Annotated in this window: 84 protein-coding genes, 1 tRNA gene and 2 pseudogenes (1 of these 87 running past the window's edge); 25 read left to right on the forward strand and 62 right to left on the reverse strand. The window is 39.6% G+C overall.

Annotated elements, in window-relative coordinates:
- Together M992_RS11990 and M992_RS11995 are read right to left on the reverse strand one after the other, a co-directional pair.
- Positions 1 to 10,252 (reverse strand): two-partner secretion domain-containing protein (locus tag M992_RS11990; RefSeq protein WP_053908809.1); only part of this gene is annotated, 10,252 nt, incomplete at its 3' end.
- A gap of 11 nt (positions 10,253 to 10,263) precedes the next feature.
- Positions 10,264 to 11,973: a ShlB/FhaC/HecB family hemolysin secretion/activation protein gene (locus M992_RS11995; RefSeq protein WP_053908810.1), complete on the reverse strand. Its 1,710-nt coding sequence runs from the start codon at positions 11,971 to 11,973 to the stop codon at positions 10,264 to 10,266.
- 1,225 nt (positions 11,974 to 13,198) lie between these two features.
- On the opposite strand from M992_RS11995, the gene M992_RS12000 reads away from it, so the two are divergent.
- The gene (locus tag M992_RS12000) at positions 13,199 to 13,933 is read left to right on the forward strand and encodes an ankyrin repeat domain-containing protein (RefSeq protein WP_072165958.1); all 735 of its coding nucleotides are present in this window, start codon (positions 13,199 to 13,201) and stop codon (positions 13,931 to 13,933) included.
- A 478-nt stretch (positions 13,934 to 14,411) separates the two neighbouring features.
- On the opposite strand, the gene bla is transcribed toward M992_RS12000, so the two are convergent.
- Together bla and M992_RS15645 are read right to left on the reverse strand one after the other, a co-directional pair.
- Complete coding sequence (gene bla / locus M992_RS12005; RefSeq protein ID WP_072165959.1) at positions 14,412 to 15,269, reverse strand: class A beta-lactamase; 858 nt, start codon at positions 15,267 to 15,269, stop codon at positions 14,412 to 14,414.
- A 391-nt stretch (positions 15,270 to 15,660) separates the two neighbouring features.
- Positions 15,661 to 15,780: a terminase small subunit gene (locus M992_RS15645; protein WP_072165971.1), complete on the reverse strand. Its 120-nt coding sequence runs from the start codon at positions 15,778 to 15,780 to the stop codon at positions 15,661 to 15,663.
- Between the two features lie 289 nt (positions 15,781 to 16,069).
- Here M992_RS15645 and M992_RS15125 point away from each other — a divergent pair, with 289 nt between their 5' ends.
- Entirely contained in the window at positions 16,070 to 16,216 is a 147-nt protein-coding gene (locus M992_RS15125) for a transposase (RefSeq protein ID WP_072165960.1), read from the forward strand.
- Between the two features lie 459 nt (positions 16,217 to 16,675).
- Here M992_RS15125 and M992_RS12015 read toward each other — a convergent pair.
- Positions 16,676 to 16,763: transfer RNA gene (locus M992_RS12015), tRNA-Ser, on the reverse strand.
- Between the two features lie 183 nt (positions 16,764 to 16,946).
- Here M992_RS12015 and tusE point away from each other — a divergent pair.
- On the forward strand, positions 16,947 to 17,276 hold the full coding sequence (gene tusE / locus M992_RS12020; protein ID WP_053908812.1) for a sulfurtransferase TusE: 330 nt from the start codon (positions 16,947 to 16,949) through the stop codon (positions 17,274 to 17,276).
- Positions 17,277 to 17,300: 24 nt separating this feature from the next.
- Here the strand turns inward: tusE and M992_RS12025 are convergent, their stop codons facing one another.
- Positions 17,301 to 17,585 (reverse strand): acylphosphatase, encoded by a 285-nt coding sequence (locus M992_RS12025; protein WP_053908813.1) that lies wholly within the window; start codon positions 17,583 to 17,585, stop codon positions 17,301 to 17,303.
- 297 nt (positions 17,586 to 17,882) lie between these two features.
- Here M992_RS12025 and hspQ point away from each other — a divergent pair, with 297 nt between their 5' ends.
- Positions 17,883 to 18,203, forward strand: a complete 321-nt coding sequence (hspQ, locus tag M992_RS12030) for a heat shock protein HspQ (protein ID WP_174721773.1) — start codon at positions 17,883 to 17,885, stop codon at positions 18,201 to 18,203.
- 126 nt (positions 18,204 to 18,329) lie between these two features.
- Here the strand turns inward: hspQ and M992_RS12035 are convergent, their stop codons facing one another.
- Positions 18,330 to 18,749, reverse strand: coding sequence for a CoA-binding protein (locus M992_RS12035; protein ID WP_053908814.1), 420 nt, complete (start codon positions 18,747 to 18,749; stop codon positions 18,330 to 18,332).
- A 226-nt stretch (positions 18,750 to 18,975) separates the two neighbouring features.
- Between M992_RS12035 and M992_RS12040 the strand changes: the two genes are divergently transcribed.
- On the forward strand, positions 18,976 to 19,434 hold the full coding sequence (locus M992_RS12040; RefSeq protein ID WP_053908815.1) for a methylglyoxal synthase: 459 nt from the start codon (positions 18,976 to 18,978) through the stop codon (positions 19,432 to 19,434).
- A gap of 106 nt (positions 19,435 to 19,540) precedes the next feature.
- On the opposite strand, the gene helD is transcribed toward M992_RS12040, so the two are convergent.
- Positions 19,541 to 21,595 carry a DNA helicase IV gene (gene helD, locus M992_RS12045; RefSeq protein WP_053908816.1) on the reverse strand — a complete coding sequence of 685 codons (2,055 nt, stop codon included), beginning with the start codon at positions 21,593 to 21,595 and terminating at the stop codon, positions 19,541 to 19,543.
- 132 nt (positions 21,596 to 21,727) lie between these two features.
- On the opposite strand from helD, the gene yccS reads away from it, so the two are divergent.
- Entirely contained in the window at positions 21,728 to 23,866 is a 2,139-nt protein-coding gene (gene yccS / locus M992_RS12050; RefSeq protein WP_147638186.1) for a YccS family putative transporter, read from the forward strand.
- A 124-nt stretch (positions 23,867 to 23,990) separates the two neighbouring features.
- On the opposite strand, the gene M992_RS12055 is transcribed toward yccS, so the two are convergent.
- On the reverse strand, positions 23,991 to 24,608 hold the full coding sequence (locus tag M992_RS12055; protein WP_053908817.1) for a TfoX/Sxy family DNA transformation protein: 618 nt from the start codon (positions 24,606 to 24,608) through the stop codon (positions 23,991 to 23,993).
- 238 nt (positions 24,609 to 24,846) lie between these two features.
- Between M992_RS12055 and sulA the strand changes: the two genes are divergently transcribed.
- Together sulA and ompA are read left to right on the forward strand one after the other, a co-directional pair.
- Positions 24,847 to 25,368, forward strand: coding sequence for an SOS-induced cell division inhibitor SulA (sulA, locus tag M992_RS12060; RefSeq protein ID WP_053908818.1), 522 nt, complete (start codon positions 24,847 to 24,849; stop codon positions 25,366 to 25,368).
- 355 nt (positions 25,369 to 25,723) lie between these two features.
- A complete protein-coding gene (ompA, locus tag M992_RS12065; protein ID WP_047255457.1) occupies positions 25,724 to 26,794 on the forward strand; it encodes a porin OmpA in 1,071 nt (356 codons plus the stop codon).
- A gap of 115 nt (positions 26,795 to 26,909) precedes the next feature.
- Here the strand turns inward: ompA and matP are convergent, their stop codons facing one another.
- Positions 26,910 to 27,377, reverse strand: a complete 468-nt coding sequence (matP, locus tag M992_RS12070) for a macrodomain Ter protein MatP (protein ID WP_047255458.1) — start codon at positions 27,375 to 27,377, stop codon at positions 26,910 to 26,912.
- A 291-nt stretch (positions 27,378 to 27,668) separates the two neighbouring features.
- Here matP and M992_RS14810 point away from each other — a divergent pair, with 291 nt between their 5' ends.
- From M992_RS14810 to fabA, 3 genes are all read left to right on the forward strand, one after another.
- Entirely contained in the window at positions 27,669 to 27,842 is a 174-nt protein-coding gene (locus M992_RS14810) for a GhoT/OrtT family toxin (RefSeq protein ID WP_072057336.1), read from the forward strand.
- A 476-nt stretch (positions 27,843 to 28,318) separates the two neighbouring features.
- Positions 28,319 to 30,058, forward strand: coding sequence for an AAA family ATPase (locus M992_RS12075; RefSeq protein ID WP_053908819.1), 1,740 nt, complete (start codon positions 28,319 to 28,321; stop codon positions 30,056 to 30,058).
- A gap of 84 nt (positions 30,059 to 30,142) precedes the next feature.
- Positions 30,143 to 30,661 (forward strand): bifunctional 3-hydroxydecanoyl-ACP dehydratase/trans-2-decenoyl-ACP isomerase, encoded by a 519-nt coding sequence (gene fabA, locus M992_RS12080; RefSeq protein WP_047255460.1) that lies wholly within the window; start codon positions 30,143 to 30,145, stop codon positions 30,659 to 30,661.
- Positions 30,662 to 30,936: 275 nt separating this feature from the next.
- On the opposite strand, the gene rmf is transcribed toward fabA, so the two are convergent.
- The 6 genes from rmf to rlmKL all read right to left on the reverse strand — a co-directional run bounded on the left by rmf (position 30,937) and on the right by rlmKL (position 39,119).
- Positions 30,937 to 31,104: a ribosome modulation factor gene (gene rmf / locus M992_RS12085; RefSeq protein ID WP_053908820.1), complete on the reverse strand. Its 168-nt coding sequence runs from the start codon at positions 31,102 to 31,104 to the stop codon at positions 30,937 to 30,939.
- 425 nt (positions 31,105 to 31,529) lie between these two features.
- Positions 31,530 to 32,096: a membrane integrity-associated transporter subunit PqiC gene (gene pqiC / locus M992_RS12090; RefSeq protein ID WP_053908821.1), complete on the reverse strand. Its 567-nt coding sequence runs from the start codon at positions 32,094 to 32,096 to the stop codon at positions 31,530 to 31,532.
- Positions 32,096 to 33,748: an intermembrane transport protein PqiB gene (gene pqiB / locus M992_RS12095; RefSeq protein ID WP_053908822.1), complete on the reverse strand. Its 1,653-nt coding sequence runs from the start codon at positions 33,746 to 33,748 to the stop codon at positions 32,096 to 32,098. The genes pqiC and pqiB overlap by 1 nt, the downstream gene beginning before the upstream one ends.
- On the reverse strand, positions 33,745 to 34,971 hold the full coding sequence (pqiA, locus tag M992_RS12100) for a membrane integrity-associated transporter subunit PqiA (RefSeq protein WP_053908823.1): 1,227 nt from the start codon (positions 34,969 to 34,971) through the stop codon (positions 33,745 to 33,747). Before pqiA ends, pqiB begins: the two co-directional genes overlap by 4 nt.
- Before the next feature lie 106 nt (positions 34,972 to 35,077).
- Positions 35,078 to 36,997 carry an ABC transporter ATP-binding protein gene (locus tag M992_RS12105; RefSeq protein WP_053908824.1) on the reverse strand — a complete coding sequence of 640 codons (1,920 nt, stop codon included), beginning with the start codon at positions 36,995 to 36,997 and terminating at the stop codon, positions 35,078 to 35,080.
- 13 nt (positions 36,998 to 37,010) lie between these two features.
- The gene (gene rlmKL / locus M992_RS12110) at positions 37,011 to 39,119 is read right to left on the reverse strand and encodes a bifunctional 23S rRNA (guanine(2069)-N(7))-methyltransferase RlmK/23S rRNA (guanine(2445)-N(2))-methyltransferase RlmL (RefSeq protein WP_047255465.1); all 2,109 of its coding nucleotides are present in this window, start codon (positions 39,117 to 39,119) and stop codon (positions 37,011 to 37,013) included.
- 97 nt (positions 39,120 to 39,216) lie between these two features.
- Between rlmKL and M992_RS12115 the strand changes: the two genes are divergently transcribed.
- Entirely contained in the window at positions 39,217 to 40,323 is a 1,107-nt protein-coding gene (locus tag M992_RS12115) for a YcbX family protein (RefSeq protein ID WP_053908825.1), read from the forward strand.
- A 44-nt stretch (positions 40,324 to 40,367) separates the two neighbouring features.
- Here M992_RS12115 and M992_RS12120 read toward each other — a convergent pair whose 3' ends face one another.
- The 3 genes from M992_RS12120 to pepN form a co-directional block, all read right to left on the reverse strand.
- Entirely contained in the window at positions 40,368 to 40,913 is a 546-nt protein-coding gene (locus tag M992_RS12120; RefSeq protein WP_053908826.1) for a cell division protein ZapC, read from the reverse strand.
- A 577-nt stretch (positions 40,914 to 41,490) separates the two neighbouring features.
- Positions 41,491 to 42,501, reverse strand: coding sequence for a quinone-dependent dihydroorotate dehydrogenase (gene pyrD / locus M992_RS12125; RefSeq protein ID WP_053908827.1), 1,011 nt, complete (start codon positions 42,499 to 42,501; stop codon positions 41,491 to 41,493).
- 339 nt (positions 42,502 to 42,840) lie between these two features.
- The gene (gene pepN / locus M992_RS12130; protein WP_053908828.1) at positions 42,841 to 45,459 is read right to left on the reverse strand and encodes an aminopeptidase N; all 2,619 of its coding nucleotides are present in this window, start codon (positions 45,457 to 45,459) and stop codon (positions 42,841 to 42,843) included.
- A 570-nt stretch (positions 45,460 to 46,029) separates the two neighbouring features.
- Here pepN and pncB point away from each other — a divergent pair.
- The 4 genes from pncB to M992_RS12150 all read left to right on the forward strand — a co-directional run bounded on the left by pncB (position 46,030) and on the right by M992_RS12150 (position 52,345).
- On the forward strand, positions 46,030 to 47,244 hold the full coding sequence (gene pncB, locus M992_RS12135; protein ID WP_053908829.1) for a nicotinate phosphoribosyltransferase: 1,215 nt from the start codon (positions 46,030 to 46,032) through the stop codon (positions 47,242 to 47,244).
- A 375-nt stretch (positions 47,245 to 47,619) separates the two neighbouring features.
- Positions 47,620 to 49,017 (forward strand): asparagine--tRNA ligase, encoded by a 1,398-nt coding sequence (gene asnS / locus M992_RS12140; protein ID WP_053908830.1) that lies wholly within the window; start codon positions 47,620 to 47,622, stop codon positions 49,015 to 49,017.
- A 650-nt stretch (positions 49,018 to 49,667) separates the two neighbouring features.
- Positions 49,668 to 50,804 (forward strand): porin, encoded by a 1,137-nt coding sequence (locus M992_RS12145; protein ID WP_053908831.1) that lies wholly within the window; start codon positions 49,668 to 49,670, stop codon positions 50,802 to 50,804.
- A 350-nt stretch (positions 50,805 to 51,154) separates the two neighbouring features.
- Entirely contained in the window at positions 51,155 to 52,345 is a 1,191-nt protein-coding gene (locus M992_RS12150; protein WP_053908832.1) for an amino acid aminotransferase, read from the forward strand.
- Positions 52,346 to 52,528: 183 nt separating this feature from the next.
- Here M992_RS12150 and M992_RS12155 read toward each other — a convergent pair whose 3' ends face one another.
- The 8 genes from M992_RS12155 to cmoM form a co-directional block, all read right to left on the reverse strand.
- On the reverse strand, positions 52,529 to 53,176 hold the full coding sequence (locus M992_RS12155; protein WP_053908833.1) for an MBL fold metallo-hydrolase: 648 nt from the start codon (positions 53,174 to 53,176) through the stop codon (positions 52,529 to 52,531).
- Between the two features lie 39 nt (positions 53,177 to 53,215).
- Positions 53,216 to 53,764, reverse strand: coding sequence for a peptidoglycan L,D-endopeptidase MepK (gene mepK, locus M992_RS12160; protein WP_047255476.1), 549 nt, complete (start codon positions 53,762 to 53,764; stop codon positions 53,216 to 53,218).
- A 366-nt stretch (positions 53,765 to 54,130) separates the two neighbouring features.
- Complete coding sequence (ldtD, locus tag M992_RS12165) at positions 54,131 to 55,912, reverse strand: L,D-transpeptidase (protein WP_053908834.1); 1,782 nt, start codon at positions 55,910 to 55,912, stop codon at positions 54,131 to 54,133.
- A 446-nt stretch (positions 55,913 to 56,358) separates the two neighbouring features.
- Positions 56,359 to 57,072, reverse strand: a complete 714-nt coding sequence (gene aphA, locus M992_RS12170) for an acid phosphatase AphA (RefSeq protein WP_053908835.1) — start codon at positions 57,070 to 57,072, stop codon at positions 56,359 to 56,361.
- A gap of 276 nt (positions 57,073 to 57,348) precedes the next feature.
- Positions 57,349 to 61,815, reverse strand: a complete 4,467-nt coding sequence (gene mukB / locus M992_RS12175) for a chromosome partition protein MukB (protein WP_053908836.1) — start codon at positions 61,813 to 61,815, stop codon at positions 57,349 to 57,351.
- Positions 61,812 to 62,531, reverse strand: coding sequence for a chromosome partition protein MukE (gene mukE, locus M992_RS12180; protein WP_047255480.1), 720 nt, complete (start codon positions 62,529 to 62,531; stop codon positions 61,812 to 61,814). Before mukE ends, mukB begins: the two co-directional genes overlap by 4 nt.
- On the reverse strand, positions 62,512 to 63,837 hold the full coding sequence (mukF, locus tag M992_RS12185; protein ID WP_053908837.1) for a chromosome partition protein MukF: 1,326 nt from the start codon (positions 63,835 to 63,837) through the stop codon (positions 62,512 to 62,514). The genes mukE and mukF overlap by 20 nt, the downstream gene beginning before the upstream one ends.
- The gene (gene cmoM / locus M992_RS12190) at positions 63,834 to 64,622 is read right to left on the reverse strand and encodes a tRNA uridine 5-oxyacetic acid(34) methyltransferase CmoM (RefSeq protein WP_053908838.1); all 789 of its coding nucleotides are present in this window, start codon (positions 64,620 to 64,622) and stop codon (positions 63,834 to 63,836) included. Before cmoM ends, mukF begins: the two co-directional genes overlap by 4 nt.
- Before the next feature lie 533 nt (positions 64,623 to 65,155).
- On the opposite strand from cmoM, the gene elyC reads away from it, so the two are divergent.
- Entirely contained in the window at positions 65,156 to 65,986 is an 831-nt protein-coding gene (elyC, locus tag M992_RS12195; RefSeq protein ID WP_053908839.1) for an envelope biogenesis factor ElyC, read from the forward strand.
- Between the two features lie 261 nt (positions 65,987 to 66,247).
- Here the strand turns inward: elyC and kdsB are convergent, their stop codons facing one another.
- The 17 genes from kdsB to seqA form a co-directional block, all read right to left on the reverse strand.
- The gene (kdsB, locus tag M992_RS12200) at positions 66,248 to 67,006 is read right to left on the reverse strand and encodes a 3-deoxy-manno-octulosonate cytidylyltransferase (protein ID WP_053908840.1); all 759 of its coding nucleotides are present in this window, start codon (positions 67,004 to 67,006) and stop codon (positions 66,248 to 66,250) included.
- A gap of 3 nt (positions 67,007 to 67,009) precedes the next feature.
- A complete protein-coding gene (locus M992_RS12205; RefSeq protein WP_047255485.1) occupies positions 67,010 to 67,189 on the reverse strand; it encodes a Trm112 family protein in 180 nt (59 codons plus the stop codon).
- Between the two features lie 172 nt (positions 67,190 to 67,361).
- On the reverse strand, positions 67,362 to 67,577 hold the full coding sequence (locus M992_RS12210) for a cold-shock protein (protein ID WP_047255486.1): 216 nt from the start codon (positions 67,575 to 67,577) through the stop codon (positions 67,362 to 67,364).
- Positions 67,578 to 68,101: 524 nt separating this feature from the next.
- Positions 68,102 to 69,094 carry a tetraacyldisaccharide 4'-kinase gene (gene lpxK / locus M992_RS12215; RefSeq protein ID WP_053908841.1) on the reverse strand — a complete coding sequence of 331 codons (993 nt, stop codon included), beginning with the start codon at positions 69,092 to 69,094 and terminating at the stop codon, positions 68,102 to 68,104.
- Positions 69,091 to 70,836 (reverse strand): lipid A ABC transporter ATP-binding protein/permease MsbA, encoded by a 1,746-nt coding sequence (gene msbA / locus M992_RS12220; protein ID WP_053908842.1) that lies wholly within the window; start codon positions 70,834 to 70,836, stop codon positions 69,091 to 69,093. The genes lpxK and msbA overlap by 4 nt, the downstream gene beginning before the upstream one ends.
- A 36-nt stretch (positions 70,837 to 70,872) precedes the next feature.
- A complete protein-coding gene (locus M992_RS12225; protein WP_315970601.1) occupies positions 70,873 to 73,200 on the reverse strand; it encodes a DNA internalization-related competence protein ComEC/Rec2 in 2,328 nt (775 codons plus the stop codon).
- Positions 73,201 to 73,627: 427 nt separating this feature from the next.
- Positions 73,628 to 73,927 carry an integration host factor subunit beta gene (gene ihfB, locus M992_RS12230; RefSeq protein ID WP_047255490.1) on the reverse strand — a complete coding sequence of 100 codons (300 nt, stop codon included), beginning with the start codon at positions 73,925 to 73,927 and terminating at the stop codon, positions 73,628 to 73,630.
- A 61-nt stretch (positions 73,928 to 73,988) separates the two neighbouring features.
- Positions 73,989 to 75,665: a 30S ribosomal protein S1 gene (gene rpsA / locus M992_RS12235; protein ID WP_047255491.1), complete on the reverse strand. Its 1,677-nt coding sequence runs from the start codon at positions 75,663 to 75,665 to the stop codon at positions 73,989 to 73,991.
- A 174-nt stretch (positions 75,666 to 75,839) separates the two neighbouring features.
- Positions 75,840 to 76,526, reverse strand: coding sequence for a (d)CMP kinase (gene cmk / locus M992_RS12240; RefSeq protein WP_053908843.1), 687 nt, complete (start codon positions 76,524 to 76,526; stop codon positions 75,840 to 75,842).
- Positions 76,527 to 76,788: 262 nt separating this feature from the next.
- Complete coding sequence (gene aroA / locus M992_RS12245) at positions 76,789 to 78,066, reverse strand: 3-phosphoshikimate 1-carboxyvinyltransferase (RefSeq protein WP_053908844.1); 1,278 nt, start codon at positions 78,064 to 78,066, stop codon at positions 76,789 to 76,791.
- A 342-nt stretch (positions 78,067 to 78,408) separates the two neighbouring features.
- Positions 78,409 to 79,497, reverse strand: a complete 1,089-nt coding sequence (gene serC, locus M992_RS12250) for a 3-phosphoserine/phosphohydroxythreonine transaminase (RefSeq protein ID WP_053908845.1) — start codon at positions 79,495 to 79,497, stop codon at positions 78,409 to 78,411.
- 217 nt (positions 79,498 to 79,714) lie between these two features.
- Positions 79,715 to 80,722: a fimbrial protein gene (locus M992_RS12255; protein WP_053908846.1), complete on the reverse strand. Its 1,008-nt coding sequence runs from the start codon at positions 80,720 to 80,722 to the stop codon at positions 79,715 to 79,717.
- Between the two features lie 4 nt (positions 80,723 to 80,726).
- Positions 80,727 to 81,440 (reverse strand): fimbrial biogenesis chaperone, encoded by a 714-nt coding sequence (locus tag M992_RS12260; protein WP_053908847.1) that lies wholly within the window; start codon positions 81,438 to 81,440, stop codon positions 80,727 to 80,729.
- A 7-nt stretch (positions 81,441 to 81,447) separates the two neighbouring features.
- Positions 81,448 to 83,946 carry a fimbria/pilus outer membrane usher protein gene (locus tag M992_RS12265; RefSeq protein WP_053908848.1) on the reverse strand — a complete coding sequence of 833 codons (2,499 nt, stop codon included), beginning with the start codon at positions 83,944 to 83,946 and terminating at the stop codon, positions 81,448 to 81,450.
- 18 nt (positions 83,947 to 83,964) lie between these two features.
- Positions 83,965 to 84,501: a fimbrial protein gene (locus M992_RS12270; protein WP_053908849.1), complete on the reverse strand. Its 537-nt coding sequence runs from the start codon at positions 84,499 to 84,501 to the stop codon at positions 83,965 to 83,967.
- A gap of 496 nt (positions 84,502 to 84,997) precedes the next feature.
- Positions 84,998 to 86,635 carry a phosphoglucomutase (alpha-D-glucose-1,6-bisphosphate-dependent) gene (gene pgm, locus M992_RS12275; RefSeq protein ID WP_053908850.1) on the reverse strand — a complete coding sequence of 546 codons (1,638 nt, stop codon included), beginning with the start codon at positions 86,633 to 86,635 and terminating at the stop codon, positions 84,998 to 85,000.
- 54 nt (positions 86,636 to 86,689) lie between these two features.
- Positions 86,690 to 87,232, reverse strand: coding sequence for a replication initiation negative regulator SeqA (seqA, locus tag M992_RS12280; protein ID WP_053908851.1), 543 nt, complete (start codon positions 87,230 to 87,232; stop codon positions 86,690 to 86,692).
- 342 nt (positions 87,233 to 87,574) lie between these two features.
- Between seqA and M992_RS12285 the strand changes: the two genes are divergently transcribed.
- The 7 genes from M992_RS12285 to M992_RS12315 all read left to right on the forward strand — a co-directional run bounded on the left by M992_RS12285 (position 87,575) and on the right by M992_RS12315 (position 96,883).
- A complete protein-coding gene (locus M992_RS12285) occupies positions 87,575 to 88,345 on the forward strand; it encodes an alpha/beta fold hydrolase (protein ID WP_053908852.1) in 771 nt (256 codons plus the stop codon).
- 283 nt (positions 88,346 to 88,628) lie between these two features.
- The gene (locus M992_RS12290) at positions 88,629 to 90,716 is read left to right on the forward strand and encodes a peptidase domain-containing ABC transporter (RefSeq protein ID WP_053908853.1); all 2,088 of its coding nucleotides are present in this window, start codon (positions 88,629 to 88,631) and stop codon (positions 90,714 to 90,716) included.
- Positions 90,717 to 90,733: 17 nt separating this feature from the next.
- Positions 90,734 to 92,104 carry an HlyD family type I secretion periplasmic adaptor subunit gene (locus tag M992_RS12295; RefSeq protein WP_082335436.1) on the forward strand — a complete coding sequence of 457 codons (1,371 nt, stop codon included), beginning with the start codon at positions 90,734 to 90,736 and terminating at the stop codon, positions 92,102 to 92,104.
- A gap of 3 nt (positions 92,105 to 92,107) precedes the next feature.
- Positions 92,108 to 94,057: a type I secretion system permease/ATPase gene (locus tag M992_RS12300; RefSeq protein WP_390892501.1), complete on the forward strand. Its 1,950-nt coding sequence runs from the start codon at positions 92,108 to 92,110 to the stop codon at positions 94,055 to 94,057.
- A 207-nt stretch (positions 94,058 to 94,264) separates the two neighbouring features.
- Entirely contained in the window at positions 94,265 to 94,522 is a 258-nt protein-coding gene (locus tag M992_RS12305; protein ID WP_053908855.1) for a hypothetical protein, read from the forward strand.
- Positions 94,523 to 95,129: 607 nt separating this feature from the next.
- Complete coding sequence (locus tag M992_RS12310) at positions 95,130 to 95,906, forward strand: MBL fold metallo-hydrolase (protein ID WP_053908856.1); 777 nt, start codon at positions 95,130 to 95,132, stop codon at positions 95,904 to 95,906.
- Between the two features lie 26 nt (positions 95,907 to 95,932).
- Positions 95,933 to 96,883, forward strand: coding sequence for a GlxA family transcriptional regulator (locus tag M992_RS12315; protein WP_053908857.1), 951 nt, complete (start codon positions 95,933 to 95,935; stop codon positions 96,881 to 96,883).
- A 118-nt stretch (positions 96,884 to 97,001) separates the two neighbouring features.
- Here M992_RS12315 and M992_RS12320 read toward each other — a convergent pair whose 3' ends face one another.
- The 10 genes and pseudogenes from M992_RS12320 to M992_RS15515 all read right to left on the reverse strand — a co-directional run bounded on the left by M992_RS12320 (position 97,002) and on the right by M992_RS15515 (position 111,027).
- Positions 97,002 to 98,504: a phage tail fiber protein gene (locus tag M992_RS12320; RefSeq protein WP_053908858.1), complete on the reverse strand. Its 1,503-nt coding sequence runs from the start codon at positions 98,502 to 98,504 to the stop codon at positions 97,002 to 97,004.
- Positions 98,505 to 98,570: 66 nt separating this feature from the next.
- Positions 98,571 to 100,544 carry a phage tail tip fiber protein gene (locus tag M992_RS15650; protein WP_422614657.1) on the reverse strand — a complete coding sequence of 658 codons (1,974 nt, stop codon included), beginning with the start codon at positions 100,542 to 100,544 and terminating at the stop codon, positions 98,571 to 98,573.
- A 32-nt stretch (positions 100,545 to 100,576) separates the two neighbouring features.
- Positions 100,577 to 103,043 (reverse strand): annotated as a pseudogene (locus M992_RS15655) (TipJ family phage tail tip protein); the annotation flags it as partial.
- Between the two features lie 52 nt (positions 103,044 to 103,095).
- Entirely contained in the window at positions 103,096 to 103,704 is a 609-nt protein-coding gene (locus tag M992_RS12330) for a tail assembly protein (RefSeq protein ID WP_053908859.1), read from the reverse strand.
- The gene (locus M992_RS12335; RefSeq protein ID WP_053908860.1) at positions 103,701 to 104,411 is read right to left on the reverse strand and encodes a C40 family peptidase; all 711 of its coding nucleotides are present in this window, start codon (positions 104,409 to 104,411) and stop codon (positions 103,701 to 103,703) included. Before M992_RS12335 ends, M992_RS12330 begins: the two co-directional genes overlap by 4 nt.
- The gene (locus M992_RS12340) at positions 104,408 to 105,151 is read right to left on the reverse strand and encodes a phage minor tail protein L (protein WP_053908861.1); all 744 of its coding nucleotides are present in this window, start codon (positions 105,149 to 105,151) and stop codon (positions 104,408 to 104,410) included. The genes M992_RS12335 and M992_RS12340 overlap by 4 nt, the downstream gene beginning before the upstream one ends.
- Entirely contained in the window at positions 105,148 to 105,492 is a 345-nt protein-coding gene (locus tag M992_RS12345) for a phage tail protein (protein ID WP_053908862.1), read from the reverse strand. The genes M992_RS12340 and M992_RS12345 overlap by 4 nt, the downstream gene beginning before the upstream one ends.
- Positions 105,493 to 105,701: 209 nt before the next feature.
- Positions 105,702 to 109,199: a phage tail tape measure protein gene (locus tag M992_RS12350; protein WP_053908863.1), complete on the reverse strand. Its 3,498-nt coding sequence runs from the start codon at positions 109,197 to 109,199 to the stop codon at positions 105,702 to 105,704.
- A 63-nt stretch (positions 109,200 to 109,262) separates the two neighbouring features.
- Positions 109,263 to 109,724 carry a hypothetical protein gene (locus tag M992_RS12355; RefSeq protein WP_134473727.1) on the reverse strand — a complete coding sequence of 154 codons (462 nt, stop codon included), beginning with the start codon at positions 109,722 to 109,724 and terminating at the stop codon, positions 109,263 to 109,265.
- 823 nt (positions 109,725 to 110,547) lie between these two features.
- The gene (locus M992_RS15515; protein WP_248842532.1) at positions 110,548 to 111,027 is read right to left on the reverse strand and encodes a hypothetical protein; all 480 of its coding nucleotides are present in this window, start codon (positions 111,025 to 111,027) and stop codon (positions 110,548 to 110,550) included.
- A 286-nt stretch (positions 111,028 to 111,313) separates the two neighbouring features.
- On the opposite strand from M992_RS15515, the gene M992_RS12365 reads away from it, so the two are divergent.
- Positions 111,314 to 111,559 (forward strand): Arc family DNA-binding protein, encoded by a 246-nt coding sequence (locus tag M992_RS12365; protein ID WP_053908865.1) that lies wholly within the window; start codon positions 111,314 to 111,316, stop codon positions 111,557 to 111,559.
- A 7-nt stretch (positions 111,560 to 111,566) separates the two neighbouring features.
- Here M992_RS12365 and M992_RS12370 read toward each other — a convergent pair whose 3' ends face one another.
- The 8 genes and pseudogenes from M992_RS12370 to M992_RS12405 all read right to left on the reverse strand — a co-directional run.
- Complete coding sequence (locus M992_RS12370; protein WP_053908867.1) at positions 111,567 to 111,827, reverse strand: hypothetical protein; 261 nt, start codon at positions 111,825 to 111,827, stop codon at positions 111,567 to 111,569.
- A gap of 2 nt (positions 111,828 to 111,829) precedes the next feature.
- Positions 111,830 to 112,192, reverse strand: a pseudogene (locus M992_RS12375) (DUF6246 family protein); the annotation flags it as partial.
- A 20-nt stretch (positions 112,193 to 112,212) separates the two neighbouring features.
- Positions 112,213 to 113,475: a translesion error-prone DNA polymerase V subunit UmuC gene (umuC, locus tag M992_RS12380; RefSeq protein WP_053908871.1), complete on the reverse strand. Its 1,263-nt coding sequence runs from the start codon at positions 113,473 to 113,475 to the stop codon at positions 112,213 to 112,215.
- Positions 113,475 to 113,888, reverse strand: coding sequence for a translesion error-prone DNA polymerase V autoproteolytic subunit (umuD, locus tag M992_RS12385; RefSeq protein ID WP_053908873.1), 414 nt, complete (start codon positions 113,886 to 113,888; stop codon positions 113,475 to 113,477). Before umuD ends, umuC begins: the two co-directional genes overlap by 1 nt.
- Before the next feature lie 133 nt (positions 113,889 to 114,021).
- Positions 114,022 to 114,255: a DUF1799 domain-containing protein gene (locus M992_RS12390; protein WP_053908875.1), complete on the reverse strand. Its 234-nt coding sequence runs from the start codon at positions 114,253 to 114,255 to the stop codon at positions 114,022 to 114,024.
- 53 nt (positions 114,256 to 114,308) lie between these two features.
- Entirely contained in the window at positions 114,309 to 114,623 is a 315-nt protein-coding gene (locus tag M992_RS12395) for a phage tail assembly chaperone (protein WP_053908877.1), read from the reverse strand.
- Entirely contained in the window at positions 114,623 to 114,934 is a 312-nt protein-coding gene (locus M992_RS15660) for an Ig-like domain-containing protein (RefSeq protein WP_082335438.1), read from the reverse strand. The genes M992_RS12395 and M992_RS15660 overlap by 1 nt, the downstream gene beginning before the upstream one ends.
- On the reverse strand, positions 114,880 to 115,343 hold the 3' portion of the coding sequence (locus tag M992_RS12405) for a phage tail tube protein (RefSeq protein ID WP_053908878.1). The gene runs 196 nt beyond the window's last position; 464 of the gene's 660 nt are visible here — the last part of the coding sequence; its start codon lies off the right edge, out of view — the gene reads right to left on this strand; its stop codon occupies positions 114,880 to 114,882. The genes M992_RS15660 and M992_RS12405 overlap by 55 nt, the downstream gene beginning before the upstream one ends.

The following is a 115,343-nucleotide window of genomic DNA, read 5'->3' on the forward strand; positions in this document are numbered from 1 at the left end:
CCGCATCTCGAATGGCCGTTTCATCCCCTTTTACGTTCGGGTCTTTGATAGAATCAATGGCTTTTCTGCGCTCATCATCTGTAACTGGCGTTTTATCAAAGTTTTCCTTTTCTTTCTTAGTCGCTTTTATCCTTTCATTCGTCACCGCAACATCGGTAATCTGCTGACCAATTTCCCCAATCAGCTGATTCTGCTCAATCCGTTTCTGCTCTTTTTCTTTGTCAAAAATCGTATTCAGCTTTTCATGCGCATTGTCCGTATCTCGGCTTAAGTCAGTAACATCTTGTTTTTGATTAGCCTTATCGCGAATAACAATCTCACCTTCCGACACCGCTGAATGCGTGGTGTTGCTGTCTTTGCCTGTGTTATTCGCGTTGGTCAGCAAGGAGCCTGCGGCATTACCCGCGAGTTGGTCTGCAAATGGCGCGCCCCCGGTGCTAAAGCCGCCACTTTGGCTATCCACCTTGTATTCGGCCTTGTTTTTGAGATCCCCAAAGCCCAGCGTGCCCGTATCCAGTTTATTTTTATCCGCCTCTGCGCTACTGCCAATCACCGCCCCATCAAGCTGGGTGTGATTACCGACCGTAATATCAAAGCCACCTTTGCCTGTGTTGATGCTGGTTTGTTTATCCACGGATTGATAATCGCTGTGCATCTCGGTTTTATTGGCATTCACCGAAGCCGTGGTATTCAAGCCCGTTCCTATACTGCCGCTTAAACTACCGCCCTGTTGCTTTGAGTCATATTTTTCGGTGGCTTGTTGGCTTGATAAAGTTAAATCGCCACCGACATTGGCTTTCACGGTTTCACCGCTCACTTGGGCACCCGTCAGTGTGGTGTCTTTGCCGCTGTTGAGGATCAGTTGTTTACCCGCATTGACTTCAGTATCGGTATAGAATTGACTGTTACCTTTCTCAAAACCACTGCCTTTATTCACGCTGGCATTCACATTCCAACCGCCCGTGCTAATACCCGCACCGATTGAGCTGCCTTGGCTCTCGTTATTCCCATCTACCGTTTGCGTGTTGGTCGCACTGGTCAAATTGATATCGTTTTTGGCGGTTAAGTTAATATCTTTACCAGCACCCACTTGGCTACCTTGTACCGTCAGGTTACCTTGGCTATTTTCTTTTTTACCTGTCGCAGTAAGATTAATATTATCGCCGGCGCTTAGGCTACTGCCTGATGCAGTATTTTGCTGTGTTTTGGTGGTGGATTTAGAAGAACTGCTGCCGTAAGACATATTGATGCCAAAAGCATCTGCCGCACTACCACCTTCTTTCAGACCAGCCAACTCACTCGCTTGCTGAGCCTGAGCCCCTTGCAAACCTGCCTTCATCCCTTTAAGGGCAGCTAATTGTCCATCATCTTCTTGTTTCGCCGATTTAGCGGTTTGCACCATTCCATCTAACAGACTCCCTGCGGCTCCACCTAACGACACCGTCAATCCACTGGATTTGGTTTCCACCGTGGTGATATCGGTACGGCTGTTTTCAGCCGCAGTGATATTCACATCACTGCCGGTCACATGGATATCTTTCGCCGCAATTACATCGCTGCCATGAATGTTTGCTGTCTCCCCGGCGGTTAAGTTCACATCTCCTGCCGTGCTACCGATCACGCTGCCTTTTTTCTGGTTACTGTCCGTATCGGTAGTGACTTTTTGTGAGGTTGAACCCAGGGTAAAACCTAAACCGCCACTGCTCATTAACCCTGATTTGGTGGTTTTCGACATATGCGTTTCATGGGACGCTTCGTCAGAGGTGGTGGTATTTAATTGATTTCCCGCATTAACGCTAACATCGTTGGTTCCGAGCAAATTGCTCCCTTCGAGATTAACGTCATTCCCGGCGGTCACTTTCACGCTATCACCGCTAAAGGTACTACTGATAGCAGTGCGCTCGTTCACCTCATCATGGGTTTCTTTAGTGGTACTCGATAAGAAACCTTTATCCGTATGTTTAGTGTGTTTTGCATAGTCATTGGTTTCAATACCCGAGGTGATATTGATGTCACGCCCCACATTTATCTCCAGCTCGCCACCGCTGGTGACATTCGCTGCACGGGCAGAGACATCTTGCCCAGCCGATAAGGTTAACTCCCCTTGGGTGTGAATTTGTGTACCGACTTCTGCGCTGTTAGCGCCACGATAGTAATTGCTTGAATTATGCGTGTAATCAAAGGCCGAGCTAACATCGTGGGTTTCTAAACTAATATCACGCCCTGCGAGAATAGATGTTTTACCCTCTACACCTATATTACCCACATCGGTTGCAATGAGATTGATATCTTGCACCGCTTTTAACGTAAGCTGTCCATTATCACCGGTGACGTAAATACTGGCTGGGCGATCAAGCCATTGGGCGTTGCCTTCGCCACGTTGGACGGTTTCACTGAGAATATCCCGACCCGCGGACAACGAGACGCTGTCTAATCCCCGGATTTCGCCACCCACATTGTTAATATCTTTCAATGCGTTGAGCTGGACATCTTTGCCTTGAAGTCGTCCGCTATTGTCAATGTTTTCTGCACGTAAATTGGTCAATTCACGGCTACTAATTTCGCCGCTATTGAGAATATTTCCCGCCATATCAGCAGACACATTGCGGCCTGCCAGTAGCGCACCGTTACCCTTTAGATCCCCCTGACGGGCTCGGACATACACCTGTGGAACACTGACCATTTCAACGCGGCCATCTGGCAGCGTAATTTCTTTATTGACCATCCACACGATATCGGTGGTCAAGTTCGCCATTTGTTCCGGTGATAAGGCAATACCTGGAGCCAGATTAAATTGTTCACCAAATGCGACGCCATTGGTCAGTAAGGCACGGTACTGCTCTTCATCACTGCTGTAGTTGCCTAACAGGCGTTGCCCTGTCGTTTCAATTAACTGGTCACGGACTAAACGCTGTTCATAGTAGCCATCGCCTAAGCGCTTATGCAGTTGATCGTTAGTGACAATATCGATACTGGATAGCCATTTTTTGTAATTGGTGAATCGAGGATCGGTTTCAATCAGGAATTGGCTATCACTGCCTGGTATGAGGTTAAACAGGCTGTTATCAGGCAGTTGGGTATTGGGTCCAACAGTTCTGATCACCGTATCGAGATTATCTTTACCTTCAGGTGCCGTTTCTGCGGTGATAGTTTCCCCTTTACCTGCATCTGCTTGCCCTTGGATGTCCGTACCTTTACCGATATTGGCATCATCAATTTGCAGTGATGAATCAACCTGTTTATCATCTTTGACATCAACTTGGCCTGAAATTGCAGGTAATTGTGTCACTTCCAGTTGCTGACCGGGCAACAAGTCTAATGGTGTATTCTTACCGTTTTTTAACGCCTGCTCAGTAACAGTTGTCCCTTGATTTTCTTGCAAGTTAGCATTCGAAACACCTTCGGCTTGCCCATCGAGTTGGTTCACTTTCGCTGCATCAAGCTGAGTTTTATTGATGCCACCCGCATTCTCGGTAACTTCTAATAAATGTAATGCTACATCTTCTTCGCTATTAACCCCTTGGTATTTTGACGTGCTAGTACGCGTTTTCCATGTGCCACCGCCTTTGTAGCGATAAATAGTATTACCACTTTCCACGGTACGGCGAACACCTTGTGCTTCTTCGTTATTCAGATCATAGCCTGTCAGGATTAAGTTTTGTCCTGCAACCACGCGAGAATTTTCATTATTAAGTTGTTGACCATCGAGGATTAAATGCTTACCACTGGTAATCAGTGCAGCATCACGTTTTATGACTTGCGTTTCATAAATGATACGGTCGTAATCATACTCATAGAAATTTTTAGTCCAATTACCGTACTCAAACATCCGCCAGCGATTAGATTTTTCATAGTGAATACCGACTTCTTTGTTGAGTGTGCCATCGTCATTAATAGCATAGCGAGTCTGGTTTCCATTACGGGGCTGAATTTTATAGCGTTTACCATTACCAAAATCGTACCAGTCAAAGTGCTCACGGCTCACTTCGACGGCATCATCTGTCAGCTGTAAATGGATATCTTTATTTTCAAGTAAATTCGTTTTTAATGTGAGGCTACCGGCCGCTTCAATATTGGCACTGTGGTTTTTCACGCTTTTGGCATGGCCCGTAGCTTGTAACTGGTCGTTTAATTGGTTACCGATAACTAAATCGCCATCACTGTAAATTAAAGCATGATCACGGTTTAAAAGTTCAGAAACGCCAATGTTGACAGCTTTACGCCCTGCGATAACGGCAGCTTTGTCTCCTTGTTTATCATTGACTAACGAATTCACTGCAATGGCAAGGAAATCACCATAAATACGTCCTGTACCTAAGTTATCTAAAGAATTAGCAACAATATGAGTTAATAGGCCGTCTATAAGCCCTGTATTCAATACCTGACCACTGGCTTTAATTCGCGTATTTTGCCCAGTGATTTCACCAGAAAGTTGGTTAATAATGGTCGTCGTGGTTAAAGCCAGCTCGCCAAGGCTAGAAATGAGTCCTTTATTGGTAAACCCTTGTGCAAAATTAGCGGTTAAGTTTTCGCCCGCCTGAATGCGTCCAGTATTTTCAACGTGTTGGTTGAGAGTCAGCGATAACACTTTTTGTGCGATAACCTTGCCTTCACCCGTTAATTGGTTTGCAACAATAGTGGCGGAGCCATTACTGACTATCACGCCTTGTTGGTTTAATAAATCTAGGGCTTTACCTTGCGCATTATCGGTTACAGTGAGTTTTGTCCCCGCAGATAGCATCCCTTGAGTATTATTCAAGCTTTGCGCCACATTGGCTTCAATTGCTCGCCCTGCACGAACCGCTCCGCTTTGGTTATCTAAACGTGTAGTTCTGAGGCTCACATTTAGCCCCTCAAGGCCTTTACCTGCTTGGGCTGTGTTTTTGTTATCAATAGACCCCGCAGAAATATCAAGGTTTTCATTGGCTTTAATCCAACCTTGTTGGTTCTCGACTTGCTGTTTCACTGTCAATTCAACATGATTAAGGCCTTGAAGCGTCCCTTGCGTATTATTCAGCTGTTGGCTGCCAATATGCAGATTTTCACCCGACAATATCTGCCCTTGCTGATTATCGATATCTTGCGCAATTGTTAGGTCGGTATTTCCTTGCGACTGTAAAGTCCCTTCGCGGTTACTAAAAGACGCTCCGGTAATCTGTGTCGAGGATTGACTCAGCAATGTGCCTTTTTGGTTATCAATATGATTTGCATTGAGGTTTAAACCTTGCTTACCTTGCAAAAAGCCTTGTTGATTATTGATATCATTAGCTTTTAACGTCAGTATCCCTTTACTTGCCAATGTGCCAGCTTGGTTCAATACATTATTTTTTTGAGTATTGATGTCCAATAGCGTACCTGAGTAAATCTGTCCCTGCTGATTATTCAAGACTTGAGTGGTTAAGACACTTGCCCCCGCCCCCTGAATTTGGCCTTGTTGGTTAGTAAGATTGCCGCTGTTGAGCGTCAGGCTTCCGCCACTTAACACCCCGCCACTTTGCTGCGTATCATTATTATTGAAAAGTTCACCATGGGTATTCAGCGAAAGCTGTTCACCTGCCTGCACGCGCCCTTGCTGGTTATCAAGTTCACCACTGTTTACGCTCAGTATTTTCGCCGCTATGATTTCACCTTGGTTGTTATCAATACGGTTCTGCTGAGTATCTAACGTGATTTGGTTGGCTTGAATTTGTCCCTGCCGGTTAATAAGCTCACCGACTTTTAAGGCTAACGTTTGACTGGCAAAAATGCCTTGCTCATCGGTTTTGGCGATATTGGTTAAGCGCTGACCTTGGGTATTCAAAATGATTGATTGGCCTTTAATCATACCTTCGCGGTTATCCAACTGCTGGGTTTGCATTTCAATCACCGACTGGCTACCAATCAAGCCTTGTTGGTTATTTAAGCCTTGGCTATTTAAATCCAACTGATTTTTCGCCACAATGCGACCCTGTTGGTTATTCAGTTCGCCTGTATTTAACGTTAATCCACCTTGTGCATAAATCCCTTTATCTTCGCCACTTTGGGTATTATTGAGTTGCTCACCGTGGGTATCAATTCGCATATCGCTACCCGATTGAATTGACCCTTGATGGTTTTCAATTTTACCGCTGTTTAAGGTCAATTGTTGCTTCGCCAACAAAGAACCTTGTGTATTATCAAATAGCTGATTGTGCGTATTAATATCAATCGTATTCGCTTGGAGATAGCCCTGTTGATTTTGCAGCGCTTGGTTACGCATCTGCAATAATTGCGCTGCCGCAATTAATCCGGCTTGGTTATTGATTGTATGGGTAACATCCAGCGTGGTATCGCCATGGCGAGCAACCAATTTGCCTTGCTGATTTTGGATATCACTGGCCGCTATATTCAGCCCATTCTCTCCAATGAGTGCGCCGCTTTGGTTTAATAATTCATGAGTTAAATCAACCTTAAGATGACCATTTTTGGCGGTGATAACTTGTCCGTCACGATTGTCGAGACTATTGGCTTTCAATGAGAATGAGCCATTACTGCCTATTTCACCCGCTTGATTATTCAGCTTCCCTTGAAGCGTGATTTCTCCCGCTTTATCACCCGTTTGTAATAATTTACCGCCTTGGTGATCAAGGGTATTTGCCGTCATGAGGATCTGATCGGCTTGCGTCGTAGCTTGATTGAGTGAAAGGCTTCCACCTTGAATATTTAAGGTATTAGCTGCCAATATTTCACCGTCATCACCTTCAAGTGATTGACTATTTAAGGTGACATTTCCCAGGCTAGCAATCACTTTACCGGCGCGGTTAATCAGCGATTGCGTTTTAATGAATACACCTTGACGACCAGTTAACGTTCCACCCGCGTTATTCAATGCTCGCTGAATTTGTAAGTCTAATTCGCCCATTTTCGCACTGAATATTTTACCTTGCTGGTTTTCAAGGGTATTCGCGTTGATCAGCCAAGAACCATTACCGCTGATATCACCCGCTTCGTTATTCAGATGTTGTGATACAATGATCGACCCTTTTTGCTCACCCAGTTGAGTCATAGTTGCTTGCTGATGGTTCAGGTTATTCGCCGTCAGTTGGATATGTTTCGCTTGGGTATTGGCCTCAGTCAGGTCAACCTCTTGCCCATGGAGTTCTAACTCGTCATCCGCAACGATTTCGCCGCGCTGACCTTGCAGATTTTCAGTGGCAATCAGTATATTGCCTTGTTTGCTAATGACTTTACCATCAACGTTAGTGAGCAACGGGGCATTGAGAGTTAAGCCTTGCTCGGCAAAAAGGGTTCCTTGTGTGTTATCCACACCGTCTTTAGCATTTAAAATCAATGCACCCACTTTTGCAGCAACCACAACGCCTTGCGAGTTAGCCAGTTTATTGATATCCAGATTTAACGTGCCTTGGCTGCTAATATTTCCTAACTGGTTATCAAGAGTTTGAGCCAGCTTGATTTGCCCTTTTTCACTGCCCGTTTGCAGCATTTGCCCACGTTGATGGGATAGATTTCGCCCTTCAATTTGGATGTTATCTGCCTGCGTCAGCGCGTCATTAAGATTAAGTTCATCCCCCGTCAAAGCTAGTTTGCCTGTCGAGAGAATTTCGCCTTTTTCGCCATCCAATTGTTTAAGCACCAATTGGTTATCGCCAAAGCTAGCAAGTATTTTGCCGGATTGATTGATTAAGCGTTCCGCTGCCAGCTGAATACCTTGGTTACCTAATAATGTACCTTGTGCATTATTCAGCGCCTGTTGGATAGTCAGTGTCAAACGACCCCATTTGGCCGCAATAATTTTACCGTCTTGGTTATTCAAGCCGTTTGCCACAATATCAATTTGACCATTACTGGAGATTTCCCCTCGCTGATTATCAAATTGATTTTGAATATGTAGTTCCGTTTTGCCTTCCCCTGTTTGCAGTAGCGTTGCATCCTGATGGGTAACGTTGTTGGCAAAAATAGAAACTTGGTTTGCTTGTGTGAAGCCTTGGTTTAAATTGATATCAGCGCTTTCTAATCGCAATGTATCTTGCGCAAAAATAGTGCCTTTTTCACCGTTTAAACGATTTGCTGTTAATAAAGCGGCACCGGATAAACTGCTGATTTTACCTTGTTGATTGATCAGTTTATCTGCATTGATCATCAAATACTTATCGGTTTGGACGACACCACGCGTGTTATTGAATTCTGTTGCTGCGGTGAGATCTAAACGATGGTTCGTGCTGGTGAGTAATTTACCGTCCGTATTGTCAACCGTCCCTGCCTGTAAATTCAAATCACCTTTAGATGCAATACTTCCTTGTTTGTTATCCAATCCACTAGCCACATTGAGCTTCATCGTTTTATCGCCCGTCTGCAACATGTTGCCCTGACGATGAGATAACGCATTGGCCTGTAACGTGATGTGCTCTGCTTGGGTGGTTGCATTATCCAAATTCACCGATTTTGCAGTTAAGTTCAATCCGCCATTGGTAAGAATTTCCCCTTTTTGCCCATCCAGCTTATCGGACTGGATGGTAAGGCCTTGCTTGCCTGACGCTAAAATCGTGCCTTGTTGGTTATTCAGGTGTTGACTTTGAATATCGACTTTGCCATCACGGCTTAATAGCTGCCCAGACTGGTTATTCAACTGATTAGCAATAATCGAGGTGTCACTCGCAAGGTTGATTTCTCCTTGTTGGTTATTTAATACCTGAGTATTCAAGGTATTTTTTGAATTTCCTTTTTGAACCAGTTTTCCGTGCTGATTATCAATAAACTCGGGCGCGGACAGACTTAGTTGATTGGCGACAATCTCCCCTTTTTGATTATCAATGCCATGCTTGGCGGTCAATACCGCATTGTTGGTTGCCAGTAAATGCGCCTCTTGGGTGCGAATATCGGTTGCCGTTGAGGTCAGCGAAATATTCTTGGCTTGGGTATTGGAATGAGATAAATCTACAGCGCTGCCTGTTGCCGTTAAAGTATCTTTGGCAATAATATCGCCTTGCAATACAACGTCTTTATCGCCTTTAACGGTTAACGAACCCGCGGAAGTCAGCTTGCCTTTACTGTCGACCCCAGCGGCTAATAAGGCGGTTCTGTCACTGTTGATTTTCTCTGCACCTAGTGCTGCATGACGCCCTGCGACGATTTGACCTTTATCGGTGTTGGTTATTGCCTGTTTCGCATTGAGCTGAATATCGTTTTGTGCCAGTACTGTGCCGCTATTATTGAGCGCTTGCTGACTGTTAAGGATGATATTTTGGCTTGCTGTTATTACGCCAGTATTTCCAATTTTACCGTCAGCGGATAAGGTAATGTCACCCGCTTCTGCGCCAATATGCCCGGCATTACGGACACCCACCCCGTTTTCTGTCCCGCGCATTTTGATGGTATTGGCATACATGCCCCCCAGTGCAGCAACGTCTAAAGCAAACTCGGGTTTATCCTCAGTGGTGGAATACTCCGTTTTGAGCACGGTTTGACCATCCACCGCAACGGTATTTTTACCCGTCGTAATCGCCAAATCTTTGGCGTGCAGTTTGGCATTAATATTCACTGAGCGAGCAATCAATGCCGTATAGTTGGTGCCATTGCCATTATAGCCTTGACCCAAGATCTCAATATGGCCTTTATCAACGTCAAACCCTTTGATTTTACCATTCTCTATCAGCGTCTTACCCGCAGAAAGTAACGCTTTATCCGCATTGATGAAGCCACAACCGTTACAGGTAATGCCCGCCGGATTGGCGATAATCACATCCGCTTTTTTCCCGGCCACTTCAATAAAACCATTGAGTTGGCTTGGGTCACGACTGTTCACTTCATTTAATATAATTTTAGCCTCACCTTTGGCTAACCAGTCATTACCTTGAATTATCCCGCCGAGTTGCGTGTTAACATTGGTGCTACTGTTATTGAGGATAGCGCCTTTATGATCGACATCGAATTGGCTATATTGGTTACGTGAAACCCCATCCCGATTTGGCGCTTGAATATTGACTTGCGGCAAACCATTTTGGGTATTCACAATGGTTGGCTGCTGATTTCCCGGCGCGTTACCATCGGCAACAATAGTCGATGCCGAAGCACTAAAACTCACCATGCCCAGCGTGAGCCAAAGTGAAGTAATTATGGGTTTGATTGACCAACGAATTCGGCTATTGTTTGTTTTCTCTGTGCGATTTTCAGTCAGGCAAGCAGGGCCCGCTTGATGGCTACGTGTGATATCTGCAACCACCATCACCATTTGGCGAGCGGCATTAAAAATTAAGCGATAAAATAACTTATTCATCCTGAGATACCTTAATAATTCCAGTTAACAGAGAAAGCAAATGTTGCCGGATCGGTTCTAAATCCATCCGGTTTTGAAAACGGAGTTCCAATAGAGAGGTCATAACTTAAGTTGGCAGGATTAATCGCACCACGCAGGCCGATAGCACCACCGGCAAGGTGTGTCCCTAAATTAATGTCAGTCCCACGCCCGCTAATTTTGCCGTAATCGACACCCACATACAGTTCTTGCGCGGGGACAGGCAATGTCCATGATAAGGTGTTACGTAGCGTCCAACCTTCATCCGCACTAAGAGTACGTTCACCATCAAAGCCGCGCACCGTCCAACGGTTACCGATACTGAACTGATCTTGCGGTGTCAGTGGTCGGTCACTGATTTGACGGGAGTATTGGGACTCAAACCGCAACGATTGGTCTGCCAAGGTAAATGGAATACTTGCAGAAGCGGAAAATTGCATGATAATCGCCAGTGCGGTCGCATAATCTTGGGACGCTTTACTGCGGAACTCTTCGTAGGCAGGCATCGCCCCAAACCAACGCGTCCCGTGCTGATAACTCGCCCCCACATTTACGGTCGATTGCCCAATATATTGACGATGATTAAGACCGAGCTTCCATGCGGTGGTGCGCCGTTTTTGGTTTTCAATTTCGGTGTTTTGCACAAAGTTACGGGTTTCGCGCAAATTCACATCATAGGTCGCGGTCGTTTTGGCGGTCGCATCACGGTATAAAACGTTGCTCAGTTGCAGATTCAGGCTTTTACTTTTACCGCGATATTCGATATCGCTGTTCGCGCCCGCGATAGTTTGGGTATATTCATAATCGCTCGCGGTCGTGGCAAACTGCCAATACCCAAAGGGTACCGAGTAATGGGCGCTGTAGTTAGCCGTATCTTTGTCGCTGGAAAAACTTAAGTCTCGCGTCGCCGTAATATAGAAAAGATCGCTGAGGGAAGTCGGGTTATCCAATGCCAGCATCACGCCCGCTTGATTTTTTCCCGTGCTTTTTGAGCCTGAATTATCAACCCATGCCCCTGCATGCCAATAACGTGATTGCTGGCGCTTAATCACAATCTGAGTTTCACCGGGGCCATCTCCAGGGACCATTTCCATTGAGGCTTTTACGGTCGGCAAACGCTGTAAGTTTTCCAATCCTTGCTCAATATCTCGTAAATCCAATAAATTCCCCGCACGCGCAGGCATCGCACTGTATAACGTACTGTAGGTCGATGGATCATCAGTGAAAACAACCTTTTGTACTTTTCCAGGCAATATCAATAACTTAAGAATACCCGATGATAAATCTTGTTCTGGTACTAATACGCGAGTCGTTATCCAGCCATGGCTGATCAGCCGATTTTGTATATCAGTCACTAAATGATTAATACCTTTTACACCAACACAATGACCGACGGCTTGATTAGCTAAACGCTGAATCGGCACCCAATAGGGTAAGGCCTCTTGTCCTGTGACTGAGACCTGCTTAAGGATAAAGCACGGGGTTTCATTCGGAAATTGCAACCTGCTTTTCACGACAGGCACAGATAAACTCACATCAGGCGCCTTTGCCTCAAATTGTTGTTGCTGTGCCTCCTGCCGCTGAGTTTGTTGCTGTAATAAACGTTCCGAATTTTCGGGAGATTGAGGGGCAGCGAAAGTCGTTAATGTGGACAATAAAGCAAAAGACAATATGCCACAGTGCCAAGGGAAGCTCCGTTTCATTGAATTCCTGTCAGTTTATGTATGGTGTTAAGTATAATTATCGAGCGATATTTACACAAATTGACGATAAGAACAATAAGATGGAATCGCATTTTTTAACAAATGAAATTTAATATCAGTTTTAATTCTATGGAGAGTATTTATTGGAGATTATAGCTGGATTTTTTCTTTATACAGGATTTAAATTTAATAGTGGCAGGATAATTACAATTTAGCGTATATAATAAAACTTACTATTTTAATATAAACTTCATTTTGTCGTGACATAAATAACTAATTCATTATTTTTATCTGATTTTTATTCCTGTATACATAGGATAGTAAGGTCATTCTCACTCATAGCGATAAACAGATTGAAGTTAATGGTATGGCAAAAGATTTAAAGATATTTTTGCTCGACACTCTAAAAAAATATAATCAGTTATTTTATTTCTGTGATTATAACAGACAGTAAAAACGGGATCGGAAAACCCGACCTGATTACCCTATTGTTTCAATCATCATTGTTCCCTGTCAGCGATATATTAGCTATATTCGTCAATTGATATTGATGCTAACGGTACTTTTGTCAAACGCTATCTAATTGATTATTCGAACCAGCAAAAAGAATTATCAGGCAATATATCTACGTTGGAACAAAAAGGACTGAGGTTAAGATCGAATTAAAATTGACATAACACACTATAAAAGAACAACAAAATATAGTCATCACGGCCATAACTTTACCTGTGTCTGCTTTAACTCGCTCAGGTGCTTTTATTACCGTTCCTGGCGTGGTGATCCTAATTGATTTTACTTTTCTCATTTTTGGATTATTAATCTTGATATCATCACAATATAAACTATCGATTAAAATATAATGCTGGTGGGACTCTAGAAGATCGGATAATAATTCTAATTTATAAGAGTTATCTAAACGTTAATTTATCCTGTGTGTAGATATAATCTGTTGATTATAAAAAGTTAACCTATAATATAGGTTTTTGACTTTTGATAATACTTAACTCTGTCACAAAGCCAGAATAAAAATAGCCTCCGCTATATTAATTATCTGTTTTAATGACACCCAACCAAAATATAGCTAACTATTATTAATCAATTGCTATTGAAATAGTATTCCAGTTAATAATTTTTCACATTCAGTAACCATTGGAATCACAAATAAATATTTCCAGCATTAAAATTAAATGCTCACTTATAAATTTTTAATAGGTTATTAATTAACATGCATATAAAAAGTTTGATTTTTTCACTATCTTTAATTGCTTTTAGTACTCATGCACAAGTCATTAATAATAATCCACCGGAATATAGCTCATTCAAGTCAAATTACGCTGAAATGACTGAGCTGGCAAATGAGAAACGGTTACCCCATAGAATATTTTATAAAATCCCAAGCACTGGCGATAATGCAGAATGGTTTGATGCGGTCAAACATGGTGATCTAGAGAAAGTTAAAGAAATGGTTGCTAATGGGCAAGATATTGAAGCAAAAGATACAGGGAGTCTAGACCAAACAGCACTGGGTTGGTCTGCTTTCATCGGTGACGAAGAGATGGTCGATTACCTTATTTCACAAAAAGCAAACTTATGGGCTACTGATAAAGGCGACGTATATAACGTATTAAAATCTGCTGTTCTTGGGAAAAATGTGCAAATTGTTGAGAAAATTCACAACATAATGAGAGACCAAGTTGATCTTAACAATCAAGAAATTGAAAGTGATGGTGAAACTCTTCTAATGGTTGCGGCTAGTAATAACCGTATTGATATAGTCAAATATCTGTTATCTCAAGGTGCAGACATTAACCGCGCAACAACCACAAATGATAAAACATTACCTTCTTACGACCAAAGCGCATTAACCTATGCATGTAAGAATAACCTTCCTGAAATGCAGAAGTTATTAATCGATAATGGCGCACTAAACCATAGAACTGGAAAGCCATCCTGTAACTAATCCTTTCATTAATACCGCTTTTATTTGGCGGTATTTTTCAACTCATAACGTATTCACTTTATTGAATACTAATTGGTGACAACGCATTGTTTTTATTGCGAGAGATCACTATGACCACTTGAAACCTTAGTATTATTGAAACCTTAGTATTAATTTCTATTTGCTAAATAGTGTTTTCACTGGAAACCATTGTGGAAACCTCGCCCAGTAACCTTACCGTTATCAGCTTAGCACTCACCATAATCCCACCGTTTAGACTTGCCGTAACCCCTTGTTGTTCAACGTGGATAAACTATTGATTTCATCGATAACGCATATTTGCGTCACGATTTCAAGCCGTCCTCGGTATCAAGGGTCACATTTCAACTGTCACCATCTCCGACTAATTAAAAGAACCTATTTGTCATTTATTTGAATTCAATAGGGCATTTTTGATATCCAAACCGCCCCAATATATAATCTAAATTTCAGCTGATGGTTACCAGTTTTTAATCAACGTATTTCCTATATCTGCAATATGTCTATTTAGCTCATTCATAGTTGCTTCATTCTGTGTCATATAGATGATTACGATACGTGAAGGTTTCCCGTAAGGCCCCAGTAGTGCTACTATGCCACGGGAACCATGCTTGCCTGCACCACTTTTATCTGCAATATACCAGCCAGCGGGAAGTACTGAGCGAAAAAGCTGCCCCGCGACTCTATCCGCTTCCATCCAGTCGATTAACTTGGCTTGTGAGGTAGGTGTGAGTATCTTACCAGTAAACAAATTCCGCATAGTTTGAGCCATGGATTCAGGCGTAGTAGTATCGCGTTCATCACTGGGAAATGCTTCATTTAATTCTGGTTCATAACGATCTAGACGAGTAATCTGGTCACCAGTTTTACGCAAAAAACTTGTTAATTTCTGTGGGCCGCCCATTGACTCTAGCAATAGATTAGCGGCAGTGTTATCACTCATTGTTATGGCAGCATCGCATAATTCGCCTACAGTCATTCCATCAACAAGATGTTTTTCAGTCACTGGTGAATATTCGTCAAGATTATGCTGACTATACATTATGCGGCGATCAAGCTGCTCTTGCCCTGTATCAACACGTGATAATATTGCAGCACACAACAAAACTTTATGAGTGCTCATCATTGGAAAACGTTCTTTAGAACGATAGCTTTCAAGTATCTTACCACTTACAAGATCGAGTTCTGTGTAGCCTACTTTCCCATTAAGTTGTTCTTCAGTTGTTTTTATTCTATCAAGAGTCGTTTCAGGTACAGAAAACGCTGGTAGACAAAATGCAGTAAGCAATAGAATAAGGGGTAGCCGAAAACATTGCATATTGATAGATAACCTTCATGTTGAATATACGAACTGTTTTGATAGATCGTTAGCAATTGATGTTTAAAGCCCAATCGTACGGAAACGTATATAAAAAATATACACAATCCATCATAAATTAATATTTGTAGTGATCAACAAAAACTGGTTAAGGTGTAGAGTTTTTTGGTATCGGCACAGTAACTACCTATTTAACAGACATAAATACCCTAATTCCCTAATGTGGTACTAATCAAAATGGAGCGAAAAATATCATATAACTAGATTTTTTGTTCTATCAATTACCATAAAAAATATTGACCTAATCATTTCCATCCAATGTAGCCAGCCCTCACGCTTTAGCTAAAACATCATCGGCCTTGATAAGTGAGCGTGATAGGGATTGTTTTTATTAATTCGCAATTTCGTTCACAACTGAAGTTCTCTGAAATAGTTGATAACCAGTTTCTGACGCTCTCTTTTCACTATAGTCGGCTCTTATTGCTGCTTGAGTAACACCTCTATCTATCAGAAATTAAATAATAAATTTCTTTTACTGCGTTATTAGCTTCTATCTTCAGCTAATGATTTCGTGCTACTTTCAATTTGTGAATTCGCAGTTTTAGTGCGTAATTTTATTTGATGCCAAGTACTATTTATCAGTATGTTACTTACCAATACTTCAAATTAACTGTTCAGTGTGATGGTTTCGTTTTGCGCAATGACCTATAGTTTTCTCTAGTAGCAAGGCTAGTTGTAAGGGTAGACTTAACTTGGAGACCTAATTAGAGCTATTATTGAATATAATTAGTGAGGTCAAAATGGTTAGAAAAGTGACACCTGAATTTAAGCGTGAATGTGCAGAGTTAATCATCATTCATGGCTATAAACATAAAGATGAAACTCAAGCTATGTCTGTGGCATTATTCTCAATCCAACGTTGGGTTACGCAATATAAACAAGAATAAAAAGGGATCATACCTAAAGCAACAGCATTAACTCCTGAGCAACTACGCATCCAAGCTCTAAAAAAATAAGTTAAACAGCTCCAAAGTAATAATCAACTGCTAAAAAGGCGTCAGCCTTCTTCGCCATGGAAATGAACAACAGCAACAGATCGCGTTAATTCTGAAGAAGATAGATTTTAATGTTAAACAGATTTGCCGTTGTTTATCTATACCATCAAGCTCATTTTATTATCGTGCGTATCCTAAAATAATTGGTGCTGATAAGCATCGATTAGAAATTTCTATTAATCACCAATATTGTATAGGAAAATTGTAGAGGGAATTTCTATACAAAAAACTATACAACAAATTGTAGATATTTAGGAAGACGTTAGTAGACTTCGATAAAGTGATATTTCGCTAGAATGCTTGATTTAACTGAGGTTAGGAGACTTTAGTAGACTTGATTGGAGGTGAAGATGGCGGAGGAGGAGAGATTCGAACTCTCGGATGGTTTCCCATCGGCGGTTTTCAAGACCGCTGCCTTCAGCCGCTCGGCCACCCCTCCGCAATGACGAGCACTATAAACATCTCACCTATCGATGTAAACCCCTGATATGTTCAAGTGATGTAAAAATATGCAGCTTCTGGTTTAATGGATTAAAATATCGTCAACATGGTGTGAAAAACTTGGGTTCTCAGCCAAAATTTGCTAAGTTTCATCACTCTCTACTGTAGGATTAAAATTATTATGTTGGTGTTTGAAGGTCAGGAAATTGAAACTGATGCTCATGGTTATCTTATAAATAGTGAGCTATGGCGTGAGGAAATGGTGCCTTTATTAGCTGAAAGTGAAAATATTTCGCTCACTGATGAACATTGGGAAATTATTCGTTTTGTACGTGAGTTCTATCTGGAATTTAATACTTCACCAGCTATCCGTATGTTAGTAAAGGCCGTTGCAAAGAAATTTGGCGAAGAAAAAGGTAATAGCCGTTATCTCTATCGACTGTTTCCTAAAGGCCCAGCAAAACAAGCAACGAAACTCGCTGGATTACCAAAACCAGTTAAATGTATTTAATCTGCATTAATCTCACATCTTTACTCAGTGGCGGATAGTGAAATCTGCCACGACTTCAGGCTTACCGTTCTCTGCAAAATAATGTTCAATTCTTGCGCCAAAAGGTCCTCCGGCTTTTAGCCATTGCTCCGCTTGGCGTATATCATCCTGAGTACCATAAATAGCTAATTTTACGCTACCATCTTTACGATTCATGACATAGCCTTTTAGTGCCTGTTTTTTTGCCCAGTGATAGGCTTGGTAACGAAATCCAACGCCTTGAACCCGCCCATAAATATAGAATACCCGTAGGCTATTTGTCTCTGCCATATTGCCTCCAATGATTGACTCCAATAATAGGGCAATGCCCTAAATAGCAGTATTAAATATAGTAGGAGATAAATTACTGTCCATAAATATGAATGATCCCACTATTGTATTTTAATCATTCTACGGATAGTCTGAAGGAGAAGTTACTGCTTTTGTATATAAATACAATCTATTGCGTTGGGAAATATTAATAGGGTTGATAAACAATTAAATACTATTAGCTTGAAATTATGATTCATCTCCCCCATATCTAAGACGTATAATATGATTATTAAGCAAGGCTGTCTGGAGGTGGCTATGATGATCACCAGTAAGTTTGGAATTGGACAACAAGTAAGACACAAACTCCTGGGGTATCTAGGCGTTATTGTTGATGTTGACGCTGAATACTCTCTCGAACAACCACAAAATGATGATATTTCATCAAATGATACCTTGCGTAATGCACCTTGGTATCATGTTGTGATGGAGGATGATGACGGTGAAGCTATCCACACTTACCTTGCGGAAGCGCAAATCACCTATGAAACTTATGGAGACCATCCAGAGCAATCTTCGATGGATGAACTCGCTGAATCTATCCGGTCTCAGTTACAGGCGCCGCGCTTGCGTAATTAATCCGTTGATTATGAATCTAAATGACGTGTAAGGCAGACTTACTGCCTTACACTAATTTTGTGCTATTCAATATAGCCTAGGATTTAATTAGTTAGTTTAAATTTTATTTATCTTCGTCAGATTATATTAATCCAATTTCTCTAAACCCAACGCTTTAATTTCTTGTTTTGGACATTTATCCATCACACACTCCATTCCTGCTTGTAAGGCAATTTGCTCTGCCTCTGGGCTGATCACTCCCAACTGTAACCATAAAACTTTAGCATTAATGGCCGCAGCTTCTTCGGCAATACCTGGCGCAGCCTGTGCATTTCTAAAAACATCAACAATATCGACAGGTTGTGGGATATCTTTTAATTGCACATAAACCGTTTGTCCTAATAATTGTTGCCCTGCTAATTTTGGGCTCACAGGGATCACTGTATATCCTTGCTCTAATAGATAATGCATCACTTCATTGCTTGGTCTGGATGAGTTGTCACTAGCACCGACCAATGCAATCACCTTTGAATGCTGCAAAATTTGTTTAATTTGTTGTTTTATCATATAAAAGCCACTCCAAAAACAATAAGCTATTGATAGACACTATAATATATCTGCATATTTGAGATTATAATGATAAATAATATACCGCTATATAGTCACAATGCTATCTACTTATAGGTATAATATTGATGATAATCTAAATATAAGCCAATTATAGTAACGTTATAATTTATAATGATAAAATATAATTATCACTACTTATAGCTATCTCACCCAGAGGATCTCCATGGAATCAATAACTCGTACCCTGCAAACACCTAAAAATATTGCTCTTGTTGCTCATGATCACTGTAAACCTTCTCTATTAGCTTGGGTAAAACATAATCTAGAACAGCTATCTTCGCATAAATTATTTGCAACAGGCACAACAGGAAATTTAATTAATCAACATACTGGACTGCAAGTTACTGGAATGATGAGTGGCCCAATGGGTGGCGATCAGCAAATCGGTGCGATGATTGCAGAACAGAAAATTGATATTCTAATTTTTTTCTGGGATCCTCTGAATGCCGTACCTCATGACCCTGATGTAAAAGCCCTTCTGCGTCTGGCTACTGTCTGGAATATCCCCGTAGCCACTAATGCTGCTACCGCTGACTTTATCATCACATCACCGTATTTTTCAGGCAGTATTGATATAACCATTCCTGATTATGCACGTTACTTGACAGATAGAACTCAATAAAACTAGCCGTATATTGCTAATTTTACTACCGCAGCAGTGTATTCCATTCAATAATCTGTGTGTTCTATTTAATAAATAGTGCACACAGTAGTCAATTTAATTGAAACTAGGGTTTTCGCTGTTTAGCTGCACCTAAACTTACTAGTTCATCAACAAAAACAGATGGATATTGCGGGTCAAACATTAACCACACCTGATGTTTTGTACGTGTTAGTGCCACATACAATAAACGACGTTCCTCTGCATCAACAAAACTTTCTGGTTGTGGTAATAATACCTGTTCGAGTGCTGATTCACGTGCTAGTGCAGGAAAACTCTCTTTATTCGAACTTAATCCTAAAATAATCACATACTCAGCTTGTTGGCCTTTAGCTGCATGAATGGTCATAAAATGGATATTTAATTTTGGCCAACGTGTCTCAGCTTTAGCTAAAATTTCAGGTTTAAGATGATGATAGCGCGCAAGCAGCAGGATCCGTTCATCATCTCTTACATACCCACTCATTTTATTTAATAACGCTTCTAATTGTTCTTCCGGCAGCAATACGATCGACTTTTTATTCCCCTTTGCCAAACTATTAAGGGGTTTATTTAACTGTGTAGGATTCTGTAGAATAAATTGGTTGGCAATATGTCCAATACGCTGATTAAAACGGTAGGTGGTGTCGAGCATGCATATTGCTCCCACACCAAAATATTGTTCAAACTTCTTAGTTAAATTCAATTCAGCCCCACTAAATCTATAAATAGCTTGCCAATCATCCCCCACAGCAAAGAGCGAACTTTGTTTATTTTGTTGGCGAAGAGTTTGTAATAACTTGGCTCTTAATGGTGATATATCCTGAAATTCATCGACTAAAATATGTTTCCACGGACTGATAAAGCGGCCTTTTTCGAGTAAATAAATGGCTTGATGGAGTAACCCCGAAAAATCGACAGCATTATCTGCTTTTAATGCAGCTTTCCAGGCTTTTAATAAGGGTGCCATAAGACGTATTTGCTTTTGAAACAATCCACTAATTTCGTCTTTCGCTTCTTCAATCATTGCCTTTTGACTGCCACCATGCATTCTCATCAAACCTAACCAGTTATCTAAACGACTGACTATGCGCTGGCTAATCAATGGATCTTGCCAAAAATTACCTTCTGGGATCTCCCAGCCTAATTCTTCGGTAAGCCATTCTCGCCAGCCTTTAGCTTGTGCTTTTTTAGCGGCACATTGTGCCCGCCATTCATCGAGTAATAATTGATACTTTTTTTGTTGATCCGTTTCTAATTCACTAATTGTAGGTGTTTTTTTTCCACATTCTCGAATTATATGCAGCGCCAATGCGTGAAATGTTTTAGCTTGAATATCTTGTTGGCCTAATCGTTCATTAATCCGTGAATTCATTTCGGTCGCCGCTTGACGCCCAAAAGCTAATAATAAAATTTGATCTGGCAATACCCGCTGACGAGATAATAACCATCCCACCCGAGCGACTAGCACCGATGTTTTTCCGCTACCCGCTCCGGCCAATACAAGCACATTTTTTTCACCGTTAATTACAGCATGGCACTGGGACGTATTAAGCGGAGTAGTTTCAATTTTTTGAAAGAAATCAGCATATTTTTCTAATATCGAACAGCTCCATTGCTGATTTACTTGATGGCGTTTCTGCTCACCTTCATTTAGCCAAGATAAGCAATATAAATAATTTTCATAACATTGATTAAATTCAACCAATCGAGTTATTGGCAAAGGTAAAGCGGCAAATTTTTGTTCTATCAATTGCTGAATACTGACTAAACTGGAGTGCTCTAGCCAACTATGTTGCTGTAATTTTTGCGTAATCGAATCCACCAGCGCTGACAGTACTACCGCGCTGATTTCACTCATTTCATTACTCCATAATTGCCATTTATTTTTTAAATAACAGTAAAAATGTTGTGTTTCTTTCCATTCTGTACCGTGTAAACGAACAACTTGCTCATTGGGTAGCTCAAATTCCAACTCTCCCCAAACAAGACCCCGCTTACAATGTATATTCAACAACTGATTAAAAGGGATCAAATACTGATGTTTTTCACCACTGACCTCGATGCCTGCATTAAGTAATCGCACTTTATTATAAGGGTGCTGTGCCAAACGCTGTCCAAGTTGTGTTGATTTCAGTTCCATTCGCGCTACACCGTATTTTATCAATTGAACAACGAAAATAACGACTGCTTGATTTCAGGTGGTTTTTTCTTACCGCTAAACACGCTATCCTATAAAAATTAGAGACTTTTTGTCCCCTTTTAGAGGTACTCTGTGCTTACCCTGCTATCCGGCTATCGCCGCATTCTATATAACAGTCATTTTTTATATTATATCCGAATCCTAATTGCACTTACAGGAACAACATTGGTTCCTTGGTTGTTAGGTCAAGAACCAAAAACGACGATCCCCTTAACCTTAGGGGTAGTTGCCGCGGCATTAACCGACCTTGATGATCGCCTCACCGGGCGGCTTAAAAATTTAGCCATCACCTTGTTATGTTTTTTAATTGCCTCCGTTTCAATAGAGTTGCTATTTCCTTACCCTTGGTTGTTTTTATGCGGATTAGCACTATCTACCGGTGGTTTTATTATGCTGGGGGCTCTAGGGCAACGCTATGCCACTATTGCCTTTGGTGCATTATTAATTGCCATTTATACCATGCTGGGTGCGCCTATCTTTGATACTTGGTATCAACAGCCAGTACTGTTACTTACGGGGGCTATTTGGTACAACCTGTTGACATTGATTGGGCATTTACTGTTTCCTGTCCGGCCGTTACAAGATATTTTAGCCCAGTGCTATCAACAGTTATCTTCGTTCTTAGATGCAAAAGCTAACTTATTTGACCCCGATATCGAAGAAGATCATCAGCAATCTATCTTTGACTTAACTATGGCTAATAGCACGTTAGTTAATACGATGAATCAGGCTAAATTGGTGTTACTCAGTCGCTTAAAAGGGGACCGAGGACAACGAGGTACACGTCATACGTTACACTATTATTTTGTGGCACAAGATATTCATGAACGTGCAAGTTCTTCACATATTCAATATAAAAATTTAAGCCATTCTTTCCGCCATAGTGATATTTTATTCCGATTTCAGCGTTTATTATCCATGCAAGCCCGCGCCTGCCAACAAGTTGCACAATCAATTTTGCTACGTACTCAGTATAGTCATAATTCGAGATTTGAGCGTTCATTCAATTATTTAGAAGCTTCATTACAGTTGCTTAAACAGCAACATCCGGCAAGCCATGAAATTAATGCCTTATATAATTTGCTAAAAAATCTTAAAGGGATCGATGTTCAATTAAAGGGACTGAGTCTAGAACAAGAACCTAATGATCTTGAGAATAAAGATAATATTCAATTATCTGATGAATCATTATCAGGGTTTAGAGATATTATCGAGCGTTTCAAACGTCATTTAACACCTAAATCAGCCTTATTCCGTCACGCAGTTAGATTGTCTATACTGCTGTGCTTTGGCTATGCATTTATTCAATTATTTGATTTAAACCGCGGATATTGGATTTTATTGACCAGCTTATTTGTCTGTCAGCCTAATTATAATGCAACCAAGCGGCGGTTAGCACTGAGGATTATCGGAACGCTAGCTGGCGTACTGATTGGCTTGCCTATTCTGTATTTCGTTCCTTCTATTGAAGGTCAATTAGTCCTTATTGTTATCTCTGGCCTACTATTTTTTGTATTTCGAAATAGCCAATATGCTCAAGCCACATTATTTATTACTTTATTAGTCCTATTTAGCTTCAATTTACTTGGTGAAGGCTTTGAAGTGGCATTACCACGGATTATCGACACATTAATTGGCTGTGGAACAGCATGGCTTGCGGTGAGTTTTATCTGGCCTGATTGGAAATTTCGCCAACTACCTCAAGTCATTAACCGCACTATGGAAAATAACTGTCGTTATCTAGATGCAATTTTAATCCAATATCATCAAGGCAAAGATAACCGCTTAGAATATCGAGTGGCTCGCAGAGATGCACATAATAGCGATGCTGAATTTGCTTCTGTGGTCTCTAATATGGCGACGGATCCTAAGTCTTATCACACTACACAAGAACAAGCTTTCCGTTTACTCTGTTTAAATCACACTTTACTAAGCTATATATCTGCGTTAGGGGCTCATAGAGAGAAAATTGAGAATACACAAATCTTATCTATTTTAAATGATACGGTTTGCTTTGTAGAGTCATCCCTTGCCGGCGATAGTAGCGTCATAGAAAAATCAGATAATCTAGCCCAAAGCTTAATTCAACGGATTGATCATTTTTCTGTGCACGATAATGACAAGGCGCTGCTTATTATGGAACAAACACGGCTATTACTTGAATTATTACCTGAGATAAGTTCGTTAATTCAAAGTATTAAATCTCAATAGTCATAACTAATACACTACTGCAAAAGAATGTAACTGTAATTAAGAGGGGAAAATAAGCAACTCCGCCGTATTTCCCCTCACTCCTATTAATTTTCTTGATTAATTGATTTATACTTATTACATATTATTCTGAGCAACTACAATCAACGATATGATACCAGCGTATCAACTCTTGCTTCAAATCATGGGGCAAAACTGAACTATGATAACCCGCTATTGCACCCGCTAGTTCAAACAGTAATTTAATCCCTAAACGATAATGATTATACTGTCTTAATTTCAGATAACAGGCTTTTGCGCCGATCAATTTTAACGCTTCAACGTGGTAAATCCCCACTTTACCTAGCGCTCTTTCTGACGCCATATTCATATTAGGTAAATCTTTTATACGCCCTTCAACTTTTTGTTTTAATAACTGTTCTTCCATGGCAGCTTGATAAGTAAGATCAACATAAAATAAAAATCGACTTTCATACTGCCAAACTTTATCTGGTATACAATAATATCTGAGCTCGAGAAGAACTCCTTTTTTCTTATAAATTAATTTTTTAAGTCCGATAGCTTCAAAGTGGTTTTGAGCAAATAAACACCCCCGTAAATAAAACTCGCCATCAATAACCAAACCAACAATGGCATGATCAATAATCAAACAATAACCACCGAAGTGATTTTTTCTTTTCATTTCGCCATATTTACTAAATAAGCGCGCTAAATAGCGATATTTTTGTTCTGGTATCATCATTAGCTCAAATTCCTTTTTGAGATTAAATCCATGAGATTAATTCCCTACTAAAAGTTTAATTTTTTTATTTTTTACAATTAATTAGATCATTATCACTTTGTGATACTTCACTAAAAGTTCTGTACAAATTGCCGTTATAAACATTGAAATTTGCGAAGCACTTCGTAAAAATAATCTTGATATTGTATAAATATACAGTTACTGTACATGCATACAGTGCATAATGGTGAGGTAGATTATGAGCATCTATTCATGGAATGATACAATTGAATATTCTCTGAACACACATGTGAAAGGGTTAGTTCATCAACAAACACAAAAATCGTCCTTAACGGAAGGTATGATCAGTGAATTAGTCTATAATGATCAGCACCCGATTGTTGATTATCTTTTACTTCCTTTATTACGGCAATTTGGTGACCAGTCACGCTGGCTACTATGGTTAAGCCCTAATAAAAAATTAAGTAAAAAATGGCTAGCGCAATCCGGGCTCCCTTTACATAAAATTATGCAACTGAATCATATTGATTCAATTACAACCATCGATGCGATGGAAAAAGCATTAAATAGTGGAAATTACAGTATTGTTTTAGGTTGGTTGCCTGAACTCGAAGATCACGATTTTACGCGTCTAGAAAAAGCTGCGCTATTAGGGGGATCAATAGGACTAATTATGAGGCCTCAAATTATAAATAATATCGTTAATCCCCGTTCTCGACAGCTAAATCTCTTAAAAATTCAGCCTAATTGTTATCATTAAGCTAGATTAAGAATTTTCTTACTAAATTTAACATTGAATATTAAATGGGTAAAATACATACTAAAAATCAATTTATATCAAAGAGATAAGCAACTAATTACAAAAGCAATATTCTCTTTTATCTCTATGATTTATCCATCAAATTTTATTTTTTTATCGCTATTTTTGCACTGTCTACTTGTATCTTTTCGAGTTCGTTGTAGACTTTAGCTTGTTAAGGTAGTGCCATTATATTTACTTTTGATGTTTTTTTTCACATAATGCACTGTAAAACTTAGCAAGTATTTTAAACCAATGGCTAATAATAAGGCTCATTGAAGCCATGCCAAAATTGGATGATAACGAGGCGTAAAAAATGAAAAAGACAGCTATCGCAGTAGCAGTGGCACTAGCGGCGTTTGCAACTGCAGCGCAAGCAGCTCCAAAAGACAATACTTGGTATACCGGTGGTAAACTAGGTTGGTCACATTACGAAAACACTAAATTCACCCCTTCAGATTTCGATTCAGTAGGTAGCGGTAAAACTGACCGTGATCAACTGGGTGCGGGTGCATATGCTGGTTATCAGTATAACCCATACTTAGGTTTCGAACTGGGCTACGACTGGTTTGGTAAAATGAAATACAAAGGTTCAGATAACAGCGGTGATCTGAAATCTATGGGTGTTTCTCTGACTACCAAATTAAGCTATCCAGTAATGGAAGACTTAGACGTTTATACACGTCTGGGTGGTATGGTATGGCGTACAGATGTTAAAGCTAACCAAGGTGGCGAACGCTTTAAAGAAAACGATACTGGTGTTTCTCCAGTCTACGCTCTGGGTGTTGAATACGCAATCACTCCAAACTGGGCAACTCGTCTGGATTACCAATGGGTAAGCCATATGGGTGATAAAGACAACCTGGGCGTTCGTCCAGATAACGGCATGCTGAGTGTTGGTCTGGCTTACCGCTTCAATCAAGAAGCAGCGCCAGTTGTAGCTCCAGCTCCAGTTGTTGAGCCAGCTCCAGTTGTTGAAAACAAACGTTTCACACTGCGTTCAGACGTTCTGTTTAACTTCAACAAAGCAACTCTGAAAACTGAAGGTCAATCAGCTCTGAACGAACTGTTCTCTGAACTGAGCAACATCGACCCAACTCAAGGCCGTGTAGTTGTTATCGGTTATACTGACCGTATCGGTTCTCAAAACTACAACCTGCCTCTGTCACAAAAACGTGCTCAGTCAGTTGTAGATTACCTGGTAGCTAAAGGCGTTCCAGTTTCTGCAATCTCTGCAGAAGGCCGTGGTAAAGAAGATCCAGTTACTGGCAACAAATGTGACGATGTTAAAGGCCGTGCAGCTCTGATAGAGTGTCTGGCTCCAGACCGTCGCGTAGAAATCGAAATCCAGGGTACAACTGAAGTTGTTACTCAACCAGGCGCTTAATATTAATTAAGTTGTTCTAGGTATATTTCGAAAGTATCTCAAAAAACCCCATGAAAATGGGGTTTTTTATTGGCGGCCATAAATAGTAGTAAAAATAGTTGTAAGAAAAGGAAAATCACTCTCTATCGTTTTTAGATTCACCCAATATTTCCTGAAGATCATGCTTTAAGCTGCTCATTTTATTCTCATATTTCTCTTTATGCTCAGCATCTTCAATCAATTGAATAATAGTTTCTGACAGTGTATTACCGCGCCTAACCGCCAAATTAGATAAGCGTTGCCAAACTAAAAAATCTAGGTCAATCGACTTTTTACGAGTATGGGGTTGCTCTGCATTAAAATGTCGTTTACGTCGGGCACGAATACTCTGTTTCATTCGATTATCGAGTTTTGGATCCATATGCTTAGCTATCCAGTGTAAAACCTCCACTGGGTTAGTTTCTAACTTTAATAAATCAGAGATAGCTTGTTCTTGAGCACTACGTTCGATATAACGGGTGATAGATCCGCCTTCTCGTGCTTTCTTGACGAGGTAATCCCACTTCCAACCACATTCAAGGTTTTCAAGCTGTTGATATTTCATTATTTTTCTCTGTGACAATGTAACTTGTAGCCATATTAGCAATATTTGAAGCAAAAAAAAGGAATCTGAAGTAATTTTTCATTGTAGAAATAAAATAAGTCGAAATTATCCAGTTTAAATATCATACTGAATCACACAATAAGATATAATTTCGTTTATAATCTATTTTCTCCCCTTCTAACAACGCTCTGTTATTTTTTACTCCATAGAAATATTCCGCGAAAAGAGATAACACCATCAACATAACTGTAGTAGAATTAGTCTTCATTCGTAACAAATATAATAAAATTAATGCTAAATTTTGACCACATACTCCTTATTTATGGTATTGGTGGAGTTATCTCCGCACTGATTACACTGCTTCTCACCAAAGATAGTTTTTTAATACGGCTATTAAGCGCCTTATTAATTGGCTTTTCTTGGCCTATGTCTCTTCCCGTAGTATTACTGTTTTCTTTATTCTAGTCGCCGTCAGTTTGTACTGCATTCGATAAAAGATATCTCAAAAATGTGTTCAATAATTTAATAAAAATTAGATGCCAAATCATCGTGTTAAATCATGCGATATTATGCTAATTAATGCTGGCACTAATTTGATCTGGCGCTAATATATAGCCCAAATACTAGAGCTAAAAAATACGAGAGAAAATTTTGATATACAGCTCCATAGTAAAGACTTCGGCAGAGTAAGAAACTTATATTAATAAGTTAGTTAGATGATTGAAAACTGCTACCATTGTCACCACTTGTACTATAGCGGGTATAAAAGCTTTGTCTGCGAACCAATAATATACTCAGCAGAATTGTTATTTTTCTATAGCTATCAAAAATAATAAATAATATTTCTGCCAGCATGATAGGCTGTCGGGTTTCATCATGAAAGCACTGATGCCAATAGCGGGCTGTTATCTTCCACCTCATTGAAAGTAGACTAAATTATAGTGATCAATAAAGAACTAACATGGCAAGGCCTGTTACCTGATTTAACGCCATATGAAACAATATTGACGTCATCAGCAACATTCCCTCCATCTTCATTAGCTGATATTCAACCCCGGTTATTTGATAGCATGCAGCGCTTTGTTGCGGAAAACTCTCGCACACGCTTTATGTTTATCAAAGCGGATGAAAATGAATTTTATTTAAAAACTTTTGCATCAGCGATCGAACCACTGTTAACGAAAACACATTCTATTGTTGGTGATTATCAATTGTCTGATGATCACTCAACCTTAAGCTGGAACAACGAGCTCCACGGTAAATTTTCTGCTACGCACAATATCGCATGGCGAGAATGGATTGAGCCAGAGCAACTGTTTGGTTTTATTACGTCAAAACAGCAAGCAATTCCTGGATTACTGCATAAAATTAATGGTGGTATTTTACTGCTCTCTGCACGTACTTTACTGGCTCAACCTCTGATGTGGGCGAGATTAAAGCAGATGATCACTCAGCAACGTTTTGAATGGTTACCTTTATCGGAGCTACAACCGTTGCCTTTCGCAGCTGATGCGTCACCTCTGGATCTCAAATTAATCATTATTGGTGACAGACTGAGCCTTGAAGAGCTTGAGTTTGCAGAGCCTGAACTGTTTGAGTGCGCGTTGTATGGCGAATATGAATCGCTGATGTTTTTTGAAGATGAGCAGCAGCTCACTTTATGGATGAGTTATGTTAATACACTCATCGCTGAGCATCAGTTACCAAAAATAGCCAGTAATGGCTGGGCAGCATTGCTTACTCAAGCCACACGTTATTGTGAAGATCAATATACGCTACCATTCGATGCCTTATGGCTACTGCGTCGTTTAACTGATGCAGCACATTATAAAAATGATCAAGGCTTATTAGATAACAACGCCTTTACACAAGCACGTGAAAATCGTCTTTGGCGACATCAATATTTATCCGAACGTGGACAAGATGATATTTTACAAGAACAGATTTTAATCAAGACCGAAGGCGAAGTAATCGGTCAGATTAATGGACTGTCAGTATTGCAATTTCCTGGTCATCCTGAGCCTATCGGTGAGCCTTCACGAATTACCTGCGTCGCTCATCTCGGTGATGGTGAATTTGTTGATGTCGAACGAAAAGCCGAACTTGGCGGTAATATTCATGCTAAAGGTATGCTTATTATGCAGGCTTACCTTAATTATGAATTAAAACTAGATCAGCCTCAGCCATTCTCTGCTTCTATAGTCTTTGAGCAATCCTATGGAGAAGTTGATGGCGATAGCGCTTCTCTTGCCGAATTATGTGCTCTCATCAGCGCCCTTGCATTACAACCGATTGACCAGCAAATTGCCGTTACTGGGGCTGTCGACCAATTTGGTTATGTTCAACCTATTGGTGGTGTAAATGAGAAAATTGAAGGTTTTTTTGATATTTGCTTTCAGCGCCAATTAACGGGTCAGCAAGGCGTCATTATTCCTATGAGCAATGTACGCCATCTGAGTTTAAAAAACGAAGTCATTGACGCAGTTAAAAATAAACAATTTCATATTTGGCCGGTTGAGCATGTCGCACAGGCGATTACACTTTTAACTCGTCAGCCTTACTATGAGCAGCAAAGTGAAGAAGATAGTGAACATCTGTTAGCTATAATACAAGAACGAATTAACCAGATTAATAATCATGAAAAACCTAAGTTTCCATGGTTCTTAAGATGGTTAGGTTAAAAAATAAATATCAGATCGGAGTTGTTCAGCGTACAAGTGTAAGCTATCCTGTTGTCTTACACTTGATTAAGGCTATCTGAAAAAATGGTTGATAAACGCGAATCTTATACAAAACAAGATCTGGAAGCTTCTGGACGAGGCGAGCTTTTCGGTGAGAATGGTCCTCCATTGCCATCTGGCAATATGTTAATGATGGATCGCGTCACTAAAATGTCTGTTGACGGTGGTGAATTCAATAAAGGCTTTGTCGAAGCTGAATTTGATATAAACCCTGATATGTGGTTTTTTAGCTGCCATTTCGTCAATGATCCAGTCATGCCTGGTTGCCTTGGCTTAGATGCTATGTGGCAATTAGTCGGTTTCTATCTTGGCTGGCTAGGTGGTGAAGGTAAAGGTCGAGCTTTAGGTGTCGGCGAAGTTAAATTTACCGGACAAGTCTTACCTACAGCAAAAAAAGTCACTTATCGCATCAACTTCAAACGCGTAATCAATCGTAAATTGATTATGGGATTGGCAGATGGTGAAGTATTGGTCGATGGTAAGCTTATCTATACTGCAAAAGATTTGAAAGTGGGTCTATTTAAAGATACTAGCTCATTTTAATTGAGGGTAAATTAATTAAGTAAATTTTAATTAATTCGCCAAAAAAGTCTTTATAGTTCCTATGAGAACCTCCGCCCTTAGCGGAGGTTAATTTTTCTTTATTCAGTGTTGTGGAGTCGATTGACTAGGTTTATGGTTTTTTGTTTATCTAACAATTAACACATTAACTCTCAACGTTTGAATATAAAAAATACCTACTAAAGAGAGTTATTTCTAAGAACTTAATGCTATTTTCTTAGCGCTAAACCCAGTAAGTCATGAATATTCATCAGCCTTTAGGCTATAACGGTTCTATCTTCCATAGCCTGACGCCACCCCCCTAACCAATATGAACGTACATCAATAGTTTGGTAGGGACATAATTCTTTTGAACGCCCGGCTAATCCTGCTTTATAGCCTTTCGATAGTGCTCTCGCTAAACGATCTCGTTTCTGTCTTTTCATGCCTTACTTCCCTCATCATTAAAAATGGAAAAGAAAACAATGGTGGTTTTTCAACCAGCCACATATTAGAAATACCTTTCTGAGGCAGGAAAAGCAAGTAAAGAATCTAGGAGAAATGTCAGAAATGTGACTTATATTCTCAAGTTATATTTAATCTATTGAATCGTAACGAATATAAATACATTAACCTTATAAATCACATGGTTAGTTCTAATTTATTTTCTATTTCTACTTCATCAACCTAATATTTTAGTTTTTTCAACCCGTTATTTAGCACCATAATCTATTTTTCGTGAAAACTATTTAGTTTTATTCTTATCTCACCTGACAGTAATAAAAAAGGTGGATATCGATAATGATCAATATCCACCTCTATATTTGACTAATTAAGGCAAAAGACTCGCTCGCCTAAAATTAGAATTTCATCACGGGCGAGTACTATTTTGAATTTCATTCGCGATAGAATTAGCAACCTGTTGCCAACCCGTTGATAACGTTCTCACTAATGCAGGATATCCATCTTCTGTCTGTTCTAGTACTAAATCAAATGAACGACGAATAATTTGGCTATCATGTGAAAAGGTCCAATACCCTTGAATAATAACGTGCCCATCATAGCGGCCATGGAAACCGGTTAAGGTAATATCTAAGGTATCAGGCTGACTTTCTAACGGCTGTAAAGCTACCAGTCTATTTGGTAATGCCGTAGACAAATCAACAACTAATGCCTGAGCCAACTGCTGATCTAATGGGCTTGCCCATACATGACTGGATGCATTAGTATAGCTGACATCAGTCGTCTGATAAGCAATACCGTTTGCCGCCAACATATCGGATAACGTAATCCGTTGAACCCAAATTTGATTACGGCCAGTTGTATTCGCTTGCTCCTGAATTTTGGTCGCATTAATCGGCAACTGATAATACGCCTTGTCCGGTGTATTGCTACAAGCGGCCAGCATAAATACTGCAATAAATGCCAGATATCTCATTATTTTTTCGCCCTTTTAGGTTCTGGATCCTTCGTCGGTTCCGCTTCAAAGACTAACGCATTGCTCTTATTATTTAAGGTTCGTAATACTGGCTGAACCTCGCGCAATACCTGATCTAAACGTTGCATATTATCCACCATTTTATTGTAAGCGGGTGAACCCGGCTGGAATCCTTGCATCGCTCGATTCATTTCTTGCAGCGTTTTTTGCAGATCTTTTGGCAGATTTTGGAAATCTTTATTCGCCATCATGCTATTCAGCTCAGACAATGTTTTCTGTGCTTCCTGAATGGTTTTTTCACTTTCAACTAAAGTGCGCGTAGTTTGATTCAACATCGGTTCAATCGGCATATTATTAATCTTATCTAATGCCGCAATAACTTTTTGTTGGATCTGCGCTAAACCACCACTAGTGGTTGGGATCACTTTATAGCCAGCAACAACTTGCTGTCCTTTCCACTCGCCCATATTAGGATAGAAATCCAAATCGATAAACAGAGCACCTGTCAGCAAATTACCAGATTTTAATGAAGCTCTTAGGCCATCTTTCATCGCGAGCTGAAGTTCTTTTTTCAAATCAAAGTCTTTACCGATATCGTCAGCAAATCGTTGAGGCTCGATATGAATAAGAACAGGAATACGGAAATCATTATCTAAACGCTGATCAAGTCCTTCGGTATAAAATGGTACTTGAGCTACGGTTCCTAAACGAATACCACGAAATTCAACCGGCGCGCCAGGCTGTAAACCGCGGACAGAATCAGAGAAGAACATGACAAAATCTTGATATTCGGTATACAGTGAATTCTCGATACTGCTTTGGTTATCATACAGTTTGAAAACTGTTTTTTCTTCAATAGGCGTCCCTGGTGACCAGCCTTCTGGGACATCGAAACTAACTCCACCAGTTAACAATGTCGATATCGATCCCATTTCAACATGTACACCCTGTGATGACATATCAAATGCAATCCCGCTGTCTTTCCAGAAACGAACATTTGAAGTAAGTAATTTATCGTAAGGCGCATTAATAAATAATTGATAGCGCATATCACGATTATTCATATCAAAATTACTGGTTTCAACGGAGCCAACTCGATAACCACGGAACAAAATCGGATCGCCTGCATTCAATTGCCCGGCTTGCTCACTGGTTAAAATCACCCGTAAACCTTTCGCATCAGGAGATGCTAATGGAGGCGCATCCAATAATTTAAACTCATTTCGTTCTTTAGTTTCTGTACCTGGCTGTAACTCAATAAAGACACCAGAAAGTAATGTGCCTAATCCGCTCACACCATCACGACCAATCATCGGTTTTACAATCCAGAAAGCCGAATCATCGCGTAATAATTCATCCATGCCACTATTTAAGCGAGCTTTTATCACTACACGGCTAAAATTATCATCCAGTGTAACACTTTCTACCATACCGATATCAACGCTGCGGCTTTTGATTTTAGTTTTACCCGCCTCAATACCTTCCGCATTATAAGTAATTAACGTAACTTCAGGGCCTTGATGGCTAAAGTGATAAAACAAAATCCATGCCCCGATGAGTATCGTGACAATCGGAATTATCCAGACTGGTGACCAGCTTTTCAGTTTACTTACTTTCGCCTCAGTCTGAGGTGTATCATTATGCGTTGTCACCCTACAGCTCCTTCTTGTTCCACAACTTTATCCGAGTGTTTTCTGTTACAGCGATCCCAAGTAAGACGCGGATCGTAGGCTATCGCCGATAGCATAGTTAAAATAACCACCATACCGAACAGAATAACTCCCGGAGCAGGTGTAATACTCATCAGTTGGCCCATTTGGACTAACGATGAAAGAATTGCAATTACAAAGACGTCAATCATTGACCAACGTCCAACATATTCAACCAGTTCATAAATAAAATGCATCCTCGAAGGGTCGCGATTGCCATATCCCTGTGAATCTAAACATAGCCAAGCAATAGCGATCATTTTTAACGTCGGCACCATAATACTGGCGATAAAAATAACTAAAGCTACGGGATAAGAACCGTCGCCCCACAATAAAATAACTCCGTCCATAATGGTCGAATCTAGCTGACTCCCAAGGGTTTCGGTTGTCATTACGGGTAAAATATTGGCGGGAATATATAACACAATCGAGGTAACTAATAACGCAACTGTCCACTGTAGGCTGTTGTTACGTCGTACATGACCATAGGAATAACAGCGTGGGCATTCCCCCTGCTCTGCTGGTAAAATCGCCGTACAAACCCGGCACAGGCGCACACCTTGGCTTATTCCTGTTTTCCCGGCGATTAAACGGCGAGAAACCACGGGTGCTGCTTCAATTTGCCCCCATAACCAGTGACGATCAAGGCACTGAAAAGCCTTCACTTGGAGTAAACAAAATAAGCAATAAGGTGCAAAACTAAGCCCTAATCCAATATCACCATACGCCATCAATTTAACAAAACTGACTAATACGCCGGCAAGAAAAATTTCTGCCATGCACCATGATTTCATTTGAAATAAGATTCGGCAAAAATACACTTTTATTGGCTTAGATATCTTCACTTTTAATCCCAGCAGCATAATAATAATCATGCAGAATGCGGGAATAATTAATACAAAAAATAAAAAAAATAGCGCTAATCCACTGTATTTTGTCGCGAATATAATCTCCATAATTCGAAACAATGAAATACTATTTTCTATACCCGCTGCGCCCATACTCACAAAAGAGTATAGGCAGGCGATTACCAGCATCACTAAGGCACTGAAAGCATAAGCCACGGGCTGTTTATACGGATAACGCCATTTTGCCGTCAATAATGTATGGCAGCGTGGACACGTTGCTTTAGTGCCCTGAGCTAACTCAGGGACAGCAACTAACATATCACACTGTGAACATAGTATATGTTCATGATGATTATGTGAGCACAATGTTTCTCTCCTATTATTTAGGCGTTCGGCATTTATCCGTTCAGCTAGCATGACTCAATTATGCGTCTGGAGAACCGTTTCTTAATAACTCCAGCTCTTGCCAACGATCAAAAGCAGTTTCTAGCGCGTTCTCTTTCTCTGTCAATGTCTGCAATACTTTTTCAGTCACATCATGAGGTTGATTAAAAAAGTCTGCATCGCCGACTGCAGCCTGTAGCTGGGCAATATCAGCTTCTAATTGCTCAAGTTGAGCAGGCAGCTGTTCTAGCTCACGTAGCAAATGATAACTCATTTTATTCGGGCGCTTGGCTGGCTCTTTCGGTTTCTCTTGTTTTTCCACTGTTAGGCTATTTTTTTGAGTACTTTTATTTAAAGCAACTGTCTGCACACGTTGTTGCTGAGCGTCAAAAAAACCACCAACATAGCGGTTGATCGTACCATTACCTTCGAAGATCCAACATTCAGTCACACTATTATCAACAAATTGACGATCATGGCTGACTAATAATACTGTGCCTTGATAGCTATCCACCAACTCTTCAAGCAGTTCAAGTGTTTCGACATCGAGGTCATTGGTGGGCTCATCGAGGATCAGTAAATTGCTCGGCTTTAAGAATAAGCGAGCTAATAACAGACGGTTACGCTCTCCACCAGACAAAGCGCGAACCGGTGTCATGGCTCGTTTAGGGTGGAATAAGAAATCTTGTAAATAACCTAATACATGGCGAGGTTTACCGTTCACCATGACTTCTTGTTTACCTTCGGCTAAGTTGTCCATCACGGTTTTATCTGGATCAAGCGTTGCACGATGCTGATCAAAATAAGCCACTTCAAGCTTGGTTCCACAATGGATCTTTCCGCTATCCGCTTTTAAATCACCTAACATCAATTTAAGTAAGGTGGTTTTACCACATCCATTTGGGCCGACTAATGCAATTTTGTCGCCACGCTGTACTTGAGCACTGAAATTATTAACCAGAATTTTATCATCAATCTGGTAATTAACATTTTCAATTTCAAACACAATTTTGCCTGAACGTGCAGCTTCTTCGACCTGCATTTTGGCAGAGCCTAACACTTCACGGCGTTCTGAGCGTTCCATACGTAACGCTTTTAAGGCACGCACACGGCCTTCATTGCGAGTACGGCGGGCTTTGATACCTTGGCGGATCCAGGTTTCTTCTTGTGCTAATTTGCGGTCGAATTCTGCATTTTGTTGTTCTTCAACTCGCAAGGCTTCTTCTTTACTTTCGAGATACGTATCGTAATTACCCGGCCATGATGCCAATTTTCCACGGTCAAGATCGACAATTCGAGTCGCCATATTACGGATAAATGAACGGTCATGAGAAATAAAGACGATACTGCCCTTAAAGTCTTTGAGGAACTCTTCTAACCAGACAATCGTTTCGATATCTAAATGGTTGGTCGGTTCATCTAAAAATAGAACTCGCGGATTACAGACTAACGCACGCCCTAATGCGGCTTTCCTTAACCATCCCCCGGAAAGAGATGAAAGTTGAGCATCCGCAGGCAATGCTAGTTTTTTCAATACGTCACTTATGCGTGCATCCAGCAACCATAAATTTTGCGCATCCAAAACTTCTTGCAGTTCTGCCATACGATTTAGGTTTTTCTCACTTGGATCTTGTTCTACTTCGCGCGATATCTGATGATAAGCTTTTAAATATTCAGCTTGTTCTGCCACCCCTTCAGCGACGAAGTCAAACACCGTGCCTTCCACATTACGCGGCGGATCTTGCTGTAGGCGAGCAACGATTAAACCTTGCTCATACAATACTTGCCCATCATCAAGCGGTTGTTCTTTAGTCAACACACGCATTAAGGTGGATTTACCCGCCCCATTACGACCGACTAAACACACACGTTCATTTTCTTCAATATGTAATTCGGTATTATCCAGCAGCGGAGCATCACTGAACGCCAAATACGCGCCGGACATATTCATTAAAGCCATTTATTTACTTCCTTTAGTCTGCATGGCGGATCAACCAGCAGTTGTGGATATGACGGTTACGGGCAAAATCTTCAGATAATGTTTTAGCAGTGATTTCATCACCTTGTAATCCGAGTTCTGCCAATGCAGCCAGATCCATTTTAAATCCACGTTTATTATTCGAGAACATCAAGGTTCCGCCAGGGCGTAATAATTTTTTCAGATGTTCCATTAGTTGGATATGGTCACGTTGAACGTCAAACGTCCCGTCCATACGCTTAGAGTTAGAAAACGTCGGTGGGTCAATAAAGATCACATCAAACTGTTCATCGGTCTGCGCTAGCCATGTCAAGCAATCAGCTTGAATTAAACGATGCTGACGCCCTTGCAGCCCATTGGTTTGCAAGTTACGTTCAGCCCACTCAAGGTAAGTACGTGACATATCAACTGAAGTAGTACTGCGTGCACCACCTAATCCTGCATGTACAGTTGCCGTACCGGTATAAGCAAACAGATTTAGAAAATCTTTCCCTTTGCTCATTTGTCCTAGCATTTTACGAGCAATTCGATGGTCAAGGAATAATCCAGTATCCAGATAATCAGTCAAGTTAACCCAAAATTGTGCGTTGTATTCATGCACAATAAAAGAGTCATCTTTTTGGGCTAATTTTTCGTACTGCTGTTTGCCTTTTTGGCGTTGACGCGTTTTCAACACTAATTGATTAGAGGTTAATCCTAATACATGCAACGTCGAAGTTACTACATCGAATAAACGCTGACGGGCCTTTTGCTCATCGACAGTTTTTGGTGGCGCATATTCTTGGATAACTACTTTATCACCATAGCGATCAACCGCTACGTTATATTCAGGTAAATCAGCGTCATAAATACGGTAGCAGTCAATTTTTTCCTGCTTAGCCCATTTACTGATTTTCTTCACGTTTTTACGTAGTCTATTAGCATAATCTGGCGCAATTTCACCAATTGCAGCCGCGGTTTTATCCGATAACTGATAGTTTTTCTGCACACACTCTAACGGGCCATTCTTGGCTTTAAATTCACGTTCAGAGCGTAATTGTAAGCAACTTAATAATTCAGGCGATGCACTGAAAATAGATAAGCGCCAGCCTGGGAAATGCGCTTTAGCCACCCGACCCAACTGGCTATGTAACGCGACTAATGCTGGTTCACTTTCCAAACGCTCACCGTAAGGTGGGTTACTAACAATAGTTCCTATTACACCAGCTTCAACAGGATTTTCTAAACTAGCTGCATCACCTTGTTTTAATGAGATAATACTTTGTAATTCAGCACGACGCACATTCGCACGCGCCATATCCAGTACTCGGCGATCTATATCTAAACCATAAAAACGTGAACTTGTCTGCTGTAGTCCTTGGCGAAAACGCACTTGCGCTTCAGCCACTAATTCGCGCCATAACTCAGGATTAAATTTTAACCAAGCATTAAAGCCCCAGTGATCTCGATGCAATCCCGGGGCACGATCCGTCGCCATCATGGCGGCTTCAATCAATAAAGTACCAGAGCCACACATAGGATCGACCATTGGTGTGCCCGGCTGCCAACCAGAACGGGTAATAATCGCGGCGGCTAATGTCTCTTTTAATGGCGCTTGACCGGCTAAATCGCGGTAACCTCGTATATGCAAAGAATCACCGCTCAAATCCAATGCTACACTGACTTGATCACGATTTAAATATACATTAATCCGAATATCCGGCTGTTGTTTCGCCACATCCGGACGCTGATCCATCTTACGTTGGAAGCTATCAACAATAGCATCTTTAACTTTTAATGCGCCGTACTGACTATTTCTAATCGTTTCATTGGTACCGCTAAAGTTGATCACAAAAGTATCATTGACCGAGAAAATCTCAGTCCAATCGATAGCTTGTACACCAAGGTATAAATCAAGATCACTATAAACTTTGAACTCATTCAAAGGTAATAGAATACGCGATGCGAGTCTGCTCCAGAGCAAACTGGTATACATCACGCGTTCATCAGCTTGAAAATGAACGCCTCCCTGAGCAATTTTGCATTCTATTGCCCCTAATGATTCTAGTTCAGTTTTCAGTAATTCTTCCAGCCCACGCGCTGTGCTGGCAAACAGAAAATTCATTGTATTCTTACCATTTGAATGAAAAATTTTTGCGCATTATAGCTAATCTCACGCACATGTCATAAAGTTGCAGAGTAAATATTATAAGGATTATAGAATGATCAAGCTTTCACGACTGTATACCCACCCCGTTAAATCGATGCGTGGCATTCGCCTCTCCCATACTGTAGCCAGTAAGAGCGGCGTCACATTTGATCGTAACTTCATGATAACTACACCAGAAGGCAAATTTATTACTGCGCGAAGATATCCGCAAATGCTGCTTTTTACCCCATCAATGCTCAATCATGGACTTTATCTGCAAGCACCTGATGGTGAAAGTGCGACGATACTATATCAGGATTTTGAAAATGACCAACGGCCAACCGAGGTCTGGGGAAATTATTTTAGCGCTAAGATAGCCCCAGAAGCGATTAATCAATGGCTATGCCGTTATTTTGATCAACCCGTACAATTAAGATGGCTAAGTGAAACTCTATCACGCCGAGTCAAACATTTTCCACAAGTCCCCTTATCTTTCGCTGATGGTTATCCTTATTTATTGATAAATGAAGCCTCGGTGCAAGAATTACAACGCCGCTGCCCTGCGAGTATCAAACTGGAACAATTTCGTGGTAACTTAATTATTACGGGAGCCCCAGCTTTTGCAGAGGATAGCTGGCAAACGATTCAAATTGGCGAGGTGATTTTTGATTTAGTCAAACCTTGTAGCCGCTGTATTTTAACCACCGTCAGCCCCGATAAAGGCATTAAACACCCCGATACAGAACCACTAGCAACATTACAAACTTTTCGAACGGATAAGCATGGCGAGGTGGATTTTGGACAAAACGCGTTAGCGCTTAATAGTGGAATTATTCGTGTTGGGGATACGCTCAAAATATTAGCGACCAAAACCGCTAAGCACTATTTATGTAAAAATAAGCCAGCAAAAATACACAATGCCACCAGCTCGTTATCCTCAATATCTATTACCTTCAATCAACAAGCTTATCCCGCCAATAATCAACATATAATTTTAGAACAGCTTGAAGCCCACGGTATCTCTGTACCCTATTCTTGTCGTGCCGGTGTTTGTGGTTGTTGTAAAATAAAACTACTTAAAGGCCAAGTTACTCCATTAAGAGAAAATGCAATAAAAGATGATGATCGTATTTTAGCCTGTAGCTGTATTCCTAATGGAGATATCACATTAGAATTATAAAGGAATTAATAAAGTTATAGAATAACCAGCAATACGGCAATAGATTAGATTACATTACCGTATAATAAATGAGAGGCCTGCGGCTGATACCTAGTCATGCGATCATTCATTATTTTAATCGGATCACAAAATGTTAATGAGCGATCCGATAAATCAAATTGCGGTTGAGCTAATAAACATAAACTGGCAGAGGAGCCTGCTTCAGCCACGATAAATATTCCGGTTTTTTTAGTTTCTTTACATGAAACTTGAATTAGTTGCCCTAACAATGGCTCAGTTAACTGATGGTAAACATCAAAATACCAACTTTTAGGCATTTGCGGTTTTAGAAAACGTAATGCTATCAGGCTATTTAAAACTAATTCCGCATGTTGCTCATTAGGTAAATTTAATCTTCTTGCTCGTTCATCAAAGATACTATAATAGCTCGCGTCATCCACCGTAAAAGGGGCGGTTTGTCGCGCAAATGTCGTTAGCATTTTTGACGGGAAACATGATCTAAATAGCATTCCATTGGCTAGATCTAACATTATACGATCATGATTTTTATCAAAATACCAGCGCCAATGGTCATCAGGTTTTATTTTCATTTTCGTTCCTTACACCACGCCATTCTTATAATACACTTAAGCGCAGATAACTGTCCTTATGCAGGGCTTCATTACTCAAAATGTTATAGATAAGATGTTACAAGGATACAGTATTTATGCTTAATTAATACAATATCCAATAGCTCGTTTTCTATAACTATTATTTTTATGAGCATAGATAAAATAAACTAAGTAATATTATCTGGCGATATCACGATATCATTAAATTAAAATGATAAATAACTCAAAAAACAACCAATAAGGCAATATAAGGTAAATCATCAAAGAATGAAAGCCCTGCGAAATATATTTACACACTTCTATGCTATGTCACTAATACTTGTGAGCTATACCACTCATAAAGCGCTCTAATACAGGGCTATGATATAGAGTTCGAGTAACTCATCTATATTAGTGATTTAAATCATTGGGAAAAGATGTTAAAGAGAACATATCCAGCTTTATATTTAATCTTACGATATTTACTAAAATGGCTATTTATCAAAATAGCCATTTATTACAGTTAAATATTTGATGAATTAACGATGTTATTCACCCAATTTACTTCATCAATTAATTAAAGATGATTAACAATATCTTTAATTAATTGTGGACCATGATAGATAAAACCGGAATAAATCTGAATTAATGAAGCACCTGCATCCATTTTTTCGCGAGCAGCGATTAACGAATCAATTCCACCTACCCCGATAATCGGTAGCTTTCCATTTAATTCTTGAGATAATAATTTAATCACTTGGGTGCTTTTCAATTGAACCGGACGACCGCTAAGCCCCCCTACCTCATTGCAATGATTTAATCCCTGAACCAAGTGACGATCTAAGGTGGTATTGGTTGCAATAACTCCATCAACTTTATGACGAACAAGACTATCAGTGACCTGTACAATCTCATCTTCGGATAAATCCGGCGCAATTTTTACCGCAATAGGCACATATTTTTGGTACTGATTGTGCAGTTGCTGCTGTTTCGATTTTAGCGCACTTAATAAATCATCCAGTGCTTCACCATATTGCAACGTTCTTAAGCCCGGAGTATTTGGGGACGAAATATTAATCGCAATATAACCGGCATGGGCATACACTTTTTCCATGCAAATCAAATAATCGTCTTTTCCTTGCTCGACTGGCGTATCTTTATTTTTACCGATATTAATGCCGATAATTCCGCCATAGCGGGATTTTTTAACATTCTCAACCAGGTTATCAACCCCTAAGTTATTGAAACCCATTCTATTGATCAGACCTTCTGCTTCTACCAAGCGGAATAATCTCGGTTTATCATTGCCATCTTGCGGACGCGGGGTCACTGTACCAATTTCAATTGCACCAAAACCCATCGCGCCAAATGCATCAATGCATTCACCATTCTTATCTAATCCCGCAGCTAACCCAAGAGGGTTACTAAAGGATAACCCCATACAAGTCAAGGGTTTAGTCGCTACCGATTGACGGATAACATATTGTAACGGTGAATTGATTAAACGCTGAAGTTGACGAATAGTTAAGTCGTGGGCTTTTTCAGGATCAAGCTGGAACAGGGCTTTGCGGGCTAGAGGGTATAACATATCAAATAACCTACTTTTCTGTAAGAAAGCGATAAGTGACATAATAAACCGGGCATAAAAATAGTCAGTGAGGTCGATTCAGCAAACCATTTTTGACGCAATTTATTTTGAGCGGCCAATGCCGAAACATACCTCAATCATTCACTCGTGCGCGATAAATTAAAGTATAACCGACACAAACGGCGCATAGATTACCTGATTATGCCCCGCCTGATCTACAAAAAATCCTATTAGCCACAAATTTTGACCGTAGATAGATTATCTCTAACTTTATTTACGCTATAAAAAAGCCCCTTAATACCAGATTAAGAGGCTCAATATATGTCAAAAATCAGACGGTTAATCCGCGAGTGCTTTGGTGATTTTCTCGAATAAATCGCCTGATAAATCATCCAATTGCTTCAATTGTTCCAACGACTGTCTCATTAATGCTTGGCGATGTTCATCGTAACGTTTTAAACGAATTAACGGTTCGATCAATCTAGATGCCACTTGTGGATTACGACGATTTAAATCCGTCAGGATTTCAACCAAGAACTGATAACCACTGCCATCTTTATTATGGAAAGCCACTGGGTTATTCGCCGTAAATGCACCAATCAGTGAACGAATACGGTTCGGATTTTTTAGACTAAATGAACGATGATTTAATAACTCACGCACAGTATCCAGTACATTTTCCGCTGGACTAGTACCCTGTAATACAAACCATTTATCCATCACTAGACCATCTTGATGCCAACGCTCATCAAATGCCTGCATCAAAGATGCACTGCATGCCAATTGGGCGCTTGACGCTGCGGTCAATGCCGCCAAAGCGTCCGTCATATTATCAGATTGCTCAAATTGAGCAGTCACTAATTGATTGGCTTTCTGGCTATCATCTCCGGCTGCAATATACAGTAAGCAAATATTTTTTAATGCTCGTTTGGCAATATCAGCATGATCTACACGGTAGCCGTCGATATGGATAGAATGGTATATCGCACTAAATTCATCCGCCATCTCTGTCGCCAACGTATGGAACATAAATTCGGCCACAGCATGAATAGCATCAGGGTCAATAACTGCAAATTGCTCTGCAAATTCGTTTTCTGATGGCAGAGTTAATATAAGTGCCGCTAATGCTGGATCAATCTTTTCATCTAACAGTACCGCACGGAAGGCATCAACCACATGCTCTGGTAATTCTAATGCTTCATTATTCTGAAAATGCTCAACATTTAGTTTGGCATAATTCATAATTAATAATTGCGCGGCATCCCAACGAGAAAACTCATTGCGGGCATGTTTCATTAAAAAAGCTAATTGCTGATCGCTGTACGGATAATCTAATTTAACTGGCGCAGAAAACTCACGCAGTAGTGAAGGTACGGGACGTACACTTACATTATCAAACACAAAGCTCTGCTGCGCTTGCGTCACATTCAGAACAGAATTAACTTCACTGCCTTCTCGATATAGTGGAATAATTGAGCCATCAGAATGATAAAGCTCAATATCTAATGGAATGTGCAGCGGTTGTTTCTCTGTCTGATCAGCTGTCGGCGGCGTCATTTGGCTCACATGCAGCGTATATTGTGCCGTCTCTGGGTGATATTCATCACGAACCGTTAGAATCGGCGTACCTGACTGACTATACCAACGACGGAATAATGATAAATCAACATTTGATGCATCTTCCATCGCCTGTACAAAGTCATCACAGGTTGCGGCGCTACCGTCATGACGCTGAACATATAGCTGAATGCCAGCTTGGAACATCTCTTCGCCGAGCAGCGTGTGGATCATCCGAATCACTTCAGATCCCTTTTCATACACAGTAAGTGTATAAAAATTATTCATTTCAATAACTTTTTCTGGGCGGATAGGATGAGCCATCGGGCTAGCATCTTCGGCAAATTGTGCAGCGCGCATCACTTTAACATTATTGATTCGATTCACTGAGCGAGAACCTAAATCAGAGCTAAACTCTTGATCACGAAATACTGTCAACCCTTCTTTTAAGCTGAGTTGGAACCAATCGCGACAAGTAATCCGGTTACCCGTCCAGTTATGAAAATATTCATGACCGATCACCGCTTCAATGCCCATATAATCTTTGTCGGTGGCGGTTTCGTTTTTCGCTAACACATATTTAGAATTAAAGACATTCAAGCCTTTATTTTCCATAGCTCCCATATTAAAGAAGTCAACCGCCACAATCATATAAATATCAAGATCATATTCTAGCCCGAAACGTGTTTCATCCCATTTCATGGCATTTTTTAGCGATTGCATCGCCCACGGGGCTCGGTCTAAATTACCTTTATCAACAAACAATTCAAGCGCAACTTCGCGACCGCTGCGAGTGATAAAAGAGTCACGTAGAACATCAAAATCGCCAGCGACCAATGCAAACAGATAGCTTGGTTTTGGAAATGGATCTTGCCATTTAACCCAGTGGCGGCCGTCTGCTAATTCACCACCATCAATCCGATTACCATTAGATAATAAATAAGGGTAATGTTTTTTGTCTGCGCGGATAGTCGTGGTGTAACGGGCTAATACATCGGGGCGATCTAAATAATATGTAATGTGGCGGAAGCCCTCAGCTTCGCATTGGGTACAGAGCGCATCACCAGAGACATACAAACCTTCTAATGCCGTATTTTGTGCGGGACTAATTTGATTGACAATTTTTAATGTAAATTCAGCGGGTAGTGATTCTATGATCAGCTTATTTTGTTGTTCTTTATAATGTTCCCATGGCTGACCATCAACTTCGATACTGCATAACGTTAAATCTTCGCCATCTAAGACTAATGTACTGGCTTGTGGATTTACGCGCTTTATTTGACTGATAGCGGTTACCACTGTTGTCGTTGGATCAAGCGTAAAATCAAGATCAATACTGTGAATGGTGTAGTCAGGAGCTTGGTAATCCTGACGATACTTCGCTTTTCGCAATTGAGTCATAGCTAGCCTTTTATCCTTTATCAATCTTTCTTTATGCGATTAATATTATCGCAATTTTTTATCTATCTATTTTCACACTGTTTTTACACTACTATTTTTTAGCGTTTTATGCACATGATATGCAACTAGTCGGTAATAGCATGGAATATTATTAAATAATTCGCGGGCTTGCTCTCATTATATTAAGCTAATATGCTTAATTGTTAATATCATGTTTGCTTATTGGTGCTATAGCACTCCCAAATAGTTAAGAACATGATAGTATCGATAGAATATATTCATGCTATACCAATAAAGTTGTAAAAGATTGACCGTTTAACACTTCTATCTTTTGCTAAAGTGGGTATACTTTTGCAACTTTAACGATTTAGCTAAGATTTATATCGAAATAAACCCAGTTGTTGTGGGGTGTTTTCTATTGAAAAACATCACATTTTGATAAACTTACGCCAATAAGCTATCCAAATGAGTATAATTAGTTACTCGCTCGGATAGCTACGGTGTAAAACAAAATCACTGCAACTTAACTATTGCCGGTATATAAAGCTCCGTGAGGATGTCTGACGCACAATGACATTAGACGCTAGACCTATTATAACATCACTGTTAGATACGGATGCTTATAAGCTCCATATGCAACAGGCCGTATTTCATCATTATAGCCAAGTTCCGGTGGTGGCAGAGTTCCGTTGCAGAAGCGACGATCTTTTGGGTGCCTATGCTAACCAAGTTCGCCAACAGATCCAATTAATGGCCGAGCTCTCCTTGAGCGATGATGAATTTACTTATTTAAGTGGCTTGCCTTTCTTTAAAACTGATTATTTAATCTGGTTGAAATCGTTTCGCTTCAAACCAGAGCAAGTGAATGTTTCAGTCACCGATAAAGGACAGCTGGCTATCCGTATTAGTGGACCGTGGAGTGAAGTGATTATGTGGGAAGTTCCGCTTCTCGCATTAATCAGTGAGATAGTCCACCATCACCGTAATCCGTATGTGACTTCGGAAAACGCAACCGCACAGCTGCATAAACTCATCGCGCTATTTCATCGCGAAGCCCAAGCGCAACAGATTGATTTATCACAATTTAAATTAATGGACTTTGGAACACGTCGCCGCTTTTCTTATGACGTTCAATCTGCAATTGTTGCCACGCTAAAACAAGACTTTCCCTATTTAGTCGGCACCAGTAACTATAAGTTGGCACAACTGCATGGTTTAACACCAGTAGGCACACAAGCTCACGAATGGTTTCAAGCACATCAACAAATCAGTCCTGATCTCGCTAATAGCCAACGCGCAGCATTAGAATCTTGGTTAGCCGAATATCCTGATCAGTTAGGCGTTGCTCTCACTGACTGCATCACTATGGATGCATTTTTACGTGATTTTGATCAACGTTTGGCTGAAAGCTATCAAGGATTACGCCACGATTCAGGAGACCCGATCGAATGGGGTGAAAAAGCCATTGCTCATTATGAAAAGTTAAATATCGACCCAATGAGCAAAACATTGGTATTTTCCGATAGCTTAGATTTGCAAAAATCTCTCGATCTTTATCGTTATTTTCATCAGCGTATTAATCTGGTATTTGGCATCGGTACACGCTTAACCTGCAATATTCCTGGCGTTGTCCCACTGAATATCGTGATTAAATTAGTCGAATGCAATGGCAAACCGGTAGCTAAATTATCAGATAGTCCGGGTAAAACTATTTGTGAAGATGATGAATTTGTCGATCAATTGAGAAAAGCTTTCGACCTGCCAAATATGGCACCAATCTGCTAAATTACTCCCTCACGATAACATTCCTAGGGATGTTATCGTGAATAAATCACTGACTTCATTTCTCTAGTTTAAAATCAATCGATTAAAGCACTTTTTCTTTATCTTTTTAGCGATTATCATAGCGTACAAGCTGATTCGCAGTACAACTGCTCCGGCTAAATAATCCCCGATAAATCTGTTGATAAAGCAATGCTGCATATCGCGCATCGCGCCAACCACCGAATTACAGCGATATCTCCGATTTATTCATCGATTAAACTGTTATTTTTTACTTGTTTCCTAACCATCAACAAGTAACATAGGGCGTTGGCTCCCATTTATTGGGAATTAGGGTAAATCCAAAAAACAATCGTTAAATAAGAAGAGAGCATTTTTATGAAAGTAGCGCCTGTAGTCGATGTACTGCAAGGTCAAGTAGCGGTTGGCAGCGAAGTCACCGTTCAAGGCTGGGTCCGTACAAGGAGAGATTCAACTGGTTTCTCATTCCTCGCCGTCTATGACGGTTCCTGCTTTAATCCGTTACAGGCCGTTATTAATAATAATTTACCTAATTACACCAGTGAAATTCTGCATCTAACCACCGGTTGCTCGGTTGAAGTTACCGGGACAGTGAAAGAATCGCCAGGTAAAGGCCAAAGTTTTGAGCTTGATGCTACCGTGGTTAAAGTGGTTGGCTGGGTTGAAGACCCAGAGACCTATCCAATGGCAGCCAAGCGCCATAGCGTTGAATATCTACGTGAAGTTGCCCACTTGCGTCCACGCACCAATATCATTGGTGCCGTCACCCGTGTTCGCCACACATTAGCGCAAGCATTACATCGCTTTTTTGATGAACAAGGTTATTTCTGGGTTTCTACGCCACTGATCACTGCATCTGATACCGAAGGCGCCGGTGAAATGTTCCGCGTTTCTACCTTAGATTTCCATAATCTGCCACGAAACGATAAAGGTGAAGTTGATTTCAGCCAGGATTTTTTTGGTCGTGAAGCTTTCCTAACCGTTTCTGGTCAATTAAATGGCGAAACGTATGCTTCCGCATTAAGTAAGATTTATACTTTCGGCCCAACGTTCCGTGCTGAAAACTCCAATACAAGCCGTCATTTAGCTGAGTTCTGGATGGTTGAACCTGAGGTAGCTTTTGCCGATCTTAATCACGTCGCCGGTTTAGCTGAGCAAATGCTAAAATATGTATTTAAAGCGGCATTAGCTGAACGCAGAGACGATTTAGAGTTTTTCGCTCAACGTGTTGATAAAGACGTTATCACTCGCTTAGAAAGCTTTGTTAACTCTGATTTTGCTCAAGTTGATTATACCGATGCGATTAACATCCTAGAAAACTGTGGTGAGAAATTTGAGAACCCTGTTTACTGGGGCGTTGACATGTCTTCTGAACATGAACGTTATTTGGCAGAGAAACACTTTAAAGCGCCAGTGGTAGTTAAAAACTATCCGAAGGATATTAAAGCTTTCTATATGCGCCTAAATGAAGATGGTAAAACCGTTGCGGCAATGGATGTCTTGGCACCAGGTATCGGAGAGATCATTGGCGGTTCACAACGTGAAGAGCGTCTGGATATGCTGGATAAACGTTTAGAAGAAATGGGCATGAATAAAGAAGATTACTGGTGGTATCGTGATCTGCGCCGCTACGGTAGTGTTCCTCATGCTGGTTTTGGTCTAGGTTTTGAGCGTTTAGTCGCTTATGTGACGGGTGTACCGAATATTCGTGAAGTAATTCCGTTCCCACGGACTCCACGTAGCGCAACCTTCTAAGTTAGCAAACTTTAAACTCGTCTATTCTAAACAAGTGGCACACTATTGAGTGTCACTTGTTACATTGCGACAATTCTCCACCGCACTGTTCATCCTGTTTGCACTATTTATGTTTTTTACTATTCTGTTATAAATCTCTGCTGTTATAAATCTCTGCTATTCTCACACATATCCTTGCGGTCAATATTTTTTAGTGATCAGTTTTGTTCTGCACCCCGCTAGATCCTTTTTTTACTGATGACTATCGCCAGATAAATCTCATTTTCTTCAACCGTTATTAAATAAGCCGCAGATAAAATTCTTACTCTATAAAATCAGTCGCGGGCATAAGACCAAAATCATATTAAATGGTTCAGTTTTATAAGGTGATAAATCGTAAAATTTTCATGTTTTTTTTATAACTGGTACAATCAGTGGTTAAATAACCCCCTACAATTTACATTTTGTAATACTTTTTTTCCATTTGTTACAGAATCTTCGTTTTTGTAGCATATTGGGGGTAGATAAATTTATTTAGCAATGGAACACTGGACGCCGAAAACAGACGACATTAAACTTCAATAAATAGTTCAGAAAATAATTAAGAAAATTTTCGAGAAATATTATTGGCAGTGGCAAGTGTCCGAATAACACTAATGAGGGTAATAATAATGATGAAGCGCAATATTCTTGCAGTAGTTATCCCAGCATTGTTAGCTGCAGGCGCAGCAAACGCAGCTGAAATCTACAACAAAGATGGCAACAAATTAGATATCTACGGTAAAGTTGACGTTCGTCATTACTTTGCTGATAGCAAAAAAGATAACAACGGTAAAAGTGAAGACGGCGACGATTCACGCGTACGTGTTGGTATCAAAGGCGATACTCAAATTACTGACCAACTGACTGGTTTCGGTCGTTTTGAGTGGGAAACCAAAACCAACAAAACTGAAAAAAATAACGACAACAAAAATCGTCTGGCATACGCTGGTCTGAAATTTGCTGATTTCGGTTCAATCGACTACGGCCGTAACTACGGTGTTATCTATGACACCAACGCATGGACCGACGTTCTGCCTCTGTGGGGCGGCGACTCTATGTCTCAGACTGATAACTTCATGACTGGTCGTAACCGTAACCTGTTAACTTACCGTAACACTGATATGTTCGGTTATGTTGATGGCCTGAGCTTTGCCCTGCAGTACCAAGGCAAAAACACCGCTGACAACAAATCTGGTTCTCAAAAAGCGTTCGAAAACAACGGTGACGGCTACGGTTTCTCTACTGCGTATGATTTAGGCTGGGGCGTTACTTTAGGTGGTGGTTATTCTAGCTCTGCTCGTACTTCAGAACAGAAAGCAAGCACTATCGCTGGTGGTAAACGTGCAGAAGCATGGAACGTTGGTGGTAAATTTGACGCAAACAACGTTTACTTAGCCGCTATGTACGGTCAGACTCTGAACACTACTGCTTTCGGCGAAAAAGATAATATTGCAAACAAAACTGAAAACATCGAGTTAGTTGCTCAGTACATGTTTGCTGACTACGGTTTAAAACCATCTATCGCTTATGTACAGTCTAAAGGTAAAAACCTGAACGCTGTCAATAAAACCACAAACGCAGCTGAAGGCTATGGTAACAAAGACCTGATGAAATATATCTCAGTCGGTTCTTACTACTACTTCAACAAAAATATGTCTGCAGTGGTTGATTACAAAATCAACTTGCTGAAAGACAACGACTTCACTAAAGAAGCCGGTATTGCAACTGATAACGTAGTTGGTTTAGGTTTAGTTTACCAATTCTAATTATCGCTTAGCGATAGTTTGAATATCAGTAAATTTTGCGAAAAGCAGTGCTTCGGCACTGCTTTTTTATGCCTATGCTTATAGCTATTTTATAAATGCCTACTTATTGTGGTTGGTATTCAGCTAACTTTTTATATTTTCCCTAACCCCTCAGTGTATTTACTTACTCAAAATAAAAATAGTTGATATCACTCTTGTCTGTGCTATTTTTCATCGCTCTGAACGCATTTTCTATCCACCTCACAAGATCCTATCAATTTTCAGTAAAATGGTTGGCAAATCGATAGCATCGCGTTAACCTGATATCTCAGCATTATTGGGCTTCACAACTGAGCTTTGGAATCGATAACATGTTTGAGAAAATTACTGCAGCACCCGCAGATCCTATTTTAGGATTGGCAGATACCTTCCGCGCTGACTCTCGCGACAATAAAATCAATTTGGGCATTGGTGTTTACAAGGATGAATCAGGTAAAACTCCCGTTTTAGATACCGTCAAAAAAGCAGAGAAATTCCTCCTCGAAAATGAAAACACCAAAAATTATCTGGCGATAAGTGGTCTGCCAGAGTTTGGTCGTGTCACACAGGAACTGCTGTTCGGCAAACAACATGAAATTATTACCAGCAAGCGTGCGCGTACAGCACAAGCCCCTGGCGGTACCGGTGCTTTACGTATTGCAGCAGAATTCATTGCCAAGCAAACCCATGCTAAACATGTTTGGATCAGCAACCCAACTTGGCCCAATCATCGCAATATCTTCGAAGCCGCAGGCCTAGAAGTCTTAACCTATACCTATTACGATGCAGTAAATCGCTGCTTCGACCTTGACGGCATGTTAAACAGCCTGTCAGCCGCTCAGCCGGGTGATGTAGTCGTTATCCATGGTTGCTGCCATAATCCAACCGGTATCGACCCACAGCCTACACAGTGGGAAAAACTCTCAGCCTTCTGCGCTGAAAAAGGATTATTACCGGTATTCGACTTTGCATACCAAGGATTTGCGACGGGTTTAGAAGAAGATGCTCAAGGTTTGCGTATTTTCACCAAAGATAACCCAGAGTTAATTGTTGCCAGTTCTTATTCTAAGAATTTTGGCTTATATAATGAACGCGTAGGTGCTTGCACTATTATCGCCAAAGATAGCGATAATGCCGAGCGTGCATTTAGCCAAGCTAAAGCAGTTATTCGAGCTAACTATTCTAATCCTCCTGCCCATGGTGCATCGGTGGTTACTACTATTTTGTCAGATGACGCACTAAGAGCTGAATGGATACAAGAACTAGCGACAATGCGCGAGCGCATTAAACGTATGCGTCAGTTATTTGTGAATACATTGGCTGAGAAAGGCGCGAAACAAAACTTTGATTTTATTATTAATCAAAATGGCATGTTCTCTTTCAGTGGACTGACTAAAGAACAGGTTGAGCGTCTGCGTGAAGAGTTTGGTGTTTATGCGGTCAGCTCTGGCCGTATCAATGTCGCTGGCCTAACATTAGAGAATATGGTTCCACTGTGCGAAGCTATCGTCAAGGTTCTATAAACAGAGCGATAAGTGGCTTGTATCGTCACAACGCTTTGTAGCTGTTTCGGCATGATAACTCGGTTAGGCATAAAAAAACCGCCCCTTAATTAGTGGCGGTTTTTTATGTGCTATTTATGACGATGCTTATAGCGCTCTTTGTCTGTGCTTTTTATCAGAAAAAAGGCTAATCAACGCAATTAATTACCAAACGGGCATTTCATCTTGTAAAAATGGATTAGTTTTACGCTCATGGCCTAAAGTTGACATAGGTCCATGCCCCGGAATGAAATGATAATCATCACCAAGCGGTAACACTTTGTTTTTAATTGAATCAATCAGCTCTTGATGATCACCACGAGGGAAATCACTGCGACCTACTCCACCTTTAAACAGCACATCCCCCATAGAGATTAATTTGTCTTGGTGGTTTACAAAGATAATATGTCCCGGTGTATGCCCAGGGCAATGTAAGACAGAAAATGTAATAGCACCACAGGTCACTTGGTCGCCTTCTTCTAGCCATCTGTCTGGCATAAAGTGCGGACAATCTTCGACGCCAAACATTTGACTTTGCTCTGAGAGACCTTCAATCCAGAATAGATCTTCTTTTTGTGGGCCATAAATAGGCACAGAGAAATGTTTAGACACCGCAGCTGCGGCTCCCACATGGTCGAAATGCCCATGCGTAAGTAAAACTTTAGTCAGTTTTAGACCTTGTTTTTCAATCGTAGAAATTAGTTTTTCTGCTTCGCCGCCCGGATCGACAATAACCGCCTCTAACGAGTCTTCATCCCACAGGATAGTGCAATTTTGCATAAAACCGGTGACAGGAACAATTTGGTATTTCATCTCACGATAACTCCGAATTCAATATTACATCTCAACAGGTTACCATGTTCTCGCCGGACCTGTATCGATATGCACAAAATTACTCTTCGGATAATACCCCACGCCACCCGCTTTCATTTTTAACGCTGCTTTACGAATTTGACTGAGTTGGATGCCTTGAATATGGAAGTCCATTGCTTGGCCTCGGGTATGATAACTTTTTTTCGCCACACCCGAACTTTTACGTCGCAATTCATTATTGCTTTCCAGCGAACGATAGCCGGAGATCAATTGAACCGGCTTATTAATACCCATCATCAGCTGCAACATATAAATTTGATCAAATAGTGCCGGATCGATTGTTTTAACTTGGTTATTACGGTGATCGCGGAAAATTTTATTTAGGCGGGCGAGTTCTTCTTTATTATAACGACGACCATCAAAAAATTCTGTCTTTAAAAATTCCCCGGTGTGGAGATTTTCAAAACGCAGAATTCTCGGACGTGGAGTAGTTAATGCAGCTAAAGCTTGATGCGGTAATAAGCTTAGTCCCAACGCAGCCGCGCCGAAACCGAGAAAATTACGTCGGTTTTTATCAATGATATCCATAGTGAGTGATCCGGGTTTTAATTGCGACCAAAAAACGACAACATATTCCACTTAGTTTAACAAAAACTTGTAGATTTGATTGTATAATTATGTAAATAAACAGCTATAAATAAGCCATACGCTTATTTATCACCATAAAATAATTATGCTCAATAATACTCACAATATATTCATTCAATGGCTCAAAATAAGCACATAACTGTGTTTATCATAAACTATCTTCAGTGCAAGCATCCTTAGCCTTCTTTACACATAAGCTTGAACCCACGCATCTTTTCACTATGATTCACTCCTTTATTTTTATTAAATACTAAAAATAAAGGAGCCATCAGGCTCCTTTATAAAAGATATTATTCATACCAGCTCTTAATGTAATGCCATTTTTATCGCGGGTAAATACTTCTCAGCGGCACCAATACTGGTATCATATTGATAAATATCTGCACGATATTGCGGCTGTTCACCTTCAACCCAAGCCGTTTGATAATACAAATAAACCGGTATGCGGTCAGGAATATTAACGTAACCGGTATCGCCTTGTTTAAGTTTACCGTCAATTCGTTGTTGATCCCAACCTGCATCGCCCAATAATATTGAAGCTAATTCGCTGGCTTTATTCACTCGAACACATCCAGAGCTAATGGCGCGAGCATTGAGATTAAACAAGCTATGATTTGGCGTATCATGCAGATAAATTGCATCAGAACTTGGCATATTAAATTTATAGCGCCCTAATGAATTAGTGGGTCCTGGAGCCTGACGGATACGATAAGGAAAGTTTGACGGTGTAATTTCATCCCAATTAATCGAATAGGGATCAATCACCGAAGCATCGTTGCCCCACCCCGAATAAACCGTGTATCCCCGGCGACTAAAATAGCTCGGGTCTTGCTTACCTCGTGGTGCAATATCCTTACGTGTCATGCTGGTAGGCACATTCCATGGCGGATTAATAACCACATTATTTAATGCACTGCTCATAATCGGCGTTTTACGGTCAGGACGACCTACAATCACTTTTGAAGATAATATTGATTGATCATTTAAATAAAAATCGAGCGTAAATGCGGGAATATTGACTAAAATCCCAGTACCTTCACTGGCTGGAATAATCCGTAAACGTTGAATATTTAATGCCATTAAACCGGCTTTTTGTTGCGGCGTGGTATTTAACCACACTTTTGTTCCACGCCCTATCAAGCCATCAGGTTCTAAACCAAACATGGTCTGAAATTTTTTCACTGCGGCCACTAACTCGGGATCATAACGATTAGCTTCTTTACTACTCGGGCTATTTGCTGCTTCCGACGTATTTATTACATCATTGCCTATCGCATCCGTATCTGCTTTAACCGCTACCATAGAACTAGGTTGTGAGGCAGATAATAAATTATACCGGGTTAGAATTTCTCTTAACGCAATAACATCATCTGATGATTGTCCCGGCTTCAGTGTAGAAGTACTCGTCAGTACTGGCCATTCACGCTCATCAGCTAACTGTTCCAATAAAGCCTTATGCATTGGCTGGTATAAAGGATGAGCTGGCGTTAAACTATTTACCCATTCACTAAGATGGCCCTCTTTAACAGCGGTTAGCCATGGTTTAATTTGGGCATCCGTCGGAGCGGATATCTTATAAGGCTGCTTTCTGTATAACCAGTATTCGCCATTTTGTTTCACACCCGATAAATAATGTAAATACCCCAGCATGGCATCAGAAAGTAGCGCATCACGACCTAATTCATTGAGTTGATTATTTTCCAGCGCCACTAACCATTCACCAAACTGTGGCTGAAAACCGGCCAATGCTAGCTCAGCTAACTGCTGCTGAAATTGTTGGATAGCGGTTTCATCTTGCCAAATTAACTGCATTTGGCGATCAGCATAAATTTGGGCTAATTGCTCAGCAAATACCGGTTTTACTCCAGATGACAACGCGGCTTGCAGTTGTTGTAAGCTCTCTTTGGTACTAACAACTGATTTTTTAGCCTCGACAGGCTGTGTTTGATTGGCCTCTGTTTGAGTTAAACTCACGCTATCAGAACGGATTATTTTAGCCCTCTCTAGCTGTGCTAGCGCAGGAAATTGTAACAGTAACGCACTAAAAACAACCGAGACATACAGAGTTTTCACTCTTCCCTTCGCCATACATCCACCTTTATTCATTCATTTTTATTTTTTTGTGATCAATATTCAGGCTGCTTGTCACTGATTTATCCTAAATACGCCACTGGACTTTATCATCCACCGCTATATTCTTTGCTATAAACCACCTCTTGGCTATAAATCTCTTTTACTGCCTACATGCGAGTTACTGCATATCAGTTATTGCGATATTAGTTGCAACAACCATTACTATTCTATCAATCAGCCATCTGATATATAGTAATTTTATAGTTTATAATACAGTGTATAAAGTTAGTGACAAATTGTTATCAAAATTAACTAATAATTTGATTAAAACAGGATAGCAGATTTTTTTTAAATAATTAAAATGAATGTGCAAAAAATAAAAAAAGGCGCCATTGCGCCTTAATTAAGAATTATTATCAATCAATAATCTATTTTATATAGGTAATTCTCAATATTTATATTCAATATTGAGAATTAATTACTACTTCTTCACCAAATTGACCGGCTTTCGGTAATGGTTGATAAGATGAATTCGCCGCACGCAAAATACGAATACCACGAATATTTAATTCATGAGCTGCGGCAATATCAGCATCGGCATCGCCATAATAAATTTTTAATTGATGATCTCGCATCCAACTCACTTTATTATTTTTACTGGCATCATCGCCAGCAAAAATAACCGGATTCATTTTATCCGCGGGGATAGCCAAACCTTGTTGTAGATATTGAGTGACTGTTTCAGTTTTGGTCTTGGTACGCCCAGTAATAAAATAAACATTATCACTGCGCTTTAAATGCATATGAACCAGTTCAATACCAACTTTTTTCGGCATACTGAACTTATCCCATTCATTATTCATTTTTTCCCAAAACTCAGGATTTTTCAAATAGCTGTAATCATTTGGTGAATATTCTAATTTACCGCGGTAGAAACCTGGGCTAGAAAACATCACGGTATCATCGATATCAAATCCGACCGCCATCGGTGGCTGCCCAGCTAAACTTTGTTCAATTTGTTGAATCGAAACCCAATGTACCGGCTGTTGCTGAGCCAATTGAACCACTGTGACGCCTGGGCTAACAGTTTCTGGCAAAGGAACGTTGGCCTGCGAGGGAACAGTAAAACTTAATGCCAAGGCGAGAACACTGAGGGTCAGAGTTATTTTTTTCATTTTTAACCTTATATTAAAAGCAGATCACAATATATCGAATCATATAATTTTCATTTTCATAAAAATGAGATTAACTGCACAAAATAATGAGTTAAATAATTACTATTTATGATACATCATTTAAATCAATTCTAAGTTAAATCTTTGACATAAAAAAAACCGATATTATTAATAATATCGGTCAATTTATTCTGCTATTAAATAGCTGTTTAGCTGTTTAGCTGTTTAGCTGTTTAGCTGTTTAGCTGTTTAGCTGTTTAGCTGTTTAGCTGTTTATTATTCCTCGACTTGCGAAATAATATCTAGATTATCGTCATTAACAATAGATGCATTTTCTTGACCAAAACCTTTTAAACCTACAACATGCACATGTTCATTATTGCCGAAAACTTTACGCACCAATTTATAAGTCGTCCCTTTCTCTGGGCTAATATTTTCTGGTGCCGCAATAATTAATTGCATCTGTAAACGTTCACAAAGTTCAAATAACGTGGCAATAGATTTAGCATCCAGACGCGCGGCTTCATCAAGAAACAATAAACGGCATGGAATAATATCTTTCGCTCGTAAGCGCCGAGATTCTTCTTCCCAACTTTGAACAACCATCACCAAGATTGACATACCGGTACCAATCGCTTCACCGGTGGATAATGCACCACTTTCAGCTTTTAACCAACCTTCTGAGCCACGATTAACTTCAACATCTAGCTCCAAATAGTTACGGTAATCCAGTAATTCTTCACCAATAGTCTGCGGTAAACGTTGCCCCATATCGACCTGAGGATTTAAACGTTGATACAGCTTCGCCATGGCTTCAGAGAAAGTGAGGCGTTGGCTAGTAAATAAATCCTGATGCTGTTCATGATCTTCAGATAACACATCCAGCAGTAAAGCGTGGCTATCGCGCACATTAACATTCAAGCGTACCCCTTTGACCTGACCGAAGGATACTGACTGTAATCCCTGATTCAGCAGTCGAATACGGTTTTGTTCGCGTTGAATAGTTTTGCGAATAATATTAGCCACACTTTTCGCGCTAATCGCCAGTTTTTGCTCACGGGCCGTTAGCTCTTCGGTTAACCGCGCCAACTCAATTTCCATCTGCTCGATGGCGTCAATAGGGTCATCAGTACGAATAATATCCTGACGGATACGCTCACGCAGATGCTGATAAACAGCGATAAAGAACTGAATTTTGCGTTCCGGACGCTTTGGATCTTCGGACAAACGCAAGACATCGCGTAAATGTTCGTTATCCGCAACCGCTTGACGCAGTGCTCCTAACGCTTTATCCGACATCGAACGCAGGCTATCGCCATCTTGATAAGCCAACTCGCGACGATGCAAGCGACGTTCTACACCGTTATCTTTAACTAAACGCATTACTGCACACCAGCCCGCCTTGGCAGTAACAACTTGTTGGCGTAACTGATAATAATCGCGTTCAGCTTTACGGATACGTTTCTGTAAATTATCCATCTCGGCTTCACACAGAGTCAGTTGTTTTTCCAACTGATTTATCCGTGTACGGTTACTCATCACCGCTTGATGTAACTCATCACGACGCTGACGCGCTCGCGTTTCTGTTTCAGGATCAGATTTAGCACCGATAGCCGACATCTCGTCCATCAGCTCTTTCAGCATATCTTGCTTAGTTTCATACGAGCTACGTAATGAGGCTAAAACTTGATTAAACTGCGCTGCCTGAGATTGATGATGGCGTAATTGCTCACGCGCTCGGCTTCTATCTGCTTCGGCATGTTCCAGACGCTGGCGTAATTTTTCATTTAAATCAGCATTCTCATTAACCATACCTGTTGAGTCGCTGTAACTGAAATGCGCTCTACGCTGCACCACTTCAATTAAAGAAAATGCCTGCTGTTTAGCTAATTGCTGACTGTGTTTAGCCCCTTCATAATCATGCTTTAATTGTTCGTATTGTTCTGGGTCACTCTGTAACACGGATACAATAGGTTCAAGTTTAGCCAGTGAACGCGCATGTTTATTTAAGAAATCAGCGGCTTCTTCAGCTTCGGCTAACTCGTCTCGTACTTCTTCTGTGCGATCAACCAAAGTTTCATCCATCAATAGGCCGATCAGTGGAATCAGTCTATTCAGTGCCGCCAGATTCTCTTTACCTTGCGTAAACTGTTGACGTTGCTGCTGTGTTTGTTGATCAAACTGGGTAAATGCACGTTCTAATTCAGTACGTTTTTGATTTAGTTCCCGCAATGCAGCTTCAGGATCATCCTCAAAAGCCACAGAAATGTGTTTACCAACAAAGCGGCTAAATAATTGATGTAAACGTTGAATTTTTTGTACATCAAATGACAAGGTAGCATAACGTTCAGCCAAGCTATCTCGTTGTAAACTTAACGTTTCTAGCTGATTCTCACGCGCAGCACGACCAAACAGAGGGACTTCAGGATAGCGAGAAAAACGCCATTGACGCTCTGATGACTGCACTAATACCGCATTATCAAACTCTTCGGCATTAAATACACTGTCATCAAATGATTGCGGATCGCCTTCAATAAAATAGATATCTTCAGGGCAATCTTGCAATGTATCGAGTAATGGGCGAACAACCGAGAGATCGGGAACCACAATACCATGACGGGCAGGACCATATAATGCCGAGAAATAAGGCGCATCATCAATGGTAATATCGTCATAAATCTCAGACAGTAAAACACCACCAAAGCGCTCGGCCAAAGACAACATGCGGCTATCATCAGCACCGCTTGGTTGGCTTAAACGTTCAATTTGTTGTTCCAGCTGGCGTTTTTGTGCCGCAATTTCATCGCGATCAACGGTAATTTCACGCTCACGTTCAAGCAATTGCTGCATATATTCAGTGACTTCATGACCATCACTAAAATATTGTTGCGTTTGTTCGCTGAGTTGACTCAATGCATCCTGTGCCGCTAACCAAATAGGCGCTTTTGCCGTTAATTGCTGCACTCGCAAACTAATTTGTTCAATCTCTTGGCGCATTTGCATTCGATGCTCGCCACTGTCACTGACCTGTAAGCTTAACTCTTCTTGCTGTGCTTCGAGCTCAGCCATCAACTGATCTAATTCATCCGGCTGATAGCGTTGGCCATGGCGTTTACAAAACTCATTAAGTAAGCGCTCGGCATTTTGTTGACTATTCAACCGTTGTTCAAGCTCAGATAACTGCATACGTAGCGGTTGGATACGTTCAGCTAAATGGGTCTGAGATGACCAATCACGCAATAATTCACGGGCTTGTTGATAAGCTTCACCGCGGGTTACTTCCCCCACAATACTTTTTACTAGCTGGTATGCCTGTTCAAATTGGCTATGTGCAGCATTAGCTACACTCATTTTTTGTTCTAAGGCTAATAATGCGTCAGTCGCTTGCTGTTCTTTGGCTTCAAAGGTTTCTAGCCACTCAGCCGCATTATCTACTGATAAATCAGCTAATCCACACAACTCACGGGCACGTTCAAGCGCCTGTAACGCTTGTTGGTATTGAATAGCACGCGTTTGTTGAACATCCAATGCTTGTTGATAATCCGCCAATTGATTTTTTAACTCATCAACTTCGGCTTCTGCCGCTTCTGATCTAGCTTCAAATTCAGCATGCAGTGAGTTTGCCTCTTCAACAACTTCAGCTTGCTCTTCAAGTCGATATGTCAGTTCTTCGATATCTGATTGATAGCGGTCGATTTTTTCTTGCTGGCGTATTGCCGTTTGTACCAGCCCTAAATGATCACAAGCGCCTTGATAATCGGTTTCTAAATCACTCGAAACAGCGCTTTGTTCATTCAATTCACGCGCCATTTCGATATGACGTATTTGTTCATGTGCTAACTGTTTGCGGCTAATAAATAATTCACTACGCGCCGCTATCGCAGCATCTAAATGAATACGGCGTTCATTAGCATGGCGCATATAATCAGCAGAGACATAATCTGTTGCCTCACTAATTAAATGTTTAAATAAATTTCGATCGGCCTGGGTAACGCGAATAGCCTCAAGGGTCATCCGATTTTCACGTAATGCGGATTCCATATCCTGAAAGGCTTTACGTACACCGCTATTTTCTGGCAATAAATAGTCGCGCAATGAACGGGTGATCGCACTGGAAATCCCACCGTATAATGAGGCTTCAATCAGCCGATAATATTTACTACGATCACTGGCCGAGCGCAGTTTACGTGGAATAACCCCTAAATCAAATAAGGTAGAATGGTAATCTGCAATCGAGTTAAACTGTTTGAATTGTACGCCTTCGGTATCATCAAAGCGATCTTTTAGCTCATTTAAGGCAATAACTCGCGCCTGACGCCCTTCAAGCAGTTCGGTTAGAATTTCCGTTGGTACCACGGCAGTCGGTAACCCTTGGATCATGAAAGGTTTAATATCGACTTTTTTATCACGTCCCGCGACTTGCTGTAGACGAACCCCCACCAGCACACGTTGATGCTTAGAATTGACCACATCTAGGATGGCATAACAAACGCCCGGACGCAGTTTACCGTGCAAGCCCTTATCGCGGGAGCCCGAGGTTGCCCCAGCTTCGGTAGTATTGCGGAAATGCAACAATGTTAAATCGGGGATCATTGCCGTAATAAAGGCGGCCATAGTCGTTGATTTACCCGCGCCATTACCGCCAGAAAGAGTGGTGACCATTTCGTCTAAATCAAATGTTCTGGCAAAAAAACCATTCCAGTTAATCAGCGTCAGTGAGCGAAATTTTCCGCGTTCAATCATAACTGTTCATCCTCCGCACCTGCCGCTTCATGGTTTTGGTCTTCATCTTCGTCAATATCTAACGATAATTTACTTTCTAACGATATCGCTTCACCGTCACGGATCAAACGTAATTGGGCATCGAGTGGATTATCACCACTGCGAACATCAGCACCAAAACGAAAAACTGATTCCATGATAGTAAATTTGCTGCTGTCATTTTGTAGGAAATGCACCATACCTAACCGCCGTAAGCGATTTAATGAGGTTCGTAACTTTTCCTGTAATTTTTGTTTATCCAGATCAGAGCCTGTTGAACGCTGATTAATGAACTTGAGTAATTTATTTTCATCAGCCAACGAAATAACTTCTTCAAAAAGTTCTTGTGAAGTAAATATTCCCTGGTTGGCTAACCGCTCTGGGCTCAGATAAAGATAACAAAGAATTTTTCCGACCATCATATCTAGTTCAGATAATACCGAACGTGGAATAAGCGTAGTTGAGCGCGGACGCAAATAGAAAAAGCCTTCAGGGGCTCGGATTAATTCAACATTATAGCGGCTGTAAAAATGCTCTAATGACTCCTGAAAATCCATCAAAAAAGCATGATTATCTAAATCATCAATGCTGATATGGCGTCCAGATCTAAGTTGGCTATCTAATTCCGGAAACAGTGAATTAGCTAATGCCTGTGCCAGTTTTACTGACATAAATTGTTCAATATTTGTCGATGACATTTGCCTGTACCTTGGCTCCGTAATCATTAATCGCTAACCATTCCGCCGATATTCCTGACAGATCAGCCTCTGCTATACCTAATTTGACTGCCTGATCAATCACAATACGGGCAACATCAAAATGCCGTTTCTGAGGATATTGTTGTAGGTATTCCTGTAATACTTTACCAATATCCAGCGGTTGCTGAGTGCGTTTATATACCGCCAATTCAGCTTCCATCAGTGCAGCCAGTTGTTCATTTACTTCGCTAAATTCTTCGAACTCAAGCTCATCAGGTAATTCACCTGTGACCTCTTCATCTCGCAACATTAGTTCTTCATCGCGCATATCTAACAAGCGATCTGCGTTAGCATAAGTTAATGCCCACGGGCTATCAAAATAATGCTGGACAGATTGTCTTAAGCGTTGCGAGAAAATACGATTTTTATCCATATCAATCGCGGTACGAATAAATTTATGAACATGGCGGTCGTAACCAATCCATAAATCGATGGATTGTTGCCCCCAGCTTACGATGCGGTCGAGTTTATTTTGTAGATCAAATACCAGCTTATCAACAGGCTCAGAGAATCTTGGCGCGTTCATGTTAGCTTCTTGAATACGCAATAAATTAGCCTGTAATTTATCACCGGCGGCCTCTAAGGTATCTTGTAACTCGCGCAAGGTAATGGAGGTTTCAGAAAGTAACTGTTCGCAATTAGCAATCGCTGCCTGCCAGTCTTGATCAAGCAGCGCTGCAATATCATTTTTAACGCTATTTTGCTGCTCATCCATGATACGTTGAGACATATCAATACTGTCGAATATTTCAGCAACCGAATATTTTAGCGGTGCAAAAACATGGCGATGCCAATGATAATCATCTCCGCCTTCTTCTGCCGACTCAGCCGCATTTAATAATTCACCTGCGACTATTGATAGCTGCATGGATAAACGTAAGGTCGAAAATTCACGCTGACGAATATAGTAATCACTGATCCCCATACCCAATGGCGTTAATCGGTAAATTGAATTACCTTCAATAATGTCACTGTTAAATCGATTAAACAGTTTTTGGCGCACCATATCATTGATGGCATTATTGGCTCTAACCGCTAATGATTCTGTGGTTTGTTCGAACCCTTTACATACTTCACGAAAGGCGTCGATCAATTCAGCTTCAGTCATTTCACCATTAATTCGTTCGCTATTCAGTACCGCAACCGACAGTAAAAAAGCCAAACGTTCTGGGGGAAGCGAAAGCGAAAAATCATTTTTGCGTGCCCAGGACACGAGCTCGGGGACGGTCTGGGAAAATTCACTCATATTTCGTCCTTTCTATTTATTTTTTTTGCCATCACATGGATATATCGCCCAAGGCTGATATAAGGCTCCTGCCGACAGTAGCGTTGCTCTAATTCGAGCAGCGCAGGAAAATCTTTATTCTGCAATTGACGACTCTGTAGGTAATCATGGAATACCCGTACTCCACTTTTGCCGATAATTTTTAGCGTAAGCACTTCTAACCACTGATAAACCTGTTCAGGGATTAGCGGATATTGCGGTGATAACGAACGTTTACGGCGGCGCTGGATATTCGGCGTGGCTAAATGAAAATTGCCCAAAATAGCATTGCGCATCACTAAACCATTGGCATTATAAAACATAATAGACAAGGCGCCTTCGGGCTTAATTATATCTGTCAGAACTTGAATTGCATATTTTTGATCGCTTATCCATTCAAGTACTGCGTGGAACAAAACCAGATCAACCGGCGCATCAATGTGCTGTTGAATATCCTGTACCGCACTATGAATAAAGTGCATTTGCTGGCCAACACCTTGTTCATCTGCTGCCAACTTAGCCCGTTCCAACATCTCTTCGGATAAATCGCAAAGTATTACTTGATGACCAAGTGCAGCTAATTTTCGCGCAAAATGACCTTCACCACCGCCAGCATCTAGAATACGCAATGACCGCGCAGGAAATTCAGTCGCTAACAAATATTCCAGATCCTGCCACACTACCGCTTCACGAATTTTACCTTTGGTAGTGCCATAAATATTGTTTGAAAATTTTTCCGCGATATCATCAAAATTGCGATCTGCCATGTTCTACCTAATTATTATTCTCTCGATACTTTTTCGGTATCATCTATCTCTGTTATATTTCATGTTATCAGCATGCTAGCAATATTTATTCGCTCTTTACAACGCTAACTCAGAATAATTTTATTTGCAGAGATTATTATTTAAGTCAATCCAAACAGTCAATTAGCTTACTAACTACGCTTATGTCACTGCATAATAAACTTAAATTATAAACCCCAGTCAATGTCTTCCTGCCGCTATCATTGTCATTTAATTCCCAGCAAGTCAGGACACCGATTAATCAGTCTATAAGCAAAAGGTAAATAGCACTATATTGTCATTATTACCGCGATAGCGGCAGATAAATTATCAACTGTTGAGAGTTTAAGCCACATAGATAAAATACAACGGGATATATTGTTTATTCTCGACATATTGGCAACTTGAATTATGTCAAGTATAACAGATAATAACGTGCATTTGGCACAGGTGAGCGCCGATTACTGCTAGATACCCAACCGACTGATGATAATTCCGACAAATAAAGGACACTGATGTTATTCATTCTAAAAAAATACCTGGGCTCACTGCTGATGCCATTACCTGCGTTGCTAATTATCGGACTTATCGGTCTGATTTTACTCTGGTTTACCCACTGGCAAAAAAGCGGAAAGTGCTGTGTAACTCTTAGTTTAGTATGCATTTTATTGCTCGGATTACAGCCAGTAGCAGATAAGTTACTCGCTCCAATAGAATCAGGTTATGAAAAACGTTACGAGTTATTAGATAACCATCCCGTCGCCATCAATTATATTGTGGTCTTAGGTGGTGGTTTTACCTATAATCCTGAATGGGCACCCAGCTCAAATTTATTGAATAACAGCTTACCCCGTGTTACCGAAGGTATTCGGTTATATCTGCAACACCCTGGTAGTAAATTGATTTTCACTGGTGGTCCGGGTAAAAATAGCCTGAGTAGTGCCGAAGTTGCCGCACAAGTTGCTCAGTCATTAGGCGTGCCCGCATCAGATACAATTGCGCTGACTCGCCCTAAAGATACTCAAGAAGAAGCCTACGAAGTAGAAAAAATTGTCGGCAAGCAACCATTTTTACTGGTTACATCAGCCAGTCATCTGGCACGGGCAGAACGCTTTTTTCTGGCCAGACAAATGCAGCCTATCGCTGCCCCAGCTAATCAGTTAGTCATCAATTCACCACTCAATGCTTGGGAGAAATATCTTCCCTCCGCCTATTATTTTGGCCATGCAGAGCGCGCTTGGTATGAGACTCTCGGCAATATTTGGCAACGATTTAAACCTGATAATACCCAAAAATCTGCATCTGAACCGTTATTAACAACACCAGAAACCATGACTGCGGAGTAGCTTCTGCAAAGTAACTGTTATCAAAATGCTTCTTTCTCCAGTCGCCGGCTGAAATTTAGATCAAAAAAAGGTGTGATAAAAATCACACCTTTTTATTTTTTAGTCGATTGTTTTGGCTATTTTTTATTTTTTCGAGATTATATTAGCGCTATCGGCCACATTATCTGTTACGTTTTTATAGCAATAATCTAAGCTAACTAATATCAGCTGAACCTAACTCACTAGCGCTATCCTCTCACAAGAAACTTAAATTCAGATAAATTACAATGCCAATAACTGAGCAAATGTTTTACGTACTGAGTCTAAATCTTCTGGCGTATCGACACCCGCCCCTGGCGCTTGGGCCGCGACAGCGACATGGATTTTCTCTCCATACCAGAGCACTCTTAACTGCTCTAACATTTCAATATTTTCCAACGGACTGGCCGGCCATGTAACATAACGACGAATAAAGCCAGCACGATAAGCATAAATCCCAATATGACGTAAAAAGTGATCGCCAATAATCTGTTTATTGACCGCAAACTGATCACGTTGCCATGGGATTGCTGCACGAGAAAAATAGAGTGCATAGCCGGATTGATCCATCACTACTTTTACCGCATTCGGATTAAATGCTTCTTCTGCATTATTAATAGGTACCGCTAGAGTGCCCATTTCAGCCTGACTATTAGCTAAATTATTAGCTACCTGGCTAATAATCATAGGAGGAATTAATGGCTCATCCCCCTGAACATTAACAATAATCTCATCATCCGCGAATTGGTATTTATCAATAACTTCAGCTAAACGCTCAGTACCAGAATGATGATTTGAATCCGTCATACAGGCTTCACCGCCTGCATGTTGAACTGCATCAACGACCTCTTGATGATCAGTAGCAATAATAACCCGTGAAGCCCCAGATTTTAATGCTTGTTCCATTACCCGAACGACCATCGGCTTACCATGGATATCGGCTAGTGGCTTGCCCGGTAAACGTGTCGATGCAAAGCGAGCAGGAATAATAACTGTAAACACGGTTTATTTACCTTCATCCATCGGTAATTCACGAGCTTCATTTTGCAATAGCACGGGGATCCCATCACGAATTGGATATGCAAGATGATCGATTTTGCAAATAAGCTCTAAGTTGTCTTTATTATAACTTAACTTACCATGGCAAACGGGGCAGGCAATGATTTCAAGTAAACGGTGATCCATGTTTTCTCCCAAATGGATTTAACTCATTTTGGGATCAGAATATCACAAGGTGCCATCACCGTTAACTTTAATCTTTTTGAAATGGCTTTCCTTTCTGTTTTATTGACCAAAAGTTTTTATTTACTAAAATTTTGTTGGTAAGAAAAGAAAGCATTTGAGAGGTCTGTTTTAATTAAAAGGCGATAACATCAGCTGCTGTTATACCTGTTGATCCACGAGTTACAGAAAACTCGACATTCTGACCTTCCATTAACGATTTGATTTTAGTATTCGCAATTGATTTACGAGTTACGTATATATCATCACCACCATTAGATGGGGAAATAAAACCATAACCCTGTTGCTGATCAAACCATTTAACGCGGCCGAGATGTAATTGTAAATTCATGATAAAGCTCCTTTTGTGCATCTAGCAATAATTCTCTTTATTGCTTTGATGTGACTACTCTTCCATTAAGCCCCACTATTTTGCCGATTTAAATTTAATATATAGAGTAGTTTTTGTATTTATTATTCAATAATAGTTTCTGATAATAATCAGATAACCTTTCTTAGTTTTTTGTTTAATTAAGCTATTATTTTTTAAGCTTAGTTAAAATCCACACTCTTGCATCACTGCTTAAGAGATTAACAGTAAATTTTGACATTTATATGACAATGCAGACTGTATCAAAGAGTAATGCGAGAATATTTTTATGTTTCACATGTTATTAGACTAGATTACATTATTGCATTTACTTGTACTAATCACCGAGGTTTTACCTTTTTGATGATGAGTATTGCAAGTAAACTAAAGTAATAAAGTTATCATTTAAGATGGTTATTTTAAGTCCTAGAACTTAAATTTTAAGCCTTAAAACGAATATACTGCGAACACGATGTTAGTATAAATATCACAGTAAAAAAAAATACTCAAGTTTTTTTATACCATTCTAACTTTTTTTCAATCTCAGATAACATTTTTTCCGCTCCCGGAGAGCCTAAATAAGCACTTACCGGTAAGTACCACCAATTTTCCTGCGCGAACGAATGGCATTTTACCGCATCTTTTTCAGTCATTAATAATACTTGAGAAGGCGAGACTAATGCTGATAATTGCTGCTGTTGATACACTTGATGATCGGCAAAGGAATATTCTGCAATTACGTTAACCCCTTTATTCTTTAATGAAGCATAAAATCGTGGCGGATGCCCAATTCCTGCCATAGCTACAACTTGTTGTAACTCGCTAACCTGACGCTTTTCACCAGTAACTATATTTATCGCTTGATCCCCTTTCAGTAACATCGATATTTCACCACTCTGGGGAGTGCCGCCATTTGTAATTAATGCATTTACTGTATTTAAGCGTCCTTCATATTCGCGCATGGGTCCAGCCGGCAACCACCAACCATTACCAAAACGACGCTGACCATCGATAACGACAATTTCATAATCACGAGCTAAAGCATAATGCTGCAAGCCATCATCAGCAATAATGATATCTATATCGTACAATGATAATAATTCTTTAACAGCATCGCTACGACGTGGAGCAACAACGACTGGAACACCCGTACGCTGATGAATTAACACTGGCTCATCACCGCCTTCGATAGTAGTAGTCTTATTGGTAATAACTAAGGGATAATGTGCCGCTTTACCACCATACCCGCGGGATACCACGCCGACCGAATAACCTTTTTGCTGTAGATTCTCTGTCAGCCAAATAACCACAGGAGTTTTGCCATTTCCCCCTACGGTTAAATTACCCACAATAACCACGGGTACTGGAGCCTTCCATGAACGCAATATCCCAATCTTATAACACAGTCGACGCAGCGTCGTTATCATGCCATACAGCAGTGATAACGGCACTAGCAAGATATATAGCCATGAGCGGCCAGCCCATATCCGCTCAATCATTGGCTAAACTGTATCTTATGCAGCTGAGCATAGGCACCATCTTGATTAATCAAGACTTTATGATTTCCGCGTTCAATAATTTGTCCATCCTGCACCACTAATATTTCATCTGCATTTTCAATTGTAGATAAGCGATGGGCAATAACCAGTGAAGTACGATCTTTCTGTAATTCATCTAATGCGGCCTGAATTGCGCGTTCTGATTCGGTATCTAACGCAGAGGTGGCTTCGTCAAGGATCAAAATAGGTGAATCACGTAATAATGCACGGGCTATCGCGATACGTTGGCGTTGCCCACCAGATAGCATCACACCGTTTTCACCGATGACAGTATTAAGTCCATTATCCAGTTTATTGATAAAGTCCATGGCATAAGCCATTTCTGCAGCTTTCTCTATTTGTTCAAGGCTAAAACTGCCATCTGTCGCATAGGCGATATTATTAGCAATGGTGTCGTTAAATAAATAAACGTGCTGAGAGACTAATGCGACCTGTTGACGTAAGGAGGATAAGGTATATTCACGAATATCATGATTATCAATAGTAATACTGCCTTCATCGATGTCATAAAAACGAGTGATCAAATTAGCAATGGTCGATTTACCTGAACCTGAACGACCGACAAGAGCGACCGATTTACCCGCAGGAATAGTAAACGAGATATTCTGTAATGCTGGGCTGTCCTTAGATGAATAAGTAAAAGTGACATTTTTAAATTCAATATCACCGTTGGCTTTCTTCAACACCCGTTTTCCATCGTCTTTTTCTTGTTCCATATCTAAAATGGCAAACAAGGTTTGGCATGCTGCCATACCGCGCTGGAACTGCGCATTTACGTTAGTTAATGATTTTAATGGACGCATCAACGCAAACATGGAAGAGAAGACAACACCGATAGTCCCTGCCGTTAAAGTATCCATGATTTCAGGAAAACTAGCTGCATACAGAACAAAAGCCAATGCTAACGAAGCGATCATCTGAATAATAGGATCAGAGATTGCCGATGCAGTCACCATCTTCATTGCTTGACGGCGCATATTATTGCTAACTTTGTTGAAACGTTCAGTTTCAACTTTTTGACCACCAAAAATAAGAACTTCTTTATGGCCTTTTAACATTTGTTCAGCACTGGTAGTGACTAGCCCCATGCCGCTTTGCATATTCTTACTAATATTCCTAAAACGTTTGGAAACAATACGAATAGCAATAGATACAACAGGTGCAATTACAATCAAGATCAGTGATAACTGCCAGCTATAATAAAACATTAAGCTGAACAAACCTATAATATAAGCACCTTCACGGATAATAGTGATCAGTGCACCAGAGGAAGACGATGCTACCTGCTCTGAATCATAAGTAATACGAGATAATAGCGTTCCGGTAGATTGTTGATCAAAGAAACTTACCGGCATCCCCATCATATGGCTAAATAGACGCCGACGCATGTTCATAACAACTTTTCCTGAAACCCAGGAAACGCAATATGTCGATACAAAGTTTGATGCACCACGAATTAGCATCAGCCCAAGAACGGCTAAGGGTAACCACTTCAATGTATCAATATTAGACTTACCAAAACCTTCATCTAATAACGGTTTTAATAAGGAGATCATAAATGCATCGCCTGCAGCATTTATGACTAAAGCGATTGCTGCAACAATTAAACCTGCTTTAAATGGCACAATTGATGGCCATAAACGACGAAACGTTTGCCACGTTGAAAGATCTTTATCATTCATTCTAATTTTACCAAAACTTAAAATAAGCGCCCTATTCTACTCGGGAATTGCTATTTCACCAAACCACTGATGAAACCAACGCGGTTGAATTTCAACTCGATAACTTGATTTTACTATTTTTTCTCTATTAAACCATAATGTTATCTGTCCTTGCTGAGATGTATTTAACCAATCTATATTCGCTTTTTGGTACCTATCTCGCACTTTAGGAGAAGGAATTTGCCACTGACTATAGCGAGCCGCTGAAACTAAAGCTAAATTTGGCATAACATTGCGTAAAAATAATTCAGTAGATGAGGTATTGCTACCATGATGTGGAACTTGAATAATATTTGAAGTTAAAGCCATTTTATCTAACGCTACTAACTCTCTTTCTCCTCGCTTTTCAATATCACCAGTTAATAATATTTTATTATATCCATCAGTAACTTGAATAACGCAAGAATCATTATTATGTGATAATTTCTTCCCATTAACTGGCCATACCACAGTAAATATGAGATCTTTCCAACGCCATTTCGTGCCGCGATGGCAAGGCAAATGTTCCCTATTACCAAAATTACTGCGTAACGAAATTCCCGGATAATGATGCCGTAAAGATACCACTCCCCCCGTATGATCAAGATGGTCGTGACTCAAAATAATACCAATTGGTTCTAATCTATGAGAGTTCAGAAAAGGAATAATATGACTTAGTGCAACGTCACCTCCTTGCCAACTTTTTCCTGTATCATAAATTAAAGCTTGCCGACCTTGCTGTATGATAATAGCTAATCCGTGACCGACATCAAGCATAGTTAAACGCCATCCTTTAGCTTCCGGTTGTGGGTAAATACCAATAGCTAAACAAAGAAAGCAGGCAATTAAATTGTAGTATGAACGGTACCAACCAAAAATATAAATAATGGGTAATAATCCACTGATAGCCACTAACCACGGTGAAATAAATTCTCCCTTTAACCAAAACTGTGCTAAGAAAGGTAATGGGGATAAGCTCATTGATAAAACCATATCAATAAACTCAAATAATAATGACTGAAGATAATCAAATGGTAATAAAAAAATCAGTAATAATAACGGAATAATTAAACAAGAGATTAATGGAACCAACCATAAATTAGCCAATAATCCGGCAGGATTAAATCCGTTAAAAATAATTAATTGGATTGGAATTAATAATAAAAGTAAGCCAAATTGTAAGTGTAATAATTTAATCCATTTCAAACGCCAATCGATATAAATACTACGATTGAGCTGAATTGTCGATCCCCAATAGAGAATTGCTAATACGGCAATGCTGGAAAGCCAAAAACTATCTGAGAGAATTGCCAGGGGATCAAATAATAGGATCAGCCCCATACTAAGAATTGCCCATTGCCACGGAAAGCAATAAAAAGGCTGTTTTCGTAAATAAATGGCTAATGAGAGCGCGAAAATAGCCCTAATAGCCGGTATCGATAAACCTGATAGCCAGCTATAAATTATAGCTATTAATAATCCAATAGATATCGCAAAACCTAAATAAATATATTTATAAGCAAAGAAAAACTGTATAAGTCGAGCAAAATAGAAACCAACAAAATAAGCAATTCCAATATGTAATCCTGAAATGGCAATTAAATGGCTTACACCTGTTTTTTGTAACCATTGTGATTGTTGTGGCTCTAATAATCCTCTTTCACCGAACATCAGCGCGTAAATAACCCCGCGATTAACTTGCTGATTAATATGTGTTAAATAATAATCAATTATTTTTTGACGCCAAGAGCACGATGAATCAATCAAATTTTCATTCGAATTTTTCAATCGACCTAATATACGCTGAGCAATATAATGTCGCTGGCTATCAAATCCACCTTCATTTAACAAAGAATGTACTGGATATAATTTACTCTGAAATTGCCATCGTTGGCCCGCACAAATTTTAATATCTGATTTTTTTGCTGGATACCAGTAAGCATAAAGCGCTGGAAATATATCAACGCCATCGAGTGAGTCTATTCTTACTTTTATTTTTTGATGTTCTTTATACTCAATAGGAACAGTAATTACCGTTACATGAGTATTATATATTCCTCTACTAAACTTGTTTATATAATTAAGTAATTCACTCGCATGCCAACTTCCCCATAACAGTGACATCGCCATAAATATAAAAAACTTAACGTATATATTCACTATACTCAATAGCAACAGTGCAATCGAAAATAATATAACAAAAACATGAGTAGTAATGTTAGGGATATTATTTAAATATAATAATGGTAATAATCCAATAAATAATGCTATTGATGCATAATTTATATTTAACGTATCCTTGAATTTTATCAATAACACTAAATTTTTAATTGCTGCCATCAGCATCCTTGCTGTTTAATTATCATCTTAGCTATTAATAATATAATAATCTTAAAGAAATAAGCCGAATGAAAGTTATTTTTAGATTGTGGTTTATAATATTAAATGTAACGCACAGAGATGAATTTTATTTTTTGCAAAGTAGTTCACAGTTAATTTAATTAATGTGAAAAATACATAATTAATGTATAAAATGAATCAACTATCCCTACTGTCGACAATATCACTATAGAAAATTAAGTTATAACAAAGAAGATAATAATTATTAATAGAACAATCAATAATAGAACTAAGGCTAATATACTAGTGAAATACTAAAAATTTAGTATAAACAGAGAATAGGAGGGGTAAATCATGCTAGAAAAAATAAACGACACCGATTAATAAAAATCAAAGTGTCGTTTTAATTTACATAATTAAGCTATGATGCGTGCTAACTATTTGATTCTTGAAAGCACTCATTCACACGGTCACGTAATTCTTTGCCAGGCTTAAAGTGTGGAACGTATTTACCTTCCAGCTCAACTTTATCACCTGTCTTAGGATTACGACCAACACGTGGAGCACGGTAGTGAAGAGAAAAACTGCCGAATCCACGAACTTCAATACGCTCTCCACTAGCCAATGTATCTGCCATGTGCTCAAGCATTTCCTTTACAGCATCCTCGACGGTTTTAGCTGAAAGATGAGATTGATGGCTAGCAAGTCTTTCGATTAATTCCGACTTGGTCATAGTACCTCCCTAAACTACCGTTATAACAAGGGTAATCATCGACTACCCTAATCTCACTTAATTACTCGCCTTTAGCTGCTTTGAAAGCTTCAGCCATAGCGTTGTTTGCAAAGTTAGTATCTTCCTGTTTGTTGTTCACAGTAGCGATAGCATCTTTTTCATCAGCTTCGTCTTTTGCGCGAACAGACAGGTTGATTACGCGATTTTTGCGATCAACACCAGTGTATTTAGCCTCAACTGCATCACCAACGTTCAGAACTTGGGTTGCATCTTCAATGCGGTCACGAGTTGCTTCAGAAGCACGTAAGTAACCTTCAACACCGTCAGCCAACTCGATAGTTGCACCTTTAGCATCAACAGCTGTTACTTTACCGTTTACAATAGCACCTTTCTTGTTAACAGCCAGGTAGTTATTGAATGGATCTTCCGCTAATTGTTTAACGCCCAGAGAGATACGCTCACGTTCTGCATCGACTTGCAGTACTACTGCAGCGATTTCGTCGCCTTTCTTGTATTCACGCACAGCTTCTTCGCCAGTAACGTTCCAAGAAATGTCTGACAGGTGAACCAGACCATCGATTCCGCCTTCCAGACCGATGAAGATACCAAAGTCAGTGATAGACTTGATTTTACCTTCAACGCGATCGTTTTTGTTGTGAGTTTCTGCAAACTGCTGCCATGGGTTAGATTTGCACTGTTTCAGGCCCAGTGAGATACGACGACGTTCTTCGTCGATATCCAGAACCATAACTTCAACAACATCACCAACATTAACAACTTTAGATGGGTGAATGTTTTTGTTAGTCCAATCCATTTCTGAAACGTGAACCAGACCTTCAACGCCTTCTTCGATTTCTACGAAGCAGCCGTAATCAGTCAGGTTAGTAACGCGACCCGTCAGACGAGTGCTTTCTGGGTAACGTTTAGCGATTGCGACCCAAGGATCTTCGCCCAGTTGTTTCAGACCCAGAGAAACACGAGTGCGTTCACGGTCAAATTTCAGAACTTTAACGTTGATTTCATCGCCAACATTGACGATTTCGCTTGGATGTTTAACACGTTTCCAAGCCATATCAGTGATATGCAGTAGGCCGTCAACACCGCCAAGATCAACGAATGCGCCGTAGTCAGTAAGGTTCTTAACGATACCTTTAACTTCCATGCCTTCTTGCAGGTTTTCTAGCAGTTGATCGCGCTCTGCACTGTTTTCAGATTCGATTACAGCACGACGAGAAACAACAACGTTGTTGCGTTTCTGATCAAGCTTGATAACTTTGAACTCTAGCTCTTTGCCTTCCAGGTGAGTAGTATCACGCACTGGACGAACATCAACCAGAGAACCAGGTAAGAACGCACGGATACCGTTAAGTTCTACGGTGAAACCGCCTTTAACTTTACCGTTGATAACACCAGTTACAGTTTCTGCTTCTTCGTAAGCTTTTTCCAGCATTAACCATGCTTCATGGCGTTTAGCTTTCTCACGAGACAGAACAGTTTCACCGAAACCGTCTTCGACTGCATCCAGAGCAACGTCAATCTCATCACCAACCTGGATTTCTAGCTCACCCTGAGCATTTTTGAATTGTTCTACTGGAATTGCAGATTCAGACTTCAGACCTGCGTCAACCAGAACAACGTCTTTATCGATAGCAACAACGGTGCCGCGTACGATAGAACCCGGACGGGTTTCAATATTCTGCAGGGATTCTTCAAAGAGTTGAGCAAAAGATTCTGTCATATTAATGATCTTCAAGAGTTTATATTTTAACGTCCATTTAGCATCCTGCCAGATGGGGTTGTTTCACATACCCTGCAACATTCCTTGTCAAAGGGTTATTTATAGTGGGTTCCTATTTCGAGAACGCACTAATAGAGTTGTATATTATCTAATTATAAGCTAAAACAAAGCCAATTACTTAGATAAATTAAGAATTTTTTTTGCGTATGTCAGCGTTTTTTCGATAACTTCATCAATTGACATACTGGTCGAATCCAGAATGAGTGCATCTTTAGCCGCCACTAACGGCGCGACAGCACGATTCCTATCACGGTAATCACGTTCCTGAATTTCGACTAAAAGACGCTCAAAGTTAACATTAAACCCTTTATCCTGCAACTGTCTCATCCGGCGATGAGCACGTTCTTCTGCTGAAGCGTCCAAAAATATTTTTACGGGTGCATCAGGAAAAACTACTGTGCCCATATCTCGACCATCAGCAATCAATCCCGGTAGAATACGAAAAGCCCGTTGACGACGTAATAAAGCTTCTCTAACTCGCGGAAAAGTCGCGGCTTGTGATGCAGTATTACCGACTGTTTCGGTTCTAATTTGATTACTGACATCTTCCCCTTCGAGGATAACTTTCAGTTGTTCACCTTCAGGCACAAAACGCACATCTAAATTTGCCGCTAATGGAACTAAAGCATCCTCAGACTGGATATCAACATGATGATGGAGGGCAGCTAACGCTAAAACGCGATAAATTGCACCGGAATCTAAAAGTTGCCACTCCAGTTCTTTTGCCAGCGCCTGACAAAGTGTCCCTTTACCCGCTCCACTTGGCCCATCTACAGTAATTACAGGGGCTATCGCCGCCATAGGGGTCTCCTTTTGTACGCAGAATAGTTTATCTATTCTCCGTCGAACAATACTGTGCCCCGTATTATACTCACTGCAAGATTTTGTGAAACCTAGAGGGTTTTAATGAGACAAAAAAATTTAATATTTTCTATTTAACTAACTGTAAGTTAGCGCTATTTATTAGCTATAAAATAAAAAACCGGCTTATAGTTATATCAACACTATATCGATAACGAAAAACCGGAATTTATCCGTTAACCATACCACTTGACTGACTTCATTAATGCGTTAATTTTTCCAGTTGTTGGAAATAAGTTGGAAACGTTTTAGCTGTACAACCTGGATCTAAGATAGTTACCGGCGTATCTGATAATGCAACTAATGAAAAACACATTGCAATTCGGTGATCGTTATAAGTTTCTATCTCTGCATGACGTAGCTTTAATGGTGGAGTTATACGAATATAATCATACCCTTCTTCTACCTCGGCCCCGACTTTACGCAATTCTGTCGCCATTGCATATAAACGATCCGTCTCTTTTACTCGCCAGTTATAAATATTCCGAATAATAGTTTCACCTTGAGCAAACAGTGCAACCGTACCAATAGTCATCGCTGCATCAGGAATAGTATTCATATCCATATCAATACCAACCAATTTACCGCGCTCACATTCGATATAATCCTCGCCCCAACGAATAATTGCGCCCATTTTTTCTAACACATTGGCAAATTTAGTGTCACCTTGTAAGCTATTTTTACCGATACCTGTAACACGAACAGTTCCGCCCTTAATCGCTGCAGCTGCCAGAAAATAGGAGGCAGAAGATGCATCGCCTTCAACTAAATATTCGCCTGGTGATTGATATTGCTGCTGGCCTCTAATTTCAAAAGATTGATAATTTTGATTTTTAACATTCACTCCAAATGTTTTCATCAGGGCCAATGTAATATCAATATAAGGCTTAGAAACTAAATCGCCATTGATAGTAATTTTGCTATCGTTGTTCGCCAATGGCGCAGCCATTAATAACGCGGTTAAAAACTGACTGGATACTGAACCATCAACTTGGATATTACCACCTGTAAATCCTCCAGAAATTTGTAATGGGGGATAACCTTCTTGCTCAAGATAATTAATCTTAGCACCACCTTCGCGTAAAGAATCAACCAAATGTCCAATAGGTCGCTCTTTCATTCGTGGCTCGCCGGTTAAAATGATCTGGTTATTTCCTAAGGATAATGCAGCAGCTAATGGGCGCATTGCAGTGCCAGCGTTGCCCAAAAAGATTTCAAGCTTATTTTTAGCCACTAAAGCATGTCCAATACCCTCAACAGTACAGCGCGTTCTATCTTCAGAGAGTTGATAACTAACGCCTAATTGAGTTAATGCATTCAGCATATGGCGAATATCATCACTATCTAATAAGTTAGTTAGATGCGTAGTACCCTGTGCCATTGCCGCTAATAATAACGCACGGTTAGAAACACTTTTAGAGCCGGGTAAGTTAACGCAGCCATTAATATAAGTAATGGGTTGTAGTGTCAGCGATTGCATAAAAAGCAGTCTCTCCAAATTGTTATTTTATATACCTAATTTTTTAGATCCCAATAATCCTAATACTCGGTGTAATAAGCCCAATAAATTATAGCTATTACAAACAATACTCCAGTGAGTTAATTTTCTGTAAATAAGCTCGAATGACTCAATATTTGGAGCCAACTATTTTAGAACTAGCTATTTTGGAACCAACTCGGATTATATTTAAAAAATAGTTATTTATTGTTTTAAAATTAATAATTAATAGCCGAAAAATAAAAAGTAAAAATTAGCCAGAGATGTTTCTGGCTAATAGTAATTTATCAAAAGCGTAACGCTAGTACGCTATATAATAATGATTTAACTATTACGTCGCTCGAAATCTGCCATAAAATCAACCAATGCTTGTACGCCAGCTAATGGCATAGCATTATAAATCGAGGCGCGCATCCCACCAGAAACACGGTGGCCTTTTAAGGATAATAAACCAAGTGCTTTAGCTTCTTCCAAAAATTTAGCATCCAATGATGGATCAGTCATTTGGAAAGGAATATTCATCCAAGAACGATTTTCGCCAGTAACACGGTTAATATAGAAATCGCTATTATCAATAGCACGGTATAATAATTCTGATTTCTCAAAATTACGCTGTGCCATTTCTTGCATTCCCCCCTGCTCTTTTAGCCATTTAAATACCATGCCTGACAAATACCAAGCAAATGTTGGGGGAGTATTAAACATAGAGTCGTATTTAGCTAATACAGTATAATCAAGAATCGACGGCGTCTGTTTAGCTGCTTTACCTAGCAAGTCTTCGCGAATAATCACCAATGTTAAACCGGCCGGGCCAATATTCTTCTGTGCGCCCGCATAAATCATACCATAGCGACTAATATCGATAGGTTTAGATAAGATAGATGAAGAATAATCGGCGACTACAATCTTATTTTCAGGGAAATTAGGTTCTTCATGAATCGCGATACCATCAATGGTCTCATTTGGACAATAATGCACGTAAGCTGCATCATCACTTAATTGCCATTCACTCATTGGCTTGATACCAACAACGCCATCTTTCTCAGTTTTAACTTGGATAATATTTGGCGTGCAATATTTTTTTGCTTCTTCTGCTGCACACTCTGCCCAATATCCACCAACAATATAATCCGCAGTGGTTTTATCTCCCAATAAATTTAGAGGTAACGCTGAAAAATGCCCACGCGCACCTCCATGACAAAACAATACTTTATAGTTATCGGGTATAGCTAAAAGATGGCGTAAATCTTGTTCTGCTGTTTCTGCCACCGCAATAAATTCTTTACTACGATGACTAATTTCCATGACTGAAACACCTAAACTATTCCAGTTACAAAGTTCTTGTTCTGCACGACGCATAACCTCTATCGGTAGCATGGCGGGACCTGCACTGAAATTAAATACCTGACTCATTGACCTCACCCTATCTTCACAATGTTCGTTAAATTTAACTCATGTCATTAAAGTTGTATCATCAGGCGCAATTTGCTGCAATGGTTATATCGGCTCAGATTAAAGTTTCTTTTCTTACTAATTACCCACTGTTATGTTCCCGATATGCATTCGAAGCGTGCTCTTTAAACTATCATCGCAAGCCTATCGTCAAAGATTTAGATTAATACTGATAAACTTAATGATAATAAACATTAATTGTAACTGGTGCAGAAAAAGCTCCCGGTCGAATAACCGCATTATTATTATATAGTCGAGCACTAAATGAAGCGAAGCTCTTATATTTTCCGTTTCTATTCATAATAATTCGATGAACTTTATGAGGTTGATTAAATTTAACCGATTGAGCATAACCATCCATCGATGTTAATGCGATACTTAAACCGTTATCAAGGCTAAACGCATTATCATAATCCAACCTATTTGGCGTAGAAAAATAGATATCAACATTATAATCTGGTAACTGGTTCAGTGAACATCCCGATGTAATATCGCGAGTAAATTCCAGTGAAAAGTTTTTTATTTTTTCAATCGGGTGATCTCCACTAAACGTAATCACTCCAAAATCAATGTTTGCCGGTAATATCCTCATACTTAAACCAAGTTCACAATGTGGAAAACTAATCAATTTCATATTACGAATAACAACTATTTTTGTCGTTACTCCCGCACTAATATCATCTAATTCACCAATAGATAATTTAATTTCCACCATCGATGGATGGTTACTCAGTATTTGGTGAGGGAAATCTGTCATACGCATGATATAGAGATAGTTTAAATCAATAGTGTGTGTTTCTCCGGGTAAAATAGATGCTTGAGGAATCAGACTATCCATACCTGCTATATATTGTTGATTTTTCATCTGTAATATAAAATCGACTTTATCTACATTAGGATTATAGTTATCAATAATATTTTTATCATATCTTATATAAACATTTTTAGGTACAGTTGAATTATTAGTACATATGATGCTTATATTAACTTTATCTGAACGAAAGAGATCTCTACCAATTAAAGTATCTGGATAAAAAAAACTAGTAAATACATCACGCTTTAAAATATTTTGCCCTTCTTGACTGGTGCAAGTTAATGCCTGAGAGAAAGAAGAAAATAATAATAAAAATATGATTAATATTTTCTTTATCTTATTTATATGGCATAAATATATTGTAAATTTCATTTACTTAGCCTTCATTCTGTAAGGAGTATCTTTTATTTTCATATAAATAAGTAAATAACCTTAGTGCACCATAATCATCAATATAACCAATTTGAAATTTATCACTTAATTGAGATGTAAGAATAAATTCCTTACTAGAGAATGGTGCGAGCATGTTATAGCCAACATCGATAATAATCTCTCCATTTTTATCTATAACATCAGCAATATTAATATAGTACGCAGTAGGGTTAATCAGTGTAAGTGTTTTATTCGCATAAATAACAGTTATCTCTTTTAACCATGACTGATCTTGTTGAGTTAAGATGTTTGTCGGTCGATAAAAAATTTTCAATTGGCTCTGTAATGCAATTTGAATAATATTACCTTCTATAGGTTTAGGGGGGATTTCCTTTATTTTTAAATAAAATAAAGATTCTTGATCTTCTGAAAGTAATTTATGACTAACTGACTTTAGTATTTTAATTTGATTTTTACTATTAGCTTCAATTCTTTGAATAGGCGGAATAACTACAAAATATTCTGATGATTTTTCTCCTTTCTCATTTTCAATCCAAGCCTGAGCTAAATATGGATGTTCAGCATTATTACTTAATGTCATGCTTATAGCATCTGTCTTCTGTTCAAAAATAATCCGAGTTCGATCGACATTAATTGATGCATAGCAATAACTAACGACACTAGAAAATAAAAATAAAATAACAGTTCTTATTATCATAAAAATCTCATTGGCAATAAACTATAGAGGAGTTATCTTCTGTGAATTTCAATTGGCATGACTTCTTGTTTAAATTAATAATATATTTTTTGTTTTTATTTATTCCTGTTAAATAAACCATTCCTTCATCTCCAATCATACCTACTTCACGCCCAGTGATAGCATCAAGAATCGAACTACCTAATGGAGGTGATTTATTAGAAACTAATTTAATCACAGTGAATATATTTTCGCCACTTACTGAATCTAATTTATAATAACCAATAGCGCCCTCAGTTAATGTTTTTGAAAATATACTTTCGTTAACATTAGTATTTTTTGGAAGTTTATTAATATCCACTTTGAATTGAGAAGGCATGAAATTATTTGCTGATGTTATTACACCAAAACCTTTTTTATTAGTTACTGTTTGATTGTTATTGACAGCTATTCCCTGTATACCATTAGCATCTATCATCAATCGTGGGTAATGACCGGCTGAATAACGATGTAATGCTAGACCATGACCAGTTATAGTTAATCCTCCTTTCAGACTAGCTGTAAATGAACGATATTGCTCTGGTTTCTCTGAAAGACTGGTATAAATATCACCATAAGCTGAGTTATAATTGATATATCCACTGACTGATGGCTCTAATGTTCTCTTGCTAATCTTGGCATTATTTATTGATAATCCAAAATTACTATGATCATTTATATTTTTACTATAATTAATACTATTATTATGTGTATTTTTCGTTAAATCATAATATTGGCTATAACTCACTCTTTCTTGCTGTCTCAATGGTAATGAAAGTGATAAAAATAGTTGCTGCTGATTACCTTTTGTCTCTTCGGTATGATTAAAATTAAGCGTAGTTGAAATATTTTTTATTTTTCCTAATATAAAATTTTTATTAAGGCTTAACGAATATCTCTGCTGTTCATCTTTTTGCCAATACTGAGTACGTGATGCTGTTAATGCCATTGATAGAGATAAAAACTCTAGATATTGGCGAACAGATGCTGAATAAATTCGTTTTTCTTTATCGCTATTTTTAGTTCTCTCCTGTAAATATTGATGCATATTGATATAATTTTGATCACTAAAAATTTGAGCATTAAAAATAATATCTGTTTTTGTCATATCTAAATGATTTAAATATTCAACTCGATAGCGATTGCCACTATATTTTTTTTCATCGTTTAATTGATGCTGTAAATTTGTGACATCAAAGCTTAATCCACCTAATCTATCTAAGCTTTGATTAATACCTAAGGTTAAATGCTCATATTTTTGGATACTAATCGAAGACAAAATCCCGGAATATAAGGTTGTTCTATTATTTAAGCCAAAAAATATTTCTCCGTTTAAAAAATAAATATTTCTTTCGGAGGTTTTATTAAATAAATTTGTTTTTCCTGAAGATAACGAATAGCGCCATTGCCCGGGCCTCAGCATAGTAGTTACCCCAGAGATATAAATATCACGAACATCTTTGCTACCATTTTCAGCTTCAATAATTACTTTAATGTTGCCGTTAATATTTGCCGGCAGACTATCAAGACTAAAGAGTCCCGCAGGGACTTGAATACGTTGAATAATAATATTGTTTTTTTCAATTGTAATGATTGAATTTGTCGATGCTATTCCCTCTATTTTAGGGGCATAACCACGTCCTGAAGGCGGTAACATTCTCTCATCACTAGATATACTCATTCCCGTAAAACGAAATGAATCTAATAATTCACTGCTAAGATGACTTTCTCCTAGAATTAATTTAGCACTCATCTCAGGAATGGCTCGATAAGCATATACTTGAGTTAACTGTAGATTATGCCTGTCACTCTCACCTTGTTTAGAATACTGCCGTGTATAATAAAATTGATAATCTCCACGCAGACGCCAAGCAGAAAAATTAGCCCCTAATGTACCAAAATTACTTAATTTATACTGTTCATTAGCTGATTTAGTATCTAGATAATTAAAATGCCAATCATAATCAATCATGATGCCTGGTATTCCATTATCCCACTGATGATAATTAATCCAATTTTTTTCTTGATTAATTAACCATGCTTGAGGAACTGTAATATCTAATTGATGTAATAATTTATCAAAATTTATTTTTATTTCATGGTGCATCGATAAATCATAGCAATGCTTGATTTTTATCTTTAATAGTGATGTGATAATATCATCTTTCAACCTAAGTTTATTAATTAACTTTTCAGTAATGCATGGATAAGCATTTCTATTTGATTTCTCTTTATATTTAATAAATTCTTTTTTATTTATAACATCCCCATTAATTTTCACTGTTAAGTAATAATTACCTGGCTGATTATATTCCTTATTAGAAAATAAACTTAAGTCAATATTATTTTTTTCTTTCAAATTCAAATGTTCAATATTAAACTCAAGAGAATAACTATTAATTGACATAAATAGACTCGGAAAAAACAGCAAATATTTTTTTATTTTTTTCATAATTTCAGAATAAGCAAGAGATAAAAAAGGTGGCAATATTTGCCACCTAGAGTGCTACTTGTAGGCTATTTCATAAGTTGCTGTAGAGGTAAAGTTACCATAAGTTAATTCTTTACCCGTTAATTCAATTTTAGTATTAAAATTAATATCAATATTATTGGTTGTTGCGCTATTAACAGCTGCTGCAATCACTCCCGTACGAATATCTAAATCATTTTTTAAACTATCTAATAATCTAATACCAATACCTGAAGCAGCGCCTCTTACCGCTAACAATTCGGGTTTATCTTGGTCAGAAGTTCCCTTAAATTCTACGACAGCACGCGATACTTGCTTTGGTAATTTTGAATAATCCGCAAAATTACAATTTTCTAAACTGATTTTTGCTGATTTAATCTGGTCCATACTCTCATGTCCCATAGATATATCACCAAAATCAATCTGGATATCTTTTGTTCCTGCGGTAATATTACATGGCGCAGCAATTAAGGTTCCAGTAAAATTTACTGTTCCTGTCAGCTGATTGGCCATAGCTGAAACAGATATTATCGATGCGATGACTGCCGTTAAGATCACTTTTGACTTATTCATTATTACATCCTTGTATTTACTACATGTATATTTAATATTATTTATGGCTATCGTTCTATCAATTAATCGTAATTAATGAAGACTCCCTGATAGCGATTATTATCCTAGATAATAATTAGCATGCTTTCAATGTTTATTTTAATTTTTATTGAAAAGATAAAATAAATCAACTTTTAATCTAATTTCTATTAATTATTTAGATAACATTATTAATTCATTAGTTTATATATATAAATTAAAACATATGTACATATTTAATCCATACCAATAAAAATATGATTAATACATTAAATACTTTTAATTTAATATGATTTAGAAATAACAATAGATATTTTAAATAAATATAAATTTCAATTAAAGAAATAAATTGATTAATTATATCTTACAATAAAAGCTAAATTTATTTAATAAAGGTGGATGTTTTAATGCAGACTTCAGTTTTTAAAATATGCAATAGGTAGGCTTTCGCCTACCTATGAGTTGACCGTGAAAATAATTAATCAGCAATAACACTATTAACAATATCAATAGCTTCGCTTTCAATTTGTTTTAAATGCTCTGGCCCACGAAAACTTTCGCAATAAATTTTATAGGCTTCTTCTGTTCCAGATGGACGAGCAGCAAACCAGCCAAAATCTGTCATGATTTTTAATCCACCAATCGCTGCACCATTACCTGAAGCTTTAGTTAATCGTTGAGTAATTTTATCACCCGCTAAGGTCTCAGCAGCAACCATTTCAGGAGACAGTTTACTAAGACGAGCTTTTTGCGGATGCGATGCCTTAGCTTGAATACGGCTATAGCATGGTGCGCCAAATTTTTCGGCTAATTTATTATAATGCTGTTGAGGATCTTCCCCTGTCACTGCTGTGATTTCAGCCGCAAGTAAGCATAAGATAATGCCGTCTTTATCCGTTGACCACGGTGTACCATCAAATTTTAAGAAAGATGCTCCAGCGCTTTCTTCACCGCCAAAACCAAGCGAACCGGAGAATAAGCCATCAACAAACCATTTAAAACCGACAGGAACTTCAACTAAATCACGCCCCAAATCATTTACGACGCGATCAATCATAGCACTGGAAACTAACGTTTTACCGACAGCGACTTTCTCATTCCACTGTGGACGATGGCGGAATAAATAATCAATCGCAACCGCTAAATAATGATTAGGGTTCATCAGGCCCGCAGGAGTAACAATTCCGTGACGGTCATAATCAGGATCATTGGCAAATGCTAAATCAAATTTTTCTTTCATTTCTAATAGACCAGCCATTGCCCAAGGCGAAGAGCAGTCCATACGGATCACACCATCATGATCGAGTGGCATAAAACGAAATGTTTGATCAAGCTGTTCATTTACTAATTCAATATCTAACTGATAATATTCAGCAATACGTTTCCAGTATTCAATACCCGAACCACCTAATGGATCGACACCTATTTTTAATCCCGCTTTCTGGATAGCTTTCATATCAACTACTTCAGCTAAAGCAGCAATATATGGTGTAATCAGATCGTGTGCGCTCACATAACCACTCTCTAACGCTTGCTCATAACTAATACGATTAACACCAAGCAAGTTATTCGCTAATAATTCATTAGCACGTTGCTCAATCACTTGGGTTAAATCCGCATCGGCAGGCCCGCCATTGGATGGGTTATATTTAATCCCACCATCCTCTGGAGGATTATGAGAAGGGGTAATAACAATACCGTCGGCCTGCTCATTATGAGAACGATTGTGAGTTAAAATAGCATGTGAAATTGATGGTGTCGGTGTGAAGCCATTATTTTCTTGAATAATAACAGCTACTTGATTCGCAGCTAAAACTTCAACGACAGAAATAAACGCAGCTTCTGACAATGCATGAGTATCTTTACCGATATAACATGGGCCAGTATTACCTTGCTGCTGACGCACTTCTGCAATAGCTTGGGCAATCGCCAAAATATGATTTTGATTAAAGCTTTTTCGTTCGGCGCTACCACGGTGCCCAGAAGTACCAAATTTTACGCTATGCGCAGGATTATTAGCATCGGGCTGTAAAGCATAATATTGAGCAGTTAGTTGAGCAACATTGATTAAATCGCTCTGATGCGGACGCTGGCCCGCACGTTCATGTATTGTCACTGGTTCTCTCCTGAGAATGACAGCTGCTGTCAAATACAGAGCTGCATAAGCCGGTTAGATAGTACTACAGACCTTTTCGATTACATTAGTTGGAAACCGCATTTCTTGCATGATCAGCTCCACCATATTGCGTTTACGACCCGTATTAGTATTGGTAATCACCCAATAGGGAGTTCCAGGAATATGGCGCGGTTTAGACTGTTTACCCGCTGACAATAATGTCTGCTCATCACCGGCAAAATAAATTCGTGTACGGCCATGCATCGATTCGGTTGCAGCAGCAAAGCTGGCAGCATCTAAGCTATATAACGTCGATAAAATCAGCATAAAGCGATCTATTGCTTTATTTTTTTCTGCATAAGCGTCTGAAAGTAATAATTCACGGATCACTCGAACGGGATTTAACGACTCAGCCGACGTAGAGATCACTGGTGCAGCCAAAACTACTGATTCAGTCTCAGGAGCCTGTGCTTTAACCGGCTGCCCGGATTTAAAATCTAGCATACGACGTAAAATATCCGATGCACTTTCACCGATATGTTGTGTATGACTGGCAATATAGCGGTAAAGCTCTTCATCAACCTCAATAATTTTCATTTCGTTCCAGTACTGTATTTGACTAAAATTTTCTTACGAATTATAGGATAGTTTTAAATAAAACAAAACAATTAAAATTTCAATAACTTAAAGTGATTTAGATCAATAGTACCCATGAATTTTTTGAGTATTAAAAAATCAATCCGTTATAAATTATTGATATTTTAGCCAGAATCTATTGATTCTATAGCGCATATTAAATTGCGCTATCATGCTAACTGGCAGATTAGATTGCAAATAATCCACCTCAATAAGACATTATACAACAAGCAGCTATTTGGTTTCTGAGCTTGCCCATGTCATGATATCCCATATTTCATTAATTGATTGAAGCACTCATTTATGAAGACATTATTAAATTATATTATTCATCAGCCTACTTCCCCTGCCTCCTCGACACCAATTATTCTAATCCATGGACTGTTTGGTGATCTTAATAATCTTGGCGTATTAGCGCGAGATCTTAAAAATCACTATATCACTTTGCAGGTTGATGTCCGTAATCATGGCGATTCATTTCGATCAGAAAGCATGAATTATGCTGAAATGGCTCAAGATATTATCGATTTAGTCACTGGATTGGGCTATTCAAAAGTTATACTTATTGGCCATTCCATGGGGGGAAAAATTGCCATGGCGGCTAGCGCAATTAAGCCTGAACTGATTGAAAATATTGTCGTTATCGATATGGCTCCTGTGGCATATCAGCAGCATCGCCATCAGCATATATTTTCTGCTCTGCAAGCGGTACTGGATAATCATGCCACCAGTAGACAAACTGCGGCCGCCATCATGCGCGAATATTTATCCGAAGAAGGCGTTATTCAATTCTTATTAAAATCGTTTCGTCAGGGTGAATGGAAATTCAATCTTCCCGTGTTAATTCAACAATACAACAATATTATTGGTTGGCAGCAATTACCCTCTTGGTCAGGAAAAATTTTATTTATTCCCGGGGGAAATTCGTCTTATGTTAAACCAGAATATCGCGATATTATTGCCGAACAATTTCCTAATGCATCAGCTTGGGTTGTCGCTGGAGCCGATCACTGGGTACATGCTGAAAAACCCGAGTCCGTTTTACGCGCGATCCACCGTTTTTTAGCCGCTTAATTAGTCGATAAAATTTTTCGCTGATAAGAACTAACAATAGGCAAATATATGATGATATTTGTCTATTATTTTATATGACTAATTACATAAATAAAACTTCACAAATATAAATTTCGAATATATAACCAACTTAATATTAAATATATTATTAATCTAAGCATAAAAAACAATAAAATAGGATAAAATTCAATATATTTAAAAACAATAACTATTGTAGCATGAGGCTCCTAATTAATTATTATATATATTGTTATTAATTATAAATAACTCATCGGCATACAATATGATAGATAAACAACAGTCAGATACCCTTAGCTTAATCGGGATAATTATAAAACTCACTAAAGATATTGATATAAATCAGTTTAATTCAGTGATATCAGAGAGTGAAAATTTCAATTTTAATTTAAAAAACATTAATCATCATTATCACGTTAAGTGCCAAATCAAACAAAACATCAATAAGGATATAAAAAAGTTATCAGCTCCATGTATTATTTACGATACTGATGGAACCTCATGGTTATTAGCTAATCTTAATAATGAACAAGTACTTATTCAGCCCGCAGGTAATGCTCCTCCAGAGATTTGGGAGATGCAAGAATTTAAATCACGTTGGAGCGGAAAGTGGCTTTATGTAAAACAACAACAAAGTAAATTTGATATTAGTTGGTTTTATCCTGAATTTGTTAAACATAAAAAAATAATTGGACTCATTTTATTATTTTCATTTATTTTACAAATATTAGCCTTAATATCTCCTATCGTTATGCAAGTTATTATGGATAAAGTAATGGTCCATAATAGCCTAACGACTCTCGATGTTTTAATCATCGCATTGGTTGTTGCTGCTTTTGCTGAGGTTATTTTAAAGGGATTTCGAGAATATATTTATCATCATACCGCCAATCGAATTGATATTATTCTTGGATTAAAATTAGTCTCTCATTTATTGTATTTACCGGTATCATTTTTTAAATCACGACAAATAGGAGCTATAGTTACTCGAGTTAAAGAGCTTGAAACCATTCGAGAATTTTTAACTGGCAGTTTATTTACTCTGTGTGTAGATGTCTTATTTTTATTCGTATTTATTTACGTTATGAATCTGCTATCAGGTGTATTAACCCTAGTATTTATCCTATCAATCCCAGCTTATTTATTGGTCGCATGGTTACTTACCCCCAAAATAGAAGCCGCGGCACATCAACAATTTATGCATACGGCGATTAATACTTCATTTTTAACTGAGAGTCTCAATGGTGTTGAAACAGTTAAAAGCTTATCTATTGAGCCGCATTTTAAACGTCGTTGGGAGCAACAAACCTCTGACATGAGCCAAAGTTCTTTTGTTGCTCAGCAAATTCATTCGCGCTCTGAACATTGGGTCATGTTTATTCAGAAAATAGTATTGGCAATTATTTTATGGATGGGCGCATCTGAAGTACTGGCGTTAAATATGACCATTGGACAGTTAATTGCTTTTCAAATGATGGCCAATCATGCCAGCCAGCCGTTAGTAAAAATGGTTCAATTATGGGGTGATTATATTCGTACTCGTGTAGCCATCGAAAAACTGGCTCAAATTATTAACTTACCGACTGAGCAACATCAATCGGGACTCAAAAATCCATCGAATGGAGATATTTTATTTAATAATCTGTCATTCCGTTATCAACCTGATATGCCCTATATTCTACAAAATTTTAATTTATCTATTCCACAAGGAGAAACCCTAGGCATTGTCGGTACTTCGGGATCAGGGAAAAGCACCTTGGCACGATTGTTATTAAGACTTTATGCGCCAGAACAAGGGCAAATTACAATTGATAATCAGCCTCTTTCAACCATTAATATGACCACATTGCGCCAACAAATTGGCATTGTTTTGCAAGAGAACTTTTTATTTCATCAATCGGTGTTTGACAATATCGCGCAATCTAAACCAAATGCGTCGTTAGATGAGGTCATTAATGCAGCAAAAATGGCTGGAGCTCACGATTTTATTCTTAAATTACCGTTAGGTTACGACACCTTAATTTCTGAAGGCGGATCGTCTTTATCCGGTGGACAACGACAAAGAGTTGCGATTGCTCGTACCTTATTATCCAATCCTAAAATTATTATTTTTGATGAAGCCACCAGCGCATTAGATGATGAATCTCAGGCTATTATTCAAGCCAATATGCACCAGATAGCGCAAGGTCGAACCATTATTACTATCGCCCATCGATTATCGACTATCCGTAACCATCAACGCATTATTGTCATGCAGCACGGTAAAATAATAGAACAAGGAAGTCATGATGAATTACTCATGCTGAATAAACAATATAAACATTTATGGACTCTTCAGCAGTCGCTGAAATAAAAATATGGAAATAAATAATGGATATTAAATCTACATCATGGTTACAACGTATTAAAGCTAAATTAAAGAAGATAAATCATGCTAAACATTATGAGTTTCTACCCTCTCATTTAGCGCTAATAAAAAGCCCACCATCTCTTTTTGCTATTATCACCGCTGTTACATTAAGCGTTGGAATTATTGCCACATTATTATGGGCGTATATTGGTAAATTAGATGTACAAGCCACCACAATGGGTCGATTAATTGTTTCCGGCCATTCTCAAGTTATTCAAGCTGTCGAACAGAGTCGTTTGATACATTTATATATAAAAGAAGGACAGCATGTCGAACAAGGCGAACCTTTATTAGGCATGAATGTCTTGGGTGTTAGCCAGGATATATTAAGTTTAGGTCATCAAATTGATTTTTATACTAACGAAAGTCTATTGTATTCAGCATTATTACAAAAATTGCCACCTGAAACTCAAACTGCATTTAATATATTATCATTAGAGCAACAGCAAAAACTATCAAGTAATTATCAAAGTATAAAAAATGAGTTTGATTCAGCCATAACTGGTATTGATATTGAAATAAATATAGCCGATACAAATATTAATACTAAAAATAATGAACTTAAAATTCTGTCCTCATTACTCCATAATATCCAACAGCGCTTGGATGCACATAAGCAATTAAGTCAAAAGAAAATTATTAGTCAAAATGAATATCTGGAAAAAGAAAAGGAACTATTGCTAACTCAAAAAGAGATCACCCAGAAAAAATCTGAAAAAATGATTTTAAATGCACAAAAAGAAGGTTTAATCGAAAAACTTAATTCAATACGCATTCAGAAAGCCCAAGAATGGTATGAAAAACATAAACAATCCGAATTTCAGATTATTAAGCTAGAGCAAGAGTTTTATAAAACTGAAGAAAGAGAACAACTAGAAATTATACGTTCTCCGGTTACCGGAACGATTCAAGAGTTATCCATTTATACCATTGGTGCCGTATTACAACCGGCGCAAAAACTCATGGTTATTGTCCCCGATAACGATGTTCAAATCGCCGAAGTGAAGATTCTAAATAAAGATATTGGTTTTATTCGTGAAGGACAAACCGTAACAGTAAAAGTAGATACCTTCCCTTATACCCGTTATGGCACCATTGATGGAAAAATACTGTCTATTTCTCGAGATAGTACCCACGATGAAAAATTAGGCTTAATTTTTATTGGCCAAATCAGTTTGGATAAAAATAGCTTAAATGTTGAAGGTACAAAGGTAGAATTAACTCCAGGGCTATCGATTGTGGCAGAAATAAAGACCGATCAGCGTCGAGTGATCGATTATGTATTAAGCCCCGTCAGAGAATATATGTCCGAAGCCATGAGGGAGAAATAATCAATGAGTAACATGGATGATACATTGATTCATAATCAGGGACTTAAAGTACTTATCTGGGTTGCTGACTATTATAAAAAAAGTATCACTGAAGATCAGTTGATACACGCTCTCGGTATGAATAGTGATATTCCGACTGACTGGCAATTACGCGAATGTGCAGATCTCATCGGTTTAGAAACAGAATATGCACTTATTAATCAACATCAATTTGAACATTTACCGCTTCCAGCCGTAATAAAAATTGATCATAGCTGGCAGATCTTAATTAAGAATGATGCCGCGCAATTAATTCTGATTAAATTTACCAGCGATAACCAACCAGAAACGAACCTATTTAATCCAAATAATGAAGATTATTCTGTTTTATTAATTAAAGAAAAAATAGAGAAACCTAAAAAACAACCTTTTGGTTTATCTTGGTTTATTCCCTCAATATTTCGTCAGCGCTTTCAATTACGAGATATTTTTATTCTTGCAGCTGTAGTTCAAGTTTTTGCCTTAATAAACCCACTACTATTCGAAAATATTATCGATAAAGTACTGGTTGGGCGAAGTATTTCTAGCTTACATGTTCTTGCTATTGCCATGGTAGGTATTGCTATTGCCGAGCCATTATACAGTTTTATTCGTAATAAAATTTTCGGTTACATGAGTGTACAAATTAATGCAGAGCTTTCTGGCCGCTTATATCAACATTTAATGGCATTACCTATATCCTATTTTGCTCAGCGTCAAACGGGTAAAATTATTTCGCGTATCCGAGAAATGGCTCAAATTCGTCAATTCCTGACGGGCTCGACATTAATGCTATTTATTGATTTAATTTTTGTAATTTTATTTGTGGCTATTTTATTTTCCTACAGCGTTGTCATGTCAGGAATATTAGTCGGTTCATTGGTAATATTTTTTATATTATGGCTAATCCTAGGGCCTATTATTCGCCAGCAAACAGAAAAAGCCTATCAATCTGATGAAAATACTACCTCGTTTTTAACCGAATCTATTACCGGTATAGAAACAATCAAGACCACAGCTACAGAAAAATATTTTATTCGTCGTTGGGAAAAACTATTAAGCCACCAACTAGTCCAAAACTTTAAAGTCTCAACACGCGGGATTACCGCTTCTCAACTTATGATGTTGATCAGCAAAATTACCGTGGCTCTTTTATTATGGGTCGGTGTGAAAGAGGTATTGGAAAATAGAATGACCGCCGGTGAGTTAATTGCTTATAATATGCTCAGTGCACATGTTACTCAGCCTATATTACGATTAGCTCAAATTTGGCAAGATTTTCAGCATACTTTAATTTCTCTTCGACGCGTCGGTGATATTCTAGATGAACCTATAGAAAATGAACGTCAAGGTATTGTCAGCGCAGCTGCTGTACAAGGTAAAATTGATTTTCAAAATATTCGTTTTCGCTATCAACCGGATACTCCTGAAGTACTAAAAAATCTCTCCTTATCGATAAAAGCCGGCGAGTTTATTGGAATTACCGGCCCTTCTGGCTCAGGTAAAAGTACCCTCACCAAATTGCTACAGCGATTATATATCCCACAACACGGTCAAGTGATTGTTGATGGTATGGATTTAGCTGTCGCAGATACTGTGACATTACGTCGGCGCATGAGCGTGGTTCTACAAGAGAGTATCTTGTTTGTCGGATCAGTAAGTGAAAATATTCGATTAAGCCAACCTGATGCCAGTGATGAAGAGGTAATTCATGCGGCAACACTGGCTGGTGCATTGCCTTTTATCGAAGAATTGAAGGGCGGTTTTAATTATCAACTTTCTGAGCGAGGATTAAATTTATCGGGTGGTCAACGTCAGCGGATTGCTCTAGCTCGAGCCTTACTAACCAAGCCAGATATTTTAATTCTCGATGAAGCGACTTCCGCATTGGATTATGAATCACAGGATGTGCAAATATTGATTAACGATTTATAGCTTACAAAGCCGCACTACAAGCCAGCCAGCATTTTTGCGATTTGCTAATTTTTGCCTATTTTTACTTATTCCTCTCATTTTTGTGTCACAATTTCGGCACAGTTTGTCACAGTCACCTTGCTGACAATTATTAATATAAAGTCGACCAATATTGATATCATCAGCTACATATCTCAAATATCATGCAGCTTCATAATAGGAGATCACATGAATGCCACTCAATTATTTTTAATTGCCTTAAATTGCATCAATGAAAATAGAGAACCATCTCACACTGAGTTATCAAAAATTTATGTTTTTTATAGAGCAGAAATAGAAAATAAAAGCATTTCGATTAATGAATTTATACTTAACCAAGATTGGCCGCTTGCTGACGGTCATAATACTCAAATAGTACTTCACTTCATTGGCGCTTATCTTAATCTGTCATTAATAAAAGCCAGTAATAGAAAACAAGACATATAACATGATTCTTAATTGTTTTTTTAATAATTGTATGTTTCATGCAATATATTAACCAGCGCACTATTATCAAGCTCAATACGCTGGTCTTCGACTAATTTAGTAAATTCAAGATAAGTTTTTACAGTAAGTCATTGAGCTTGTGATATATAATTATCATCAAAGTACATTAGTTCAGGCTTAAGATAATAGGTTTCATAATTAGAGCATAACAAAATCTACCAATCTACTGTGAGCGAGTTGTAGACGCTGGTGATGAAAACGGTCGTGAAGAATCGCGATCTGCCTGTCTGAAGATTGAGCAGTACCTCAGCCATACGATATATTCTAGACACATAGGTAATGTCACGTTGGGGGAAATCTATAAAAACCAAACGACTGTTCATAGCATAAAACTACCCACCAACAACGGTCAGGGGATAAGCCTGAGAGAAAAGTGGGTATAACAAAGTACCTAGAGTGCTGCGCATATTTTAACGGAAGCTTGACCCGATATGTGCGAAACATGACCCTTATGATGCAGTCTAATAGCCCGATAATCGCTATAATTAGTTATCGGGTCATGTTTAACATGGCTCCTACAAGTTTAGATAAATATTGGAGACATATAATGAAAATTACTCAGATCCGTAATGCTACTCAGATCCTCGAATATGCAGGGGAAAAGTTTCTCATTGACCCTATGTTTTCTGACAAAGATGCATTCGATGGTTTTGAGGGGACTGTCCGCTCAGAAATCCGTAACCCTATGGTCGAATTACCTATGGATATAAGCTCACTACTTGATGTGGATGCAATAATTGTCACTCACACTCATCCAGACCATTGGGATAATGCCGCAGCGAATATTATACCAAAAGATAAGCTGATTTATGTCCAAAATGAGAATGATAAAGCACTGCTTAAAACTCAAGGATTCATTAATTTGGTTGTTCTTACCGAAACCAGCAGTTTTAAAGATATTGAACTGATTAAGACAACATGTCAGCACGGTTCAGATGAAGCTTATGCAAATCCACAGTTGGCAGAAATGCTTGGCGATGCCAGTGGTGTTGTGTTCCGTCATTCATCTGAAAAAACTTTATATCTTATCGGTGACTCTATATGGACTAAAACCGTTGAAGATAATATGCGAAAATATATACCAGAGGTATTGATTATGAACACTGGTTGGGCTCATGTATTGGACTACGGTGCAATCATATTCGGTAAAGAGGATATTTTAAAAGTGCACTTTGTATTACCAGATGCTCAGATTGTTGCCACCCACATGGAAGCACTTAACCATTGTTTGGTTACACGACATGAACTCCTAGAATATGCGCAGATTAACCATATTCAGGATTACGTTTCAGCGCCTGCTGACGGTGAGTCTGTCACGCTCTGACGAAAACCAATATTTTAGGGCTCCCGATGTCTGTAATTTCAGTTGCCATACTTGTTACTCAAGGTTTCAGTACTTATCACGTATCAGTTCCACTGATCCTTTTCGGTGAGACTCTTACAGACCAACGGCTATTTACCCGGCTGATATGTGCTGAAAAACCTGGGCTCATCTGGTCTGATGAAGGAACAGCGATACAGGCAGATCATGGTCTAGACATGCTGGCTCAGGCTGATATCGTCATTGTACCTTTTTGGGAAAATGTACATAAGAGACCATCTGAAGCTCTACTTAATGCTTTAGTTCAAGCGCGTGAAGCGGGAGCTCAGATAGTGGGGCTATGCTTAGGCTCTTTCGTACTCGCTTATGCAGGTTTGTTAGATGAGCACATAGCTGCAACACACTGGGAGTATGAAAAAGATTTTCGGAAGTTGTTCCCGTCCGTTCATTTGAATCTTAACGCACTCTACGTAGAAGATGATGGGTTAACCACATCAGCAGGAACGGCAGCGGCAATGGATTGCTGCCTATACATCATTCGTCAACATTTTGGCATCCAAACGGTTAATCATATTGCTCGTAGGATGGTCACACCTCCCCATAGATCAGGTGGCCAGGCACAGTATATTGATCATCCAATCACTCAAAAGACTGCCGACTGTAGAATTAATAGAGTGCTTGATTATCTGCTACTAAACCTTCAAGAGTCGCACGATATTAATTCTCTGGCTGAATACGCTTCAATGAGTCGCAGGACACTTACACGACATTTCATAAAAGCAACTGGTATGTCTGTCGTTGAGTGGATCACGGCTGCAAGGCTTCACCGGAGTCAAGAATTACTGGAGAACATGGATATTCCTTTAGAGCAGATTGCTGAACAAGCGGGATTTCCGTCAGCATCAACTTTTAGACTACAGTTTCGGGAAAAATTTGGTGTCAGCCCCAGAGAGTGGAGAAAAACCTTTCGCAATACATAACCCATTAAACTAAAGGCAGATGATCCAGCTCGGTGAATATCCACTGTTGGGCACAAGGCTGTCAAATTAGATTAAGTCTTGCGTTACAATTATGTCAGGCCAAATCTGAGCTAATACATCAAAATGCACCAACCACTCGCGCTGGCGCATTTATTTTTATTGCTGCTTCCTGCTCTGCCCTTTCCGCCTCTTCTTTTGCATACGCCTCGGCTTCTGCTTGCTTCTGATTATAGATAGAGTTACTCGGCATATTTACCCGCACATCAATCCAGTGACCTGCTGGGATATCTACCGGCGCACCGTTTTCTAGTTCAACACGTTCATCACCGACTAATTTAGTGAATTCAGGGTAGGTTTTTAAACGCGCACGTTGAACATTCTGCGGTAAGTCAAAGTGCTTGCGATAGGAAGTATAGATAACGATATCGCCGTGTTCTTCTTGCGGTACCGGCTCGCCGTTAAACGGATGTTGTTCGCCGGCGACTAACACATCGTAGTCAACATAAATAAGCGGTAATTGATTGATACCCGACGGAATAGTGATGCCGCCATTAATCCCGCCCCAGCTCGCGTCCGAGTTGAGCCCAAGAACGTGTTTCAGTTGATAAATACCCGTGTGTAAACACTTAAGCTCGACGCCTTCGGATTCATCGTTAAGCTCGATGTGGTCAGCAAACACTTTAACTATCGGCGATGCGGCCTTTAAGTTGCCGTTTGAGTCTTTTGTGGTGTTTGCTGTTGTGTAAAATTTCTGAGTATAAGGCGCTGGCCCACTACTAGTATATGTTAATCCATACCAGTCAGGATATGGATTACTCCCCCCTTCACAAGCAATTACTCTCACAGAGCGCCCTGCCCCTGCTGAAGCCCAAGATAAACTAAGCCCTATTAAATTTTTATTAATTGCATTTGTTATTGATGAATCAAATGTCCTTATCTCGTTTGCTGACGGCGATAATTTATTTATTTTTGAAAAATAAGATTCACCACCGAAGCCAAAATCACCAATTTGCATTAGCGTACCGCTAGTGCTCGGGAGGGAGTGGATCGTTTGAGGTTTACCCACTTGTCTGGACGTAATATTATTACCATCCCCACTTTTAGCGACCAAACGTACTAAATCGTAATCATCCGTTGAGTTACTTTTTGAAGTTATTGAACCAATCGAGCTAACATCCCCCTCAATAACCCCACCCGACTTATCAAACTTGCCATCAATATTCTTATTCATCTGATCGACAGTCGTTAGCTTGACTTGCTCACCGCCCCAGTTGACGGTGACAGTGCCGGTTCCCGTCGTCCACTGATTCATTAATCCCATGAATTCATTATTACGTGCAATGCTTGTCGCTATTTTTACAGCGGCGTCACTTGTCGTATTATCTATCGTTGTGAATATCTCGTAAGTCGCATTTGTGACTGCATCGTAAAGCGGCCTTGATAATTCAATTTCTGTATTAGATTTAATATTTTTAATTGAATACGCATTACTTGACGTGGATGTGTAAATAATAATGACTTGCCCCTCTAGGATATTATAGAGATTGCTGAGCCACTGCGTACTTTTGCCTGTGATTTTCGTTGAGCCTTTCGTGCCTGATATTGTGCCAGCTGTATACATTGTTCTTTCCTTAATATTTGGGCATAAAAAAACCGCAATTAAGCGGCGTTGATTGAATTGATTGCATTAACTTTTGAATACTAAACATTGCGCGGGGATTTTGTGGATCAGATTATAACCACTTACTTTACCTACAATTTTATATGAAATTGTAGGAGTCTCGTTGGCATAAATAACACCCGAACCGGAAGTTGCCCCAGCTGTTATAGCGTAAATTTCATATCTATCCCCGCCAGCACTTCTTGAACCTGTGACTGAAGATAACGGAGAGAACGAGATTATAATTCTATCGTTTATTTTAACCTCTACATGCCAAGTTATATTACCGAAATCAGAGGATCCCATTGTTGATACAGTTAATGCGGGAATAACTAAGGTACGATCGAACGCTTCGGCAGGTAGTGTGATTGAGCCATCGAAGGGAATAGAATGCACCCTAATCACATCACCCTCGATTTGATTTGCTTTTAATGTTCCCTTTATTTCACAATCTTCACTAATAACAACATTATTTAATATTCCAGATGTTGCTGTTATTTTCCCCGTTATCTCTGCATCACTCGCAATAATTTTCCCGCTCTCAAAATCCAGCATTAGCCCCTTTTTAGTCACCGGATCCCAATGCTTCGACTTGATAGTCGAGCCAATCAATAGCCTTTCAATTGTCGCCTGATTAATAAACGCCTCATTGATAAACACCTGTCCATTTTCGACAAAGAAAACAGGTTCTAGCTTGCCGCTGGATGGATTTAAAATACCAAAGGTATCCGCGCTAAAACCGATTTGCGTTGTGACTTGGCCATTTTTAACCTCCGCGCCTATGATGAATTTTGCATCATGATATTGTCCGTTCCAGTTAATACCGGCTTGGATTTTATAAATTGCCGATCCATTACCTTGATGATCAAAGACAGTCTGTGCGCGTTGTTCAATCGCCGCCGCGTTCTCTCCGAGTTCGGCTTTGATTAACTTATTCTCTTCAGCTTGCGCTTTTTTATTATCAGCAACCGTTTTAGATAACGCTGTGATTGATGAATTAGCGCTTTCATATTGAGAATTAAGCTGAGTGATTGACTGAGAAAAAGACTGTTCATTATCAACAACTGTTTTTTCAATGCGTGTAAGTGCTGCCTTGTTTTCGCCTATCTCGGCTTTCATCTGAGTTTCGGCAGTCGTGCGCGCGGTTGTCTCAGTGGCTAGCGCGGTATCAATGCGCCCAATGTAAGCCTTGTTATCATTCAGTTGTGCGGTGAGCTCGACTTTCGTCTGTGTCAACGCTTCTGTTTGAGTTGCTATAACCGTATCTTGGCGCTTAAGGCTGGCATTCGCTTGATTGATATTCTCGTTCTGTCGTGCGCTCTCAGCGGATAATTCAGTGCTGATTTTCGCAATAGAACGTAGTGCGTCATTAGCTGTTAGCTGTGATTGTTCGATAGAGGATTGATGTTCGTCGAACTTACTTTCAGATACCTTTTGATACTCCGTCTGTGCATTCTTAGCATCTGTTGCTGTCTTCTGCGCTTCATTGATGCGAGCGCTAGACTCTTTGACAGTTTTATCCGTCTCATCAATCCGTTGAGTAACAGATTCAAGCTGTAATTTCTGTTCAGCGTAGGATGCTTCAAGCGTTGATGTTGTCTCTCGAATCTCTAAAATAGCCGAGTCGTTAAACTTGAACTTACTTTCGATAAGCTGCTGCTGAAGTGCCCGAGACTTTTCATCGTTAGCGTAAACATCTTTCATACTGAAAATTTCAGCACTGTTTTTACCAATCTCAGCTTTTAACACCTCGGTACTTTGCGCTCTCGCCTCTTTTTCGTCAGCAATAACGCCGTCGACGCGTTTAATCTCAGCGCGTCGATCCCCCTTTTCAGCAAGAATATTAAACGTAATTTCGCCAAACTGCTCCGTATGTTCGAGTGAGGCACGGCCTAGTCGCTGCAGTTGAGTGTCGTGCTGAGCAATAATGTCTTCATACAAAAAACCGTCAGATTCTAACTCGACCACTTTATCTGCGTTAAAATCGATGTCTTTTTGCATCTCCTTGCCGGCTTCGGTTGATAAAAACTTATCGGCCACGGCATCTAAAATCGCCTGAGTATCAGCGCTTGACTCACCAAGAATAATATCCGACCAAGGTGACTGATTTCCGGTTTTGTCAACAAGCCTAGCTCTAAAGTAAAAACGGATCCCTGCCTTCAATCCAGACATGCGGTATGACTTAAGAGGATAAGGAACATCAGCTAGCAGCTGCATGGAGTCAGGCGTACTTTCGGACGAATATTGCAGCTCAGTTTTTAACGTATCGCTTGTATTTGCAGCAAAACCCCAGTCCAGGGTAATACCCCAGACTTCTGATGAGGATCGTAGGTTAATCGGCTTAGGTGGATTTCCTTCTTTCCCATTAAGTTGAGTTTCTTCTGCATTAGCCCAGATGCTGGATATTTCAGATGCATTGATAGCGCGTACGCGGACTTGATAACGCCCTGCATAAATACCATTAACTTCAAATCCCAGCGTTGATGTACGCGGAGCATTAATCCAATTGCCATTATCGCGACGCCACTGAGTTTCATACGCTATCGCAGTTTCAGCAGCTTCCCAGTCAACACGCAAGGTCGTGAATGCAATACCTTGATCTACTTGCGAATAGGATGAAATACGCACGTTTTTCGGCGCTGGTTGCACATTCGGAGGAGTAACAGTGACCGGACGTTCATCAATGCGCACCCCAAAATCGATGTGATCATAATTATCAGGGTTATGAATAGCGCCATTAATCGTGTAGGTGTTATCACCGTTGTCACTGATATTAATTACTCGGTACAACTGGACGGCTAAATCATCAGAGTCTACAACCCATACAGCTTCTTTTTGTGGTGCCTGTGAGTATTCAATCGAGACGGTAACGACTTTTTGATTAACTTCAGTGACAGTGCGGCCCTCTGATTTTCCATCGGATAAGTTAACAATAAGGCGATCGCCCAACTTAATTGAGGTGGTTCTATCAAGCGTAATCTTGCGCCCATCTACTGATGATATGCGCCCACCAGTATTACGACCCGCGAGTAACGTATCAGCAACTGCAATAATATGCCCCGGGGAAGGTATTGCACCTTCAAGGCCTGTCGCAAAAGAAATCATTCGGTCATTCGCATTGGTTAATAATGCCCAACGACCTCGGCGATTAGCTTCACTTCGACGGGTACATCCGATTGCCGATAACTCAAGTTTACGAACGCCGTAGCGGCGTTGAAGCTTCAGATCCGCAACAGGCTCAATATTATCATTACTGTGGTTATCAATATCCGTATAAGAAACCAGTGCTTGTGTATAACGGTTCTGAATACTGCCGCCGGAATATGACGGCTTACCATTCACAATATTGGCATTGGTGAACGTACGGTAAATCGTATCAGGCATATCAGCAGACACATTAACTTTATTGTCAGCCCAGAACGTCATACCACGAAAAATAGCAGCAATGTCACGCAAGACTTGATAAGCTGATTCCTGCGATTGGATATATACGTCACATAAGAAACGCGGTTCTTTACCTTCACCACCTCGACCGTCGGGAACCAATTCATCGCAATACTGTGCAATTTTATACAAATCCCACTTTTCAATCTGTGATGCTTTAATGCGGTCACCGCAGCCATAGCGATTATTTAAGACTAAATCATAAAACACCCATGCAGGGTTATTGGTTGCAGCTTGTTTAAAAGTACCATCCCATGCGCCAGAATAAGCGCGATTGATCGGGTCATAATTTGTCGGCACTTTGACAAGCAAGCCCCCTTTCGGGCGCACACTGATTTTAGGGATGCGGTTATTAAATTGACGCGCATTAAACGTAACAAAAAGCAGTGCTGTATTTGGGTATCGTAACTTCGCATCAATCACTTCAGCGATGGCAGCAATACTGACTTTGTCTGCTACCCTAGCGTTATTTTGATTCTTTGTTAGTCTACGAATACGGATTTGCCAACCTGTATTGGCCTTTGGTAAATCTATTCGATGCGTACGTTGGTACTCGCTTGTCGTTTTTCCATCAAATGCGGACTTAACGAAATCTTTGTAACCCGTACCATCTGTTGATAATTCAATGATATAATCAATACGATAGCCGGTCGTATCTCCATTATCGTGTTGTTGTAATAGCTGAGGTACAGATAAGCGAATTCGAATCGCTGATAGCTGAGTATTGTTAATATTCCTAACATAAGGCTGATCGTCTTTTAACTCCATGCCTACGGCTATTTCATTATCTACTGACGGAATGCCCTGAATATATTCTTGATGTTCGCTGCCGGAGCGAAACTCCCACGTGACACCCTCAAAGTTCTTTGTCCCATCCATATTTCCAATTGGAGTATCATCTAAAAAAATACGAGTATCATCTAGACCGCCGGCAATCTCTCCTTCCGAAATCGCTAGTAAAATTTTAGCTGTAGATTCGGATAATAAACTATCTGGTGATTCCGTGGGCGTATGCCCGCCACCACCGCCACCTTTCGCGCCTTGAATTTTTGCCATGTGCCACCCATAAAAAAACCGCAATAAAGCGGCTCAGTAGAATTTGATAAATCTATTGCTGATCTTCGGTGTATATCCCCGCAGAGATAATTGCTCCGCCTATTTCTCGCCGGTCTACCCCATAAAAAAGCGGTACCGGATTACCTTGTGCGGTTGTATTGACTGCGCCACCAAAAGCGTACGAAGGTTTATTATCGGAATCTTGACGCATTGATAACCCCCGAGATTGCGGAGAAAGTAACTGTGATATCCCACCCAATGCTACTGCTGCGCCACCCAGTGCAAGCGCACCGCCCCACGTGCCTGCAGCAGTGAAAGCAACGGATAATCCACCAGAAAAGAATGCCGCAGCTCCGATCATAGCTACCCCAAGCATTGTCTGAAAAAAGCCTCCTCGTTTGCTACCTTTAATTATTGGCGCAATACGAATTTCTTCATTTGTATCAAGATGCAATTCGTCCTCAGAAATATTACGATCACCTTTAAAAACAGCAAACTCTAGCCCTTTCAGGTGTGCATTAGCCATAAACTGTTCAAAGCCATCATAGAGGACAGAGAGCGCTTTGATCGCCTCACGAGGAGAGTCAATAGCCAGCTGATGAACTCGCCCAAATCGAGCACCCAACACACCGTATAAGCGGATAACTTTCAGTTCGTTCATAATAATTCTTTTCTCCGCACTATTTTTACCGTCCGATCCCGCCAGTAATCGCTATAAGGAATCTGTCGACTAAGCTGGCCATAAAGATGGTGTAGCAACATTCCATTAGAGATAATACCAGCGTGATTGGGTACATCGGCTTGCACTTGCATAATCACCATATCACCCTCTTTCGGCTCACCAGCGACATCAACAAAACCCGCCTTCTGGTAATTATCCATATACAGGTTTTCGCCTTCGTCCCACCAATGCCGATCAACGCTGTAGTTATGTAACTCAATACCGTGTTTTTGGCGGTAGTAGTCCATAATTAAGGACCAACAGTCAGCATGGCCAAGTACAAAAGGCCGCCCTTCCAACTCGCGTTCTGTACGAGGTTCTATAATCCGAACATCACCTTCTGGCCATGACACAATAGCCCACGGCAATCCAGTTGCATCACACTGTAACTTATCAAGTTCAGAGGGTTGAGTTGTTACGCCATCACCGCAATGACTATGTACAATCGCTATCGGATCGCCCCAATCTTCGGCAATTGAATAATCTTCCGGAGAGAGTTCGAAGTGTTCTGTTGGATTATTAGAGAGGTTACGGCAAGGGAAGTATTTTTTAACTCGACTTTTTTGGCAAATTACACCGCATGCCTCTTTTGGGTATTCCAACTTCACATGCTCAAATATCGCTTCTGTTAATTTCTTTGTGATCATCGTATTAACCCCGCTGCTGGGAACCCGCCAAAGTCAAGCGGCTCGTTTTCGCCAAAGCGTTTTTTACAGTCGCTAATTAGCCCGCCACATTTATCTAAAGACGGGTCATCAACAGGCTCACCTTTTTCATTAAAGTATTTATCGCCCGTGTAATTACATCCTCTACCACTTCGATAATCCCCCTTCATACACCAGGAACAAAGGTTGTGTATCTGGCGAACGGGTATCATAATTCCCTGTAAATCAAACGGGCTAGACAACTCGAACTCAACAGCTTCGTCCGCCACTTCATTCGTTTTACGGTCAACGTAATACACTTGAGTAAAACACTCGTCAGGGTTCGCTGATGGGTTTCCATCAGTGAAATTTTCAGCATCAAGGTAGTGCGCGAAAGTTTCGTAGATAGTAATTTTAGCTAATGCTAGATCATCGAACTGTAGACACAGCGAAGATATCAAACCATCAATGTTCGCCACTCTTAATATAGGTCTAGCTGGACTTCCATCACTGTTTTTAGCAATCCCATCAATTTCATAAGCCCAAGCGCCGTATTCATTACCTTGCCACCAAATAGGCTTGGGTTTAATATCATCGCCAGAGGAATCAATATCTTCTGGTGTATGCGGTAAGTTATAGGCATGAAAACGCAGAATAGGACCATCAAACTCACTTGCATCAACTTCGATTAATTGGATTTTATTGCCTGGCTCCAATTTTTGAATATCAGATGTAATCTTCATGCGCTAAATGCCTGTTCAAACGTTGCTGCGATAGTGATCATGCTACCGCCTATGGGTTTCAGTGTTATGGAATCCGCTTTTACTCGATACAGTCCCTTTTCCCCAAAAGGGGGGACCCATATAAATGATTTCACCGTATGCTGACGAATAAAATTAAATATAGGCATCACCTCAGCTTTTTGACCGGTATAGGTAAACGGCCATGACTGAGTTTCCGTATTAATACCGTCACCTGCGACTTGTTTATAGCCATCACCGAACTCGACTTCTTTTATTCGGTGACGAAATTCACCAGTTGGTGCGTCTTGCGTTTGCGTTCGCCACTTAAACTCTTCAATCATGGTTTACCTCAGAAATAGACGATACAAAACCGCCTAATGATCAAATATCAGGATATTAAATAATTAAATTTGGATTATGGTTAAAGGTCAGCCCTGTGTGACTTACTGAAGAAATGGCTGATTAACTTCGGTGTGAGGAGATCTAATGCAATTTAATTTAACCAATGTTGGTGCCATGAATCGCAGTGAAAAATCAATGTCCTCTTTATTTAACGTCTAACTGCTTTTTTGATAATCAAATCTAAGTCACCACCGTCGCGGCCTTCTTTGATTAATACTTGTTTAATCTTGTTGGTTAATGATTGTTCTGCTGCCTTTGCATCTATATTCGGAGAGCTACTTTGCTGCTGTTGACCACCTTTAACATGAATACCACCGAGATCAACATTAACCATGATACCTCCAGCTGGTTGCATTCCATACATACGCTGAACCGGGACGTTAGCCATAGGATGATTATCTCCAACATATCCACCTGATGCATAGCCGTTTTCAGCACTCTTCATTAATGACATCAAGGAGCTAATTCCTAGACGACTCGTTGCCTCCTTGGTAAAAACAAATTCACCTTTATGCACCACGCCGGCAGGCTCATATTTATCCCCTGAGCCCGTAAATCCACCTCTAGCAAAACCGGGCTTAATTCCAAGGAATCCACCAACGGTAGTACCGCCAAATGCAGCTGTCATTGCCTTTAACGCAGCGGCTTTTATTAACATATCGGCAATCATGCGAGCAAAAGAACGACCAAAATCACCAAAATTAGCTTTCCCAGTCATCGCCCAGTCAGTGAGTGAATTGGTCATCCCGGCAAATGCGAACTGTGAGGCTTGGGCCGCCTTACCATATGCATTGGTGGCATCATCTCCAAACTCCGCAAAGCCTTTTTTAATTCCATCCCGCCAATTAGCTCGTAATTCATCCTCTTCACGATAGTATTCCCCTAGCTTAGCTTTTTGATCGGGGGAATCTGCTTTTTCCATGGCGATATTACGCTGATACTGTCTATCCGTTAGACCTGCACTACCTTTCAAAGCCCTAATTCTATTCTCAATGTCCGCAATGCGCTTAGCTCGCTCCTCTAAAAGCTTGTTTTCTCGATTCTGCTTTTCTAACTCGTCACCTTTATCAGCGAGTGCTCTTTGTCCTGCGATAATTGACTCACGACGCAATAGCAGTGATTTTTCATCGGCGGTTAATTGCCTTTCACCGTTTTTAACTATCCTGTCTAAAACCTCAAATTTCGCCTCAGTTAGCATAAGCTGCTTACGTTCATTGCTAATAATGCGATCGCCTGTTTGCGAAAATTCACGAGCCACTTTAGTTTGAGCTTCTAATGCTAATAACTGCTTTTGTAGATCCTCATCGTGGCGGGTACCATAATCAGGCCGGAAAGATGAGCCTTTAGGTGGTTTTTTGTCTTTATTTCGTTCCTGAATTCCCCTCCTAGCAGTCTCAATATCCTCCTGAGTAAAAAGAGATGCTCTACCCTCTTTAGCATCGCGTTTATTTTCTAGAATTAATCGATTAAGCTCTTTTTCTTCCTCATTGCGACGCTGAGCAGCTGTTTGACCTTGCTTAACTTTAGAGTTGAAAATCTCTTGGTTTTTGATGGATCTTTCTTCATCTTGACGAGCTAATCGTTCACGCTCTTGTTTTATAGCGTCAGCAGCCACCGCCTTATCAGTGAGCTCATAGGCTTGTCTTTTAAGTTCGACTTCTCTTTCAGCGTTGGCGAGGCGCTCAGCGTCCCTTTTTTTGGTTGGATTGTCACCTGTATATCCAGCGCTATAACCAAGGGTTTTGGACTTAACATCCAATTCTTTTTTCGCTTCTTGCCATTCAGTAAATGCCGTTTGCCTATCCAACGCCAGACCAGGATTCCGCCCTACGCCTAACATAGCATCCCAGCCTTTAGTGGCTGCGTTTTCAATCCAATTCCATGCGCGTTCTAAAGTACCAAGATTCTCCACAATTGACATTGAGCGCTGATTCATTGCCTCGGCATAGGCTTTCGTTGCTAGTTCGGCAGCCTTTTCTGTTCGTCCTTGTGCTTCTGCTGCTGCAATTTGCTCATACTGCTTAGCGGTTAAAAAGTGCAAAGAATTATTTAACTCTGTTACTGCTTTTACTGGATCATCTTTAAGGCGTTTAAAGTGCTCAATCGTTTTATCAATATCTTGCCCAACGGCTTTTTCCATCTTCGCAGAAATATCAGCCACAACACCGACTTGATTCCCTGAAAATGCACCCGATCCAACGACTTTAGCCAAGGCGTCAGCCATACGATATTGAGTTATGCCATTACCAGAAAGCTGTTTAGCCAACGAATCAAGTTGCGAAGCGGTTTTTCCTGCATAGCTCCCCGTCAAAATAAGTTGCTTATTATATTCGGTGAACTCTTTTGAACCCTTATAGGCTGCAATTGCTAATGCTCCCGTTACTCCCACGACACCCAGCATTGCTATTCTCATTGGAGTAATTAACGACAGTACAGCTTTGAATGAATTACCAATGCCACCAAACGAGTCTTTAATCTGCCCACCTTGCTGAACCATCACTAACCAAATAGGCATACCTGAAGCGAGTGAGGTCACAATATCCGTCATCTGCATCGGTAATTGACGCATGGCATTGCGATACTGCCCTATTGAAATAGCCCCGCTTCGATAAGCTTGCTCCTGCTGCTTTAATTTAGCTAAATAAGGCTCAACTTGCTGACTCACACCCAACTGCGCTGCCTTCATTTGCAGCAGCTCGGATTTAGTCTTCCCTATTGCCTCCGCTTCATTTCTTAACGCTTGTATAAATTTATCTTTAGCTTGGGCTTCCCTAGCTTCTGCTGCTGCTGCGATTTGCTGTTCTCTAGCTAGCTCTCTTGCTGCTTGAGCGGCTTGTTTCTGTTCTGAAGCTAATCTTGCGGTTCGTTCTTCCTGCTTTTTCATCTGAGCAATAATAGGCGCGGCTTCTCTCGATATCCCCATTTGAGCCGCTTTATACGCCAGCATTTCGGTTTTCGTCGCGCCATATAGAAAAACCTGCTCATGCATTTTTCTTAGAAAGGAGTCTTTTAGAGCAGATAGTTCTTTTTCAGCGACAGATAATCCGCTAGTTCTATTGGTAATATCTTCAAGTAATACCTGATATCGTTCGGTATCAATATTGCCTTTTTGATAAACTTTACTTAGGTTTTCTCTAATTGCGGCTAACTTTGTCGTTGAGCCAGTAACTTTTTGTATGCTCTCGACCTGCCGCGCAAAAGAATCTGCAACTTTTATGTTTCCTGATTCGGTTTCACTAACTGCTTTTTTGATCTGATTTTCCAGTATAGAAAAATGTACGCCGCTAATTTTCCCGCCTTCGTACTGGCTATTCAGTTCTTTCAGGATCTTCGCAAATTGATTACTTGCATCTCCTGCTTTCTTTATCGATTGAATTTGGTCTCGTAGTGATGAAGCATTTTCCTTGAATTTTGCATTCATTCTATCAACAGATAAAACTGTTTCTCTTTGTACCTTAGTTAACTCAGAAGCCGCTCGCGCAGCAGCCTTGTGTGCTGGCTCAGACTGTTTGAACGTGCTGTTTAACTCATCTACTGAGTGATCTGTCCTGCTCGCAGCTTGCTGTAAATCATTGAGTGCTTTAGAGCCTTTATCTAATTCACTTGTATTTACCTTAAACGAAATTCCGGCTATTTCTTGTGTCATAACTTTCCTCGGGTACAAAAAAACCACCCGAAGGTGGTTATCATGTGATTATTGATTGCTACTTTACATCAACCATTTTAGCTTATTGGGTTCATACTTAAATTGCATCATGCCCTTACCCTGTACAGGGAGTTCTATATATAGAATTTTCGCACTAGCCAAACCTACTGCAAAATTAGAAGCTCCAATTACTGAAGCAAAAGATTGTCGTTTTTTATCAATCTCAACAAGTAGCTCTTTTATTTCACCACTATCTATTTTTATAAATCCCGAACATAACTTACCTAAACTACAGTCAAATTCACCACCTTGAAGGTCAAAATGAAAATCATACGCTTCTTTGTTATTTTGACTTTCAACTTCAACAGTTAATGTGACACCATCAATTTCTTTCTCAGGCGCTAAACTTGCAAAGTACTGAGTTGCTCCCCGCATTTCATCAACTTTCTCTGTATATTGCCAATCTGCAAACGCCCCAAATCCAGCAGAACAAAGCAGTAAGCCTAATAATAATTTTCTCATCATCAATACCTTTTAATTATCAATGATTGAATATTAGCAAATAGTTGTAGCAATTGAACGCAAAAGACCTCAGTTAAGAGGCGTAATGTTTTATATGGTACATAATGTTTATATAGAAAGTGATCACAGCCCAAGGACGGACTAGCTATCCATTGAACATAACTGTGTTATTTATAGTCTAACGTTAACGAAATAGCGACTATAGTCAGAACGAAAGCTCCAATGCAGACCAGCACAATAAAGCATCCTATTGCCTTTTCAGTTTTATTTTCCATCTCACTACTCCGCTAATTAATTTAAGTTATGTTAGCCTAGCGGGAGTGCAAATTGAAGCAAACAAAAAACCTGCCTAATTTGGCTTTATTTGTGTCGTTTGGATCAAGAAGTCTACTTTTCTATTAATATCATAGTGATACACGAAAAATGCTTGCATTTAACTGTTTGTAACGCATTGATTTATATAGAGTGGTTATTTGGATTTTAACGTATGGATCAGACAAAAAAAGCCCACTAAATTGTGGGCTTGGGAATAACAGTTTTGTATTAACGATTAGGGAATGAGCGGTAGTGGTTAGAAACAAATTCTAACTTACCTTGCTTGGTCCTAAAGTAATCTCTTACAAATACTGGTTTCTCACGATCATACATACCGACTTCATCATAAAATGTCATGTTGACACTCCATAGACCCTTCCTATCCCCATCGAAAGGTTGATTTTAATTCGGAATGCATATACTATGATCTCACTACAAGATGTCTAGTATATGCGGAGAATTCCGTTGATGCTTTTAAAAAGGCTCTCAGTTATTTAACTTGAGGGCTTTTTTATTGCTTGATAGCAAATGATTGAATAATTGTAGCAATTCGGGTTGACTCATCCTCCGACAAATCGCGCGGTAAGTTCTCAATAGTAACAATCAAGTCTTCACGCAGAGGGATTGGCAGTGAAAATGTCTTTACTGTTTCCTCTTCAATTACTTCCACTTTCTTTTTCTGGGCTGGCTTGCGCTTAACCATTGATGTCAACTCCTTCCCCTCAGTGTGGGCAATAAACTTATCAACCGCGCTTTTGAAACGACTTAAGTAGGTTTTTGCAGTATCGTCTTTAACATCAACCCCTTCACGAAATTTATCTACTATCCCCTGAAGGTCCCATTCAGTAGCCAACAGGTCATTAGGTATTGAATCAGATAAAGCAGTAACGGCATTTCTAATATTACCCGCCGTACGACCACTCATAATACCCATCTCGTCAAGGCCTTCAACAAACTGCATAAAGTTCTCTTTGTTTGCTGTCATGCTCATAATAACTTAGCCTCGTAAATCATAATTTGTCCAATATTACACGTGAGAAATTAGAGAGTCAACAAAGAAAAGATCTTTTGCTTACTCTTTGTTTTTCGCTCCATTTATTTATTGCTCTTTTAGAGAAAGATTTAACTTTCTCTTTCGCTCTTTTGATGCATTTAACAGTCTTTAACTGTCGTTAGATGTTGAAAATAACTGTATACATACACAGTGATACCTACTTGGTACGCATTGATACCTAAAAAACACCTATCTAGAATGAGAGTTTTTGAGGATAGGTGGCATGGAAAGAAAATATAAGCATCCGCAGGTTAACCTCAGATTGCCGGTTGATTTAAGAGAACGAATTCAAGAGTTAGCTGAGTTCAATAATCGGTCAGCTAATCAGGAAATGGTCGCAGCTATCGAATGCTGGATAATGCGTAACTCTCATGTTGAAGTATTAACAATATCAGATGCAGCTGAGCGCATATTTCAACTTGAACGCGAAATGGATGTTGTTAAGGAAAAATTAGGGATTAAGAAGTAGCCGTAAGCTACTTTTTATATTCTTTAAGTAGGATGCCACTATCGCTATAGACTTTGAATGTGTCGCCTTCCTGCATTTCGATAAAGTCACCAACATAGCGATCATCTCTATCGATAGGATGAATAAATATTACATCTTTAAATGGTGGCTTGTTGGGTACATGGTTTTTCATTTCCTCAACATACGCAACACTTTTAACGTGAATTACCTCATCCTTAAATTTGTACTTATGCCTAGCAGGGTTAGCCAAAATAATATTTAAATACATAATTACCCCTTATTCGCTTTAGCTTGTGCAATTCGGCGCTTTTTAAGTTCGAAATAATCATCAACTGCGCCATCATATTCTTCTTTTGTGAAGCCTTTTTCCTCTGGATACTTAGCTTTAATCATCATCAAGAATTCTGACATTGTGAGCTTCTCGGCTTCATCACGGTTCATGCCAAAGTGAACACAGGATGCGTTAATATATTCGACAGCATTAAATGAATCAGTAAATTCTTTATCACTTTCATTGCGTTGCAGATTCCTGATTTTCACCTTACCAATTACACCATGGATCATCAGCTCTCTAGCCAATACGATAATGTCAGATATTGGTAGCTTACCCATGCGGTATGTTGTGCCATTTTTATCAACGTACCACTTTCATTTCAGATTTTAACTACCGGCAACTCATCAAAATTTGTCGTATATGCTGGTGACAACATTTCACGTTTCATTTGATATCCACTATCGCCGCCTTTCGCAGCAAACCAGACTTTTCCTAGGCTACTATTGTTTATAGTATCTATTGTTTTCATAAGTTTATCACTGTTCTTAAATGGCTTCCGTGTCGAGAACATGTCGAACTGAGTGATATCTGAATCAGTGAAGTCAGACAGTATTATCCCTGCTTTATAGTAGCGATATCCATCTCGCCAGATAGTATCTAAACCTCGCATGGCAGCATTGATAATGTCTCTCGTGTCGCTGCTTGGGTATTCAAGTTTGATGCTGACACTATTCGTATAATCTTCACCAGAAGCATGACGGCTAGTTTGAATAAATAGACCAATGATCCGGCATCTCTGTTTTTCTTCGCGTAGCTTTTCCGCTGCGCGTTCCGCATAGTCACAAACAGCTTTCCGCATAGTTTCAATCTCTAAAACCTTCTTACCGAAAGACCGCGAGCACAATATTTGCTGCTTAACCTTTCTGACTTCTTCAAGTTCAATACAAGGCTCGCCATTTAACTCTCGGAGCGTCCTTTCTAGTGTTACGCCAAAAGTTTTGCGTATTGTGGCCGCCGATGTATTCGCCAAGTCTAAAGCGGTATAAATACCCATAACTCTTAACTTAGCTGAGATTCTACGACCAATACCCCATACCTCTTCAATCGGAATAAGTGACAGTAATTTTCTTTGCCGACTTTTATCAGATAACTCGACCACACCGCCTGTTTTTCTCCACGTTTTAGCTGCATGATTAGCAATCTTCGCGAGTGTTTTAGTGGGGCCAATCCCGACACCTACGGGCAAATGAGTTCGCTGTAATATTGTTGATTGAATTTCTCTCCCGTAATCTTCTAGATTAAAGGTATAGGCTAAGCCAGTGAAATCAAGGAATGCTTCGTCAATCGAATATATTTCTAAGCGCGGGGCGTACATTGATAACAAAGACATCACTCTATTGCTCATGTCAGCGTATAAGGCATAGTTGGAGCTAAATATATTGATGTTATTTTGCCGGTAATAATTCCGCCGTTCGTAGTAGAGCTCACCCATTTTGACACCGAGTTTTTTGGCTTCAGCAGAGCGAGCAATTACGCAACCATCATTATTACTCAGTACAATTACTGGCTTTCCCGCTAAGTCTGGCCTAAATACTTTCTCGCAACTTGCATAGAACGAATTAACATCAATTAAGGCAAACATCACTGAGCCTTGTGAATAATAAATGTGACCACGCCAAATATCTGTAAATCCTGTGCATCACCTATATAAATAGGTTGAAAATCAGGATTCATCGGCATAAGCATCGGGGGGTGAGACTTCAATCTCTTAACTGTGAACTCACCATCAACGCTAGCTATCACAATATCTCCATCCTTTGCCATCAATGCGCTATCGACTATCACAACATCGCCATCGTAAATATTTGCATCGATCATAGAATTACCTTCGACGCGCAACATATATGTACTGTCAGGATGTTTAATCAACGTGCTATTGAGATTTATCCTCTCTTCCATGTAGTCAGCCGCAGGTGACGGAAAACCCGCAGGAACCCTGTCAAGAAATAATGGAATATTAAGAACGGACTCCGAATCGATAAGCTCTAGCTTCATAATGCACCAAGATATAACTGTATTTATATACAGTATATTCTAGTCATTTCGGTTGTAAAGATTATTTTTAACACCAAAATACTACTCACAACGATGCCTACTTAATACACATTGGTACTAGGGCATTGCTGCCCTATTTTTTATGCATCAACTCTAAAGCTTTTGATTCCATAAGTTGAATATCCTTAATCGCGGTTGCTTGGTCGCTAATGCCATACGTACCGGCCAACATTGGGATAACCGTATAGTCTAAGCCTGTAGGTCCATCCACGCTGACTCGCCACTGTGTTGATAGAGCTTGGAATAAACTCACTGACTCTTCAATGTCAGGGGTAATCTCAACAGCACTATCATCGAGATCACCCAATAAATCTAATTCAGCGGCAGTTAATGGCTTGCTATAAAGAGCTTGAGCAACCGCTAGGAGTTTTTTTCACGAATACCCAGCAATGCCTGCCGATAAGAGGAGAAAATTTCAAATGCTGCACCGGGGTAGTTATCAAAAAATTCAGAGACATTATTATGCGTGAATTCATGATCCTTAAATCCCCAACCTTTAGCTATTTGAAGCAAAAAGGATGCATCAGTTAAATCTTCTGCTTTCCCCATATCATCTAACTCACTCATTTTTTTATGAATGAAAATGAATGGTAGATCACCTTGCTTGCCATCCGGTGTTGTAATTTTTACTGTATGTTCAAAAGTAGGATTGGGATTATACGTTAGCTTAGCCATTAATTTACCTTTTCGTTGATTGTGACCGTGGTTTTTGCAAAGACATCATCTATGGCGGCAGTGATAGCCGTCTTTCCTGCAGCCTTTAGTGTGACTTTACCGAGATTGCTGACGGTGGCTTTTGCGGTATCAGCGCTACTCCATGTAACATTCTGACTGGATGCGTTATCGGGTATTATGGTGGCGTTAAGTGAAATAACATCCCCCACAGTGCCCGCTATAGCTGTTTTGTCAATCGTTAGCCTTGATACCGAGATTACTTTGCGTGGGCGTAGACAGATTGCTTTGAGCGTAAAGAGAATCGAACTGATGTCGTCTCAACTTCATTCACGGCAGTATCAGGAATTTCCTTATAGGATGTAGCAGCTAAATAGTAGCGATCTTGCTCTGCTCTTTTATTATAAAAGCGCACTGCGATCAGCTCTTTGCTATCATCATACCCAAGAAGCAATCCATGATGTTTAGCTTCAGGGTTATATGCCAATGTATATGTAATTACATACGGATTTTTAAAGGTATCAATGCTGATAGCTTGTTCATCTTCTAAAAATTGAACCGTTGTTGATTGCTGATCGCCACCTTCAATTCCAACCGTTGTCACTCGCTTAATTTGAGTCCAGCTAGTTACTTTCTTTAGTGTTCCCGCAGCTTCTTCGCTAGGATATTTTGCTTTATCCATACTATCAAAACCATCTATAGTGATATTGCTTGCTGATACTG

This window comes from Moellerella wisconsensis ATCC 35017, from assembly GCF_001294465.1.
GTDB classification, from domain to species: domain Bacteria; phylum Pseudomonadota; class Gammaproteobacteria; order Enterobacterales; family Enterobacteriaceae; genus Moellerella; species Moellerella wisconsensis.

Excerpts from the sequence above, each read along its gene's own strand:
- M992_RS12395 (WP_053908877.1), bottom strand. The coding sequence starts at position 114,623 with ATGGCTAAGCTAACGTATAATCCCAATCCTACTTTTGAACATACAGTA.
- M992_RS12340 (WP_053908861.1), bottom strand. The coding sequence starts at position 105,151 with ATGAAGATTACATCTGATATTCAAAAATTGGAGCCAGGCAATAAAATC.
- M992_RS12295 (WP_082335436.1), top strand. The coding sequence starts at position 90,734 with ATGGATATTAAATCTACATCATGGTTACAACGTATTAAAGCTAAATTA.
- matP (WP_047255458.1), bottom strand. The coding sequence starts at position 27,377 with ATGAAATATCAACAGCTTGAAAACCTTGAATGTGGTTGGAAGTGGGAT.
- M992_RS12285 (WP_053908852.1), top strand. The coding sequence starts at position 87,575 with ATGAAGACATTATTAAATTATATTATTCATCAGCCTACTTCCCCTGCC.
- pqiC (WP_053908821.1), bottom strand. The coding sequence starts at position 32,096 with ATGAGATATCTGGCATTTATTGCAGTATTTATGCTGGCCGCTTGTAGC.
- M992_RS14810 (WP_072057336.1), top strand. The coding sequence starts at position 27,669 with ATGCTAAATTTTGACCACATACTCCTTATTTATGGTATTGGTGGAGTT.
- bla (WP_072165959.1), bottom strand. The coding sequence starts at position 15,269 with ATGCAATGTTTTCGGCTACCCCTTATTCTATTGCTTACTGCATTTTGT.
- cmoM (WP_053908838.1), bottom strand. The coding sequence starts at position 64,622 with ATGGCAGATCGCAATTTTGATGATATCGCGGAAAAATTTTCAAACAAT.
- M992_RS12040 (WP_053908815.1), top strand. The coding sequence starts at position 18,976 with ATGGAATCAATAACTCGTACCCTGCAAACACCTAAAAATATTGCTCTT.
- pepN (WP_053908828.1), bottom strand. The coding sequence starts at position 45,459 with ATGACTCAATTGCGAAAAGCGAAGTATCGTCAGGATTACCAAGCTCCT.
- M992_RS12115 (WP_053908825.1), top strand. The coding sequence starts at position 39,217 with ATGATCAAGCTTTCACGACTGTATACCCACCCCGTTAAATCGATGCGT.
- asnS (WP_053908830.1), top strand. The coding sequence starts at position 47,620 with ATGAAAGTAGCGCCTGTAGTCGATGTACTGCAAGGTCAAGTAGCGGTT.
- M992_RS12315 (WP_053908857.1), top strand. The coding sequence starts at position 95,933 with ATGTCTGTAATTTCAGTTGCCATACTTGTTACTCAAGGTTTCAGTACT.
- M992_RS15125 (WP_072165960.1), top strand. The coding sequence starts at position 16,070 with ATGGTTAGAAAAGTGACACCTGAATTTAAGCGTGAATGTGCAGAGTTA.
- hspQ (WP_174721773.1), top strand. The coding sequence starts at position 17,883 with ATGATGATCACCAGTAAGTTTGGAATTGGACAACAAGTAAGACACAAA.
- tusE (WP_053908812.1), top strand. The coding sequence starts at position 16,947 with ATGTTGGTGTTTGAAGGTCAGGAAATTGAAACTGATGCTCATGGTTAT.
- aroA (WP_053908844.1), bottom strand. The coding sequence starts at position 78,066 with ATGCAATCGCTGACACTACAACCCATTACTTATATTAATGGCTGCGTT.
- mukB (WP_053908836.1), bottom strand. The coding sequence starts at position 61,815 with ATGATTGAACGCGGAAAATTTCGCTCACTGACGCTGATTAACTGGAAT.
- lpxK (WP_053908841.1), bottom strand. The coding sequence starts at position 69,094 with ATGATTGAGCGGATATGGGCTGGCCGCTCATGGCTATATATCTTGCTA.
- M992_RS12210 (WP_047255486.1), bottom strand. The coding sequence starts at position 67,577 with ATGAATTTACAATTACATCTCGGCCGCGTTAAATGGTTTGATCAGCAA.
- umuC (WP_053908871.1), bottom strand. The coding sequence starts at position 113,475 with ATGTTTGCCTTAATTGATGTTAATTCGTTCTATGCAAGTTGCGAGAAA.
- M992_RS12120 (WP_053908826.1), bottom strand. The coding sequence starts at position 40,913 with ATGAAAATAAAACCTGATGACCATTGGCGCTGGTATTTTGATAAAAAT.
- fabA (WP_047255460.1), top strand. The coding sequence starts at position 30,143 with ATGGTTGATAAACGCGAATCTTATACAAAACAAGATCTGGAAGCTTCT.
- rmf (WP_053908820.1), bottom strand. The coding sequence starts at position 31,104 with ATGAAAAGACAGAAACGAGATCGTTTAGCGAGAGCACTATCGAAAGGC.
- pqiA (WP_053908823.1), bottom strand. The coding sequence starts at position 34,971 with ATGTTAGTTGCTGTCCCTGAGTTAGCTCAGGGCACTAAAGCAACGTGT.
- M992_RS12225 (WP_315970601.1), bottom strand. The coding sequence starts at position 73,200 with ATGCTGATGGCAGCAATTAAAAATTTAGTGTTATTGATAAAATTCAAG.
- M992_RS11995 (WP_053908810.1), bottom strand. The coding sequence starts at position 11,973 with ATGAAACGGAGCTTCCCTTGGCACTGTGGCATATTGTCTTTTGCTTTA.
- serC (WP_053908845.1), bottom strand. The coding sequence starts at position 79,497 with ATGAGTCAGGTATTTAATTTCAGTGCAGGTCCCGCCATGCTACCGATA.
- M992_RS12260 (WP_053908847.1), bottom strand. The coding sequence starts at position 81,440 with ATGATAATAAGAACTGTTATTTTATTTTTATTTTCTAGTGTCGTTAGT.
- M992_RS12355 (WP_134473727.1), bottom strand. The coding sequence starts at position 109,724 with ATGATGAGAAAATTATTATTAGGCTTACTGCTTTGTTCTGCTGGATTT.
- M992_RS12025 (WP_053908813.1), bottom strand. The coding sequence starts at position 17,585 with ATGGCAGAGACAAATAGCCTACGGGTATTCTATATTTATGGGCGGGTT.
- ihfB (WP_047255490.1), bottom strand. The coding sequence starts at position 73,927 with ATGACCAAGTCGGAATTAATCGAAAGACTTGCTAGCCATCAATCTCAT.
- ldtD (WP_053908834.1), bottom strand. The coding sequence starts at position 55,912 with ATGGCGAAGGGAAGAGTGAAAACTCTGTATGTCTCGGTTGTTTTTAGT.
- M992_RS12270 (WP_053908849.1), bottom strand. The coding sequence starts at position 84,501 with ATGAATAAGTCAAAAGTGATCTTAACGGCAGTCATCGCATCGATAATA.
- M992_RS12320 (WP_053908858.1), bottom strand. The coding sequence starts at position 98,504 with ATGTATACAGCTGGCACAATATCAGGCACGAAAGGCTCAACGAAAATC.
- M992_RS12290 (WP_053908853.1), top strand. The coding sequence starts at position 88,629 with ATGATAGATAAACAACAGTCAGATACCCTTAGCTTAATCGGGATAATT.
- sulA (WP_053908818.1), top strand. The coding sequence starts at position 24,847 with ATGAGCATCTATTCATGGAATGATACAATTGAATATTCTCTGAACACA.
- M992_RS12345 (WP_053908862.1), bottom strand. The coding sequence starts at position 105,492 with ATGATTGAAGAGTTTAAGTGGCGAACGCAAACGCAAGACGCACCAACT.
- msbA (WP_053908842.1), bottom strand. The coding sequence starts at position 70,836 with ATGAATGATAAAGATCTTTCAACGTGGCAAACGTTTCGTCGTTTATGG.
- M992_RS12000 (WP_072165958.1), top strand. The coding sequence starts at position 13,199 with ATGCATATAAAAAGTTTGATTTTTTCACTATCTTTAATTGCTTTTAGT.
- seqA (WP_053908851.1), bottom strand. The coding sequence starts at position 87,232 with ATGAAAATTATTGAGGTTGATGAAGAGCTTTACCGCTATATTGCCAGT.
- helD (WP_053908816.1), bottom strand. The coding sequence starts at position 21,595 with ATGGAACTGAAATCAACACAACTTGGACAGCGTTTGGCACAGCACCCT.
- mepK (WP_047255476.1), bottom strand. The coding sequence starts at position 53,764 with ATGGATATCATTGATAAAAACCGACGTAATTTTCTCGGTTTCGGCGCG.
- M992_RS12330 (WP_053908859.1), bottom strand. The coding sequence starts at position 103,704 with ATGAACGAACTGAAAGTTATCCGCTTATACGGTGTGTTGGGTGCTCGA.
- M992_RS12305 (WP_053908855.1), top strand. The coding sequence starts at position 94,265 with ATGAATGCCACTCAATTATTTTTAATTGCCTTAAATTGCATCAATGAA.
- pyrD (WP_053908827.1), bottom strand. The coding sequence starts at position 42,501 with ATGTTATACCCTCTAGCCCGCAAAGCCCTGTTCCAGCTTGATCCTGAA.
- umuD (WP_053908873.1), bottom strand. The coding sequence starts at position 113,888 with ATGAAGCTAGAGCTTATCGATTCGGAGTCCGTTCTTAATATTCCATTA.
- M992_RS12145 (WP_053908831.1), top strand. The coding sequence starts at position 49,668 with ATGATGAAGCGCAATATTCTTGCAGTAGTTATCCCAGCATTGTTAGCT.
- M992_RS12155 (WP_053908833.1), bottom strand. The coding sequence starts at position 53,176 with ATGAAATACCAAATTGTTCCTGTCACCGGTTTTATGCAAAATTGCACT.
- M992_RS12335 (WP_053908860.1), bottom strand. The coding sequence starts at position 104,411 with ATGATCACAAAGAAATTAACAGAAGCGATATTTGAGCATGTGAAGTTG.
- M992_RS12255 (WP_053908846.1), bottom strand. The coding sequence starts at position 80,722 with ATGAAATTTACAATATATTTATGCCATATAAATAAGATAAAGAAAATA.
- pncB (WP_053908829.1), top strand. The coding sequence starts at position 46,030 with ATGACATTAGACGCTAGACCTATTATAACATCACTGTTAGATACGGAT.
- mukE (WP_047255480.1), bottom strand. The coding sequence starts at position 62,531 with ATGTCATCGACAAATATTGAACAATTTATGTCAGTAAAACTGGCACAG.
- M992_RS12350 (WP_053908863.1), bottom strand. The coding sequence starts at position 109,199 with ATGACACAAGAAATAGCCGGAATTTCGTTTAAGGTAAATACAAGTGAA.
- rpsA (WP_047255491.1), bottom strand. The coding sequence starts at position 75,665 with ATGACAGAATCTTTTGCTCAACTCTTTGAAGAATCCCTGCAGAATATT.
- M992_RS12310 (WP_053908856.1), top strand. The coding sequence starts at position 95,130 with ATGAAAATTACTCAGATCCGTAATGCTACTCAGATCCTCGAATATGCA.
- M992_RS12300 (WP_390892501.1), top strand. The coding sequence starts at position 92,108 with ATGAGTAACATGGATGATACATTGATTCATAATCAGGGACTTAAAGTA.
- M992_RS15650 (WP_422614657.1), bottom strand. The coding sequence starts at position 100,544 with ATGCAAAAAGACATCGATTTTAACGCAGATAAAGTGGTCGAGTTAGAA.
- aphA (WP_053908835.1), bottom strand. The coding sequence starts at position 57,072 with ATGAAAAAAATAACTCTGACCCTCAGTGTTCTCGCCTTGGCATTAAGT.
- rlmKL (WP_047255465.1), bottom strand. The coding sequence starts at position 39,119 with ATGAATTTTCTGTTTGCCAGCACAGCGCGTGGGCTGGAAGAATTACTG.
- M992_RS12365 (WP_053908865.1), top strand. The coding sequence starts at position 111,314 with ATGGAAAGAAAATATAAGCATCCGCAGGTTAACCTCAGATTGCCGGTT.
- M992_RS12150 (WP_053908832.1), top strand. The coding sequence starts at position 51,155 with ATGTTTGAGAAAATTACTGCAGCACCCGCAGATCCTATTTTAGGATTG.
- elyC (WP_053908839.1), top strand. The coding sequence starts at position 65,156 with ATGTTATTCATTCTAAAAAAATACCTGGGCTCACTGCTGATGCCATTA.
- M992_RS15515 (WP_248842532.1), bottom strand. The coding sequence starts at position 111,027 with ATGAGCATGACAGCAAACAAAGAGAACTTTATGCAGTTTGTTGAAGGC.
- ompA (WP_047255457.1), top strand. The coding sequence starts at position 25,724 with ATGAAAAAGACAGCTATCGCAGTAGCAGTGGCACTAGCGGCGTTTGCA.
- M992_RS12055 (WP_053908817.1), bottom strand. The coding sequence starts at position 24,608 with ATGATGATACCAGAACAAAAATATCGCTATTTAGCGCGCTTATTTAGT.
- M992_RS12035 (WP_053908814.1), bottom strand. The coding sequence starts at position 18,749 with ATGATAAAACAACAAATTAAACAAATTTTGCAGCATTCAAAGGTGATT.
- mukF (WP_053908837.1), bottom strand. The coding sequence starts at position 63,837 with ATGAGTGAATTTTCCCAGACCGTCCCCGAGCTCGTGTCCTGGGCACGC.
- cmk (WP_053908843.1), bottom strand. The coding sequence starts at position 76,526 with ATGGCGGCGATAGCCCCTGTAATTACTGTAGATGGGCCAAGTGGAGCG.
- M992_RS12105 (WP_053908824.1), bottom strand. The coding sequence starts at position 36,997 with ATGGCTTTAATGAATATGTCCGGCGCGTATTTGGCGTTCAGTGATGCT.
- M992_RS12370 (WP_053908867.1), bottom strand. The coding sequence starts at position 111,827 with ATGTATTTAAATATTATTTTGGCTAACCCTGCTAGGCATAAGTACAAA.
- M992_RS12205 (WP_047255485.1), bottom strand. The coding sequence starts at position 67,189 with ATGGATCACCGTTTACTTGAAATCATTGCCTGCCCCGTTTGCCATGGT.